The organism is Mycobacterium sp. IS-3022 (assembly GCF_001500065.1).
Lineage (GTDB): Bacteria > Actinomycetota > Actinomycetes > Mycobacteriales > Mycobacteriaceae > Mycobacterium.
In genome coordinates this window covers 114,765-196,103 of sequence record NZ_LQIN01000051.1, presented here as the reverse complement: position 1 = coordinate 196,103, position 81,339 = coordinate 114,765, and the positions used below count along the sequence as shown (strand labels likewise).

General features: G+C 66.6%; 75 protein-coding genes, 1 tRNA gene and 1 pseudogene (1 of these 77 cut by a window edge). 45 read left to right on the top strand and 32 right to left on the bottom strand.

The genetic code is table 11. The features are described 5' to 3' along the window. Positions 1-84 precede the first annotated feature (84 nt). The 3 genes from AU188_RS24725 to AU188_RS24715 form a co-directional block, all read right to left on the bottom strand. Positions 85-663 carry an RDD family protein gene (locus tag AU188_RS24725; protein WP_156426811.1) on the bottom strand — a complete coding sequence of 193 codons (579 nt, stop codon included), beginning with the start codon at positions 661-663 and terminating at the stop codon, positions 85-87. Between the two features lie 103 nt (positions 664-766). Beyond that, positions 767-2,167: a cystathionine beta-synthase gene (locus AU188_RS24720; protein WP_059166094.1), complete on the bottom strand. Its 1,401-nt coding sequence runs from the start codon at positions 2,165-2,167 to the stop codon at positions 767-769. Positions 2,168-2,208: 41 nt separating this feature from the next. Continuing rightward, the gene (locus AU188_RS24715) at positions 2,209-3,270 is read right to left on the bottom strand and encodes an alpha/beta hydrolase fold domain-containing protein (protein ID WP_059166093.1); all 1,062 of its coding nucleotides are present in this window, start codon (positions 3,268-3,270) and stop codon (positions 2,209-2,211) included. Positions 3,271-3,494: 224 nt separating this feature from the next. On the opposite strand from AU188_RS24715, the gene AU188_RS24710 reads away from it, so the two are divergent. Further along, the gene (locus AU188_RS24710) at positions 3,495-4,487 is read left to right on the top strand and encodes an SGNH/GDSL hydrolase family protein (protein WP_059166092.1); all 993 of its coding nucleotides are present in this window, start codon (positions 3,495-3,497) and stop codon (positions 4,485-4,487) included. 34 nt (positions 4,488-4,521) lie between these two features. Next, the gene (locus tag AU188_RS24705) at positions 4,522-5,739 is read left to right on the top strand and encodes an acetyl-CoA C-acetyltransferase (RefSeq protein ID WP_059166091.1); all 1,218 of its coding nucleotides are present in this window, start codon (positions 4,522-4,524) and stop codon (positions 5,737-5,739) included. Between the two features lie 38 nt (positions 5,740-5,777). On the opposite strand, the gene AU188_RS24700 is transcribed toward AU188_RS24705, so the two are convergent. Continuing rightward, a complete protein-coding gene (locus AU188_RS24700) occupies positions 5,778-6,647 on the bottom strand; it encodes a putative endonuclease domain-containing protein (RefSeq protein WP_082686781.1) in 870 nt (289 codons plus the stop codon). 148 nt (positions 6,648-6,795) lie between these two features. Next, positions 6,796-7,650, bottom strand: a complete 855-nt coding sequence (locus AU188_RS24695) for a Bax inhibitor-1/YccA family protein (RefSeq protein ID WP_059166119.1) — start codon at positions 7,648-7,650, stop codon at positions 6,796-6,798. A gap of 165 nt (positions 7,651-7,815) precedes the next feature. On the opposite strand from AU188_RS24695, the gene AU188_RS24690 reads away from it, so the two are divergent. From AU188_RS24690 to AU188_RS24680, 3 genes are read left to right on the top strand one after another with little or no spacing between them, the layout of a single operon-like run. Continuing rightward, a complete protein-coding gene (locus tag AU188_RS24690; RefSeq protein WP_059166090.1) occupies positions 7,816-8,850 on the top strand; it encodes an enoyl-CoA hydratase/isomerase family protein in 1,035 nt (344 codons plus the stop codon). Further along, the gene (locus tag AU188_RS24685) at positions 8,850-9,626 is read left to right on the top strand and encodes an enoyl-CoA hydratase (RefSeq protein ID WP_059166089.1); all 777 of its coding nucleotides are present in this window, start codon (positions 8,850-8,852) and stop codon (positions 9,624-9,626) included. The genes AU188_RS24690 and AU188_RS24685 overlap by 1 nt, the downstream gene beginning before the upstream one ends. A gap of 9 nt (positions 9,627-9,635) precedes the next feature. Then, positions 9,636-11,351, top strand: coding sequence for an alpha/beta hydrolase (locus AU188_RS24680; RefSeq protein ID WP_059166088.1), 1,716 nt, complete (start codon positions 9,636-9,638; stop codon positions 11,349-11,351). Here the strand turns inward: AU188_RS24680 and AU188_RS24675 are convergent. Both AU188_RS24675 and AU188_RS24670 read right to left on the bottom strand, forming a co-directional pair. Next, the gene (locus AU188_RS24675) at positions 11,348-11,722 is read right to left on the bottom strand and encodes a rhodanese-like domain-containing protein (protein ID WP_059166087.1); all 375 of its coding nucleotides are present in this window, start codon (positions 11,720-11,722) and stop codon (positions 11,348-11,350) included. The genes AU188_RS24680 and AU188_RS24675 overlap by 4 nt on opposite strands. A gap of 1 nt (position 11,723) precedes the next feature. Further along, the gene (locus tag AU188_RS24670) at positions 11,724-12,269 is read right to left on the bottom strand and encodes a cysteine dioxygenase (protein ID WP_059166086.1); all 546 of its coding nucleotides are present in this window, start codon (positions 12,267-12,269) and stop codon (positions 11,724-11,726) included. A gap of 241 nt (positions 12,270-12,510) precedes the next feature. Between AU188_RS24670 and lpqV the strand changes: the two genes are divergently transcribed. Next, entirely contained in the window at positions 12,511-12,942 is a 432-nt protein-coding gene (gene lpqV / locus AU188_RS24665; RefSeq protein ID WP_059166085.1) for a lipoprotein LpqV, read from the top strand. Between the two features lie 28 nt (positions 12,943-12,970). Then, on the top strand, positions 12,971-13,966 hold the full coding sequence (locus tag AU188_RS24660; RefSeq protein ID WP_059166084.1) for a patatin-like phospholipase family protein: 996 nt from the start codon (positions 12,971-12,973) through the stop codon (positions 13,964-13,966). Here the strand turns inward: AU188_RS24660 and AU188_RS24655 are convergent. Together AU188_RS24655 and AU188_RS24650 are read right to left on the bottom strand one after the other, a co-directional pair. Beyond that, a complete protein-coding gene (locus tag AU188_RS24655; protein WP_059166083.1) occupies positions 13,963-14,808 on the bottom strand; it encodes a patatin-like phospholipase family protein in 846 nt (281 codons plus the stop codon). The genes AU188_RS24660 and AU188_RS24655 overlap by 4 nt on opposite strands. Then, positions 14,805-15,851: an NAD(P)H-dependent amine dehydrogenase family protein gene (locus tag AU188_RS24650; protein ID WP_059166082.1), complete on the bottom strand. Its 1,047-nt coding sequence runs from the start codon at positions 15,849-15,851 to the stop codon at positions 14,805-14,807. The genes AU188_RS24655 and AU188_RS24650 overlap by 4 nt, the downstream gene beginning before the upstream one ends. 163 nt (positions 15,852-16,014) lie before the next feature. Between AU188_RS24650 and AU188_RS24645 the strand changes: the two genes are divergently transcribed. The 4 genes from AU188_RS24645 (at position 16,015) to AU188_RS24630 (ending at position 20,212) form a co-directional block, all read left to right on the top strand. Further along, complete coding sequence (locus AU188_RS24645) at positions 16,015-17,679, top strand: serine/threonine-protein kinase (RefSeq protein WP_059166081.1); 1,665 nt, start codon at positions 16,015-16,017, stop codon at positions 17,677-17,679. Between the two features lie 64 nt (positions 17,680-17,743). Further along, positions 17,744-18,946, top strand: coding sequence for a lipid-transfer protein (locus AU188_RS24640; protein WP_059166118.1), 1,203 nt, complete (start codon positions 17,744-17,746; stop codon positions 18,944-18,946). 38 nt (positions 18,947-18,984) lie between these two features. Then, complete coding sequence (locus AU188_RS24635; protein WP_059166080.1) at positions 18,985-19,293, top strand: hypothetical protein; 309 nt, start codon at positions 18,985-18,987, stop codon at positions 19,291-19,293. Between the two features lie 37 nt (positions 19,294-19,330). After that, positions 19,331-20,212 (top strand): alpha/beta fold hydrolase, encoded by an 882-nt coding sequence (locus AU188_RS24630; protein ID WP_059166079.1) that lies wholly within the window; start codon positions 19,331-19,333, stop codon positions 20,210-20,212. A gap of 4 nt (positions 20,213-20,216) precedes the next feature. On the opposite strand, the gene AU188_RS24625 is transcribed toward AU188_RS24630, so the two are convergent. The 5 genes from AU188_RS24625 to AU188_RS25155 all read right to left on the bottom strand — a co-directional run bounded on the left by AU188_RS24625 (position 20,217) and on the right by AU188_RS25155 (position 23,965). Beyond that, positions 20,217-21,275 (bottom strand): MmpL3/TtfA transport complex stabilizer, encoded by a 1,059-nt coding sequence (locus AU188_RS24625; RefSeq protein ID WP_156426810.1) that lies wholly within the window; start codon positions 21,273-21,275, stop codon positions 20,217-20,219. Positions 21,276-21,656: 381 nt separating this feature from the next. Then, positions 21,657-22,106: an ATP-binding protein gene (locus tag AU188_RS24620; RefSeq protein WP_059166077.1), complete on the bottom strand. Its 450-nt coding sequence runs from the start codon at positions 22,104-22,106 to the stop codon at positions 21,657-21,659. Between the two features lie 32 nt (positions 22,107-22,138). Further along, positions 22,139-22,486 (bottom strand): STAS domain-containing protein, encoded by a 348-nt coding sequence (locus AU188_RS24615; RefSeq protein WP_059166076.1) that lies wholly within the window; start codon positions 22,484-22,486, stop codon positions 22,139-22,141. A 154-nt stretch (positions 22,487-22,640) separates the two neighbouring features. Next, positions 22,641-23,555 (bottom strand): esterase family protein, encoded by a 915-nt coding sequence (locus AU188_RS24610; RefSeq protein WP_059166117.1) that lies wholly within the window; start codon positions 23,553-23,555, stop codon positions 22,641-22,643. A gap of 128 nt (positions 23,556-23,683) precedes the next feature. Continuing rightward, positions 23,684-23,965, bottom strand: coding sequence for a DUF732 domain-containing protein (locus AU188_RS25155; protein WP_286137664.1), 282 nt, complete (start codon positions 23,963-23,965; stop codon positions 23,684-23,686). A gap of 463 nt (positions 23,966-24,428) precedes the next feature. Here AU188_RS25155 and ectA point away from each other — a divergent pair, with 463 nt between their 5' ends. The 7 genes from ectA to AU188_RS24570 all read left to right on the top strand — a co-directional run bounded on the left by ectA (position 24,429) and on the right by AU188_RS24570 (position 30,775). Then, on the top strand, positions 24,429-24,944 hold the full coding sequence (gene ectA, locus AU188_RS24600) for a diaminobutyrate acetyltransferase (protein WP_286131981.1): 516 nt from the start codon (positions 24,429-24,431) through the stop codon (positions 24,942-24,944). 15 nt (positions 24,945-24,959) lie between these two features. Further along, positions 24,960-26,249 carry a diaminobutyrate--2-oxoglutarate transaminase gene (gene ectB / locus AU188_RS24595; protein ID WP_059166075.1) on the top strand — a complete coding sequence of 430 codons (1,290 nt, stop codon included), beginning with the start codon at positions 24,960-24,962 and terminating at the stop codon, positions 26,247-26,249. A 33-nt stretch (positions 26,250-26,282) separates the two neighbouring features. Next, positions 26,283-26,675: an ectoine synthase gene (locus tag AU188_RS24590; RefSeq protein ID WP_059098004.1), complete on the top strand. Its 393-nt coding sequence runs from the start codon at positions 26,283-26,285 to the stop codon at positions 26,673-26,675. Continuing rightward, the gene (gene thpD / locus AU188_RS24585) at positions 26,672-27,586 is read left to right on the top strand and encodes an ectoine hydroxylase (RefSeq protein WP_059166074.1); all 915 of its coding nucleotides are present in this window, start codon (positions 26,672-26,674) and stop codon (positions 27,584-27,586) included. Before AU188_RS24590 ends, thpD begins: the two co-directional genes overlap by 4 nt. A gap of 65 nt (positions 27,587-27,651) precedes the next feature. After that, the gene (locus AU188_RS24580) at positions 27,652-28,002 is read left to right on the top strand and encodes a hypothetical protein (protein WP_082686779.1); all 351 of its coding nucleotides are present in this window, start codon (positions 27,652-27,654) and stop codon (positions 28,000-28,002) included. A 502-nt stretch (positions 28,003-28,504) separates the two neighbouring features. Next, complete coding sequence (locus AU188_RS24575; RefSeq protein ID WP_059166072.1) at positions 28,505-29,977, top strand: hypothetical protein; 1,473 nt, start codon at positions 28,505-28,507, stop codon at positions 29,975-29,977. Positions 29,978-30,079: 102 nt separating this feature from the next. Continuing rightward, the gene (locus AU188_RS24570) at positions 30,080-30,775 is read left to right on the top strand and encodes a hypothetical protein (RefSeq protein WP_286137663.1); all 696 of its coding nucleotides are present in this window, start codon (positions 30,080-30,082) and stop codon (positions 30,773-30,775) included. 31 nt (positions 30,776-30,806) lie between these two features. Here the strand turns inward: AU188_RS24570 and AU188_RS24565 are convergent, their stop codons facing one another. Next, positions 30,807-31,460, bottom strand: coding sequence for an SDR family oxidoreductase (locus AU188_RS24565; protein ID WP_059166071.1), 654 nt, complete (start codon positions 31,458-31,460; stop codon positions 30,807-30,809). A gap of 65 nt (positions 31,461-31,525) precedes the next feature. On the opposite strand from AU188_RS24565, the gene AU188_RS24560 reads away from it, so the two are divergent. The 6 genes from AU188_RS24560 to AU188_RS24535 all read left to right on the top strand — a co-directional run bounded on the left by AU188_RS24560 (position 31,526) and on the right by AU188_RS24535 (position 37,191). Next, positions 31,526-31,861: an ArsR/SmtB family transcription factor gene (locus AU188_RS24560; RefSeq protein ID WP_059166070.1), complete on the top strand. Its 336-nt coding sequence runs from the start codon at positions 31,526-31,528 to the stop codon at positions 31,859-31,861. A 48-nt stretch (positions 31,862-31,909) separates the two neighbouring features. Continuing rightward, positions 31,910-32,404, top strand: coding sequence for an SRPBCC family protein (locus AU188_RS24555; protein WP_059166069.1), 495 nt, complete (start codon positions 31,910-31,912; stop codon positions 32,402-32,404). Between the two features lie 442 nt (positions 32,405-32,846). After that, positions 32,847-33,224: a LuxR C-terminal-related transcriptional regulator gene (locus AU188_RS26015; protein WP_353612122.1), complete on the top strand. Its 378-nt coding sequence runs from the start codon at positions 32,847-32,849 to the stop codon at positions 33,222-33,224. Positions 33,225-33,525: 301 nt separating this feature from the next. Beyond that, positions 33,526-33,753 (top strand): hypothetical protein, encoded by a 228-nt coding sequence (locus tag AU188_RS24545; protein ID WP_059098010.1) that lies wholly within the window; start codon positions 33,526-33,528, stop codon positions 33,751-33,753. Positions 33,754-34,279: 526 nt separating this feature from the next. After that, entirely contained in the window at positions 34,280-35,947 is a 1,668-nt protein-coding gene (locus AU188_RS24540; protein ID WP_156426808.1) for a C39 family peptidase, read from the top strand. 26 nt (positions 35,948-35,973) lie between these two features. Then, positions 35,974-37,191 (top strand): hypothetical protein, encoded by a 1,218-nt coding sequence (locus tag AU188_RS24535; RefSeq protein ID WP_059166066.1) that lies wholly within the window; start codon positions 35,974-35,976, stop codon positions 37,189-37,191. A gap of 75 nt (positions 37,192-37,266) precedes the next feature. Here AU188_RS24535 and AU188_RS24530 read toward each other — a convergent pair whose 3' ends face one another. The 3 genes from AU188_RS24530 to AU188_RS25150 form a co-directional block, all read right to left on the bottom strand. Beyond that, the gene (locus AU188_RS24530; RefSeq protein ID WP_059166065.1) at positions 37,267-37,905 is read right to left on the bottom strand and encodes a TetR/AcrR family transcriptional regulator; all 639 of its coding nucleotides are present in this window, start codon (positions 37,903-37,905) and stop codon (positions 37,267-37,269) included. Next, the gene (locus tag AU188_RS24525) at positions 37,898-39,151 is read right to left on the bottom strand and encodes a cytochrome P450 (RefSeq protein ID WP_059166064.1); all 1,254 of its coding nucleotides are present in this window, start codon (positions 39,149-39,151) and stop codon (positions 37,898-37,900) included. Before AU188_RS24525 ends, AU188_RS24530 begins: the two co-directional genes overlap by 8 nt. Positions 39,152-39,581: 430 nt before the next feature. Beyond that, positions 39,582-39,977, bottom strand: a complete 396-nt coding sequence (locus AU188_RS25150; RefSeq protein WP_082686778.1) for a nitroreductase family deazaflavin-dependent oxidoreductase — start codon at positions 39,975-39,977, stop codon at positions 39,582-39,584. A gap of 1,361 nt (positions 39,978-41,338) precedes the next feature. On the opposite strand from AU188_RS25150, the gene AU188_RS24515 reads away from it, so the two are divergent. The 7 genes from AU188_RS24515 (at position 41,339) to AU188_RS24485 (ending at position 49,857) form a co-directional block, all read left to right on the top strand. Further along, positions 41,339-41,414 (top strand) — tRNA-Leu (locus tag AU188_RS24515). A gap of 443 nt (positions 41,415-41,857) precedes the next feature. Beyond that, positions 41,858-41,947 carry a potassium-transporting ATPase subunit F gene (locus tag AU188_RS25910; protein WP_156426807.1) on the top strand — a complete coding sequence of 30 codons (90 nt, stop codon included), beginning with the start codon at positions 41,858-41,860 and terminating at the stop codon, positions 41,945-41,947. After that, positions 41,947-43,617: a potassium-transporting ATPase subunit KdpA gene (kdpA, locus tag AU188_RS24505; RefSeq protein ID WP_059166062.1), complete on the top strand. Its 1,671-nt coding sequence runs from the start codon at positions 41,947-41,949 to the stop codon at positions 43,615-43,617. Before AU188_RS25910 ends, kdpA begins: the two co-directional genes overlap by 1 nt. Continuing rightward, positions 43,617-45,758 carry a potassium-transporting ATPase subunit KdpB gene (gene kdpB, locus AU188_RS24500; protein WP_059166061.1) on the top strand — a complete coding sequence of 714 codons (2,142 nt, stop codon included), beginning with the start codon at positions 43,617-43,619 and terminating at the stop codon, positions 45,756-45,758. Before kdpA ends, kdpB begins: the two co-directional genes overlap by 1 nt. A 1-nt stretch (position 45,759) precedes the next feature. Next, complete coding sequence (locus tag AU188_RS24495) at positions 45,760-46,632, top strand: potassium-transporting ATPase subunit C (protein WP_059166060.1); 873 nt, start codon at positions 45,760-45,762, stop codon at positions 46,630-46,632. Next, the gene (locus AU188_RS24490; RefSeq protein WP_216636201.1) at positions 46,625-49,168 is read left to right on the top strand and encodes a DUF4118 domain-containing protein; all 2,544 of its coding nucleotides are present in this window, start codon (positions 46,625-46,627) and stop codon (positions 49,166-49,168) included. The genes AU188_RS24495 and AU188_RS24490 overlap by 8 nt, the downstream gene beginning before the upstream one ends. Further along, positions 49,165-49,857, top strand: coding sequence for a response regulator (locus tag AU188_RS24485; protein WP_059166058.1), 693 nt, complete (start codon positions 49,165-49,167; stop codon positions 49,855-49,857). The genes AU188_RS24490 and AU188_RS24485 overlap by 4 nt, the downstream gene beginning before the upstream one ends. 114 nt (positions 49,858-49,971) lie before the next feature. Here AU188_RS24485 and AU188_RS24480 read toward each other — a convergent pair whose 3' ends face one another. The 4 genes from AU188_RS24480 to AU188_RS24465 all read right to left on the bottom strand — a co-directional run bounded on the left by AU188_RS24480 (position 49,972) and on the right by AU188_RS24465 (position 54,758). Then, entirely contained in the window at positions 49,972-51,567 is a 1,596-nt protein-coding gene (locus AU188_RS24480; RefSeq protein WP_059166057.1) for a phytoene desaturase family protein, read from the bottom strand. Then, positions 51,564-52,340 carry an SDR family NAD(P)-dependent oxidoreductase gene (locus AU188_RS24475; protein ID WP_059166056.1) on the bottom strand — a complete coding sequence of 259 codons (777 nt, stop codon included), beginning with the start codon at positions 52,338-52,340 and terminating at the stop codon, positions 51,564-51,566. Before AU188_RS24475 ends, AU188_RS24480 begins: the two co-directional genes overlap by 4 nt. Positions 52,341-52,395: 55 nt before the next feature. Then, positions 52,396-53,814: an HNH endonuclease signature motif containing protein gene (locus AU188_RS24470; protein ID WP_059166055.1), complete on the bottom strand. Its 1,419-nt coding sequence runs from the start codon at positions 53,812-53,814 to the stop codon at positions 52,396-52,398. 80 nt (positions 53,815-53,894) lie between these two features. After that, positions 53,895-54,758: an alpha/beta fold hydrolase gene (locus AU188_RS24465; protein WP_059166054.1), complete on the bottom strand. Its 864-nt coding sequence runs from the start codon at positions 54,756-54,758 to the stop codon at positions 53,895-53,897. A gap of 40 nt (positions 54,759-54,798) precedes the next feature. Between AU188_RS24465 and AU188_RS24460 the strand changes: the two genes are divergently transcribed. From AU188_RS24460 to narI, 8 genes and pseudogenes are all read left to right on the top strand, one after another. Then, positions 54,799-56,679, top strand: coding sequence for a propionyl-CoA synthetase (locus AU188_RS24460; protein WP_059166053.1), 1,881 nt, complete (start codon positions 54,799-54,801; stop codon positions 56,677-56,679). Positions 56,680-57,018: 339 nt separating this feature from the next. Then, complete coding sequence (locus tag AU188_RS24455) at positions 57,019-57,504, top strand: DUF4383 domain-containing protein (protein WP_059166052.1); 486 nt, start codon at positions 57,019-57,021, stop codon at positions 57,502-57,504. A gap of 94 nt (positions 57,505-57,598) precedes the next feature. Continuing rightward, complete coding sequence (locus AU188_RS24450) at positions 57,599-58,021, top strand: DUF4383 domain-containing protein (protein WP_059166051.1); 423 nt, start codon at positions 57,599-57,601, stop codon at positions 58,019-58,021. A gap of 213 nt (positions 58,022-58,234) precedes the next feature. Then, positions 58,235-59,413 (top strand): nitrate/nitrite transporter, encoded by a 1,179-nt coding sequence (locus AU188_RS24445; RefSeq protein ID WP_502687639.1) that lies wholly within the window; start codon positions 58,235-58,237, stop codon positions 59,411-59,413. Beyond that, positions 59,410-63,105 (top strand): nitrate reductase subunit alpha, encoded by a 3,696-nt coding sequence (locus AU188_RS24440; protein ID WP_059166049.1) that lies wholly within the window; start codon positions 59,410-59,412, stop codon positions 63,103-63,105. The genes AU188_RS24445 and AU188_RS24440 overlap by 4 nt, the downstream gene beginning before the upstream one ends. After that, positions 63,102-64,769: a nitrate reductase subunit beta gene (gene narH / locus AU188_RS24435; protein ID WP_059166048.1), complete on the top strand. Its 1,668-nt coding sequence runs from the start codon at positions 63,102-63,104 to the stop codon at positions 64,767-64,769. Before AU188_RS24440 ends, narH begins: the two co-directional genes overlap by 4 nt. Next, positions 64,766-65,419, top strand: coding sequence for a nitrate reductase molybdenum cofactor assembly chaperone (gene narJ / locus AU188_RS24430; RefSeq protein ID WP_059166047.1), 654 nt, complete (start codon positions 64,766-64,768; stop codon positions 65,417-65,419). Before narH ends, narJ begins: the two co-directional genes overlap by 4 nt. Then, positions 65,418-66,152, top strand: a pseudogene (gene narI, locus AU188_RS24425) (respiratory nitrate reductase subunit gamma); the annotation flags it as partial. The gene narJ and the pseudogene narI, both read left to right, overlap by 2 nt. A gap of 1 nt (position 66,153) precedes the next feature. On the opposite strand, the gene AU188_RS24420 reads toward narI, so the two are convergent. Beyond that, positions 66,154-66,840, bottom strand: a complete 687-nt coding sequence (locus tag AU188_RS24420; protein WP_059166045.1) for a helix-turn-helix transcriptional regulator — start codon at positions 66,838-66,840, stop codon at positions 66,154-66,156. Positions 66,841-66,930: 90 nt separating this feature from the next. Between AU188_RS24420 and AU188_RS24415 the strand changes: the two genes are divergently transcribed. The 6 genes from AU188_RS24415 to AU188_RS24390 are packed head-to-tail and all read left to right on the top strand — an operon-like array spanning position 66,931 to position 72,660. Continuing rightward, positions 66,931-67,383 (top strand): DoxX family membrane protein, encoded by a 453-nt coding sequence (locus AU188_RS24415; RefSeq protein ID WP_059166044.1) that lies wholly within the window; start codon positions 66,931-66,933, stop codon positions 67,381-67,383. Between the two features lie 60 nt (positions 67,384-67,443). Further along, positions 67,444-68,853, top strand: a complete 1,410-nt coding sequence (locus tag AU188_RS24410; protein ID WP_059166043.1) for a WS/DGAT/MGAT family O-acyltransferase — start codon at positions 67,444-67,446, stop codon at positions 68,851-68,853. 5 nt (positions 68,854-68,858) lie between these two features. Continuing rightward, positions 68,859-69,311, top strand: coding sequence for a pyridoxamine 5'-phosphate oxidase family protein (locus AU188_RS24405; protein WP_156426806.1), 453 nt, complete (start codon positions 68,859-68,861; stop codon positions 69,309-69,311). Then, positions 69,295-70,290: an Acg family FMN-binding oxidoreductase gene (locus AU188_RS24400; RefSeq protein ID WP_059166042.1), complete on the top strand. Its 996-nt coding sequence runs from the start codon at positions 69,295-69,297 to the stop codon at positions 70,288-70,290. Before AU188_RS24405 ends, AU188_RS24400 begins: the two co-directional genes overlap by 17 nt. Positions 70,291-70,306: 16 nt before the next feature. Continuing rightward, positions 70,307-70,942 carry a hypoxia response regulator transcription factor DosR/DevR gene (dosR, locus tag AU188_RS24395; RefSeq protein ID WP_059098046.1) on the top strand — a complete coding sequence of 212 codons (636 nt, stop codon included), beginning with the start codon at positions 70,307-70,309 and terminating at the stop codon, positions 70,940-70,942. Next, the gene (locus tag AU188_RS24390; RefSeq protein WP_059166041.1) at positions 70,939-72,660 is read left to right on the top strand and encodes a GAF domain-containing sensor histidine kinase; all 1,722 of its coding nucleotides are present in this window, start codon (positions 70,939-70,941) and stop codon (positions 72,658-72,660) included. Before dosR ends, AU188_RS24390 begins: the two co-directional genes overlap by 4 nt. Here the strand turns inward: AU188_RS24390 and AU188_RS24385 are convergent. The 9 genes from AU188_RS24385 to mfd all read right to left on the bottom strand — a co-directional run. Further along, on the bottom strand, positions 72,657-73,634 hold the full coding sequence (locus AU188_RS24385; RefSeq protein WP_059166040.1) for an Acg family FMN-binding oxidoreductase: 978 nt from the start codon (positions 73,632-73,634) through the stop codon (positions 72,657-72,659). The genes AU188_RS24390 and AU188_RS24385 overlap by 4 nt on opposite strands. Before the next feature lie 111 nt (positions 73,635-73,745). Next, positions 73,746-74,696: a Ppx/GppA phosphatase family protein gene (locus AU188_RS24380; RefSeq protein ID WP_059166039.1), complete on the bottom strand. Its 951-nt coding sequence runs from the start codon at positions 74,694-74,696 to the stop codon at positions 73,746-73,748. Continuing rightward, entirely contained in the window at positions 74,689-75,186 is a 498-nt protein-coding gene (locus AU188_RS24375; RefSeq protein ID WP_059166038.1) for a DUF501 domain-containing protein, read from the bottom strand. Before AU188_RS24375 ends, AU188_RS24380 begins: the two co-directional genes overlap by 8 nt. Then, positions 75,179-75,874: an FtsB family cell division protein gene (locus AU188_RS24370; RefSeq protein WP_059166037.1), complete on the bottom strand. Its 696-nt coding sequence runs from the start codon at positions 75,872-75,874 to the stop codon at positions 75,179-75,181. The genes AU188_RS24375 and AU188_RS24370 overlap by 8 nt, the downstream gene beginning before the upstream one ends. Positions 75,875-75,889: 15 nt before the next feature. Continuing rightward, entirely contained in the window at positions 75,890-77,179 is a 1,290-nt protein-coding gene (gene eno / locus AU188_RS24365; protein ID WP_059098052.1) for a phosphopyruvate hydratase, read from the bottom strand. A 79-nt stretch (positions 77,180-77,258) separates the two neighbouring features. Continuing rightward, entirely contained in the window at positions 77,259-77,990 is a 732-nt protein-coding gene (locus tag AU188_RS24360; RefSeq protein ID WP_059166036.1) for a lytic transglycosylase domain-containing protein, read from the bottom strand. Between the two features lie 109 nt (positions 77,991-78,099). Continuing rightward, entirely contained in the window at positions 78,100-79,191 is a 1,092-nt protein-coding gene (locus tag AU188_RS24355) for a nucleoside triphosphate pyrophosphohydrolase (protein WP_059166035.1), read from the bottom strand. A 183-nt stretch (positions 79,192-79,374) separates the two neighbouring features. Further along, positions 79,375-79,929, bottom strand: coding sequence for a hypothetical protein (locus AU188_RS24350; RefSeq protein ID WP_059166034.1), 555 nt, complete (start codon positions 79,927-79,929; stop codon positions 79,375-79,377). A 244-nt stretch (positions 79,930-80,173) separates the two neighbouring features. Then, positions 80,174-81,339, bottom strand: partial view of a transcription-repair coupling factor gene (mfd, locus tag AU188_RS24345; RefSeq protein ID WP_059166033.1) — the end only. Its footprint extends 2,482 nt past the window's final position; 1,166 of the gene's 3,648 nt are visible here — the last part of the coding sequence; the start codon falls outside the window, past its right edge — the gene reads right to left on this strand; its stop codon occupies positions 80,174-80,176.

Genomic DNA, 81,339 nt, shown 5'->3' with positions numbered 1-81,339 from the left:
GAGCGTATCCTCCCGGCGGCGGCGGGGGGTTGTTTCCCGGCGGAGGGGGCGGTTGATCGGACATGTGGCCTTCCCGGTTGACTACTACAACGGTAAGCAGACGGTGCCGATGATCTTATCGGCGATCGTCTGCCGCTTGGCGTCCCACAACGGGAACAAGAAACCGATATAACAGATCACGGCGTCGATGGCGTGGGCCAGTTGCCGGACGATCGACATCGCGAAACCGATTGGTTCGCCGGTCTTTTCGCTGACGACCTTGAATTTCAGGATCGACTTGCCGATGCTCGAGCCCGTGGTGCCCTGGCGGTGGCCGTAGTTCCAGAGCACGTAGACCAGCGCAAAGATCGAGGTGATGCCGATCGTGAGCAGGCCGACGGTGGACGCACCCGTCGCGCAGGATTCACTCAGGTCGTACCCGGAAACCTCGGTGAGGCAATCGGTTTCCTGAGTTCCGACCAGCACACCCCACCCGATGCCGAGTAGGCAGAGGATCGGAATGTAGTCGATCAGCCACGCCACCACTCGGGTGAACCACTCGGTGTAGGCCTCCGTCGGCAACACCGTCACCGGGCCATCGTCGACGAAGGACGCGCCTCCCTGTGGCGGTGGCGGAGAGCCACCCGCCGGCGGTGTCGGTGCATCGGTCACGAACGCTTCCAGTCTGTGTCCTAGCTGAAACGAGCGTGCTTACCCTACCTGAGAAGTGATCTTGTGCAGGGTTTTCTGACCGGAACGTGACCCGTGACCGAAGGCCTGTGAACAGCTAGCGGACGCGGCGTCTACTGCCGTCGGAGAGGAATCCGAGTAGATCGTGGCGGGTCAGCACGCCGACCGGCTTGCCCTCTTCCACCACCATCACTGCGTCGCATTCGCGGAGTTCCTTCGCCGCAGCGCTGACCAGCTCGCCGGCGCCGATCAGGGGCAGCGGTGGACTCATGTGCTCGGCCACCGCGTCGGCGAGCTTGGCCCGTCCCTCGAAAACCGCGGACAGCAGTTCGCGTTCCGACACGCTGCCGGCGACCTCCCCGGCCATCACCGGCGGTTCTGCGCCGACGACGGGCATCTGCGAGACGCCGTACTCGCGCAGGATCCCGATGGCGTCGCGCACGGTCTCCGACGGGTGCGTGTGCACCAGGTCCGGAAGCGCCCCCGACTTGCCTCGGAGCACCTCGCCCACGGTCGACTCCTCCACCGAACCGTCCAGTCGGCTGCGCAGAAACCCGTACGAGGACATCCAATCGTCGTTGAAAACCTTTGACAGATAACCTCTTCCGCCGTCTGGCAACAAGACGACCACGAGCGAGTCGGGGCCGGCCTGCTCGGCCACCTTGATCGCGGCGACGACGGCCATGCCGCAGGACCCGCCGACCAGCAGCGCCTCTTCGCGGGCGAGTCGGCGCGTCATCTCGAACGAGTCGGCATCCGAGACCGCAATGATCTCGTCGGGAACCGAGGGGTCGTACGCGGCGGGCCAGAAGTCCTCGCCCACGCCCTCAACGAGGTACGGCCTGCCGGTGCCGCCGGAGTACACCGAACCCTCCGGGTCGGCGCCGACGATCCGGACCCTTCCGTCGGACACTTCCTTCAGGTACCGTCCCGCGCCCGTGATGGTGCCGCCGGTACCGACGCCGGCCACGAAATGGGTGACCTTGCCCTCGGTGTCGGCCCAGATTTCCGGCCCGGTGGTCTCGTAGTGCGACTCGGGGCCCATCGGGTTGGAGTACTGATCGGGTTTCCACGCGCCGTCGACCTCCTCGACGAGCCGGTCGGAGACGCTGTAGTAACTGTCGGGATGGTCCGGTGGCACCGCCGTCGGGCATACCACCACGTCGGCGCCGTAGGCGCGCAACACATTCCGCTTGTCCTCGCTGACCTTGTCCGGGCAGACGAAGATGCACTTGTAGCCGCGCTGCTGGGCGACCAGCGCCAGCCCCACCCCCGTGTTGCCCGAGGTCGGTTCGACGATCGTGCCGCCGGGCTTCAGTTCACCGCTTGCCTCGGCGGCGTCGATCATCTTGACCGCGATCCGGTCCTTGGCGCTGCCGCCGGGGTTGAGGTACTCGATCTTGGCCGCGACCGTGCCGGCTCCCTGGGGGACAACAGAGTTCAGCTGAACCAGAGGGGTGTTGCCAATGAGCTCACTGACGTGCCGGGCGATCCGCATGACTCCATCGTGTCAGGCGGCGTTTCCCGTTACCACCTGGGTTACCAGGTGGCCTCTCGGATGTAGTCGCCGATCTGACGCAATGAGCGGGTTGCCTCCGGCACCATGGGCGTCGCGAGTTGGAACACGTGCATCTGTCCCGGCCACACCCGGACCTCAACGGGCACGCCGGCGGCCGCCAGCCGTCGCGCGGCCTTGCGAGCGTCACTGATCAGCACCTCGGACCCCGACACGTGGATCAGCGTCCGGGGCAGCCCGGGTTCGATGTGGTCGAGCGGCTCGTAGACCTCCTCGGCCTTGCCGTCGGTCACATGCCTGCCCGCGGCCTCCTTGACCAGATCGACGAGCGCACAGAACGCCCGCGGCGGGAACATAGCGTCGCTGCGGATGTTCGGGTGGTTGGCCCTGGTCTCGTTGTCGATCTCGAAGAGCGGCGACAGCGCCACCATCGCCGCGGGCACCTCGCCCTCGAGGCCTTCCCGCTGCAGGCGTTCGGCCAGGGCCAGTGCGAGGTAACCACCTGCCGAGTCACCGGCCAGCACGATCTGGTCGGCCTCGTAGCCCCTCAGGCGAAGCCACTGGTAGGCGTCATGGCAGTCATCGATCGCCATGCCGACCGAGTGCTTGGGAATCATTCGGTAGTTGACCACCAGCACCGGACAGTCGGCGTAGCCCGACAGCGCCTGCACCAGCCGGCCATGCGAGTTCACCCCGCAGGTCAGAAACGCCCCGCCGTGCATGTAGAGAATGACGCCGCGCTTGCCGTCAGCGGGCAGCACACCGGGCGCCCGGACGAGCTGAGCGGTGCAGTTCGACAACGAGATCGTCGCGCGCACGGTGCCGGGAGCCGGTCGCGCGATACGCGCCGCGAAATCCACCAAACCCCATGGCCAGGGCAGTCTGGGCGCATAGCTTCCGATAGCTAGGGTGGGCCGGATAGTTAGCAGTGCGGCCAGCGCCGTGAGCCGTCCCGCCAGGCTGGGACCGTCTTCGACCACCTCGACGGGTGCGCCGTCACTGACCGGAAACTTGCGCGGTTTACGCGACTGACCAGGCAATACCCGGGGATGGTGAGCATGGCTCACCTTGCTCGGTGCGGTCATTACAACCACTCCCTCCAACGTACAAGCCGTTGTAGTGCCGAGTACGCCTAATTTTCTGAGCGTGACCCGATATCTTAGCTTGACACCATCTGTTCAATTCAAACAATCAACGAGTCATATTCGATACCGGAGTTGATACCGCAATGTGACCCCGCCTCGCCCCTCGCCACGCGGGTGGCCCGGAAAACGGCCATAAACTTTTACCCGTGGGCACACCGCGACGGATGACCACCATGGCCCTTGCGGCCGCGGCCACGCTCGGTTCGGTCGGTTCTGCATACATCGGCGTGCGGAACCTGCTGATAGGGCAGGCCGATCAGGCCCGCAGTGTCATTCCGCAGGCGTGGGACATCCCGCCGCGCGCGGACGGCGTGTACGCCCCGGGCGGCGGCCCCGTCGAGCGCTGGCGCCGAGACGTGCCCTTCGACCTGCACCTGATGGTCTTCGGCGACTCCACCGCGACCGGCTACGGAGCCACCACCGCCGACGAAGTGCCCGGGGTGTTGCTGGCGCGCGGGCTGGCCGAGATCTCGGGACGACGGATCCGGCTGAGCACCAAGGCGATCGTCGGGGCGACGTCGAAAGGGCTGTCGGGCCAGATCGACGCGATGTTCGTCGCAGGACCACCGCCGGACGCCGCAGTGATCATGATCGGGGCCAACGACATCACCCGCCCCAACGGGATCAGGCCGTCGGCGCACCGACTCGGCGAGGGGGTACGCCGGTTGCGGGCGGCGGGAGCGGTCGTCGTCGTCGGCACCTGCCCCGACTTCGGTGTCATCACCGCGATCCCGCAGCCGTTGCGCTCGGTCGCCCGCAGCCGCGGCTTGCGACTGGCACGCGCCCAGGCGGCAGCGGTGCGGTCTGCGGGCGGGATCCCCGTGCCGCTGGCCGACTTGCTGGCGCCCCACTTCCGCACCACGCCCGACGCGTTGTTCTCCCCGGACATGTTTCACCCATCCGGTGCGGGCTACGCGCTGGCCGCCAACCAACTGCTACCCGCGCTGTGTAATGCGTTGAGCAAGTGGATCGGTGGCACGGCACCGGAATTGCCGTGGCAGTCGCGGTCGGGCGAAGGCTCCGCGCTGCTGGCCCGGGTCGGCGGGTTGAGCAGGCTGTGGCGGCGGTCGACCGGGGTCCCCGCACCTGTGCTGGGTGGGGTCCCCGGCATCGGCCCGGGGAGGGTCCCCGCACCCATCGTCGTGCCCGCCAGCTAGGTTTTCCTCATATCCACCGATGCGAGGAGACACCATGCCTGAAGCCGTCATTGTCGCGACCGCGCGGTCGCCGATCGGGCGCGCCGCCAAGGGGTCGCTGGTCGACATGCGGCCCGACGACCTGGCCGCGCAGATGGTGCGCGCCGCGTTGGACAAGGTGCCCGCGCTCGACCCGCGTGAGCTCGACGACCTGATCATGGGCTGCGGCCAGCCCGCGGGCGAGGCAGGCTTCAATGTCGGCAGGGCGGTCGCCGTCGAACTCGGCTACGACTTCCTGCCGGGCACCACGGTCAACCGCTACTGTTCGTCGTCGCTGCAGACCACCCGGATGGCGTTTCACGCGATCAAGGCCGGCGAGGGGCACGCGTTCATTTCCGCTGGGGTGGAGACGGTTTCGCGCTTCCCGAAGGGCACGGCGGACGGCTGGCCGGACAGCAAGAACCCGGTGTTCGCCGATGCGATGAGCCGCTCGGATCAGGCCGCCGCCGGCGCCGAGGAATGGCGTGACCCGCGCGAGGACGGCGCGCTGCCGGACGTCTACATCGCGATGGGCCAGACCGCGGAGAACGTCGCGTTGCACACCGGGATCAGCCGTGAGGACCAGGACCACTGGGGCGTGCGGTCGCAGAACCGCGCTGAGGAGGCGATCAACAGCGGCTTCTTCGAGCGCGAGATCACGCCGGTGACGCTGCCCGACGGGTCCACGGTGTCCAAGGACGATGGCCCGCGCGCGGGCACCACGTACGAGAAGATCAGCCAACTCAAGCCGGTCTTCCGGCCGAACGGCACCGTGACCGCCGGCAACGCCTGCCCGCTGAACGACGGCGCCGCCGCGCTGGTGATCCTGTCGGACACCAAGGCTCGCGAACTCGGGCTGACGCCGTTGGCGCGCGTCGTCTCGACGGGCGTGAGCGGCTTGTCGCCGGAGATCATGGGTCTCGGACCGATCGAGGCGACGAAGAAGGCGCTCGCGAATGCCGGGATGACGATCGGCGACATCGACCTGTACGAGATCAACGAGGCGTTCGCCGTGCAGGTGCTGGGTTCGGCGCGGGCGCTGGGCATGGACCTCGACAAGTTGAACGTCTCGGGCGGCGCGATCGCGCTGGGCCATCCGTTCGGCATGACCGGCGCCCGGATCACCACCACGCTGCTGAACAACCTGACGACGCATGACAAGACGTTCGGGCTCGAGACGATGTGCGTCGGCGGCGGTCAGGGCATGGCGATGGTGATCGAGCGCCTGTCCTGACCCCCTTTTCTCGCCGAAACTGCACACAGATCGCGAATTCACGAAATTTCGCGATCTGTGTGCAGTTTCGATCGCCAGGCTCGGTCGAGTCGGCGGAGGATGTCGGCTCGGGAGTGCGCCTTGACCGCTCGGATCCGGGTCCAGCCGAGCGCCGCGACGTCCTCTGACCGCCGGATGTCGTAGGCGTACTCGCGCGGGTCGAGTCGATGTTGTTCGCCGTCGTACTCGACCGCCAACGTCAGGTCGGGCCAGCCCATGTCGAGGTAGTACTGACGTAAGCCGTCGGGGCTGCGCACCGGGATCTGCGTCTGCGGCCGCGGGTAGCCCGCGCGAATCACCAAGAGCCGCAACCACGTTTCCTTCGGCGACGCGGCGCCGGCATCGTAGAGCTTGAGCGCTTCTTCCAAACGTCGAAGACCGCGTGCCCCGCGATGCGACCGAGCGACCGCGAGCACATCGTCGGCACTCAACCCGGTGGCGTTGCCGAGTGCATCGAGACGAGCGACCGCTTCATCCAGCGGTTTCCGACGCCCGATGTCGAAGCCCGTGCGCGCGAGCGTGGTCACGGGGAAGCCCGGCCCAGCCTGGTATTCCGTGGAGGGCACTCTCATGTCGTAGGTCCGCATGCCTTGGGGGGCGCGTGTGTTGCGCCACACCATTTCGATCGGAGCATCGTCATCGACCCACTTCGCGCCGTGCAACGCCGACGCCGTCAACCCCACCATCACGCCTTCACGATGCGACCACAACCATGCCGCCTTCGCGCGGTCGTACAGTGACGGCACAACGTCTTTCGACATGTACACATCTGGGAAGACCGTGCGGTAGCGCGACCGCAACTCGTGCTTGCGGATCGCACCGTTGATCACGGCTTCACTGCCGACAAAGGGCTCGTTGAGAATCGCCATGGCTCGACTCTCGCCGAAATCATGCGCCGAAACTGCGCACAGATCGCAATCTGTGGATGAATCGCGATCTGTGTGCAGTTTCGGCGCAGAGTCAATACACAACGAGAAAGGCCCGGCACATTTCGTGCCGGGCCTTCTCGTCAGGCTGCTAGTCGCTGTTGAAGTACGACAGCAGCCGCAGGATCTCGATGTACAGCCAGACCAGCGTGACGGTCAGGCCGAGCGCGATGCCCCACGCCGCCTTCTCCGGCGCACCGGCGCGGATCATCTGATCGGCCGCGTCGAAGTCGATCAGGAAGCTGAACGCCGCCAGGCCGATGCAGACAAGCGAGAAGATGATCGCGATCGGGCCGCCGCTGCGCAGGCCGAGGCCCTCGCCGCCGCCGACACCGAACAAGGCGAGCACCAGGTTGCCGAGCATCAGGACGACGACGCCGAACAGGCTGGCCACGATGAAGCGGGTGAACTTCGGAGTCACGCGGATGGCGCCGGTCTTGTAGACCACGAGCATGCCGGCGAACACGCCGATCGTGCCCAACACGGCCTGGCTGATCAGCGCACCAGCGCTGACCCCCGACACCATCAGGTTGGCCACGACGAACGAGAACGCGCCGAGGAACAGACCCTCGAGCGCGGCGTAGCTCAACACGATGCCGGGGTTGTCCTGCTTACGGCCGAACGTGGCGATCAGCACCAACACCAGCCCGCCGAGGGCACCCACCAGGGTGAACGGCATGGCTAGCCCGATGTTCTGAGCGACCAGGAAGTACGAGACGACGGCGACGGCCGACAGCACCGCAAGCGTGATGCCGGTGCGGGTGACGACGTCGTCGATGGTCAACGGCCGCGCGACACCGGTCTGCCGCTGATCGGGGTACTGGGTCACATAGGGGTCGGCGTGTACCGCCTGCGTACCGTAGCCCGCGGCTCCGGTACCGAATTGCGCATATCCGCCCTGCGTCTTCGGCAGGGTTCGGAATACGGGGTTGCTGGATTCCCGCACCGTCGGTTCCTCTCCTGTGATGTGGTTCGACGTTCGCGAACACACCGTCAACGTTTCGATCCCCTGGTCGGTTCCCGGCTGCGCCGCCGAACTTTCCCAGCGTCTTCAAGCGCAAACCCTACCCGGAGCCACCGCAGGCCGGGCGACGTTCTACATTGCATACCCGTGGGCGAAAACGAGGATGTCCTAGTAACTGTTGACCGCGGCGTCGGCCTCATCACCCTCAACCGGCCCAAGGCCATCAATTCGCTGAACCATCCGATGGTCACCGCGATGTCGCGCGCGCTCGCCGAGTGGGAGAGCGACGACGCCGTCACCGCCGTCGTGGTCGACGGGGCCGGCGAACGCGGCCTGTGTGCCGGCGGCGACATCGTCGCGCTCTATCACAGCGCCAAAGCCGACGGATCAGAGGCGCGCCAGTTCTGGTACGACGAATACCTGCTCAACGCCCAGATCGGCCGGTTCGGCAAGCCGTACGTCGCCTTGATGGACGGCATCGTCATGGGCGGCGGCGTCGGCGTCAGCGCCCACGGCGGCGTGCGCGTCGTCACCGACACCACCAAGATGGCGATGCCCGAGGTCGGCATCGGCTTCGTCCCCGACGTCGGCGGCACACTGATCCTGTCGCACGCGCCCGGCCTGCTCGGCCACCACGCCGCGCTCACGGGCGCGAACTTCGACGGCGCCGACGCGATCGCGATGGGCTTCGCCGACCACTTCGTGCCCCACGACCGGCTCGCCGACTTCAAGGCCAAGCTCATCGCCGACGGGATCGACGCCGCGCTCACCGCGTACGCCACCGAACCGCCACCGAGCAACCTTGTCGCACAGCGCGACTGGATCGACCGGTGCTACGCGAACGACACGGTCGCCGACATCGTCGCCGCGCTGCGCGGGCACGACGCGGGCCCCGCCGTCGACGCCGCCGACCTGATCGAGACCCGCTCGCCGATCTCGGTGTCCGTCGCGCTGGAAGCCCTGCGCCGGGCCGCGAAACTCGACACACTCGAAGACGTGCTGCGGCAGGAGTACCGAACCTCGTGCGGTTCGCTGCGCTCCCACGACTTCGTCGAGGGCATTCGCGCCCAGGTCGTCGACAAGGACCGCAACCCGAAATGGTCGCCTGCCTCGTTGGCGGCAGTCACCACCGCCGACGTCGAGGCCTACTTCGCGCCGGCCGATCGCGAATTGGAGTTCTGATGACCGACTACGAAACCATTGTGGTCACCCGTGACGACCGGGTTGCGACCATCACCTTGAACCGGCCGAAGGCGCTCAACGCCCTCAACAGCCAGGTGATGCACGAAGTCACCTCCGCGGCAGCCGAATTGGACAACGACCAAGCGATCGGCGCCATCATCATCACCGGGAACGAGAAGGCGTTCGCCGCGGGTGCGGACATCAAGGAGATGGCCGGCCTGTCGTTCGCCGACGTGTTCGGAAGCGACTTCTTCGCCGCCTGGAACCGGTTCGCCGCCACCCGTACGCCCACGATCGCCGCCGTCGCCGGATACGCGCTCGGCGGCGGCTGCGAGTTGGCGATGATGTGCGATCTGCTGATCGCCGCCGACACCGCGAAATTCGGCCAGCCCGAGATCAAACTCGGTGTGCTGCCCGGCATGGGTGGCTCGCAACGGCTCACCCGCGCGATCGGCAAGGCAAAGGCGATGGACCTGATCCTCACCGGTCGCAACATGGACGCCGAGGAGGCCGAACGCGCCGGCCTGGTGTCGCGGGTGGTGCCCGCCGACAGCCTGCTCGACGAAGCCAACGCGGTCGCCAAGACCATCGCGGGAATGTCGCTGTCGGCCTCGCGGATGGCCAAGGAAGCCGTCGACCGCGCGTTCGAGACGACGCTGGCCGAGGGACTTCTATACGAGCGCAGGCTGTTCCACTCGGCGTTCGCCACCGAAGACCAGACCGAGGGCATGAACGCGTTCACCGAGAAGCGCCCAGCCAACTTCCGCCACCGTTAATCTGCGGGGGTGACCGAAACCCGCGGCGACACAGAGCCGACAGTCGAAGCGCCGCCGCAGGACACACCCTCCCAGAAGCCGGCCGACAAGCCCTGGTGGCTACGCCATTACACGTTCACCGGGACCGCCGCCGGTCTGGTGTTCATCTGGCTCTCGCTGACCCCTTCACTGCTACCGCGTGGCCCGCTGTTTCAGGGTCTGGTCAGCGGTGCCGCCGGCGCTTTCGGCTACGGCCTCGGCGTGTTCGCGGTCTGGCTGGTGCGCTACATGCGGTCGAAGGACAGCAGTCCGCCCGCGCCCCGACAGGCCTGGATCGCGCTGGTGATCGTCGGCGTCGTCGGCCAGGTCCTGATGATCGTCTACTTCCACATCTGGCAGGACGAGGTGCGCGACCTCAACGGCGTACCGCGCCTGGGCTTCTGGGATCACCCATTGACCGCTGTGCTGTCGATCGTGATGCTGTTCCTGCTCGTCGAGATCGGCCAGTTGATCGGCAGGCTGGTGCGCTTCCTGGTGCGCCAGCTCGAACGCTTTGCGCCGCCGCGGGTCTCGGCCGTGGTGGTGGTGGCGTTATTGATCGCGCTGACGGTCGCACTGCTCAACGGCATTGTGGTGCGCTTTGCGATGAGCACCATCAACCGCACGTTCTCCGCAGTCAACGACGAGACCGACCCGGACTTCGCCGCGCCGACATCGCCATTGCGGTCGGGCGGACCACAGTCGCTGGCGAGCTGGGAGTCGCTCGGCCATCAGGGCCGGGTGTTCGTGGCCGCGGGCCCGACGGTCGAGGAACTGACGGCGTTCAACGGGCAGCCGGCCGTCGAGCCGATCCGCGCCTACGCCGGCCTGCATTCCGCCGACGGGATCAAGGCCACGGCCGCGTTGGCCGCCCGGGAGTTGCAGCGCACCGGCGGTCTGGACCGCCAAGTGGTCGCGGTGGCCACCACCACGGGTACGGGGTGGATAAACGAGGCGGAGGCCTCGGCGCTGGAGTACATGTACAACGGCAACACCGCGATCGTGTCGATGCAGTACTCGTTCCTGCCGAGTTGGTTGTCGTTCCTGGTGGACAGGGAGAACGCGCGGCAGGCCGGACAGGCGCTGTTCGAGGCCGTCGACGCGCTGATCCGCGAGATGCCCGAGGAGCAGCGGCCACGCCTGGTCGTGTTCGGCGAGAGCCTCGGCTCGTTCGGCGGCGAGGCGCCGTTCCTCGCGCTCAACAACCTCATCGCGCGCACGGACGGCGCGCTGTTCAGCGGTCCGACGTTCAACAACACGATATGGACGCAGCTCACCCGTGACCGCGACCCGGGTTCGCCGATGTGGCTGCCGATCTTCGACAAGGGCGAGAACGTTCGCTTCGCCGCCCGCGCCGAAGACCTGGAGCGGCCCGACGACCCGTGGGGCAGTCCCCGGGTCGTGTATCTGCAGCACGCTTCGGATCCGATCGCCTGGTTCGATCCGGATCTGCTGTTCGCCGAACCTGATTGGCTCAAGGAGCCCCGCGGATACGACGTGTCCGGGCGGATGCAGTGGATCCCGGTGGTGACGTTCCTGCAGGTGTCGGCGGACATGGCGGTCGCCGTCGACGTGCCCGACGGGCACGGCCACGTCTACGTCAAGGATGTGGCCGACGCATGGGCGGCGGTCCTGCAGCCCCCCGGCTGGACATCGGAGAAGTCCGAAGGTCTGAGGCCGCTGTTGAGCAACGACGAAAACGCCTAGACGAGAACACCTTCGGCTTTCAGCGCGTGGTACCCGCCGATCACGTCGGTCGCCCGGCTCAGGCCGAGGTCGAGCAGCGATGCGGCGGCCAGACTCGAGGTGTAGCCCGCCGAGCACAGCACCACCCACTCGACGTCGTCGTCGACAGCCTGCGGCAGCCGCGCATCGCTGGTCGGATCGCAGCGCCACTCGAGCACATTGCGCTCGATCACCAGCGCCCCGGCGACCTGGCCCTCCTGTGCACGCTGCGCCTGCGGCCGGATGTCGACCAGGATGGCGCCCCGGTCCAACGCGCCGGGCACCTCCGAGGCCGGCAATCGGCGCAGCCGCGCGCGAGCGTCGTCGAGGATCCGTTCGATTCGACTGCTCATGTCAGCCCTCCGGCGCATCCGTGAGCTCGGTGCGGTTCCGGCGCAACGTTTTCCGTTTCGTCACCTCGTAGTAGGACATCGCGGTGAGCGGCGGCGAATACGCGTGCACGCTCAGCGTCGACGCGACCGGAGTCGGGGTCTCCCGCTCGGGCGCCCGAACCACGTCGTGCACCCACCCCAGCGGAAACGCGGCCTGATCGCCCGCGGCCAGTCGGCGATGCCGCAAAGCTCCACCGTCCCAGCGGGTCTCGCGCAGCGCGCCGGACACCACAGTCAGCGCGCCGAGAGACCCGCCGTGGTCGTGCAATTCGGTCGACCGGTCCGGCGCCCAGCTGATCAACCAGATGTCGAGTTCGTCGTCACCGTGCAGGCGGGTGAACCACCGTTCGTCGGTGGGCGGACCGCCGAGGGGCATCAGGTGGTCGTAGCGACCGGTGAGCACGTCATCGGCACCGCGGTCGGCGGCGAGCAACAGATCGGGTAACCGCAGCCGTGTCGGCGCGGAGACTGCCGGGACGGCAGCGGGCAGGACTGCAGGGGCGACCATGACAACTCCAGAAGAACGGGCGAGACGGGCAGGGCGGGGCGCTAAGCCCCGCAACACTCCTGGCGTCCGGTCGTCATGGACCCAGTCTCACCGCCGAGCCGTGGCATCCAGCCCCGCAGCCGGCGAGCGAACCGGGAAACCGCTGGCCACTGGGAGCCTGCGGCTCAGATTCACGCTGAGCCGAAGTCGGCGGTTCAGGCCTGGCTAGGGGATCTGCTCGACACACTCTAAATTGGCGGGCATGCGCAGGCACTCTGGTCACCTCGTCGTGGCGGCCGTCGCGATGGCAGGCGTCATCGCGGCATGCTCGTCGGGCACTGAAACCACGCCCGACGAGCCCTCATCCCCCACCGCAACCGAAACCAGCTCGGAAACGCCCACTGCGGCACCGGGTTCCGTCGCGGTCTCCCCTGGCGGCGTCACCACGGCGGTAGGTGCGCCCGCCGAGTCGACCGAGGAGGAGTACTCGAAGGCGTGCACCACGGCCAGACAGTGGATGGCCGACCAGGGCGGCGACCCGAAGGCGCAGATCGAGCCGTACCTCGGCATGCTGCAGACCACGGATTCGGCGGGGCCGGGCACCTACGACACCGCGTGGTCTGCGTTGCCGCCGCCGCGGCAGGCCGCGGTCATCGTCGCCGTGCGGGCGGCCGCCGACGGCCTCTGCGGCTAGCCCGCCGCCCACGCGCGACAATGGCGGTATGGCTGGCAAGCGGGTTGCGCTGGCGCTGGGCAGCGGCGGCGCCCGCGGATACGCCCACATCGGGGTGATCGAGGAACTGCAGGACCGTGGCTACGAGATCGTCGGCATCGCCGGCTCCTCCATGGGCGCCCTGGTCGGCGGGTTGCAGGCGGCGGGAAAGCTCGACCAATTCGCGGAGTGGGCGCAATCGCTGACCCAGGGCGCGGTGCTGCGACTCCTCGATCCGTCGATCACCGCCGCGGGCGTGCTGCGCGCCACCAAGATCCTCGACGCGGTCCGTGACATCCTCGGCGAGGTAAGGATCGAGGACTTACCGATCCCCTACACCGCGGTGTCGACCGACCTGATCGCCGGCAAGTCCGTGTGGCTGCAGCGGGGACCGGTGGACGCCGCGATCCGGGCCTCGATCGCGATCCCGGGGGTGATCGCACCGCACGTGCTCGACGGCCGCCTGCTCGCCGACGGCGGCATCCTCGAACCGCTGCCGATGGCGCCGATCGCGGCCGTCAACGCCGACCTGACCATCGCGGTGTCCTTGGCGGGCAGTGAATCCGGTGGCGCCGAGGAGCCGACCGAACCCGGCTCGCGCATGACCAGCGAATGGTTGGCTCGGGTGTGGCGCAGCACCACCTCGCTGTTCGAGTCCAATGCGGTGCTGGGCCGCTTCGGCGCCGGCGCCGACGAAGACCCTGCGCCGACCGACAGCGACGAGGAACTCGTCGACGCGACGAAGGAAGCGGCCGTGGTGCCCAAACTCGGCAGCTTCGAGGTGATGAACCGCACCATCGACATCGCGCAGGCGGCGCTGGCGCGGCACCAGCTGGCCGGCTACCCGCCCGATCTACTCATCGAGGTGCCGCGTTCGGCATGCCGGAGCCTGGAGTTCCACCGCGCGGCAGAGGTGATCGATGTCGGTGTCGAGTTGGCGGCCGCCGCACTTGACGCGCTCGAGAAGCCGGAGCGTCCCGAAACCGCCTCTGCCACCGAGGACTAGAGCTCGAGGTACTCGGCCACCTGAGCGGCCACTCGCCTGCCCTGCCGCCGACCGGCGTGCGCCGACGGGATCCGGCACGCGGGGTCCAGCGGGTTGGCCCCGAAGGCGGCCAGCGCCTCGTCGTCGGCGAACACGCCGAAGGCGTTGCGCGCGGCGACCTCATCTTTGGTTCGGGTCCCGAAGGGCGACGGTGACGAGAGGCCCTGCGGGATCAGCGCGACGGCCACCTCGCAATCGTCAGCGAGCGCGAGGTTGACCGTGCTGCCGACGCCGCCGTCCATGAACCGTCGTCCGCCCATGGTGACCGGCGGCCACACGCCCGGCACCGCGCAGCTTGCTGCGACCGCGTCGACCAGCGAGACTCCCGACGCGCGGTCGAACGCGACCAATTCGCCGGTGGCGGCGTCGATCGCCGCGATGCGCAGATCGCGGTCCGGCCAGTCATGCGACGGCAGCCGCTTCTCGATCACCGCGCGCCGAACCGGTTCGGCGACGGTCTCGGCGGACAGCGCGATCGCGCCGATCCGCTGCAGTTTCTCGGTTTTCGAACCGGGCTCGGTCATTGCCGCGAGGAACATCTCGGTGATCTCCTCGATGCCCGCACCCGGGTCGAGTTCCGAGGACGCCTCCGCGGTCTGCCTGTCGAACAGAGCCGACAACCCGAGGCCGCTGCCCAGTTGCGCCGCGACCGCCGAACCCGCCGAGGTGCCGACCAGGACGTGGGAATCCAGCAGCGCCTCCGCCACCGCGGGCGACTCGTCGGCGATACCGGTCAGGATGCCGGTCTCCCATGCGATCCCCGCCACCCCGCCGCCGGCGAGAACCAGTGCTCGTCTCCTCACAGCCCCGGCGCCGCCCTGCCGCTGATCAACGGCAGGTCCAGATACGTCGCGATGCCGGGTGCGGCGGCGCACACCGCCGGCACCGAGTTCACGCAGTGCGCGGCGGTGCCGACGATGCCGTACTCCGGTCCCTCGCCGCCGACCGCCGACTGGAAGCCCTTGACGACGATGTTGACGTCCGGGTTGCCCCGGACCTCCATCTCGTACCGCTGCCCTTCCGGGCCGAATGTCCAAGCCGGATCGAGGTTCTCCTCGCCCATCAACCAGTTCACGGTCACCCGCACCACCGGTTCGTCGGCCACGAGCGCTTCCCAGTGGAACTTGCGTCCCGCGACCTGTCCCGGCTCGATGACGCCGATCGGCGATTCGATCGGCGCAGTCGCCACGGCGATCTCCTGTGTGGAGCGAACTTTCGGGTCGGCGCGGAAGCCGATCTTGTCGACGATCATGTTCACGGCCTGGATGAAGCCGCCGTCGAGCAGCTTCTGCATCGGTCCGCTGAGCGCCTTGTCCGGAACTTCGCCGAAACCCATCACGTGCCGAACGACATCTGGCGCCTCGTAGGTCCGCAAGTCCGAAAACTCCTCGGCACGAACAAAAGTCACGCCCGTCGAGAAGGCGGAGAACAACAGCGGGAACTTCTCGCTGATCCCGCCCGGAGCGATGCCGGTGCCGTGCAACGTCGCGTTGCCCGCGATCGCGGCCTCCCGCAACGGCGTGCCCTGCCGGTCGCTCGGGTACACCCAGCCGACGGGTGTGACGACGTTCTTACCGGACCGCAGCAGGGCCGCCACCACATCCGGATCGGGCAGCAGCGGTGAATAGATCACCGCATCGGCGTCGAGGGTGAGGATCTCGTCGAGGCTGTCGGTGGCGGTGACACCCAGTGGTTCCGTGCCGATGATGTCACCGACGTCCTTGCCCGCCTTGTGCGATGAGTGCACCCAGCAGCCGACGAGTTCGAGTTCGGGATGTTCGAGCACGCCCTTGATCGCTGCGACGCCGACCCCTCCGGTTGCCCATTGCACGACCCGCAGGCCCATACCGACTCCTTCACCGCGAAACTAGAACACGTTCTACTCTTGCAGGTCTACACCACAACCCGGGGCTGTGGGTCGCAATCGCAGACCGCGGATCCAGCCGCATCCGGCCCAACTGGACATTAGGGTGTTTTCGTCGGCTACCGCACCGCCCGAGGAGCACCCGATGACCGACCCCGAGCAGGGGGAATCACGTGTCGGTTCCCAGATCGGCCCGTATCGGCTGCGCCGACTGTTGGGCAAGGGCGGCATGGGCGAGGTGTACGAAGCCGAGGACACCGCCAAGGACCGCATCGTCGCGCTGAAGTTGTTGCCGGAGTCGGCGTCCAACGACCCGGTGTTCCGCAAGCGGCTACAACGCGAGGCACACTCGGCGGGCCGGCTGCAGGAGCCGCATGTCGTGCCGATCCACGACTACGGCGAAATCGACGGCCTGCTCTACGTCGACATGCGCATGATCGACGGCACCGACTTGCGCAAGGTGCTCAAGAACTACGGTCCGATGACGCCCGCGCGGGCGGTGGCCATCGTCAAGCAGATCGCCTCGGCGCTCGATGCCGCACACGAAAGCGGCATCATGCATCGAGACATCAAGCCCGAGAATATCATTCTGACCCGCGACGACTTCGCCTATCTCGTCGACTTCGGTATCGCCAACGCCGCCACCGACGAGAAGCTCACCGAGCTGGGCACCGCGGTGGGCACCTACGCGTACATGGCGCCGGAACGGTTCACCAACGACGAGGTGACCTACCGCGCGGATGTGTACGCACTGAGCTGCGTTCTGTACGAATGCCTCACCGGCTCACAGCCGTATCCCAGCGACAGCGTCAGCGTCGTCATCACCGCGCATCTGATGCAGCCCATCCCGCAGCCCAGCCGGCAGCGGCCCGGCATCCCGGCGGCTTTTGATGCGGTGATCGCGCGCGGCATGGCGAAGAAGCCGGAGGACCGCTACGCCAGTGCCGGGGACCTGGCGGCGGCAGCGAATGATGCGCTGACACAACGGGATCAGGATCAGGCCGCCACCATCCTGCAGCGCAGTCAGGCCGCGACGCCGTATCTTCCGCCACCGCCGCCGGTCCCGCAGGGCCCGCCGATCTACCAGACGCCGCCGCCCACGCAGGCCGCTTTCCACACCCCGGCCGGTCCGCCGAGCGGGCCGATGTGGAGCGCCACGCCCGCGCCGGGTCCACCGCGGCCACCACGCCGCAAGAGCACCGCCTGGATCCCGTTGGCAGCGGCTGCCGCGGTGTTCGTGTTAGTGGTCGGCGGCGTCGGGATCTGGTTCCTTCTGGCGCCCGACGAGGACGCGTCATCCGCGTCAGGCACCACGACCAGCGAGCCGACGCAGACCAGCGAGCGCCCCCGGCGGACGCCGCGCAGCCCCACGCCCACGCCGAACGCAGGCTCGCTCGACGCGAAGCTGCTGGGCCTGCTGCCGGCCGGCTATGACGACGGCGTGTGCCAGCCGGTGCACCCGCCCGCCACCGGCGCATTGGCGACCGTGGACTGCGGCCAGGCTTCACCGCAGGGCGGCCCGCGAAACGCGCGCTACTCGCTGTACGCCGATCAGCCGAGCCTCGACAAGGCCTTCGACGAGATCATCGCCCTGTACACCCCGATGCTGCGATGCCCCGAAAGCAGCACCGACTCGCCGACCACCTGGCACTTCACCGAGACGCCGGACACCGTGGCCGGCCGCATCGCCTGCGGGACCTATAAAGAGCAGTCCGGTGTGACGTGGACCAGGAACGCCGAGTTGATCCTGGGTGACACGCTGAGCGAGAACCTCGTCGATCTGCACAAGTGGTGGCTGAAGTACGGCTGACGGCGCTGGACAGGTGCCGCGCTGTGTGTTTCTGTCATCGCAGCGCAGCGAAAGGATGCACCAGATGACCACCGTCAACAACAACAGAGTTTTCGTCGTCGGCGTCGGAATGACGAAGTTCGAGAAGCCCGGCCGCCGCGAGGGCTGGGACTACCCGCAGATGGCCAAGGAGTCCGGCACCAAGGCACTCGAGGACGCCGGCGTCGACTACTCCGAGGTGCAGCAGGGGTTCGTCGGCTACGTCGCGGGCGACTCGACGTCGGGCAACCGGGCGCTCTACGAACTCGGTATGACCGGCATCCCGATCGTCAACGTCAACAACAACTGCTCGACGGGTTCCACGGCGTTGTTCCTGGCCGCCCAGACGATCCGCGGCGGGCTCGCCGACTGCGCGATCGCGCTCGGCTTCGAGAAGATGCAACCCGGGTCGCTGCAGGGCGGTCACGACGATCGCGAGTCCCCCATGGGCAAGCACGTCAAGGCGATGGCCGAGATCGACGAGTTCGGGTTTCCCGTGGCGCCGTGGATGTTCGGCGCCGCTGGGCGCGAGCACATGCGGCAACATGGAAGCACCGCAGAGCATTTCGCGAAGATCGGATACAAGAACCACAAGCATTCGGTGAACAACCCGTATGCGCAGTTCCAGGACGAGTACACCCTCGACGACATCCTGGCCGCCAAGATGATCTCCGATCCGCTGACCAAGCTGCAGTGCTCGCCGACCTCCGACGGCTCGGGCGCGGCGATCGTGGCCAGCGAGGCGTTCGTCGACAGGCACGGGCTGGCCGGCCAGGCGGTGGAGATCGTCGGCCAGGCGATGACCACCGATTTCGAGTCCAGCTTCGACGGCAGCGCCAAGAACCTCATCGGCTACGACATGAATGTGCAGGCCGCACAGCAGGTCTACGACCAGTGCGGGCTCGGGCCGGCCGACTTCCAGGTGATCGAGCTGCACGACTGCTTCTCGGCCAACGAACTGCTGCTCTACGAGGCGCTCGGCCTGTGCGGCGAGGGCGAGGCCCCGAAGCTGATCGACAACAACGACACCACGTACGGCGGGCGTTGGGTCGTCAACCCCTCCGGCGGGCTGATCTCCAAGGGCCATCCGCTCGGCGCGACGGGCCTTGCGCAGTGCGCGGAGCTGACCTGGCAGCTGCGCGGCACGGCCGACAAGCGACAGGTCGACAACGTCACAGCCGCGCTGCAGCACAACATCGGCCTGGGCGGTGCCGCGGTGGTGACCGCATACCAGCGCGCCGAGCGCTGATGGCGCATGATTGACCGAAGACGAGAGAGAGGCCGGTCATGCGGAGGATTCGGGTAGCGGCTGCGACCGCGGGCATCTGCGGGTTACTGGTCGCGCCCGCCGCGTCGGCCTGGGCTCAGCAGGAGTCGGCGGCCGAGGTGATCGAGAAGCTGCAAAGTGAGGGCTACACGGTCCGCATCGACAAGATCGGCACCGCACCGCTCGACGAGTGCGTCGTCACCAGCGTCCGCAACCCGCAGCAGTTCACTCAGTTGCGGCCGTTGCTCGGCGGCAATCAGGACGGCGTGCTGTTCCCGGTGGTGATCAGCCAGCCCGTCTCGGTGTCGCTGGACTGCAGCGGCCGCTAGCGCACGCTGACCGCCGCGAGCACCCGGAGGTGACGGCGTGACTGCTGAGGTGACCACGCGCGACGGACGTCGGCTCGCCTACGTCGACGTCGGCGACTCGAACGGCCCGCTCGTCATTCACAACCACGGCGGGCCCAGCAGCCGACTGGAGGTACGCCTGTTGGCGGATGCGGCCGCCAAGAACGGCATCCGGCTCATCGGGGTCGACCGCCCGGGTATGGGGCAGTCAAGCGCCCAGAAGGTACGGTCCTACGCCGGCTGGGCCGACGATCTGACGGCCATCGCAGATGCAATGGGATACCGGAAGTTCGGCGTCACGGGCTGGTCTGAGGGCGGTCCGTGGGCACTGGCGGCCGCCGCCCACATCGATCCCACGCGGCTGGGCCACGTCAGCAGCATTGCGCCAGGCAGTTACGGCGCCTTCGGCAACAACTCTGCGGCACAATATCTTTCGAAAATCGACGCGATGGGTGGCTTGCTCGCAACACGGTTCAAGCCAGGCTTCCAACTCATGTACGCCGCGCTCGGTTACACGGCCAGAAACCTGCCCAAGGGGTTCATCAAGAGCCTGCGTAAGTCGGTCAACGAGTACGACCGGGAGATGCTGCGCCGGCCGGGCGTCGAAGAAACATTCTCGAACGCGGTAGCCGAATGCTTCGCTCACGGATCCGACGGGCTGGTGCGCGACGCCGAACTGCTCTACCGGCGGTGGGATTTCGACGTTTCCCGGATCACCAGGCCGGTACATCTGTGGCAGGGGCTCGATGACCGACTCGTGCCGGATCCAATCAACAAGGCGGTGTCCGACGCGATGCCAGGCTCGGTTTGGCATCCCGTCGACGGCGCCGGCCATTTCGTGGCGATCGGTGCGGGCGACGACATATTCGCCATCGCTGCGCAGGAACTCGGATCGTCGTGATCCCCTAGGCGGTGACCGGTTCCAGCTCGCGGATCTCGGCGGCGACGATCGGATCGGTCGCGGCGAACTGCGAATACAGCAGCGGCATCGTCGAATCGGCGGCGAACACCGTCACCGCGCCCGCGTAGTCGGCGACATACACCCGACCGGCGTGCGAGTCGACCGTCACGCAGGACGGCCGGGCGTCGACGGCGATGGTGTCGACGACCTGAAGGGTGAGGGTGCACAACACCACGACGCGGTCGTAGTCGACGATGTAGGCCCTGGCCTTGTCCTCACCGATCGCGAGTTGTGTTGGGGCGCCGCCCAGTTCGACGATGTCTGAGACGCGTCCGGTCGGGAGCTCGACGACGTGCACCACGCCGCCGCGGGTCCGGTCCGAACTGAGGACGTAGGCGGTGTCGTCGGCCACGGCGATGTCGCGAATGGGCGCGCCGATCCGCACTGCGCGACCGAGGCGCCCGGTTTCGAGATCGACGGTCACCACGGCGCTGCCGCGGGCGTCGGTGGTCGCGATGTGAAGGTGCGTGCCGCTCGGATCGATCGCGAGGGCGTCGACGCCGATGCCCGCGCCGGTCGCGACGTCGATCGTGTCGACACGGTCGGCGGGGATGTCGATCACCGCGACGTCGATGTGTCCGTCACCGGTTCTGCCGGCGTAGACCCGCTTGCCATCGGGACTGACGACGAGCGCCGTGACATTGTGCTCCAGCGGATACGCGCCGATCACCGTCTTGGTGGCGGTGTCGATGACCGCGACCTCGTCCTTGTGGCTCCACGATGAGGTGCTCACGTAGGCACGGTCGTCGTGGACTGCGACGGCGAACGGCTCGCCGTGGACGGCGATGATCGCCTCGACGGCGAGCGTGCGGGCGTTGAGCACCGCGACGCTGTCGTCGCCGGGATGCGTCACCAGCGCCGCACCGGTTCCGGTCGCCGCGATGTCGCCGACCGGTCCGCGGTTCAGCTCGACGGCACCCAATGCGGTGACGCTCGGGTCCAGCCGCGTTCCGGTTGTCGCCTCCGCGGGGTGGGCATGTTCGGGCATCAAAAAGCTAACCATTGTTCTCCGGTACCTCCGCCGGCAATGACGTTCACCGGCCCTAGACTCCAAGTCGCAGCGCGCCTGCCGGCGCGGTCTCGCAACGAGTCTAGCGACGGAAACCGACACGCTTGGGCGACGAGGAGCACGGTCTGAGAGGAACCGCCAAAAGCTCTCATACACCGCTTAGAAAAGCGTTCGTTACCTTGTCGCCACCTTCGAACAGCAACGGATGCTGCACGGCTGACCTGTGGAAACGATGCCGTCGCAACAGCTTCCAAACATTGTGTCCAGCGTCATGCGATAACGATTTCTTAGCTTTCACGCGCAAAGTGAGCGGTAGATCACACGCGGACACGCCAGCAAACCGGCATCAGGCGCCCCGACCGTCACAACCGCAAGCTATGCGGAGTCCGCGTAACACTCATGCGAGATGAGCCTGCAATCGTCGAATTCGAGCTGCACGCGCGTGCCCGATGCAGCGCGGTCGATCATCGCGCGGTCCGAGAGCGCGCGCATCAGCTGAATCCCGCGACCGCGGGTGCTCGGCTTGCCGTCCGGCGTCTTTTCCAGCCATAACCCCTGGTCGGAAACCATCGCGACCAGGCGGCGGTCCGCGGCATCGTAGCGCGCGGTCACCGACATGGTGCCTGGCTGCTGCGCCTGGACGTAGGCGAACTCGGCCGCGTTGGTCAACGCCTCGTTCACCGCCAGCAGCACATCACTGAGCCGGTCCGCATCGAGCGCGAAATTGGCCCGCAGCCATCGCGCAAAGGCGTTGCGGAACTCGGCAACGGTCTGAGCGTCCGCGGGGCCGTTGCTCGAAAATCCAAGTTCCGTCGGAGTGTTCATGGTCCGAACTGATTACCCCGCCCAGCCCGTGCTCACGCAGTGAGGTTGCCGAGCGCGTCATCCAGCGAGGAGAACAGATCGATCAGATCGGCGATCCCCGTGATCTTCAGCGGCCGGCTGGTGGCAGGGCCCTCCGCCACGACGGCGAACCGGGTCTGCGCGGCGTCGGTCTGGTTGTGGGTCTCCATCAGCACCTGCATCCCCGCGGACCCCAGGAAGTCCACGTTGGTCAGGTCGACGATCAAACCCGTCGGATCCTGCGCCAACGCCGACTGCACGGCATCCCTCAGCTGAGGCGCCGTGAGCATGTCGAGATCCCCGGAGGCCGCGACGACAGCGACGCGTCCCACCCAGTTCTCGGTACAAAGTTGTCCGTCCAAGACTCACCTCTTGTTTGGCAACCACCGTAGCGGTCATGGCCGATCACGAGGCTGCGGTCTTAACCCGCGCAACAGGGTAGCGAGTGAGCCGAGCGCTCGCATCGGCGGGACCCGATCAGCGCCGGTCAGCCAGCAAATATTCGAAGCATCACCGTCAGGGTCGGGTGGCGCCGAGGATGCGCAGCAGGTCCGGCTTCATCGCCTGCAGTTGCGAACCCCAGTACCCCCAGCTGTGCGTTCCGTCGGTCGGGAAGTTGAAGACCGCATTGCGCCCGCCTGCCGCGAGGTACTTCTGCTGGAACTCCTTGTTCGTCGACAACGTGATGTTCTCCAGGAACTGCGCGCTGTACTGCGCCCCGAAGTCTGCACCGGCGTCGAGTTCGGAGGTCGCCCCGTTGCCGCAGTAAATCCACAGCGCAGTGTTGTTGGCCACCAGCGCGTTGATGTTGACCATCGGATCGTTGCGCCGCCACGCCGGATCCGACGTCGGACCCCACATGTTCGTCGCGCTGTAGCCGCCCGCATCCTTCATCGAGAGGCCGATCAGCGTGGGCCACAAGCCGCTTGACGGGTTGAGGTAGCCCGACAGTGAGCTGGCGAAGATGAACTGCGTCGGATGCCAGATCGCCAACGTCAACGCCGCGCTGCCCGACATGGACAGCCCCACGACGGCGTTGCCGGTCGGCGATTGTCCGCGGTTGGCCGCCAACCACGCCGGCAGCTCCTGCGTCAGGAAAGTCTCCCACTTGTAGGTGACGGTGCCCGCGCTTCCCGTCGCCGGCTGATACCAGTCGGTGTAGAAGCTGGCCTGCCCACCGACGGGCATGACGACCGAGATACCGGACTGGTGAAACCACTCGAAGGCGGCGGTGTTGATGTCCCAGCCGCTGGCGTCTTCCCGGGCCCGCAGCCCGTCGAGCAGGTACACCGAATGGGGCCCGCCGCCCTGAAACTGCACCCGGATGTTCCGACCCATCGACGGGGACGGCACGTCGAGGGTCTCCACCGGTAGACCGTCACGCGAATAGGCTGTGGCCGTAGGTGTTTGAACCGCAACACCTGCGAGCATCAGCACCGCGCACAGCAATGCGTAGAGAGACGTCCTCACGCCGGCAAGCTAACAATGCGCGTCTGCGGTTTTCGGTGCGCCACGCGCCGCTTGACCAGCTTGTTACCAAATTGAGCGGCGCGTTCGGGTCAGCAGCCGAGTTCGACGACGGCCAGGCTGACGATGTCTCCGGCGGCCGGAACCGAGACCCCCAGATCGTTGCGCACCATCATCACGGCGTCCGAAGCGGGCACTCCGCTGGCGGTTGCGGCGCAGACCTTGTCGCCCGCGGCGATCAGCTGTTCCGCGGTCAGGAAAACGTACTGCTCCTGCAGCTTACGGACGAACTCCGACTGGTCGGCCGCTGCAGGCGCGGCGAAGACGACCGCGGTCACGGCGGCGGCGACCAGTGATCCGACGATGCGTCGCACGAAATCTCCTCCAATAGGTCGAAAAGTCGTTCGTCCCGCGGCGCTGACTGTCAGGGCCGGGCACGGAGAAGGCGCGAAGAGCGGACCCCCGAACGCTCCGTACGCCACCTTCGTCTGCATTGACGCTCGCGTAACACAGTACCCGTTGTTAGCACATCGAATCATCTTCGCGAGCGAAAGATAACGATTCGATAACAGATCGATCTTGGCGGCGGCTGCCGCCCTTCGCGCATCCGCGCAGGTTATTCCGGCATCCAAGCACCACCACATGCCCGGAATCCGGCCGTCGGAACTTGCCTGCGAATTTTTGCTGGCATACGGTCACGTCGCCGATGACGTAACTGATGAGACTCGATGAATTTGTTCGGTGGTGACAACGCAAGTGACGATTCGTGCACGTCGTGAACGGAGCCCAGTCCTAGACCAATGGACTGCAACTTCGAAAGCGACAGCACCGCAAGCTATTTCCTGGACGCGCTTTCTTCGGCCTCCGACCGAGGGTGACGCCATCGCCATGCACCGTCTGGTCGCAGCGACCGAAGTACTCGATCTGAATTCCACCTATACCTATCTTCTGATGGCCACAGACTTTGCCCGTACCTCGGTTGTGGCGGACAGAGACGGTGAGATCTGCGGATTGATCACCGGATACCACCCGCCGGCCCGGCCGGAGGTGCTGTTCGTCTGGCAGGTGGCCGTGGCCTCTACTGCCCGCGGGACTGGCCTGGCCGGTGCCATGCTCGACCACCTCGTCCACCGCGTCCGCAGCGACCGGCGGGGCCATCCGGTCACGGTGGAAGCCACGGTGGCACCGAGCAATTCGGCCTCACGTGCGTTCTTCGGCTCCTTCGCCCGGCGGCACGGGGTGCCCCTGATCGAGCAGCCCCGCTTCACCGCAGAACAACTGGACGCCGATCGGGCCCACGAGGACGAACCGACCCTGCGGATCGGACCGATCGCCATGCCACTGGCCGACTGACCCCGGAAAGGACACATGTCAACGCCTGCAACACTCCCTCGTCCCGATGAATCCGACCTACCCGAGATCTACAGCTCGGTCGAATCCGAGGTGCGTAGCTACTGCCGCGGCTGGCCGACCACCATGGCTGTCGCCCAGGGCTCCTGGCTGACCGACGCCTCGGGCAATCGGTACCTCGACTTCTTCGCGGGTGCCGGCGCGCTGAATTACGGCCACAACAACCCCGAGCTCAAGCGCCCGCTGATCGACTATCTGGCCAACGACATGATCGTGCACTCGCTCGACATGGCGACATCGGCCAAGACCGAGTTCCTGCAGAACTTCGAACAACTGATCCTCAAGCCACGCGGTCTCGACTACAAGGTGCAGTTCCCCGGCCCGACCGGCGCGAACTCCGTCGAGTCGGCGCTCAAACTCGCCCGCAAGGTGACCGGTCGCGAATCGATCATCAACTTCACGAACGCATTTCATGGCATGACCCTGGGCGCGCTCTCGGTGACGGGCAATTCGATGAAGCGGGCCGGGGCGGGCATCCCACTGGTGCACGCGACCCCGATGCCGTACGACAACTACTTCGGCGGCGCCACCGAGGACTTCCAGTGGTTCGAGCGGGTGCTCGACGACTCGGGTGGCGGACTCAACCGCCCCGCCGCGGTGATCGTCGAGACCGTGCAGGGAGAGGGTGGTCTCAACGTCGCCCGGATGGAGTGGTTGCAAGCGCTCGCCGAATTGTGCAGTCGGCGTGAGATTCTGCTCATCGTCGACGACGTGCAGATGGGCTGTGGGCGAACCGGCCGATTCTTCAGTTTCGAGGAGGCGGGCATCGTTCCCGATATCGTCACGCTGTCCAAGTCGATCAGCGGATACGGGCTGCCGATGGCGCTGACGCTCTTCCGCAGAGAGCTCGACGTGTGGGCGCCCGGTGAGCACAACGGCACCTTCCGCGGCCACAATCCGGCGTTCGTCACGGCCGCCAAAGCTCTCGAAATCTTCTGGCAGACCGAGACGTTCGCCGATGACACCATCGCCAAGGGGCAGCAGGTGCGGGCACGGCTGGAGGAAATCGCCGCGCGGTATCCGGGCATCACCGCGCGAGGACGCGGCATGGCCCAAGGCCTCAAGTTCGACGATGAACCGATGGCGACGGCCGTATGCCGTGCCGCGTTCGATCGTGGGGTACTCATGGAAACCAGCGGCCCGTCGGACGAGGTAGTCAAGCTGCTTCCGCCGCTGACCACTTCCGAGGCGGATCTCGACGCCGGCATTGACATACTGGCCGAATCGATCGCCGCGACGCTGTCCTGACCGCCGTCATCGCAACCCGAAAGGAGCACGACCGTGATCGTGCGCACCACTGACGAGATCACCGGCACCGAACGCGATGTGTCGGCGAAGGATTGGAGATCCAAACGCATCGTCCTGGCCGGCGACGGTGTCGGTTTCTCGTTTCACGAGACCACCATCAACGCGAACTCCGTCAGCGAGTTCCACTACCGCCACCACGTCGAGGCGGTCTGGGTCGTGGAGGGCTCCGGCACGCTCACCAATCTGGAAACCGGTGAGCAGCATCCGCTGCGGCCGGGCACCATGTACCTGCTCGACGGCCACGAGCGTCATCGAGTCGCGTGCGACACCCAACTGCGGATGCTGTGTGTGTTCAATCCTCCGGTGACCGGCCAGGAAGTACACGACGAGACCGGTACCTACCCTCCGGCGGTGCAAGCCAGTTGAGCCACAACCGATTTCCCGACCGCGTGGACAGGTACCCCACCCGGCTCGAGAAACCGTCGGCGCCCATCCCGCGCGCCGAGCCCACGGTCTGGGGTGGCGAGCTGGACGGTCCGCTGGGCGAGGCCGACCTGAGAACGCTCGCTGCGAACGGCTACCTGGTACGCCGGTCGGCGGTCGGCGACAACTGGTTGTCGTCGCTCCGCGACGAGTTGAATCACATTGGTTCTCAAGCCGATCCTGCGGACCCGCGGATCATCCGCGAGCCCGGCGGCAGCATCCGGTCGGTGTTCCAGCCGCACTTGTTCAGCGACGTGATCGCCGAGGTCATAACGCTCGACTCCGTGCTGCCCGTAGCCCGCCAGATACTCGGCAGTGACGTCTACCTGCACCAGGCGCGAGTCAACTTGATGCCGGGATTCACCGGGACCGGCTTCTACTGGCATTCCGACTTCGAGACCTGGCATGCCGAGGACGGGATGCCGATGATGCGGGCCGTCTCCTGCTCGATCTCGTTGACCGAGAACTTCCCCTACAACGGTTCGCTGATGGTGATGCCGGGATCGCATCAGGTCTTCTACCCGTGCGTGGGCACCACACCGCCCGACAACCACACCTCATCGCTGGTCAAACAGGAGATCGGGGTGCCGAGCCAGGCCACGCTCACCGAGGCCGCCGCACGCTTCGGCATCGACCAGGTCACCGGACCCGCCGGCACGGCCCTGTGGTTCGACTCGAACCTGATGCACGGGTCGGGTTCCAACATCACGCCGTTCCCCCGATCGAACGTCTTCCTGGTGTTCAACTCGATCGAGAACCGACTCGAGGCGCCCTTCCAGGCCGAAACACCGCGACCCGAGTACTTGGCCGCCAGAGACGGCCAACCGTTCAGCACCCCGTCGCTCGTGCAGTGACCCTCGTGCGCTGCTCTCCGCGATACGGTGGAAAGACAGCGAATCTCACGAGCGAAGGGTGGCCGATGAGGTCGATCTCCTTGTCCGCGCGACGATTGATCCTTGCCGGCGGGTTCACGGTCGCGGCGATGGCGCCGATGCTCGGGGTGGTCGTGTCCGTGCCGGCAGTCCCGCCTGCCCACGTCGCCAACTGCCCGACCGGCGAGGATGAGGACCTCTACGCCGGACAGTGTGTTCCGTATCTGGTGCCGAACTCGCCTGCGGGCGCGACTGCTCCGGCCAATTCCGCGTGTCCGCCGGGAGTGAGCGGTACCGAATGCGGCGGCTCGACGGGCAATCTGGTGCCATCGCACTCGCCGCCTCCGCCGTCGCCCGAATTACAGGAACTGGAAGACGTCGTCACACCGGGCTACTGACGCCGCCAGCTTACTCATCGCTCGCGTTTGCTGCTCGGGGATGCGGTCGCCCGAGCAGTCACGGACACGAGCCCCCGAATTACATACCTCTACCCTTGGTCGGGCGTCCGCTTCGCAAAGTGGATAGCGGAATGGGCTTCGCCACGCCGCTCTGGACGCGCGATGCCGAGGATTTACAACGATGCGGGGATCGCATGTGGACCGGTGCCGGAATGCGGTAAGTTCCGCGGTTTGCGGCTATCACCGGTGGTCACTGCGTTTGGCACGCAGGTACCGGTGATGCGGCGAACTGGCACGCGTTAACTCGACGTCCGGGGATGCGCCTGTGCAGATCGAAAATTGGTGGGATCTCGCAATATGTGGGAGGTGCCGCGCCGTGGGTGGGCTTGAACTCCCCTCGGCGAGCTAATTTCGATCGAGAATTTTTCGGGTAGCTGGACACTGGTCCTGACGTAAGCGTAAGTTGCTGGCTGATTCGCCACAGCTATCCGGGGAGGGGCTCATGAAAGCCAGCGCCAAAACGTACATGACGACGGGAGTCGCACTTGTCGGTGCGGGGGTCATCGCCGCGAGCCCGATCGCGCCGGCGCCAGCGAACGTCGCCGAGGAGAGCCGGTCGCATGAGGTGAGGCTGATGGCGGCCGCCGAGCCCACGAACACCCAGCGCGAGATCGACGCTGCTCTTGCTTTGCTGGAAAGTTTCGAGCCGGGCGGGGTGCTGAACTCCTTCATCGGGGGCACGCTGGAAGCGTTCAGCCGACCGGGGCCGGTGCCCTACACCGCGGTTTCCGGCCCCCTCGACGGAGTCGGCCGCATCGGCCAGGGCATCGCCGCGTCCGGGTTGCGGCTCGGGGCCGCCACCCTCCTCAGCCCACTTCGCCTGGTCGAACTGGCCGCCGCCATCGTCGAGGGGAACGGCGCCGAAGGCTTTGCCAGCTTGGTGGAGAACATCGTCGACGCGCCGCTGTGGGTCGTCGACCCCGCGCTGTACGGACTGCGGGACGCGCTGCCTGCGCCACTCGGCGGACCGGACGGCATCATCGAGAACTTCCGTGACGAATTGTGGAAGGTCACCGAGGAGATCAACGCGGGACTGCAGGATCCGGGCGCGGCGTTGCAGGGCTTCATCGAGCGGACGATGAACGCGTTCCAGCGGCCCGGACCCGTCGCGTACACGCCGGTCAGCGGACCCATCGACGGGCTATCCCGGATCGCCGAGGGTGTCGTTGCGACCGCACTGCGGCTCGCGGCCGCCACCGTCCTCGCGCCGGTCGGCGTCGTTCAGGCGGCGGCCGCGCTCGCTCAGGGCGACACCGCAGAAGCGCTCGATCTGGTGGAGAACATCGTCGACGGGCCGTTGTGGGTGGCCGACCCGGCGCTCTATGGATTGCGCGATGCCCTGCCCGCGCCACTCGGCGGGCCGAACGCGTTCGTCGAGAACTTCCGCAACGGACTGTGGGGCGTCACCGAACAGATCAACGCCGCACTCCGCGGCGCCTTCGAACCGCAGACCCCTGCAGCGGACGAGGACGCGCTCATCGGAACCGAGGAGTTCGACGGCCCGTCGATCGACTCGTTGCCGGATCGACAAGCGCGCTTTGTGGGCCTGTCGGAGCAGCGACGGCAGCAGGAACCTGAACACGAAGAAGACGCTGGTCAGGATGAGGAGCTTCAGCAAGATGTTCAGCAGCCCGACACGACGGGCGCGACCGACGACCCGGTGTCGAAGGAACAGGAAGAACAGCCGCCAGCCCACAACGTGGTGAGGGAATCGCCGAACTTCTCACCGAATGCCGGTCAGTCGGGTGACAAAGACCCGACCGGTGGCGCGGCCGACGAGGTCGTGACGACCACCGAGCAGGTGGTGACCGCGCCGGCGACCGTCGCCACCGGCGACAACGCGCCGGCCGACAACGCGCCGGCCGACAAGGCCGAAGGTTCGGAGAAGGGGGACTCCGAAAGCGGCGACGAGTAACTGCGCCGCCTCGACAGCCCCGGAGCACGACCGCCCCGGGGCTGTCGGTCGTTTTGCCGAACTGACGCCAAACGGCGGTCGCGCTCAACTACTTTGGCTGTTGTGGAACCACCCCACAGCTACGTACGGGAGTCATCCGCCTCGGTGGTGCACCACAGTGACTACCTGAACCACCGCGATGACCACACGCTCTGCGGCATGGCGCTGGAGAGTCCGACGCCGCTGGGCCAGACGGTGGGAGCGGTCGCGAACTGCCCCGACTGTGAGGCGAAGCTGGCCGAGTATCACCTGACGTGGTGGCGAGATAAAGCGCGGGCAGTGGCAGCCGAGCTCGAGGAGCTACGCGTCAAGTACCGCGAGTTGATGGAGCGCAGCGGAGGCTCAGACAGCGAGACGGCTCGGCGGGCCGAGGCAGAGCCGCACGGGGATCCAGTTGTTGGACACGATGAAGCAGAGCCGGTGTCCTTGCTCGACCATGCGCGAGTTGAAGTCTTGAGTCTCTGTCGGCAATGCCGAGAAGAAGCCGTCCCCTACTGGCGTTTGAAGACCACGATGCAGGCGTTCAGCGACAAGCTGAGCGCCGACGAAAGAGTGCGTCTCGCCCAGGAGATCGGCGCTGACGGATCTCTTATCCGGTGGTGCACAACGGAAGTGGTGAACCTCGGCTGGGAGGTCAGCAACAGCCCCGTCCAGGGCGAACCAGAGGAGATGTGGGACGCTTGGACCCACGACTCGTACCAGACACCGAAGAAAACCAAGTGGCGACTGGGTCGGTCCCGGTCGCAGGACGCCAGTTGAGGCCGCGGCATTCACGCCCAGTCCACGCACCTCACGGCATCTGAGCCAACGCCTCCGTGATCGTTACGTCGCCGTTGTTGAACTCGATGGTGCGCCCGACCGTCGTGTCGTCGGCGAGGCAGGCGGCGGCGACCAGAGCCACGTCTTCGCGGGAAACCTCGCCGTCGGCGGCCTCGGGGCCGACGCCGATGCGCCCGGTGGCCGGTTCCAACGTCAGGCGGCCCGGCCCGAGAATCGTCCAGCGTAGCCGACTGGCCCTCAGATGCTCATCGGCAGCGGCCTTCGCCTCGGCGTAGGGAAAGAACGGATTATCTTTCGGCACACCGTGGTTCGGCCCGGCACCGAAGTAGGACACCATGACGAACCTGAGCACTCCGGCCTGCCCGGCGGCATCGATGACGCGGATGGCGGCGTCGCGGTCCACCGCATAAGTGCGCGCCGGGTTGCCGCCGCCGGCGCCCGCGGAGAACACGACCGCGTCATGCCCCGCAACGATCTCTGCCAGCGCGTCGGTGTCCAGGTGCTCGATGTCGGCGACCAGCGGATCGGCGCCCGTCGCCCGAACGTCGTCGGAGTGATCCGGGTTGCGAAACACCGAAGTCACCTCGTCGCCTCGGTCACTGAGGATTCCTGATAGCCGCAGGGCCACCTTGCCGTGGCCACCGATGATCAGAATGCGCGCCATCACTCCACGGTAGCCGCAAGACATATTCCTTGACAGGAATATGTTTGGGACGTACCTTCGGCAGCGTGCAGTCGACGATCTTCGGAGCTCTTGCCGAGCCGAGCCGCCTGAGAATCGTCGAATTGTTGCGCGCAGGACCGCTTTCGGTGGGCGAGATCGCCGAGACACTCGAGATTCGTCAACCGCAGGTGAGCAAACACCTCCGAGTGCTGGGTGATTCGGGGATAGTCGCCGGCCAAGCTCTGGCGCGGCAGCGGATCTATCACCTCGAGGCCGCACCGTTCGAGGAGATCGGTCGCTGGGCGGAGTCTTTCGTCCAGCTGTGGGAGTCGCGGCTCGACTCGTTGGGCAGCTACCTCGAGTCCATCACCGAGAGGACAGATGACCTGACCGACCACTGATCGCACCACCGACGAGACCGCTTCCACCGAGAACCCGAAGGACTCACCATGCTGATGCAAATGTTCAAGAAGACCAAGAACCTGGACCTCGAGCGCTCATACCGCGCCCCGATCGAAACGGTATGGCGGGCATGGACGGAGCCGGACATGCTGCGTCAGTGGTGGGGCCCCGAGAAGACCTTCGTGCCGGAATGCGAGATCGACCTGGTGGTGGGCGGCAAGGTCTACGTCGTCATGGAGGCCGGTGAGGCCATGGGCAAGTACCAGGGCACGCGCTGGCCGATGGCGGGCATCTTCACCCGCATCGAGGAACCGTCCCGGCTCAGCTACGACGCCCGTTCGTGGACCGAAGGCGAGGAAGGTGGCTCGACGATCCACCACACCAACGACGTCACGCTCACCGAACGCGACGGCATGACCGTCGTACATCTGCACGTCACGATCACCAACATCGGCCCGAAGGCCAAGATGGCCGCGTTCGGCATGAAGTGGGGCTACAAGGCGCAGCTGGACAAGCTGGAGAAGTACCTGTCGACACGGTGACAGCGTCCGCTCTGATGGTTCAACTACAGCGCACGATTAGCTCGCAAGAATAAATCGGTTGGATTTGGCCCAAGCCGGGCTCGCAGGCGGCGCAGCGGTGGTTTCATGCAAGTAGTGCAGCGCACGATGTAGGGGGATCTGCGGCATGCCACCGCCAAACGACGGTCGATCTTCGAGGTCGGTCGTCATCGTTGGCAGCCATCGAGTCGTGTACGCCGGCGTCGAGGCATGGTTGAACGACACCCATCCACCGATAAGGATCGCCGGCCATTTCGCCAGCCCAGCCGAGTTCGCGGCGGCGCACCGGGCTGCAGCTCCCAACCAGGTGGTGTTGTTTGACCTGCCTTGTGCTGGTGGCGAACTGGACCTGGATGCGCTTCGTCGGATCTGCGCTGCGGGTCACCGAGTTATTGTCTATACCTGTTCGGTAACCGACGACGTCTTGTCAGCCGCCCTGGATGCGGGCGCCGTCAGCTGCATCGCCAAGTCCGAACCCGAACACGTGCTCGCAGCGGCGATCTACGCCGCGCACAGCGACCGCCCACACGTCGTTCCGAGAATGGCGCAAGCGCTGCCCAACAACGGCCGCAGACCGCGGCCGCAACTGAGCCAACGAGAACAACAAGTCCTCGTCGCCTGGTTCCAGACCGACAACAAACATGCGGTCGCCGAGAAGCTGTACATCGAGGCCTCCACGGTGGCAACTCACCTACAACGGGTGCGGGCGAAGTATGCGGCGGTCGGCAGACCGGCACCGACCAAGGCGGCTCTGGTCGCCAGAGCGATCCAGGACGAGATCCTCAGCGTCGACGACCTGTGATGTTCGAGGTTGCGACAGGCCAGCGGTTCATCGTCGTGTCTCCCCGGCAAGCTAACCATAGGGAAACCCCCGATTCCTTTGGGCAAGAATCGCATTAGGTTCACAGCCGGCCGATCTGGCGATGGCAGCTGCTGTGCGGATGTCCACCGAACGAAGGCGCATGTCATCTGAACAGATGAACTAACCGAATTTCTGACAGTTAGCTGCATGACGGTTGCGTTAATACTTCCGAAGCCGTGGCCACCGGCCCTACACCGGAAAGAACCGCGGTGACCGGATCATTTTCGAAAGGGGCATGAGCATGATGAGGACAATCGCCGCAGGGGCGCTGGCAGTGGGCGGGTTGCTGACTTTCGCTGTGGGGGTGGCGCACGCGGACGAGGTTCAAGTGGAGGGTGGCTACGCGACGCTCGAGGCCTGTCAGGTAGACGGACCGAACGTCGAGATCACGCAGAACGACGCCAACTACGCGCATTGGGATTGCCGTCAGGACGGCGATGGCCTCTGGTACGTGTGGTTGAGCAGTTGATGTCCTCAACCCCGAAGAACAACATTCGCATCTCGATTCAGAGCATGGTTCCGGCGGGGCTCTAGGGGGGCATATGAACTCGGCAAAGGTGGCGTTGCGTGTTGGGGCTGTTGCCTTTTCGCTCGGTGTAGCGGGGTTGGTCGGCACCGGAGGGATGGGGCCGGCCGCTGCAGAGCCGAATGATTCAGGCCAGTCGTCCTCGAGTTCATCGTCTGGGACGACGAACTCTTCGTCTGGGACGACGAACTCTTCGTCTGGATCGACGAACTCTTCGTCGACCACAGGCAAGGATTCGGCCTCGTCTGGCAGTCCTTCCGGCTCGACCACCTCGGGTACGAAGCCGGCGACATCTTCGGGTGCGGGTACGTCGGCGACGAAGCCCGGGCCGGGTTCGTCGGTGACACGGCCCTCGCGGAGTTCGACCACCAAGCCCGCCCGAGATTCCGACGCCGAGCGGTCCGCCGCCCCGGGCCAGCAATCCGCAGCCGATTCGGCCAACGAGGCGGACGAAGCACCTGTCGCGTCCGTGCCGGCGACGACACCAGACGGCGATGAGGTCGGCAGCCCGTCGCCCAATCTGCCTGTGCCAGTGGATAATTCGGTCATCCCAGCTGCCCCGCCCGTGTCCGAGCCCTCCACAGAGCGGGAACCGAGGAAGCGTCGATCGGATCGACTGGAAACCAGCTCCTCGGTCACCGCGCCACAGAAGCCGACCGCGGGCGCAACCGGCGCCGCGGGCACCCACCAACCGGACAGCGACATCGGTGTCCGATCCCTCGCGCAAGTAAACCGCTCCGGCGCAACGGATATCGTGGTGGCACGCGATGACGCTGGGGTAGAAACCGTCACCAAACTGAACGTCGGCACGCTGGGCACGGAAACGTCGGTTCCGCTCTCGGCGAGCTCCGATGCGGACAACAAGAGCGCTGTCGTCGCACGATCGGGTGATCCGGCCCCATCGATAGACGTGGTGTCCAGCCTGCTGTCGGTGGTCGGCCTCGGCTTGCCGTTGGCCGCGACTGATGGCCCCGTCGCACCGCCTCCGACCGCAATACTGGTGGGCTCACTGGATTTGGTGCGCCGCGATCTGGAGCGGGCGTCCAAATACCAATTGGCCGGTGACGCGCAACAGATCACGACAACCGCGCTGCTCACCGATACTCAGGCGGACGAGTTGGTGCCCATCGTCTTGACCGCAGCGTCGGAATCTGATTCCGAACCGCCCTCATCTGCGGTACCCCTTGAGCTGACGGTGGAGCCCACATCGGCCGAACGGACCGCGGCGTTCCAAAAGGAGCAAGCCAACCGGATAGAGGCATTCACTGAAGCGCAGGCTGCTCGGACAGAAGCGTTCAACCAGCAGGTGGCCACGCAGTCTCCGCTGGAGGCGCTCCTCGGCAGCGCGGCGTTTGTGGTCTCCGAACTTGCCAACACCGCGGCGTTGGTGGTGACGGAATTCGTCAACTACATCTCATTTGCCGTCACAGAGTTCATCCACGAAATATCGGACTTGTTCACCGCCCCGGAGGTCTTCACCGGCCTGTACGGCGACCCGACAACGAATGCGCAGTACTGGCAAGCGCAGTCGTCCAAGAACTGCGTTTTGATGTCGACGGCCATGATCATCAACCAACTCAAACAAGCCCCGAACGAGCCCGACGAAGAGGACATCGTCAAGGAGGCGCAGGAAACCGACAGCGTTGCCAACCCGGGCAAGAAGATGTACCAGGGCCTACAGAGCCAAGACGGCGTCGATGTCAAAGATGCGCTCAAACTCCTGGATAACCACGGCATTTCGGCCACCCTCACGGAATATGACAAATCAGAGGGCAACCAGGCGCTGAGAGCCGTGGCATTCGCGCTGGAGGAGAAGAAGGCCGTGTCGGTCGGACTACACGGCGGAATCGTCTGGAATTCCGTCGATCCCGAGCATGTGCCCGAGGATATCCACCTCCCGGACCATCAGGTGGTCGTCACCGGGGTCGACTTCACCGAAAGAGTCGTCTACCTCAACGACAGCGGATTCGCCGAGCAGGGGAGAAACTTGAAGGTTCCGCTGGACGCCTTCATGAAGGCCTGGCAGGTCGACAACTACGAGACAATCATTGCGGAGCTCAAGGAGTCGAATACGTCGGCGTCGGAACCGGAATCGGCCAGCTTTACCGGTGCGGGCGTTCTTATCAACGTGGCATAGCGGACGGCACTCGACCAAAGGATCACATGAACGAAACTTGGAGCGCCGTCTACCGGCGTAGCGCCCTCGCCTTGTCGTCGGTCGCAGTCACGACGGCCCTGTGCTTGGGTGCCGTTCCGCACGCGTGGGCCGATCCGTACGACGACGGCGGCGACTCCTCGGAGGTCAGCGACGATTCCGGGTCCTCCGACCAGCCGGCCGATGAGCCGGGCGCGCCGGACCCGGGCGACCCGGCCGGCGACGACGCCCCGGGCGGTGGTGACGGGGATGAACCGGGCTCCGCCGGTGCGCCGGAGGAACCGGGCGATCAGGGCGACCCGGGCGACCCGGATTCGAGCGTTTCAGACCCGGCCGTCGACGCCGATACTGCCGAACCCGACATCGCCGAGGTGTCGCAAGACGATTTCGACGAGGCGCAGGGCGCCGACGCGGTGGATGTCGACTCGGCGGAAGCGTCGGAGTCCGAGGTCACCGAGCTCACCGAGTCTCTCGAGTCGGTGGTCAGCAGCACGACGACCAGCACCACGTCCTCGACGTGGAGCAGCCAGGTGACGCAATGGAATTCGTCGTGGACCACTTACGACAACTGGTACCGGCCGGTGTTCACCAATCCGTACAGCTCGCCGCTGCAGCTCGTTTACTCGTACGACAACGCCACCCGCGTCTTCGAGGTCCCGCCGATGCAGCGGGGGGTGCTGACCGCCCCGAACGCCGGTGTCTACAGCTTCACCGCGGTGAACAAGGACCCCTCGGGTAAGCCGGTGACGGTTTCGGCCGGGAGCTTCACCGGTGGCGGGTACCAGCCGGCCCCGGGTCAGCCGCCACCCGTAAAGCCCAAGCAGCCCACGGCCTTTGAGAATGTGCTCGTGCAACTCAAGTACAACGACGGAGTGTCGAAGCCGTTCCGCGTAAAAACGCTGGCCGATCTCGGCGACGATCCGTCGGTCGGTGGTCACCGCGTCCTGCTCGACGGCGAGACTCCCGCATGGGGTACGTGGACCAAGACCGCAGGCGGCGAGCGCTTGTTCGAGGTCACCAGCACCCAGCAACTGCCCGGACTGAGCCAGCCGTCGCAAAGTCCGCTGCCGGGCTATCAGGTGCAACTGACCAGCAACGCGGCGGCGCCGGCCGAGAACACGTGGGTCAAACCGTTGGTGATCGTCGCCGCCATCGCCGGAGTCCTGGCGATCGGCGCGGTTGTGTTCGTCGTCCTGTCGCGCCGGCGACGGCAGACGACGCCGTAGAGCTGACCCTGGTGCCCCCAGTCGGACTCGAACCGACACTGCGCGCATCTTGAGACCGGACGCGCCGCTCATGCCCTACATGGATAGCCATGGAGCAGTGCTAACCAGCGACGTCATCCGTGGATAGAGGATCGCTGTACCAAGCCAGCGCGCAACAAAGCGGCGTAGTGCGACTTCATCGCGTTGCCGCTGCCCAGGATCGGTCAGGAGGGACTGCACTGTGCGCAAAGTCATTTCGGCGAGTTCAGCGAGCGCGGTGGTGTCGAAGCCGTGAAGCTCCCAATCGACGTCGAGGCGGTGAAAGACCGATAAGCAAAAAGCAATTGCCGTGTCGGAGGTCAGCGAGGTGACGGCTTCGCCTTCATGCCGCCGGGTCAGCAGGCTCTCCAGTTGCGGATCACCGGAGAGGTTCTGGACTCCGAACGACACGCTTTCGACGACTGCAATGACCGGGTCCTTGACACCGCTGGCGTGATCGACGACCTGGTCGATGAACCCGTTGACCGCACGCATCGAGCTGGCGATGAGCAGCGCGTCAGCATTAGGGAAGTAGCGGTACACCGTCTGACGAGTGACACCGAGCCGGCGGGCGACGTCGGCAAGGCGTATCCCCGATCCACGCTCGGCGACCTCTTCATCTACCGCGTCGAGAATGCGGGCGATGGCTTCCTCGTCCGAGGCGGGCATAGATCCCGCCCAGCCACGACTACGCATCCGCCGCCACAAGGCTTTCGCTGGTGAGTTCGATCGGAAGAGTTGTCGGACCAGTCATTCCCAGTAGGGATTTCCACGGTGCCGGACCAACGCGATGGGGCGCGTTCAGGCGGCGGGTGAGGACTGTGAGCGCTTCCGCCAGTTCGCGGCGTGCAAGGTTCGCCCCGAGGCAGTAGTGCGCGCCACCGCCGAAGGTCAGAATTGCGGGGACGTCCTTGCGCGCGATGTCGAAGCGGTCGGCATCGCGATAGATCGCTGGATCTCGATTGGCTGCAAAGGTGTTCGCGAATACGAAGGTTCCTGCCGGGAACACGTAGCCACCGAACTCGACATCCTCGACAGCGGCTCGCGGCACGATTGAGGCCGCGGGTGAGTGGCGCATGCTCTCCTCAACCGCCTGCATGGCAAGTTCTGGGTGGTCGCGCAGCTTCACCCATTGGTCTGGATGCTCGCAGAGCACCTGAACCGACGCGGCTAGTTGGTTCCGCGTCGTATCCGTTCCGGCCATCAGGAAGCCGGCCACCAGCATGCGAAGTTCGTCGAGATTGAGACGGTCGCCGTCGCTTTCGGCGCGTATGAGTTCGGAGAGCAGATCATCGGTCAGATTGGTTCGGCGGGCGGCGACCATATCGTCGACGTACGCGTCGAGTTCACTCCAGGCGCGCATGATCGCAGCTTCATCGAAGTTGGCATCTGGCTGAAAGTTGAGGGCTTTGAAGACCTCCTCAGTCCAGTCCGCGAACAGTTGCCAATCTTCGCGAGGCGCACCCAGCAGCGCGCACATGATCGGGGTTGGGTAGGGCCGTGCGATGTCGGTCACGACATCGCACCGTCCGGCGTCCACCACGCGATCGATCAGCCCGTTCACCACTTCCTGGATCGTGTCTTGAAGGCGTGATGTCGCGCGGGGGGTGAACGCCTTGGAAACCAGTTTGCGCAAGCGAATATGTGGCGCGCCGTCCAGGCCCAGAAGGCTGTTCGCCATCTTGTCGTACAGCGGGCCTGACGTTATGCCCTGTGCCGCCAGAGTGATACCGGGCGGAAGGCGGAATCTGTTGTCGCGCAATATGTCGCGAGCCAATTCGTAGGACAGGACCTCCGGACCGAAGGGCCCGATGGCGATGGGCGCGCGCGATTGCGCCTTTCGGAGATCCTCGATGATGTCGTGCGGACTGGCGGTCAGGCTGTAATCGAACGTGGGTAAACCGGCGTCGAAGACGCTGGGGGCTGTGCTGCGCGCGTTCATCGATGTCTCAACTTCCGATAGAGCCCAGACAGGGATCGGGTACGGACATATTTCTCAGAAGTGTATGACCACGGGCCCAATGGCGTCAACACAATTTGGCTAGATCTGCTGTTCAGCGGAGGGGCTGCCGCGAGGGACCATACGTTCTGCTTTCCAATGTCCACACATGCTCCCAGATTCTCCGCTTTCATGTACCGCCCCTCGAGTCAGCGCGATAGCGGGGTCGGGTTGCTGGACCACGCGGCGCATGACCCTGCGCGTGGACGGCATGTGGACTCGGCGTCCCGGCTGGGCACCTGCTTCCATGGCCCTCATGGCCGCTTAGTAGGGCCTCGCCTGCAGATTTGCTTGGTGCCCCCAGTCGAACTCGAACCGACACTGTGCGGATTTGAGCCGCTTGCTGGGCTCTAAGTCCGGTGCGGTGCAGAGGTCAACCTGCAGAGCCCACATTCGTCAGCAGCACGGCGGCCTCGTTGTAGGGAAACGCTCGGTAGAGAAGCCGAGAGCGCGGTATGACGAGGGCCGCAGCCTCGGCCTTGCTCACAACCCGTGGGTTGGCGAGCGCAACAGTCCGTCCACGCTTGCGCAGCACCGTCGGTCCGCCAGCCAGCACGTTCTTCAACCAGTCCGTCTCTACGCCGTAGCCGACGAGGATGGCGTAGCCATCATGGGTCTTGAATACCAGAAGGGGCGTTCGATATCGCTTACCCGACCTCCGCCCGACGTGCTCGAGCGTCCCGAGGCTCGGAAGCCACGGTGTAATCGTGCGAGCCGCCGGATTGGTGACTCGCCTGTTGAACTCTGCGATTCGGCGAGGAACGCGCATTTACGGAGTCTAGGTATTGGTTGAAGTTCCTCGCTGACGCGGTGTGGATATAGCGAGCGGCGAACGCGGTGAGCACCCAATGCCAACTCCCCCAAAGACCGCCTCCACCTGCAACAGGTCCCGTGCCCCCCAGTCGGACTCGAACCGACACTGGGCGGATTTTAGAACGGGCGACAGGCCTCCGCGGCGCGGTCCAACTTCGTGACCCGTTTCGCACATATCCCCCGGACCAAGTTCACCGCGCGTGGCCGGCTGCGATTGACAGCAGCTCTGAACAACGCCCTTGGTTCTTCGCAGCGAAGTGCTCCTCCTGGTCGCCCACTTGCTAGCTCGGTGACGAGTGGCCAATCGGCGTAGACGTCGCGTAACGAAGGTCTAGCAAGCTAGCGGGCGCATTCAATACGGCGGGAGTTGTCAGTAGGCCGTGGAAAACTCGTCCTGTGCCAAAGGTCATCGACGATGCCGAAACAGATGCGGCGAACGCCTTGCGGTCATTGGCAACTCATCGCCACCGCAGCGCCGAGCACCGCCCGGGCACGGGACAACTTGCAGGGTTGCTCGGTGTCAAGAGCTGGGTCGAGCAACTTTGTGTGCCTCCTCGGGTCTGCTTGAGATTCGGCCGCGCCCGAGCACCGTCGGACGAGACCCTCGAACTAGCTGCCGTCGCACGAGGCTGTCACCCGTTCAGGAGAACGAATGGGTGAGAAGTTTGCACGGACACCCGTTCGTGTCGTCCTCTCAGACGGGGAGATTCGGTATGAAGTTCGAGCAACTGTCTACCTCGACGGCAAAAGGAAACGTCTCAGGCGACGGTTCAGAACGGTTTCTGAGGCCGAGGCATTCATAGCGGAAACGCCTGAACCAAACCGGGTGAGCCGCTGCAAGATCAGCGATGATCAGTACTACGAGGCGATTCGAAGGTCTCGTTCATTTGCCCGGCGCACTCAGGCTGTTAGGTGTCGTGCCAGAGGGCGGTGATTATCGCGTCCTTCAACGAGCGATCAAGCGACTCGCTCTCGATACGTCCCACTTCACGGGGCAGTCCTGGTCAAGAGGCGCGACGGTCTCTAACCGCATGCGACGGATAGAAGACTACCTATCGAATAGGTATCCAGTTCAGTCTCATCGATTGCGCCAGCGACTGATCAGCGAAGGCTTCTTTGAGCAACGGTGCTCCGGCTGCAAGCTCGACACCTGGATGGACCAGCCGATACCTCTGGAGCTGGACCACAAAGACGGCAACCATCAGAACAACGCACTGGACAACCTCAGCCTGTTGTGCCCCAACTGTTACTCGCTTACGCCAACCTTCAGAGGCAAGAACAAGAGGTCCGCGTCCACGCTAGACTCGGCTGCCTAGAGGGGACGTAGCCTAATTGGCATCGGCGGGGCGCTTAAAACGCCCGACATTTGTGGGTTCGAGTCCCACCGTCCCCACTGTCAAAAGGGTTCACAGGTCGCGTGATCAATTTGCCACTGTCGCACCTCTATTGGGCACCCACCCAAGTAAGAGGCACTTTTGGTGACTGTGAATTCTCTAGAAGAAGTCCGCGGCCTCCGCCAATTGGGCTATGGGGGCGTCAGCCGATGAGAACGCTACCCAACGCATCGAGTGTCGGGTTCACGACCGCCGCAGCGACGAAAGCGTGCGTCAACCCGACACTCGGCGCATTGAAGTCGTAAAGGTCGGCAGTCGGGGCGTCAAGAAACCGTCAAGAGCCGGGCTTGCGCCGCTGAGCTCCACGTTTGCTTGAGAAGCCCGCCGAAATCCGGCGGCCTTTGTCAACGTCTCGGAGTGCCATGTCCGTCGTGGTCTACCTCGTGCTGACGGTGGCGGTCTTCGCCGTCCTCGGCTCGGTCCAGAAGTTGGTCGAGCGGCTGTGAGCTACGCCAACGCCGTCAGCCTCGTGCTGGCCATCCTCGTCGCGATGTTCCTCTTCGCCGCCCTGCTGTTTCCCGAGCGGTTCTGATGAGCGCAACCACCGCCGGCATGCTCTTCCCCGTCTCGCTGATCATCGGGTTGGCCCTCGTCCACGTGCCGCTCGGCGACTACATGTACCGGGTCTACTCCTCCGAGAAGCACCTGCGCAGTGAACGCGTCATCTACCGACTCGTCGGCGCCGACCCGAAATCCGAACAGACCTGGGGCGCCTACGCCCGCAGCGCGCTCGCCTTCTCCGCGGTCAGCCTACTGTTCCTGTTCGTCCTGCAACTGGTCCAGGGCAAGCTGCCGCTGCACCTCGACGACCCGGGCACGCCGATGACCCCCGCGCTGGCCTGGAACACCGCGGTCAGCTTCGTCACGAACACGAACTGGCAGGCCTACTCCGGCGAGTCAACCCAAGGCCACCTAGTGCAGATGGCCGGTCTGGCGGTGCAGAACTTCGTCTCCGCCGCGGTCGGCATGGCGGTCGCGATGGCGTTCGTCCGCGGCCTCGCCCGACGCAACACTACCGAACTCGGCAACTTCTGGGTCGACCTGATCCGCGGCTCCATCCGAATCCTGTTGCCCATCTCCATCATCGGCGCGACTATCCTCGTCGCCGGCGGCGTGATCCAGAACTTCGACCTGCACAGCCAGTCGGTCACCACCCTCGCCGGCGGACAGCAGACCATTCCCGGTGGCCCGGTCGCCAGCCAGGAAGTCATCAAGCTGCTCGGCACCAACGGCGGCGGATTCTTCAACGCCAACTCCGCGCACCCGTTCGAGAACCCCACCGCATGGACCAACTGGGTGGAGATCTTCCTGCTGTCGTGCATCGCGTTCTCGCTACCCCGCACGTTCGGCCGCATGGTCGACAACCGCAAGCAGGGTTACGCGATCGTCGCAGCCATGTCGACCATCGCGCTGCTCAGCGTCACGCTGATGCTGACCTTCCAATTGCAGCACCACGGAACGGTTCCCACCGCGGTCGGCGCATCCACCGAAAGCGTCGAGCAGCGCTTCGGCGTCGCGAACTCCGCCGTGTTCGCCGACCTGACGACGCTGACGTCCACCGGCGCCGTCAACTCGTTCCACGATTCCTACACCAGCCTCGGCGGCATGATGACGCTGTTCAACATGCAGCTCGGCGAGATCGCCCCCGGCGGCGTCGGTTCGGGCCTCTACGGCATGCTGATCCTCGCGATCATCACCGTGTTCATCGCCGGGCTGATGGTCGGCCGCACGCCGGAGTATCTCGGCAAGAAGATCACTCCGCGCGAAATCAAGCTCGCCGCCACCTATTTCCTCGTCACACCGCTGATCGTGCTGACCGGCACCGCTGTGGCGATGGCGATGCCCGGTCAACGAGCCGGCATGCTCAACACCGGTCCGCACGGCCTCTCCGAGGTGCTCTACGCTTTCACTTCCGCCGGCAACAACAACGGTTCGGCGTTCGCGGGTCTTTCGGTCAACACCGAGTGGTACAACACCGCGCTGGGTCTGGCGATGCTCTTCGGCCGGTTCCTACCCATCATCTTCGTCCTCGCGTTGGCCGGATCGCTGGCCCGCCAGGGCAAGACACCGGAGTCGATCGGCACGCTGCCCACCCACCGGCCCCAGTTCGTCGGCATGGTCGCCGGCGTCACGCTGATCCTCGTCGCCCTCACCTTCCTGCCCATGCTCGCGCTGGGCCCACTCGCCGAAGGAATCCATTGATGTCCGCACCCACCGTCGCCCCCGCTCCGCCGGAACAGAAATACCCTGCCCCCAAGCGTATCCAGGGCCGACTCCTCGATCCGAAGTTGTTGGGGAAGTCGATGCCCGACGCGCTGCGCAAACTGGACCCGCGCACGCTGTGGCGCAATCCGGTCATGTTCATCGTCGAACTCGGCGCGGTGTGGAGCACTCTGCTGGCCCTTGCCGAGCCCTCGTGGTTCGCGTGGCTGATCGTCGTGTGGCTGTGGCTGACGGTGGTCTTCGCCAACCTCGCCGAGGCGGTGGCCGAGGGCCGCGGCAAGGCGCAGGCCGAGACACTCCGAAAGACCAAGTCGGCCACCATGGCCCGGCGCCTGATCGGCTGGACCCCGGGCTCACCGGGCCGCGAGGAACAGGTCGGCGCGCCGCTGCTGCAGCGGGGAGACGTCGTCGTCGTCGAAGCCGGCCAGACGATCCCCGGCGACGGCGATGTGGTGGAAGGCATTGCGTCGGTGGACGAGTCGGCGATCACCGGCGAGTCTGCACCCGTCATCCGCGAATCCGGCGGAGACCGGTCCGCGGTCACCGGCGGGACCACCGTGCTGTCGGACCGCATCGTCGTGCGGATAACCCAGAAGCCGGGTGAGAGCTTCATCGACCGGATGATCGCGCTCGTCGAGGGCGCCAACCGGCAGAAGACGCCGAACGAGATCGCGCTGAACATCCTGCTGGCCTCACTGACGATCATCTTCGTGTTCGCGGTCGCGACGCTGCAACCGCTGGCCATCTATTCCAAGGCCAACAACCCCGGCGTCCGGGACAGCCTGGCGCTGACCGGCGACGGCATCAGCGGCATCGTCGTGGTCGCGTTGGTCGTGTGCCTCATCCCGACCACCATCGGTGCCCTGTTGTCGGCCATCGGCATCGCCGGCATGGACCGGCTGGTGCAGCGCAACGTGCTCGCGATGTCGGGCCGCGCCGTGGAGTCCGCCGGTGACGTGAACACCCTGCTACTCGACAAGACCGGCACCATCACCCTCGGCAACCGCCAAGCCGCCGCCTTCGTCCCGATGACCGGCGTCGCAAAAGAGACACTGGCCGACGCGGCTCAACTGTCCAGCCTCGCCGACGAGACACCGGAAGGCCGTTCGATCGTCGTGTTCGCCAAGCAGCAGTATGGCCTGCGAGCCCGCACACCCGGCGAACTCGAACACGCCGACTGGGTGAAATTCAGCGCCACGACCCGGATGTCGGGCGTCGACCTCGGTGGACACAAGCTGCGCAAGGGCGCCGCCGGCTCGGTCGCTGACTGGATCCGTTCCGAGGGCGGCTGCGTGTCAACGCAATTGGGCGACATCGTGGAAGGCATCTCCGCCGCGGGCGGCACTCCCCTGGTGGTTGGTCAGGTCCGCGACGGCACTGCGTCGGTGCTCGGCGTGATACACCTCAAGGACGTCGTGAAACAGGGTATGCGTCAGCGGTTCGACGAGATGCGCCGCATGGGCATCCGCACCGTGATGATCACCGGCGACAACCCGTTGACCGCCAAAGCGATTGCCGACGAGGCCGGTGTCGACGACTTCCTCGCCGAGGCCACCCCCGAAGACAAGATGGCGCTGATCAAGAAGGAGCAGGCCGGCGGCAGGCTCGTCGCGATGACCGGCGACGGCACCAACGACGCCCCCGCGCTCGCGCAGGCCGACGTCGGTGTCGCGATGAACACCGGCACATCGGCGGCCAAGGAGGCCGGCAACATGGTCGACCTGGATTCCGACCCGACCAAGCTCATCGAGATCGTCGAGATCGGCAAGCAACTGCTCATCACCCGCGGCGCCCTGACCACTTTCTCGATCGCCAACGACATCGCGAAGTACTTCGCGATCATCCCGGCGCTGTTCGTCGCGCTGTTCCCCGGCCTGGACGTGCTCAACGTCATGCGACTGCACAGCCCGCAGTCCTCGATCCTGTCAGCGGTGATCTTCAACGCGTTGGTCATCATCGCGCTGATCCCGCTGTCGCTTCGCGGTGTGCGCTACACACCGAGCAACGCGTCGAAGTTGTTGAGCCGCAACCTCTCCATCTACGGCCTCGGCGGAATCATCGTCCCGTTCGTCGGGATCAAGCTCGTCGACCTCGTCGTCCAACTCCTCCCGGGAATGTGACATGAACTTCGCGCAAGTCGTTCGGCAACACTTCGCCGCCCTGCGGGCGCTGCTGGTGCTCACCGTCATCCTCGGCCTCGCGTACCCGGTCCTCATCTGGTTCATCGCGCAGATCCCCGGGCTGCGCACCAAAGCCGAAGGCTCACTGGTTCAGGCGAACGGAAAGGTGGTGGGCAGCAGCCTGATCGGACAGTCGTTCACCGACGCCGACGGCAACCCGCTGCCGCAATACTTCCAGAGCCGGCCGTCACCCGCTGGTGACGGCTACGACCCGATGGCCAGCGGGGCGAGCAACCTAGGGCCGGAAAGCATCATCGACACTGCGGAGACGCCGAGCCTGCTGACCCTCGTATGCGAACGCAGCAAGGCCGTCGGCGAATTCGACGGCGTCGATGGCGCGCGCCCGTTCTGCACGGGCGGCGGTGTCGGCGCGGCGCTTTCGGTCATCGGTCCCCGCGATGCGCGGGGCAACGTGGTGAAGCCGACGCGTGTCGTCAGCGTCAACGAGCCTTGCGACACGACCCGGGCGCCGTTCCTCGACTCCTACGCGGGCGTGCGCGTCGAATGTGCCGCGGCGGGCGAGGACTACGCCATCGGCCTGATCGTGCCGATCCGCGGCGGTGCGCCCGCCGATCCTGCAGTGCCCGCCGACGCCGTCACGGCCAGCGGCAGCGGACTCGACCCGCATATCTCGATCGCCTACGCAGACATCCAGGTCAATCGGGTTGCGACGGCACGCGGTGTCCCGGCCGACGAGATCCGCCGGCTCGTCGCCGAACACACCGACGGCCGGGCGCTCGCGTTCCTCGGCGAGCCGACGGTCGACGTGCTGGCGCTCAACATCGCGCTCGACAAGCTGGCATCAGGTGGATGATGGGCATGTGAGCGATCCGTCCGACCACCGCAAGAAGCGCGGTGAACTGCGCATCTACCTTGGCGCGGCACCCGGGGTCGGCAAGACCTTCGCGATGCTCGGCGAGGCGCACCGACGGCTGGAACGGGGCACCGACGTGGTCGCCGCCGTCGTGGAGACGCACGGCCGCAAGAAGACCGCCGATCTGCTCGACGGCATCGAGACGATTTCGCCGAAGATTATCGAATACCGCGGCAAGTGCTTCGAAGAACTCGACGTGGCAGGGGTGCTGCGCCGTCAACCACAGGTGGTTCTGGTCGACGAGCTGGCGCACACCAACACGCCCGGCTCCGAGAATCCCAAGCGATGGCAGGACGTCGATGAACTGCTCGACGCCGGCATCACCGTCATCACGACGGTCAACGTTCAGCACCTCGAGAGCCTCAACGACGTCGTCACCCAGATCACCGGCATCGAGCAGCAGGAAAAGGTCCCCGACGCGGTGGTCCGCGCCGCCGATCAGATCGAGCTCGTCGACATCACCCCGGAAGCATTGCGGCGCAGGCTTGCTCACGGAAATGTGTATGCACCCGATCGCGTCGACGCGGCTCTGTCCAACTACTTCCGCAAAGGCAACCTCACCGCACTGCGTGAACTGGCGCTGCTGTGGCTCGCCGATCAGGTCGACGCCGCGCTGGAGAAGTATCGCGAAGAGAACCAGATCACCGCCACGTGGGAGGCCCGCGAGCGGGTGGTCGTCGCGGTGACCGGCGGTCCGGAGTCAGAAACCCTGGTGCGTAGGGCCTTTCGAATCGCCTCGAAGTCCAGCGCGGAACTCTTGGTGGTGCATGTTGTTCGCGGCGACGGCCTCTCGGGTGTCTCCGCGCCGCAGATGGGCAAGGTCCGCGAACTCAGCGCCAGCTTGGGCGCCACGGTGCACACCGTCGTCGGCGACGACGTGCCGACCGCCCTACTGGATTTCGCCCGCGACGAGAACGCGACGCAGTTGGTCGTCGGAACCTCGCGGCGGTCGCGATGGGAACGGATCTTCAACGAAGGCATCGGCGCGTCGGTGGTTCAGCAGTCCGGGTCCATCGACGTGCACATGGTCACTCACCCGGAGGCGCATAGGGAGTCGGTGTGGACCCGGACCGGTCCCCGACACAGATATCTGTCCTCCTGGCTGGCCGCGGTGCTGGTTCCATCGGCGCTGTGCGCGGTGCTGGCTCTGGTCTTGGACCCCGTGCTCGACGTGGGCGGTGAGAGCGCGCTGTTCTTCGTCGGGGTGCTGGTGGTGGCCCTCCTCGGCGGGGTGGCACCCGCCGCGCTGTCGGCGGTGTTGTCGGGCCTGCTACTGAATTACTTTCTGATCGAACCGCGCTACACGCTCGATATCGCCCGGCCCGACAACGCGATCACCAGCGTCGTGCTGTTGGCGGTCGCGGTCGCCGTGGCAGTGCTGGTCGACAACGCCGCCAAGCGCACCCGGGAGGCCAGGCGGGCATCCCAAGAGGCCGAGCTGCTCGCGTTGTTCGCGGGATCCGTGCTGCGCGGCGCCGATCTCGAGACGCTGCTAGAGCGCGTCCGCGAGACGTATTCCCAACGCGCCGTGAGCATGTTGCGTGCCACCGACGAGCGCTCCGACGGTGGCCTCGTCGCGTGTGTCGGGACCGATCCGTGTGTGACCGTCGACTCCGCCGACACCGCAATCGAAGTCGGCGATGACGAGTTCTGGATGTTGATGGCCGGCCGCAAGCTGCGTGCTCGTGACCGCAGGGTGCTGACAGCGGTCGCGAAACAGGCCGCGGGTCTGGTCAAACAACGCGAGCTCGCCGAGGAAGCCGGCAAGGCCGAAGCGATCTCCCAAGCCGACGAACTGCGGCGCTCACTGCTGTCGGCGGTCAGCCATGACCTGCGCACACCACTTGCCGCGGCCAAGGCTGCCGTGTCGAGCCTGCGCAGCGACGACGTCGAGTTCTCCGCCGACGACACCGCCGAACTGCACGCCACCATCGAAGAGTCGATCGACCAACTGACGGCGCTCGTCGGCAACCTGCTCGACTCGTCACGGCTGGCCGCGGGTGTCGTCAAACCGGAACTGCGAGCGGTGTATCTCGAGGAGACGGTGCAGCGGGCACTGCTGGGAATCAGCAAGGGTGCGACGGGCTTCCGGAAGCGCGGCGTCGAGCGGGTGAAGGTGGACGTGGGTGACGCCGTGGCGCTGGCCGATGCCGGCCTGCTCGAACGGGTGCTGGCCAACCTCGTCGACAATGCACTGCGGTATGCCCAGGACAGCGTGGTACGGGTGACGGCCGGCCAGGTCGGCGGCCGGGTGCTGATCGCGGTTGTCGACGAGGGACCCGGCATTCCCCGCGGCGCCGAGGAACGCCTGTTCGCACCGTTCCAGCGGTCGGGTGACCGCGACACCAGTATCGGTGTCGGGCTGGGGCTTTCGGTGGCGCGCGGTTTCATGGAGGCGATGGGCGGCAGCATCTCTGCGAGCGACACCCCTGGTGGCGGACTGACCATCGAGATCGACCTGGCGGCACCGTCATGACGGCGGTGAAGACCAGGGTGCTCGTCATCGACGACGAACCGCAGATCCTGCGGGCGCTGCGCATCAACCTGTCGGTGCGCGGCTACGAAGTGTTCACCGCCGCCAACGGCGCCGACGCGCTCGAGACCGCGGCCGACCACCGCCCCGACATCGTCGTGCTCGACCTCGGCCTGCCGGACATGTCCGGTATCGACGTGCTCGCCGGTCTGCGTGGATGGCTGTCGGCACCGGTGATCGTGCTGTCGGCACGGACCGATTCCTCCGACAAGGTCGAGGCACTGGACGCCGGCGCCGACGACTATGTGACGAAACCGTTTGGCATGGACGAGTTCCTGGCCAGGTTGCGGGCAGCGCTGCGCCGCGCGTCGGTGGCGTCGGATACCGAGGAGCCCGTCGTCGAAACGGCGTCGTTCACCGTCGACCTGGCGGCCAAGAAGGTCACAAAGAACGGCGCAGAGGTCCACCTGACGCCGACCGAATGGGGCATGCTCGAGATGCTGGTGCGCAACCGCGGCAAGCTCGTCGGCCGCGAAGAGCTCCTCAAAGAGGTGTGGGGACCGGCATACGCGAAGGAAACCCACTATCTCCGCGTCTATCTCGCGCAGTTGCGGCGCAAACTCGAGGACGACCCCTCGCATCCCGTCCATCTGCTGACCGAAGCGGGAATGGGCTACCGCTTCCAGCAGTAACCTCTTCCCGTGGGACCTCCTCCTCCGCGACCAGTCGCAAGATGCCGCACAAATGGCGGCTATTTCAGGGTCACTTTGCGTCTGCTCGGCCAGAGAAGGTGCCCGAGTGATTGCTCACCGCGTCATCAACGACAGGATCGCGCGGTTGAGTTGCCGGCGCGGCCAACCCAGTCGGCCGTCCTCGGCCAGCGCAGCGCGGGCGGCGTTGCGTCCGCAGGCACCGTGCACTCCCCCGCCCGGCGATGCGCCTGCGCTGCCGAGATACACGTTCTCTACGGGTGTTTCGGCCCCGCCGAAGCCAGGCACCGGCCGGAAGACCAACTGCTGAAACAACTGTGAGGTGCCGCCGTTGACGGCTCCCGCGTGCAGGTTGGCGTCGCTGGCCTCGAGGTCGGACGGACGCTGGATCGACTTGCCGACGATGTGGTCACCGAAGCCCGGAGCGTACTTCTCCAGCACCATGTCCACGGCCGCCGACAGCTGGTCGGCCGACGCATTGTCGGCAACGCCGCGCGGCAAATGCGTATACGCCCAGGCGCTTTCGGTGCCCTCCGGCGATCGGCTGGGATCGGCCGTCGTCATCTGCCCGAACAACATGAACGGATGCAACGGCACCGTCCCCGTGTTGAGATCGGCCATCCACCGGATCAAGCCGTCGTGGTCGGCGCCGATGTGGACGGTTCCGGCGTCGCTCAGGCTTTTCGACCGCCACGGGATGGGTGCGTCGAGCGCGTAGTTGATCTTCAACACCGGTGTGTCCCAGACGAACCGGTCGATGCTCTGCAGCACCGAGTCGGGAAGGGCGTCGGCGGGCAGAAGCCGGCGGTACAGCATCGGTGCCGAGGTGTCGGCGATGACTGCGCGCCGTACCCGCACGGTGTCACCGCCTGTGGTGCGCACGGACACGGCGCGGCGGCCGCGGACATCGATCGCGTCGACCTCGCGCCCACACTCGATGTGGGCGCCGGCCGATTGCGCCCGGCGCACCAGCGCCTCGGCCAGCTGTCCCGCGCCGCCGACCGGAACCGGAAAGCCGCCGTCCTGCGCCATCATGATCAGCATGTAGCCCATGACGCCGCTGCCCGGCGCGTCGATCGGCACATCGGCATGCATCGCATTGCCCAGCAACAGGAGTCGGGCCGCCTCGCCGTCGAACAGGTGCTCGCCCATCACGCCGGCGGGTAATAACAGCAGATGCGCCAGTCGCAACGCCTCGGCGGTGCCGAGTTTGCGCAGCAGACCGACCGCCCCACGCACGGGCGGAAACGGCGCGAACAATGTCTCCAGGAGCGGTTCCTTGATCTGGCACCACTGGTCGAACAGTTCCCGCCAACGCGCTCCGTCACCGCGCTGGCGTCGATCCAGATCTTCGGCGGTGCGGTCGATGTCGCGCCAGATCACCGGCGCGTCGTAGTCATCGGCCGAACGCGCGTGGCCGACCACCGCGGGTGAATGCGCCCACCGCAGCCCGTGGTCCTCGAGGTGTAGCGATTTCAATGCCGGCGACACGACGGACAACGGATAGAAGGCGCTGTAGAGGTCGCTGACGAATCCGGGGAACAGTTCGGCACTTTTCACCGCGCCGCCGGGTTGCTGCTGTGCTTCCAGAACGAGCACATCCCAACCCGCGTCGGCGAGCATTGCCGCGGCGACGAGACCGTTGTGGCCCGCTCCGATCACCACGGCGTCGGCGGTGGCGGGGACGCTCACTTCGAGATCAACCGGTTGGCGGCCGCCTTGACCGAATCCGGAAGGACCCGATTCACCAGGCCCATCGCCTTCGAAAGGGGCGAGGCGGCAACGACTTTGCGCTCGCCGGTCATCAGTGCGTCGTAGCCCTGCTCGGCGACCTTAGCGGGGTCGTCTTTGGGTATCCGACCGACGAGGGTGTCCAGCATGTCCGCGCGGCGGAAGAAGTTGGTGTCGGTGGGACCCGGCATGAGCGAGGTGATGGTGACGCCGGTGTCGCGCAGTTCGTCGTGCAGCGCCTCGGCGAACGACTGGACGAACGACTTCGACGCGTTGTAGACGGTCTGCAGCGAGCCGGGCATCGTCGAGGCGATCGAAGAGGTGAACAACACCTTGCCCGAACCGCGTTTCGCCATGTCGCGCAGCACGAGTTTGGCCAGGTGCGTCGTCGAGCGCACGTTGAGGTCGACGATGTGGAGGTCGTCGTCGAGATCCCGGTCGACGAACGGGCCGGCCCCGCCTATGCCGGCGTTCAGCGCGACCGCTTCGAGGGGGCGACCGTTCTCGGTGGCAGTGCGGTAGAGGCGCTCGACTTCGTCGGGTTTGCGGAGATCGACCTGTACTGCGCGGACCTCGGCTCCACCGGTGGCGAGTTTGTCCGCGCTGGCATGAATCGCATCGTCATCGGCGGCCACGACGACGTCGTATCCATCGTCGGCGAACAGCTTCGCCAGCTCAAAGCCGATACCGCTGGAGGCGCCGGTTACCAGCGCGAGTGGTCGTCCCTCTGCCATGGTGGCGGGCTACCCGACGGGGTCTCCGTCAAACGCGCGCGAAGATACCGCGGCGTCAGCCGGCGTCGTCGTCTCCGTTGTCTTCTCCGTCGGGACTCTCGCCGCCTTCGTCATCGTGTCCGTCGTCGGGGATGAGGTAGCGCTGGGGGTGGTGGTAGTTGTTGACGCGGGCTTGGCCGGTGTCCAACTGTGGTGGTGGTAGCCATTCGGTGCGGCCGTCTTTGCGTTTTCGGGTGCGCCACCCACCGGGCTTGACCGCCCGGTTGTCGGTCGGGCACGCCAACGTCAACTCCGTGATGTCGGTCCGGCCGCCCGCAGCCCAGTCCGCGCCGGCATGGTGCACCTGGGAGTGATACGCCGGCGCCGTGCACCCGGGGCGGGTGCACCCACGCTCGCGAGCAAAAAGCATCAACCGCTGCGCCTTGGACGCCAACCGCCGGCCCCGCCCCAGATACAGCGGTTCTTCGGTGTGCTTGTCGAACACCGCCAGATACGGATAGGCGTGCGCGGCCAGTCGGATCACATCAGCCATCGGCACCAACGTTCCGCCGCCGGTGACAGCGTGCCCGGCCGCTGACTGCAGATCCTGCAGCGTGGCGGTGATGATCATGGTGGCAGGCAACCCGTTATGGCTGCCCATTCGGCCCGAGGCCAAAAGATCGCGGCACATCGCGCCGAGCGCGTCGTGGTTGCGCTGTGCGGCCGTGCGGGCGTCCGAGGACACGGCCTCCTCGGCCGGTTCGCCGTTCACACACGGGTTCCCGTCTGCGGGGTTGTTCATCCCCGGGGCGGCGGCCTTGGCGAAAACGGCCTCCAGCGCCGCACTCGTCGCCGGATCGAGCAGCCCGTGCAGCTCGCGCATCCCGTCGCTATGCTGCGCACCAAGTTTCAGCCACCGCTTGCGGGTTCGCAGCTCATCGGAGAACTCTCCGTCCTGATCGAGCAGATAAGCCAACCGGTCGGCGACCCTGCGCAACTCCTCGGGGGTGTGCTTGGCCGCCAGCTCGGCCAACTGCGCCTCAGCGGCCTCGCGCACATCAAAGCCCACCGAACGAGGAATCTTCTTGTCGAAGAACGTGCGGATGATTCGCACGTGCTCGGGTCCGATCACCCCACGTTCCACCGCCGCCGCGGTGTGCGCCAGGACCGGCTCCAACACCTCACCGGTCATCGCGCGCCGCGGCGCCAACTCGCCCGCCTCACGCACCCGACGGTGGGCATCGGTCTTGGAGATCCGCAACAGCACCTCCAACGCCTTCGCCACACTGCCGGCCCCCAGTTCTGCGACCGGTGCCCGGTCGAGTTCGGCAACCAACCGATGCCCCACCGCCGCCTGCGCACGCACCAACGTCTCCCACTGCGCGGCCACCGCAAACTGCTCGGCGGTGCTCAAAGACTCGAACGACTCGGCCAACAACCCGGCCAGCTCGCGGCTCATCACCGCGATCCGCTCACCGATCCGCTCCACCGACATACCCGAACACTAGTTCGAACCACCGACAGATCCACCCGGCTTGTGACTGATGAAACCACTGTGCCGCAAGGGATTACAGGCTACTGCTGGACAGTCTCCTCGGCCAGCGCGACCAGTGCGGCCCGCACCACGTCCGGCCGCTCGTCGACGACGAAGTGGCTGGCGTCGACCATCGAGACGGTGTAGTCGTCCGCGTTGGCCGTCTCCTCCGCGACGAGCGACGGATGCACGGCGTCATCGCCCGACCCGAACACGCAGCGGATCGGCACCGTGGCCCGCGGCGGGGCGGGCGCCCTGGCCGCGGCGGGCAGTTCGCGAAGCAGGAACGTTCGGTAGGTGTCCCGGCCGGTGCGGGCGACGACGGGATCGCGGAAGCGGTCGACGTAGACGCGCGCGGTTTCGCGGTCGAGTTCGGACGCGATCCGGAACACGCGAGCCACGAAGTGGGTGCGCCGCTGCAGCGGTGAACCGATCGTGGCCAGCGGCACCTGGTACCAGAGCCGCCACAGATGCGGCGCGAGCACTTTCGGACTCACCCACGGATGCGCCATGTTCATCGGCAGATAGCCGTCGAAGCGCTCCGGCGCGCCGAGCACCATGCGGTACCCGACGAACGCGCCCCAGTCATGGCCGACCAGCAGCACGCGGTCGAGGCCGAGCGTATCGAGCAGCGCCAGCACATCGGCGGCGACGTCGTCCTTGGCCCACCGGTGCGGCGCGGGCCCCGACCAGCCGTAGCCCGGCAGGTCCGGCGCGATGATCCGAAGCCCGGCGGGTGGGTCGGCCAGCAGATCCCGATACACCCAATGATGTTGCGGCCAGCCGTGCAACGCCACGACGGGACGCCCGTCGGCGGGACCGGCTTCGGTGACGTGGAAGCGCACATCGCGGGCGTCGACGAACGATCGTCGCGCTCCTTCGATCGGAGGCGGTTGCGCGGTCATAACCGCCGACTATAAGCCGCCGCCGCGCTACCGTGCCGATATGGCCGGATACCGAACTCTGTTCGACGCCAGCATCGCCGATCCAGCAGCGTTTTGGGCCGACGCCGCCCGTGCGGTCACCTGGACCCGCGAGCCGAAGCAGGTCCTCGACGACTCCAATCCCCCGTTCTACCGCTGGTTCGCCGACGGCGAGCTGAACACCTGCGCCAATGCTCTCGACCGCCACGTCGAACACGGCCGCGCCGACCAGCCCGCGCTGATCTACGACTCGCCGGTCACCGGTTCGCAGCGAACCTACACCTACCGCGAATTGCTCGATGCGACAGCATGTTTCGCCGCGGTCCTGCGTCGCCTCGGGGTCGGCAAGGGCGACCGCGTCGTCATCTACATGCCGATGGTGCCCGAGGCGGTGATCGCGATGCTGGCGTGCGCCCGGCTCGGCGCGATCCACTCGGTGGTGTTCGGCGGATTCGCCGCACACGAACTCGCGGCCCGCATCGACGACGTCCGCCCGTCCGTGGTCGTCTCGGCATCGTGCGGTGTGGAGCCGACGCGGACCGTCGAATACAAGCCGATGCTCGACGCTGCCCTGCAGATCGCCGAGCACAGCACCGTGAGTTGCGTGATCCTGCAACGCGACCAATGTCGTTGCGAGTTGGTGGCGAACCGCGATCACGACTGGCATGAGCTGATGGCCTCCGACGACAAAGCCGAACCCGTGCCCGTCGCCGCCACCGATCCGCTGTATGTGCTCTACACCTCCGGAACCACCGGCAAGCCGAAGGGCATCGTCCGCGACAACGGCGGGCACGCCGTCGCCCTGCTGTGGAGCATGCGCAACATCTACGACACCCATCCCGGCGACGTCTTCTGGGCCGCTTCCGACGTCGGCTGGGTGGTCGGCCACTCCTACATCGTCTACGGACCGCTGCTGCTGGGCGCGACAACCGTGCTCTACGAAGGCAAACCCGTTGGCACGCCGGACGCCGGCGCATTCTGGCGCGTCGCCGCCGAGCACCGCGTGAAGACCATGTTCACCGCGCCGACCGCGATCCGCGCCATCAAGAAGGAGGACCCCGACGGCCTGCATGTCGGCAAGCACGACCTCTCGGCGCTGCGGTATTTGTTCCAGGCCGGTGAACGCCTCGACCCCGGCACCTATTACTGGGCTTCGGAGAAACTCGGGGTTCCGGTGGTCGACCACTGGTGGCAGACCGAGACCGGATGGTCGATCGCCGCCAACCCCATGGGTGTTGAGCCGCAACCCATCAAGCCGGGCTCGGCCGCGCTGGCGATGCCCGGATACGACGTCCGGATCCTGCGCCCCGACGGCTCGCAGTGCGAGCCGAACGAGGAGGGGGCGATCTGCGTCAAGCTGCCGCTGCCCCCGGGCACCCTGCCGACGCTGTGGGCCGCCGACGACCGATACATCGCGTCGTACCTGTCGGCGTTTCCCGGCTACTACCTCACCGGCGACGGCGGATACGTCGACGAGGACGGCTTCCTGTTCGTGATGGGACGCACCGACGACGTGATCAACGTCGCCGGGCACCGGATGTCGACGGGATCGGTCGAGGCCGTCCTGGCCGCCCATCCCGCGGTCGCCGAGTGTGCAGTGATCGGGGTGAGCGACGAGATCAAGGGCCAGGTGCCACGCGGCTTCGTCGTGCTCAAGGCGGGCGCCAAGGCCGACCGGCTGGCCGAGGAGCTGGTCGAGGCGGTACGGCAGAACATCGGCGCGGTCGCCTCCCTGAAGGAGGTCGACGTCGTCGCGGCGCTGCCCAAGACCCGGTCCGGCAAGATCCTGCGCAAAACCATGCGAGGCATCGCCGAGGGTCGAGACGAGCCGGTCCCCTCGACCATCGAAGACCCGACGGTGCTCGAGAAGCTGAAGCCGATCTTGCGCGGCGGTGCCGCTTAGCCCGCGCAGACATCGTCATATCGGCATATATTCGTTGTTACGTCCGTGATTTCGCCGTCGCGAACGGGCGTCATAACACGAGGAGTTGATCCGCGATGCCCACATCTCCTAAACCTGCGGGCAGGGCCAAGACCGGCTGTACCTGCAACTGCCACAAGTGCGATCAAGGTCATCACTGCGGAAACGCGCCCAACTGCTACGTCAGGAAGTAGCCCGGTCGAAGGCCGAACCGGTCGGCGACCGCGACCGGGTTCTTGCGGTGCCTGACTAGCCTTCGAATCCGCGTTTGCCACGCCTTTCCCCGGGTACTTCTCGCCTCACCCGATGAAAGGAACGACGATGGTCAGCAGTCACCCGCCGGGGCCGACGGCGGCATCCCGGTACAGCTCACCTGCGCAAAAGGCCGCCCTCGCCGTCGGTGCAGTATTCCTGCTCGTCGGCATCTTGGGCTTCATCCCCGGGATCACCACGAACTACGACACCATGACGTTCGCGGGCCATCATTCCGAGGCCCACCTGCTCGGCATCTTCAACGTCTCGATCCTGCACAACATCGTGCACCTGCTGTTCGGTGTGGCCGGAGTGTTGATGGCGCGCACGTTCTCGGGCGCGCGCGCCTTCCTGATCGGCGGCGGCGTCATCTACCTGCTGCTCTTCGTGTACGGCCTGTTCATCGACCACGACAGCGCAGCGAACTTCGTGCCGTTGAACACCGCCGACAACTGGCTGCACCTGGCGCTCGCGGTCGGCATGATCGCCCTCGGTGTGTTGCTGTCACGCCACGACATCGACGCGAACACACCGATGAGACGGAACCCCCGCTAGCGACGACGACCGCCGTCACCGGCCCCGGTTAGCGTCCGGGCGGACGGGGTATCACCTGCAGGTCCGTCAATAACGGTCCGGACGGAGGCGAGGGATGGCGACGGCCCCCAAGTACATGGCTGTGCAGGCGGCAGCGTTGTTCGTGGGCGCCGCGTTGATCATCCTCGGTGTCCTCGGATTCATTCCGGGCATCACTCGTGACTACGACCGCCTGGACTGGCTCGGCCAGGACTCTGGGGCTCGCCTGTTCGGCATGTTCGTGGTGTCCGGTCTGCACAACGCGGTCAACCTGGTGATCGGCGCGCTGGGGTTGGTGATGGCGCGTACCTACGCCGCAGCCCGGGCATATTTCCTCGGCGGCGGCCTGGTGTACGTCGCGCTGTGGGCTTACGCGTTGAGCGTGGCGCACGCGTTCGACTGGTTGTGGTTCAGTCTGGGCGTCATCATGGTCATCCTCGGATTGACACTGGCGGGCCAACGCGACCCGACGAGGCGCCACAGCAGGATTCGCGCCTGAACTGACGACAAACGAAAACACAAGAGAACGGCCGGGTTTGACCCCGCGCCGATCCCGTGCCGCGAACACGCCGTGGCCGGCCGACCGACCGGAGCCGGCGGTCTCGACTGTGCCGCAGCGCATTTCCTGAAAAGTAACGTGAGCGTTGCATACACATGGTTGTCTGGGCGGGTGAGCACGGCGACCACGCCGGACACCGGCGTTCGACGCACTCTGAACTTGGCCCTGGCCACGTGGGTCTCCGCGATCAACTTCTGGGCCTGGAACATGATCGGCCCGCTGTCGACCACCTACGCTGCCGACCTGACGCTGAGCAGCTCCGAGGCCTCGATGCTGGTCGCGACGCCGATCCTGGTCGGCGCGCTCGGCCGGATCGTCGTCGGGTCGCTCACCGACCGGTTCGGCGGCCGCGCGATGTTCATCGCGATCTCGGTGATCTCGATCGTGCCGGTGCTGGCGGTCGGTGCCGCAGGAACGGCCGGGTCCTACCCGATGCTGCTGGTGTGTGGGTTCTTCCTGGGCATTGCCGGCACCGTCTTCGCCGTCGGCATCCCGTTCGCCAACAACTGGTACGACGCGTCGCGGCGCGGGTTCGCCACCGGCGTCTTCGGGATGGGCATGGTGGGCACCGCGCTGTCGGCGTTCTTCACCCCCCGGTTCGTCGGCTGGTTCGGGCTGTTCACCACCCACGTCATCATCGCGGTCGCGTTGGCGCTCACCGCCGTCCTGTGCCTGGTGCTCATGAGCAACTCGCCGACTTTCGCGCCGAACACCGACCGGGTGCTGCCCAAGCTGAAGGCTGCCGCGAAACTGTCGGTCACCTGGGAGATGTCGTTCCTCTACGCGATCGTGTTCGGCGGGTTCGTGGCGTTCAGCAACTACCTGCCGACCTACATCAAGACGATCTACGGCTTCTCGGCGGTCGACGCGGGGGCGCGCACCGCGGGCTTCGCGCTGGCCGCCGTGCTCGCCAGGCCCGTGGGCGGGGCGCTGGCCGACCGCTTCGCGCCGAAGTATGTGGTGCTGGCGTCGTTCGGGGGCACCGCGCTGATGGCTCTCATCGCCATCCTGCAGCCACCGCCGGACGTGTTGTCGGCGGCCACCTTCATCACGCTGGCGGTGTTCCTCGGTATCGGCACCGGCGGCGTGTTCGCGTGGGTCGCGCGGCGTTCGCCGCGGAATTCTGTCGGTTCGGTCACCGGAATCGTCTCGGCCGCAGGCGGTTTGGGCGGTTACTTCCCGCCGCTGGTGATGGGCTCGACCTACGACGCCGCCGAGAACGACTATTCGGTCGGGCTCATCCTGTTGGTGGCGACCGCGCTGATCGCGTTCGGTTACACCGCACTGCGGCTACACGCCCATGAGCCGCAACCCGAGGAGGCGCCAAAGTGACCATCACGCCGCACGTCGGCGGCCGGATCGAGGAACTGCTCGAGCGCAGCGGCCGGTTCTTCACCCCCGGCGAGGCCTCCGCCGACGGGCGTACCGTGCACCGCCGTGGCGGCCGCGAAGGCGACATCTTCTACCGCGACCGGTGGAGCCACGACAAGGTCGTCCGCTCCACCCACGGGGTCAACTGCACCGGGTCGTGCTCGTGGAAGATTTACGTCAAGGACGGCATCATCACCTGGGAGACGCAGGAGACCGACTATCCGTCGGTCGGGCCGGACCGCCCGGAGTACGAGCCGCGGGGCTGTCCACGCGGGGCCGCGTTCTCCTGGTACACCTATTCGCCGACGCGGGTGCGCTACCCGTATGCGCGCGGGGAACTGGTGCAGATGTACCGCGAGGCCAAGGCGCGGCTGTCCGATCCGGTATTCGCCTGGGCCGACATTCAGGCCGACCCGGAACGTCGCCGGCGCTACCAACGTGCTCGAGGCAAGGGCGGCCTGGTGCGGGTGAGTTGGGCCGAGGCCACCGAGATGATCGCCGCGGCACACGTCCACACCATCAAGCAGTATGGGCCCGACCGGGTGGCGGGATTCTCGCCGATTCCGGCGATGTCGATGGTGTCCTTCGCCGCGGGCTCGCGGTTCATAGAACTGCTCGGCGGCGTGATGACGTCCTTCTACGACTGGTACGCCGACCTTCCGGTGGCCTCCCCGCAGGTTTTCGGCGACCAGACCGACGTACCGGAATCCGGTGACTGGTGGGACGCGTCGTACCTGATGATGTGGGGCTCCAACGTGCCGGTGACCCGAACGCCGGACGCGCACTGGATGACCGAGGTGCGCTACCGCGGCACGAAGGTCGTCAGCGTCAGCCCCGACTACGCCGACAACACCAAGTTCGCCGACGAGTGGATGCCGTGCGTGGCGGGCACCGACGGCGCGTTGGCGATGGCAATGGGCCACGTCGTGCTTTCGGAGTTCTTTGTCAAGCAACGGGTTCCGTTCTTCGTCGACTACGTGCGCAAATTCACCGACCTGCCGTTCCTGGTCAAGCTCGAGGAGCGCGACGGCAGGCTGGTCCCAGGCAAGAACCTCACGGCCGCCGACCTTGGCGGCGAGCCGGCCGCGCAGGAGAACGCGGCGTTCAAACCGGTGCTGCTCGACGGCGCCACCGACAGCGTCGCGGTGCCACCGGGCTCGTTGGGCTTCCGCTTCGGGGACGACGGAATCACGAAGTGGAACCTGGAACTCGGTGACCTCGTGCCGGCGTTGACGGTGCTGCGGGCCGAAGGCGGTGAGGCGGCGGAGGTCTCGTTGCCACGCTTTGACACCTTCGACGGGCGCGGCGAGACCCTGACCCGCGGCGTCCCGGTGCGACGGGTCGGTGAACACCTGGTGTGCACGGTGTTCGACCTGATGCTGGCGCAGTACGGCGTGGCCCGGCCCCGGCTGCCCGGCGACTGGCCCGCCGGCTACGACGACCCCAGCCGGCCCTACACCCCAGCCTGGCAGGAGCAGATCACCGGAGTGGCTGCGGCACAAGCGATCCGAATCGCCAAGGAGTTCGCCCGCAACGCCGAGGAGTCCAACGGCCGGTCGATGATCATCATGGGCGCAGGCATCTGCCAGTGGTTCCACGGGGACGCCACCTACCGCGCGGTGCTGGCGCTCGTGTTGCTCACCGGCGCGATGGGACGCAACGGCGGCGGCTGGGCGCACTACGTCGGGCAGGAGAAGTGCCGGCCGGTGACGGGCTGGTCGGCGTTGGCGATGGGCACCGACTGGTCGCGACCGCCGCGGCAGATGCCCGGCACGTCTTACTGGTACGTCCACACCGACCAGTGGCGCTACGACGGTTATCGCGCCGACGCGCTGTCCAGTCCGCTGGGGCGCGGCCGATTCCGGGATCGGCACACCATGGATGTCCTCGCCTCGTCGACGGCGATGGGCTGGAGCCCGTTCTATCCACAGTTCGACCGCTCCAGCCTCGACGTGGCCGACGACGCCCACGCCGCCGGGCAGGACGTCGCCACCTACGTCACCGAGCAACTCGCCGAGGGTCGGCTCAAGCTGGCCGTCACCGACCCCGACAACCCGGCGAACTGGCCACGGGTGCTGTCCGTCTGGCGGGCGAACCTGCTCGGCTCGTCGAGCAAGGGCAACGAGTACTTCCTGCGTCACCTGCTCGGCACCGACTCCAACCTGCAGGCGGAGCCGACCCCGGAATCGGTGCGGCCCAATGACATCGCGTGGACTCCGGACATCCCGGAGGGCAAGCTCGACATGTTGATGTCGATCGACTTCCGGATGACCTCGACCACATTGCTCTCGGATGTGGTGCTGCCCGCGGCCACCTGGTATGAGAAGCACGACCTGTCGAGCACCGACATGCACCCCTACGTGCACGCGTTCACCCCGGCCGTCGACCCGCCGTGGGAGACGCATTCCGACTTCGAGGCGTTCGGCGCCATCGCGCGGGTGTTCAGCGGGCTGGCGGCCAAGCATCTCGGTGTGCGCAGTGACGTGGTGGTCGGCGCGCTTCAACACGACACCGCCGGCGCGATGGCCTATCGCAGTGGGACCGAAAGCGATTGGCGCACCACCGCGGACACGCCGGTGCCCGGTAAGACCATGGGCCCGCTGGCGGTGGTCGAACGCGACTACCCTGCGATCGCCGAGAAGTGGGCGACGCTGGGACCGCTCGTCGAGCGCCTGGGCCTGACGACCAAGGGCGTCACCGTTCACCCCGACGAAGAAGTCGAGCAGCTCGCGGCCAAGTTCGGGGTGATGAACTCCGGTCGGGCGGAGGGCCGACCGGCGATCAACACCGCCGAACGGATGGCCGAGGCGATCCTGGCGCTGTCCGGGACAACCAACGGACGCCTGGCCGTGCAGGGCTTCCGCGAGCTGGAGCGCCGGACCGGGCGGCGCCTGGTGCATCTGGCCGAGGGCAGCGAGGAACGCCGAATCACGTTCGCCGACACCCAGGCCCGGCCCGTCCCGGTGATCACCAGCCCGGAGTGGTCGGGCAGCGAGACGGGCGGCCGCCGGTACGCGCCGTTCACCGTCAACATCGAGGACCTCAAGCCGTTCCACACGCTGACCGGCCGGATGCACTTCTACCTCGACCACGACTGGTTGGAGGAACTCGGCGAGCAGTTGCCGACCTACCGTCCGCCGCTGGACATGTCGCGGCTGTTCGGCGAGTCGACGGTGGGTGAGCATGACGGGGTGGCGTTGACGGTCCGGTACCTGACACCGCACTCGAAGTGGTCGATTCACTCCGAGTACCAGGACAACCTGTTCATGCTGTCGTTGTCGCGCGGCGGCCCGACGATGTGGATGAGCCCCGCCGACGCCGCGAAAATCTCGGTGCGCGACAACGACTGGGTCGAGGCGGTCAACCGCAACGGCGTGCTGGTGTGCCGGGCGATCGTGTCGCACCGGATGCCCGAGGGGGTGGTGTTCGTCTATCACGTGCAGGAACGCACCATCGACGTGCCGCTGAGCGAGACCACCGGCAAGCGCGGCGGCATCCACAATTCGCTGACCCGCCTGCTGATCAAGCCCAGCCACCTCGCCGGCGGGTATGCCCAGATGGCGTTCGCGTTCAACTATCTCGGCCCGACCGGCAATCAGCGCGACGAGGTGACGGTGGTGCGGCGGCGCAGCCAGGAGGTGACCTACCAGTGAGAGTCATGGCGCAGATGGCGATGGTGATGAACCTCGACAAATGCATCGGCTGCCACACCTGCTCGGTGACGTGCAAACAGGCGTGGACCAACCGGCCAGGCACCGAGTACGTCTGGTTCAACAACGTCGAAACCCGCCCCGGCCAAGGGTATCCGCGCACCTACGAAGACCAGGAGCGTTGGCGTGGCGGTTGGATACGCGACCGCAAGGGCCGCCTTCGGCTGCGCGACGGCGGCCGGCTCAGCAAGCTGCTGCGGATCTTCGCCAACCCGAAGATGCCCAGCATCAGCGACTACTACGAACCCTGGACCTACGACTACGAGAACCTGACCAAGGCGCCGCTGGGCGAGCACATGCCGGTCGCGCCGCCGCGCAGCCTGATCAGCGGCGAACCGATGAAGGTCGAGTGGTCGGCGAACTGGGACGACGACCTCGGCGGCTCGACGGAGATCGTGTCCGGAGACCCGGTGCTGAAGCAGGTGAGCGAGCAGGTCCGCCTCGAACTCGAGCAGACGTTCATGTTCTACCTGCCGCGAATCTGCGAGCACTGCCTGAACCCGTCGTGCGTCGCGTCGTGTCCGTCGGGTGCGCTCTACAAGCGCTCCGAGGACGGCATCGTGCTGGTCGATCAGGACCGCTGCCGCGGCTGGCGGATGTGTGTGTCGGGATGCCCTTACAAGAAGGTGTATTTCAACCACAAGACCGGTAAGGCCGAGAAGTGCACGTTCTGCTATCCGCGCATCGAGGTCGGACTGCCGACGGTGTGTTCGGAGACCTGTGTAGGCCGGTTGCGGTACCTGGGTCTGGTGTTCTACGACGTCGACCGTGTGCTCGAGGCGGCGTCGGTGGAGAACGACACCGACCTGTACGAGGCGCAGAAGTCGATCATCCTGAACCCGCACGACCCCGAGGTGATCGCCGGGGCCCACGCCGAGGGCATCTCCGAGGAGTGGATCGAGGCCGCGCAGCGCTCGCCGGTGTACGCGCTGATCCACCGCTATCAGGTGGCGCTGCCGCTGCATCCGGAGTACCGGACCATGCCGATGGTCTGGTACATCCCGCCGCTGTCGCCGGTGGTCGACGCCGTCGCCCGCGACGGCCACGACGGCGAGGAGTTGGGCAATCTGTTCGGCGCGCTGGAGGCGCTGCGCATTCCGATCGAATACCTCGCGGGGCTGTTCACCGCCGGCGACACCGCTGTGGTGCAGGGCGTGCTGCGGCGGCTGGCCGCGATGCGGTCCTACATGCGTGACATCAGCCTGGGTCGGGAGACGCAGCCGCACATCCCGCAAGCGGTCGGAATGACCGAAGAGCAGATCTACGAGATGTACCGTCTGCTCGCGTTGGCGAAATACGAAGAGCGCTATGTCATTCCGACCGCATATGTCGCCGACGCGCACGCCTTGGAGGCACAGGCACTCGAGGAGCCCGGCTGCTCGCTGTCGTTCGAGGGCGGGCCGGGCATGTACGATTCGGGGCCGTTCGGTGAGGCCAGCGGCGGCCCGGTGCCGGTGGCGGTGGAGAGCTTCCACGCGTTGCACCACCGGCAGACCAGTGAGGGAATAGCCGTCACCGAGTCGCGCCCGTCGCGGGTGAACCTGCTCAACTGGGACGGCCGTGGCGAGCCCAGCGGAATCTTCCCCGACCGCAGGCCAAAGCAATGAAACTCCGTAGAAGCCAACGAGACTCGACGCTAGAGCATCGACTGGTGTGGCAGGCCGCCGCCCTGCTGTTGGCCTACCCGGACGATCAGCATGCCGAGCGGTTGACCACCGTCGAGGAACTGCTGGCCCACCTGTCGGGCAGGCCCGCCCAGCTCCTCGCTGAGACCGTCGCCGCGGTGCGGGCGATCGAGCCGATGCGGGCGCAGATCGACTATGTCGACACCTTCGACATGCGGCGCCGCGCCACGATGTACCTGACCTACTGGACCGCAGGCGACACCCGCAACCGCGGCAACCACATGCTGGCGTTCAGCCGCGCGTATCGCGAAGCCGGGGTCGACCCGCCGCAGCGCGAGGCCCCCGACTACCTCCCGGTGGTGCTCGAGTTCGCCGCGACCGTCGACCCGACGGCGGGCCGGCGACTCCTCATCGAGCACCGGGTGCCGATCGACCTGCTTCGCGACGCGTTGGAACAGTCGTGCTCGCCGTACCTGCACGCGGTGAGCGCCGTCTGCGAGACGCTTCCCCTGCGCACCGACTCAGAAACCCAGCGGGCACAGCGGCTGGCCGCCGCCGGTGCGCCGAAAGAATCCGTTGGGCTGCAACCGTTCACGTTGACGGTGCCGCCACGACGCGCCCAAGGAGTGTGACATGTCGGGTTGGGAGATCTTCTGGGACGTCGTGCCGTATGTGACGTTGGCGGTAGTCGCGGTGGGCATCTGGTGGCGATACCGCTACGACAAGTTCGGCTGGACCACCCGCTCGTCGCAGCTGTACGAATCGCGGTTGCTGCGCATCGGCAGCCCGATGTTCCACTTCGGCATCCTGGTGGTGATCGTCGGGCACATCATCGGGTTGGTGATCCCTGAATCATGGACAGACGCAATCGGGCTCAGCGATCACGCCTACCACCTGCAGGCGATGATCCTCGGCGCCATCGCCGGTGTCACCACGCTGGCGGGGATCGCGTTGCTGGTTTTTCGCCGCCGCACAACGGGCCCCGTTTTCTTGGCCACCACAGGCAACGACAAGGTCATGTATCTGGTGCTGGTGCTGGCGATCATCGCCGGCCTGGCGTGCACCCTGATCGGTGCGACACCCGTCGGCGCCGAACATGACTACCGCCAGACCGTGTCGCCGTGGTTCCGGTCCATCTGGATCCTGCAGCCACGCGGCGATCTGATGGCGCAGGCGCCGCTGTGGTTCCACATCCACGTGATGATCGCGTTGGTGCTGTTCTGCCTGTGGCCGTTCACCCGGCTGGTGCATGTGTTCAGCGCGCCGATCGGTTATCTGTTCCGGCCCTACATCGTGTACCGCAGCCGCGATGTCGTCGACAGCGGTGAGCTCGCCGGTTCGCGCCCGCACCGGCGGGGCTGGTGACTCAGGCGTCATCGGCGCGCTGATCGGCCGCGCCGCGCACCAGCACGCAGCAGCGGCCCTGGCGAGGGCTCAGCTCCGCGCGCGCGCCGCGATTCGAACTGGCCTCGATGACGCCCTCGATCAGGTGAAGGTTCAGTCCGCACACGACCTCCAGGTGGTCCTTCGCAACGGAGTGAAACGGGCAGTTGCGCAACGTGATACAGCCGTCGCCATCCGCCTGGGGTAGATAGCCACAGTCACGCAGCGCTTCCATCACGTCGCCGTCGGCGTCGAGGGCGGCCCGTCGCCCGGTGTCGCGAGCGGCCGTCGTCAAGGCCGACCGGACCGCCCCGCCGGCGTCCTGCTCGATCGACGAGACGAGCAACCGCGCGAGCAACAGGTAGTCGCGCGGCGGCACGCTGACGACGATCTCGTCCGCTGTGCGGGTGTAGAGCTTGGCAGGACGCCCCGCGCCGGGACCCCCGCGGCCGGCCGGCCGCTCGTAGCTGACGGCCAGCAGGCCGGCGTCGGCGAGCTTGTCCAAGTGGTAGGCGGCCAACGTGCGGCCGATTCCCACCGCGGCGGCCGCCGCGTCGCGCGAAACCGGCGCGCCACGCTCCACGACATAGTCGTGCAACCGGCGGCGCAGAGGATCATCCAGGCTGTTCAGCGCCGTCAAGGAGGCGGAGTCCGCGAACCGGCGAGCCATCTGCAAATTCTAACACCAACAACTCTTGACAAATGTGTACCGCGGGTGTGGTCTAAAAGACACAAGTTCATGTTTTAGAGAGGAAATGCCATGACCACCTCGAATGTTGCGTCCGCGACGGCGTCCCCGGGCCCGCTGCAACGCGCCCGTACCGACCCCGCCTACGCGGCCTACCTGCTGTTGCGGATCGGATTCACCGCGCTGCCGATCCTGATGGGCCTGGACAAATTCACCAATCTGCTGACCGATTGGGAGGGCTACCTCGCGCCGTGGATCGTCGACCTCATTCCCCTTACCGCGCACCAGACGATGCTGATCGTCGGGGTGATCGAGATCGTGGCCGGCGTTGCGGTGGCGGTGAAGCCGCGGTATGCCGCGTACGTCGTCGCGCTCTGGCTCGCGGGGATCATCGTCAACCTGGTGAGCTATTCCGGGTTCTATGACGTCGCGCTGCGCGACTTCGGCCTGCTGGTGGGCGCGTTGGCCCTCGGGTGGCTGGCATCGGTGTACGACACGCCGCTGCACCGCCGCACCAAGCGGTGATGGTCAAAGTAGGGACCTAAGTCTCTACTGCCGCGTCCGCCGGCGGCAGACAGTGGACGTATGGAGCAGCTCACCACCTTAGACGCGGGATTCCTGCAAGCCGAGGACTCCGACCCACACGTGAGCCTCGCGATCGGCGCCATCGCCGTCCTCGCCGGCCCGATGCCCGACTTCGACTCGCTCGCAATCGGTCTGGCCGAGCGGCTGATGGCGGTCCCGCGTTTCAGGCAGACCTTGCGCACGCGTCCGCTCGATCTCGGCGCCCCGGAGTGGTTCGAGGGTGCCGAGGTCGACATCTCCCATCACATCCGTCGGGCGGCGTTGCCGCGGCCGGGCGACGATGCGGCGTTGTTCCGTTGGGCCGCCGAGGTGATGGAGCGACGACTGGACCGCGACCGTCCGCTGTGGGAGTGCTGGATCGTCGACGGCCTGGCCTACAACCGGTGGGCGATGCTGATGAAGATCCACCACTGCATCGCCGACGGGGTGGCGGCGACGCATCTGCTCACCGGGCTCTGTGACGACCACGGTGGCGAGACGTTCGCGACGGCGATCCGCGCTGCGCATGCCCCGGCGCCGGGCGGGCTGCGGCTACCGGCGCTGTCGTTGAACCCGATCGATTGGGTGGCCTCGGCGTGGCGGACGTCTCGAGGGGTGACGTCCGCCGCCGGCCAGGCGTTGCAGGGGGCGGTCGAGATCGCCGGTGGTCTGCTGCGGCCGGCCGCTTCGTCGTCGCTGACCGGGCCGGTGACGAACATGCGCCGCTACGCCTCGGTCGAGGTGTCGCTGGGCGACGTGTCGCGGATCTGCGAACGCTTCGATGTCACGGTCAACGACGTTGCCCTGGCGGCGATCACCGACAGCTTCCGCACCATGCTGATGCGTCGCGGCGAGCAGCCCCGGAGCACTTCACTGCGGACCCTGGTGCCGGTGTCGGTGCGGTCCACCGACGCGGCCGACAAGCCCGACAACCGTGTCTCGGTGATGCTGCCCTACCTTCCGGTGGACAAGGCCGACCCGATCCAGCAGCTGCAGACCGTGCGCGCTCGACTGACCAGGACCAAGGCCAGCGGACAACGGGAGGCGGGCAGCATCTTCGTCGCCGCCGCGAACGCAATCCCGTATGCGCTCACGGCGTGGGCGGTTCGGACGTTGACCCGGCTCCCCCAGCGCGGGGTCGTCACGCTGGCGACGAATGTCCCGGGCCCCCGCAAACGGTTGCGGCTCATGGGCCGAGAGGTCATTCGGTTGCTGCCCATCCCGCCGCTGGCGCTCCAATTGCGGACCGGCATCGCGATGCTGAGCTACGCTGACCACCTCGCGTTCGGCATCATCGGCGACTACGACGCCGCCCCCGACGTCAACGAGCTCGCCGACGGTATCGAGCGGGCGGTGAGCCGACTGGCCTGCCTGAGCGGGCATTGGCGCTCCACCCCGGTCGGCACCTTGGCCTTGGTGCAAGGAGGTTGATTGCGGTGATCACGGGACACGAGTTGGAGGCCCTCAACCGCAGGCAGTGTCTGGATCTGCTGCAAGGAGTCCGGGTGGGCCGGCTCGTCTTCACCGAGGACGCGTTGCCTGCGGTGCAGCCGGTGAACTTCCGACTGTGGCGTGACGACGTCGTGATTCGGGTGGCGGGCGGCCCGAAGCTGGCCGCCGCCACCAACAATCAGGTGGTGGCGTTCCAGGCTGACGAGCTCGACGCGGACCTGCGCACCGGCTGGAGTGTCACCGTCGTCGGGCACGCCGAGCCCATCACCGATGTCGAGCAGCTCGTCGAACTGTCCGGAACGTTTCTTCAGCCGTGGGTCGACGGACGTCGGGATCACTTCGTGCGGATCCGTACCGAGAAGATGACCGGACGTCGCTTCCGGGAACGCGGCGCGCCGCAGTATCGCGGAAGGGACGAAGATGTCTTCTCGTCCTGACACCACGACGGTCGACGTCGAACTGATCGCCAATGCGGTCGAGTTGGCCTGTCGCGCACCGTCGTTGCACAACAGCCAACCGTGGCGGTGGGTCGTCGGCAGGACGACCATCGAACTGCACGCCGACCGCAGTAGGGTGATCCGCTCGGCGGACAGTTCGGGGCGCGAGGCCCTCATCGGCTGCGGCGCGGCCCTCGACCACTTCCGTGTCGCGATGGCGGCAGCCGGCTGGAACACCACCGTCGAGGCGTTTCCCGACCCCGACAGCATCGACCACCTCGCGTCGGTGCGGATCAGTTCTCCGCGGGCCGTCACACCCGCGGTGCGTCAGCGCGCCGATGCGATCCTGCGCCGGCGCACGGATCGGCTCCCGTTTCGAACGCCCGGCGATCGGCTGGACCTGTTGCTCCCGAACGCTTCCGACGAACGGTTCTTCGTCGACGTCCTGCCCGCGCACACGCATTCCGAACTGGCCGAGGCTGCGCGGCTCACCGAGTCGTTGCGCTCTGCCGACGATCTCTACCATCGTGAGCTTCAGTGGTGGACCGCGCCGTTCCGGCTGTCCGAAGGCGTTCCGCCGAGCGCCCTGGTTTCGGAGTCGGAGCGGCGACGGGTAGGTGTCAACCGCAACTTCCGGCCCAATGGTCATCTCGACCGCCGGTGTGCCACCGCACATGACCAAGCCGAGATCCTCGTTCTGTCCACGCCCGCGGACACCCGCGAGGACGCCCTCAACTGCGGTCAGGCGTTGTCGACATTGCTGTTGGACCTCACGATCGCCCGGCTGGCGACCTGCCCGATGACGCACCTCACCGAGGTCGACGCCGGTCGCGACGCCGTGCGCCGGCTGACGGGCCGCAACGCGGTGCCGCAGGTGTTGATTCGCGTCGGGAAAGCGCCCACCATCGAAGAAACGCCGGCACCGACACCGCGGCGGTCGGTACGGGAAGTCATGGAGACCCGCCGCCAACGGTGCTGAGTTGGGAGGGCTTCGCGTGGTCACGGTCTTCTTGGTCGACGACCATGAGGTCGTCAGGCGCGGCCTTGTGGACCTGCTGGCATCGGATCCGGAACTGAAAGTCGTCGGCGAAGCCGGGTCCGTCGCCGAGGCCATGGCCAGAATCCCTGCCGTACGCCCGGATGTCGCCGTCCTCGATGTGCGTCTGCCCGACGGCAACGGCATCGAACTGTGCCGCGACCTGTTGTCCGACCTGCCCGATCTGCGCTGCCTGATGTTGACGTCGTACACCTCCGACGAGGCGATGCTGGATGCGATCCTCGCCGGCGCCAGCGGATTCGTCATCAAGGACATCAAGGGAATGGAGCTCGCGCAGGCCATCAAGGACGTCGGCGCGGGCAGATCGCTTCTCGACAACCGCGCCGCGGCGGCGTTGATGGCGAAGCTGCGCGGCTCTGCCGACCGCAAGGATCCCCTTTCCGGATTGACCGAACAGGAGCGGACACTGCTCGGGTTGCTGGGCGAAGGGCTGACCAACAGGCAGATCGCGGCACGGATGTTCCTGGCGGAGAAGACGGTGAAGAACTACGTGTCTCGGTTGCTGGCGAAACTCGGCATGGAGCGCCGTACCCAGGCCGCGGTCTTCGCATCCAAACTGGACCGGAAACCATGACCGACCCAACTGCGCCGGACCGGTCGAGCGAAGGACGGTCGCTGCGTAATACGTTGTCGCAGCTCCGGCTTCGCGAACTGCTGGCAGAGGTGCAAGACCGAGTCGGTCAGATCGTCGAGGGCCGTGACCGCCTCGACGGCCTGGTGGACGCCATGCTCGTGGTCACCGCGGGCCTCGAGTTGGATGCGACGCTGCGCACGATCGTGCGCACGGCAAGCGAACTCGTCGACGCCCGGTACGGTGCGCTCGGCGTTCGCGGCGACGGCCACGAGTTGGTCGAGTTCGTCTACCAGGGAATCGACGAGGCCACGCGCAACCTGATCGGACACCTGCCCGAAGGGCGGGGTGTACTCGGGGTCCTGATCGACGATCCGAAACCCATTCGGCTGGAGGATATTCGACAACACCCGGCATCCGTCGGCTTCCCCCCGAATCATCCGCCGATGCGCACCTTCCTCGGGGTTCCACTACGCATCCGCGACGAGGTCTTCGGCAATCTGTACCTCGCGGAGAAGGCCGATGGTCGACCGTTCAGCGAAGACGACGAGATACTGGTCGAAGCGTTCGCCGCCGCGGCCGGCATCGCGATCGAGAATGCGCGCCTGTACGAACAGTCCCAGGCCCGGCAGTCGTGGATCGAGTCGACCCGCGACATCGCCAACGAGATGCTGTCCGGTGCCGAGCCCACGGCCGTGTTCCGGCTCATCGCGGCGCAGGCTCTGAACCTGACCGGCGCGGAGGCCACGGTCGTCGCGATGCCGGTCGACGCCGACCTTGCACCGGCGGATGCCGTCGAGTTGTCGGTGGCGGCCGTCGCCGGCACGCTGGGCGGCGAGCATTGCGGCACAATCATTCCCGTACCCGACTCACCGATCGGTCGGGCATTCGTCGACGGGATCCCGCGCAAGTTCGGATCCGTCGACATCGGCGTCGGTGCGGGCGCCGGACCCGCGCTCGTGCTGCCGCTTCGCGCCACCGACACCATCGCCGGCGTGGTGGCCGCCGTCCGAGGCGAGGACGCGTACCCGTTCACCTCTGAACAGCTCGAGATGATGGCCGCGTTCGCGGATCAGGCCGCGCTCGCCTGGCAACTCGCCACATCGCAGCGCCGGATGCGCGAGCTCGACGTGCTGACCGATCGGGACCGCATCGCACGAGATCTGCACGACCATGTCATTCAGCGGCTGTTCGCGGTCGGATTGTCCTTGCAGGGCACGATTCCGCGTGCGCAGTCGGCGGAGATCCAGCAGCGGCTGACCGACTGCGTGGACAATCTGCAGGAGGTCATCCAGGAGATCAGGACCACGATCTTCAACCTGCAGAGCGCCCCGGCGGTCGCGACGCGGCTGCGTCAACGGCTGGACGCGGCGGTCGACGAGTTCTCCGATCCGGGACTGCGAACCACTGTGCAGTTCGCCGGTCCGCTGTCGGCCGTCGACGCGACGCTGGCCGATCACGCCGAAGCCGTTGTCCGAGAAGCGGTCAGCAACACGGTTCGGCACGCGCAGGCGACGACGATGACGGTCGGCGTCCGGGTCGACGACAACCTCACGATCGAGGTCGCCGACGATGGCCGTGGCATCCCCGACGACATCACCGGTAGCGGGCTGACGAACTTGCGCAAGCGCGCCGATGAGGTCGGCGGGCAATTCACGCTCGAACACCGTCCGCACGGCGGCACGCTGCTGCGGTGGTGGGCGCCTCTGTCGAGAAACTAGTCCGGCCACTCGACGACGTCGGCCAACGCACGCCGCGGTGTGGACGGCAGCGGATCGGCATTCACCGGCGCCCACCCGATGCGCAACAGCATCTGCGGGTAACCGCTGTCGCCGAACACATCCTCCCTCAAGGCCTCCCGCGTCTCTGCGATCTCGAGGGGCTCGGTGACCGGGCAGCTCGCCAACCCCAGCGCGGTCGCCGTGAGCAGCGTCAGGCTGGTGGCTTCACCGGCGCGCAGCCTGGCCAGCGGGCTGTCGTCCTTGGTCCCGAGGGCCAGCACCGTCGCCGAGTCGTCCTCAGGCGACACCTCGGGCGGCTGAGCCAGCGCGGGACCGGCGAAGAGGCGCCCCGGGAGTGCGGCGTCCGGATTCGACTGCGGAATGTTGCGGGCGGGCACCCCCGCCAGCGATGCGTGGCGTCCACTCCACGCGGTCAGCTCACGCAGGTAGTCCTCGTTCGAGACGTGTTGTTGCACAGCCTGGGCGACGATGTGTTGCAGCTTCGGAAGCAACGCGACCTCACGCAACATCACGCCGCACCGGGCGGCCCGTGCACCCATCAACGCGATGTCGGCCTCCGGGACGCACCAGGAGTTGTAAAGCCTGCGGTCGGTGCGTCGCCTCGGGATCGCCGCCGCCAGGACCACGTCCACCTCACCGGCGGTGCGGGGACGCACCTCGATGGCGGCCAGGTGTTGCGGTTGAGCGGGATTCGGGAACCGGTGGACCTTGGCGTGCCAGCCGAGCGCCGCCAACGCGACCACCGCATGGTGTAACGCGATTCCACAACTCAACAGCAGATCGCGGCTGTCGGGGTCGGCGTTGGGCAGCTGCCGGTCCAGATCGGCGTACAGGTGCAGACTTTCGTCTCCGACCCGCCACCGCCACGGTTGCGAATTGTGGATGGAGGGCGCCCTGGTGGCGAGCGACAACGCCGTGCGGATGGTGTCGCGATCCGGAAAGTGAGCGTTCATGGCGGTTCGTGCTCTTCCTGTGTGGTTCGTTCTCGTACTCCCACAGTGGCTCGCGCCGACAGGACCGGACTAGGGACGAAGGTCCTCGATGTGAAGGGAAAGTGTCGGCGGTCAGTCGGCGATCGAGAGCGCGATACCGTCGAGGATGTCGTGCTCGCTGACGGTCAGCTCGTCAATGCCGGCCCGTTGCTGCAATGCCTGCGCCAACTCCTCGACGATGATCGCGCCGCCGCCGATGACGTCGACACGACCCTCATGCATCGGTCCCAGCGCTGCGCGCCGGCTACGCGGCATCGCGATCAGCTCGTCGCATACTCTCAGCAGTTCACCGAACGGAACCCGGGACAGGTGAATGGCATCCGGGTCGTACACCGGCATCCGGTGCGCCAGCGCCGACAGCGTGGTCATGGTGCCCGCCACCCCGACCCAGGTGCGCGCCCGTTCGACCGGCACCGCGCTAAACGCCTCGGCGAGCCCGGCGCGGACCACCTCTCGCGCGGAGGCGACCTCGGTGGGGGTCGGCGGATCGGAGTGCAGACACCGTTCGGTCAGCCGGACGCAGCCGATGTCGGCCGAATAGCTGGCCGTCACGTCGGCGCCGGAACCCGCACCCAGCACCACCTCGGTCGAACCGCCGCCGAGGTCGACGACCACGAAAGGCGCTGCGGCGGCATCCAGTTCGTCGACGGCGCCGCGGAACGACAACGCGGCCTCCTCGGTCCCGGTGATCACCTCGGCGACCGCACCGGGCGCCACCGCGCCCAGCACCTCGGCCGTCATCGCGAAGAACACGTCGCGGTTGGCGGCGTCCCTGGTCGCTGAGGTCGCGACCATCCGCACCTTCGACACACCGTGTCGGCGCATCAGGTCGGCATAGTCGACCAGCGCCGCCTTCGTCCTGTCGAGTGCGTCGGCGGCGAATTGCCCTGCGGCGTCGACTCCTTGGCCCAGCCGTACGATCCGCATCTCGCGGTGCACGTCGGTCAGCTTGCCCTGCACGTGATCGGCGATCAGCAGCCGAATCGAGTTGGTACCGCAGTCGACGGCGCCGACCCTACTCATCAGACCACCTTCCGGGCTCGAGGATGCCGTCCATCGCCGGGTCGTCGGCCAGTGCTGCCAGCGCCTCGTCGCCGAGCGGGTTGGTGCCGGGACCCTTCGCCAGGGAGTGGGCCATCAGCACGTGCAGGCACTTCACCCGGTCCGGCATGCCGCCGCCCGAGAACGTCGTGCCCAACGGTTCGATCGCGTCTCGCTCGGCGAGATACGATTCGTGCGCCTTCCGATATGCCTGCGCCAGTTGCGGATCGGTCTTGAGGCGTTGCGTCATCTCCCGCATCAGCCCGGCGGACTCGAGCCTGCTGGCGGCCGCGGTGAGCGCCGGATGGGTCAGGTAGTACAACGTCGGAAACGGTGTTCCGTCCGGGAGTCTCGGCGCGGTCTTGACGACGCCGGGCTCGCCGTTGGGACACCGGTAGGCGACCTCGAGCACGCCGCGGGGTTCCCGACCCAGTTGCCGCGCGACGGCGTCGAGGTCCGAGCGCTCAACCACCGGGGGCGGGCGGGGCGGGAGGCGGCGGTTCGGGCGCGCCGGGCACCGGTGGTGGCGCCCCCGGCAGCGGTGCGGGCGAAATCCCGTGCGGCGCATCGGCGATCGTGTGCCACAGCGCCGTGTACCACGGCTGGTCGCGGTGCGCGGCCGTCGGTTCTTCGTCGGGTGTGCCCGGCACCGCGGCGTTCGCCGGCAGCTGCACCTGGTACGGGATCTCCCCGGGCATGACGAAGCCCAGACGCTCGCGGGCCTGCGCCGCGATGAACACCGGGTCGGCCAGTTTCACCTTCTGCTGCTCGAGGTCGGCGATCTGGGCGCGCAACTGCTCTTCGGTCGCCTTGAGTTGCTTCATCTCGGTGCGCTGCGCGAAATAGGTGCGCACCGGGCCGGCGATGGTCAACGTCAGCACGCACACCACTGCCGCAAGGATGGCCGCGCGCCGAGCCGCAGAGCCGAACCGCTGCTCGGACTGTTGTTCCGCCGAGTCCGCGATCGCGCGCCGGATGACGACGCCGGCGTCCTTCGGCTGAGGCTCCGTCGACGCCTCGGGTCGCGATTCGGTACCACGCGGCTCACGGCGCGCCGCCGTGCGCGGGCGGCCCTTCCCGACGGCGCCGGCCTTACCCGACTTACCTGGTCGGGAGGTCGGTGACCGACGCTTTGGGTCGGGCCGTTTCGCTTCGGGCACGGGCTATTTCACGGCCTATTTCGAATCCAGCGCAAACCGTGGGAACGCCAGGTCACCCGCGTAGCGGGCGGCGTCGCCGAGGTTCTCCTCGATGCGCAGCAGCTGGTTGTACTTGGCGACGCGTTCGCTGCGGGCCGGTGCGCCGGTCTTGATCTGCCCGCTGCCCACCGCGACCGACAGGTCGGCGATCGTCGTGTCCTCGGTTTCGCCGCTGCGGTGGCTCATCATCGTCCGGTAGCCGCTGTTGTGGGCCAACGCCACCGCGTCGAGCGTCTCGGTCAGCGTGCCGATCTGGTTGACCTTCACCAGAAGCGCGTTCGCGGCGCCCTTTTGGATGCCGTCCTCGAGGCGCTCCGGGTTGGTGACGAACAGGTCGTCGCCGACGAGCTGCACCCGGTCCCCGATCGCCGACGTCAGCGCGACCCACCCGTCCCAGTCGTCCTCCGACAGCGGATCCTCGATCGAGACCAACGGATAGGTGTCGAGCAGGCCGGCGTAGAACTGGCCCATCGCCTCGGCGCTGCGTACCTCGTTCTCGAACGTGTAGCCCTGCCCGTCGGAGTAGAACTCGGTCGCGGCGACGTCGAGGGCCAGCGCCACATCCGTGCCGGGTTTGAAGCCGCTCGCCTCGATCGCGGACAGGATGAGGTCGAGTGCGGCCTTGGTGCCCGCCACGTCGGGGGCGAACCCGCCCTCGTCACCGAGACCGGTTGCCAGCCCCTGCTTCTTGAGCACCGACTTCAGCGAGTGGTACACCTCGGCGCCCCAGCGCAGCGCCTCCTTGAACGACGCCGCCCCGATCGGCGCGACCATGAACTCCTGCACGTCGACGCCGGTGTCGGCGTGTGCGCCGCCGTTGAGGATGTTCATCATCGGCACCGGCAGGATGTGGGCGTTGGGGCCGCCGATGTAGCGGAACAGGTCGAGATCGGCCGCGTGGGCCGCGGCCTTGGCTACGGCCAGTGAGGCACCCAGGATCGCGTTGGCGCCCAGCCGCGACTTGTCGGGCGTGCCGTCGAGGTCGAGCAGCGCCTGGTCCACGAGCCGCTGATCGTCGGCCTGCAGTCCGATGATCGCCGGGCCGATCTCCTCGAGCACGGCTTCTACGGCCTTTTCGACGCCCTTGCCGCCGTAGCGGGAGCCGCCGTCGCGGAGCTCGACCGCCTCGTGCTCGCCCGTCGACGCGCCCGACGGCACCGCGGCGCGGGCGAACGAGCCGTCTCCCAGCAGAACCTCGACCTCGACCGTCGGGTTTCCCCGGGAGTCGAGGATTTCTCGGGCTCCGACCTGATCGATTGTGGGCACTGGCGTCTCCTCGGGTGTCCTCGGTGGTGATCTGCGCGTCAACCGACGAGCCTAAAGCCTCACTGTTCGCCCGGCGTGTTTAGAGGGGGTGTCCGTTGGCGTAGGCGGTGGCCCAGTCGCGCACCGTGCGCGCGTACTGGTCGGAGAGGTTGTAGGCGCGCAACGCGTTCATCCACCCGCGCGGCGTCGCAAGGTCCTTGCCGGTCCAGCACAGATAGCCGGCCGCCGACAGCGCGGCGTCGTCGATGTTGTCGGCGCTGATGTGGCCGTCGTTGTTGGCATCGACGCCGTAGTGCTCCCAGGTCTCGGGGATGAACTGCATGGGACCCATCGCCCGGGCGAACTGCGAGTCGCCGTCGTGGCTGATCGCGGCGTCGTCGAGGATTTCCAGGTTCCCGTTGGTGCCGTCGAGCCAGACGCCCCGGATGGGGGGCGTGACGTCGCCGTTCGCCTCGATGGCCGCGCCGCGGTAGGTGCCGTGGTGGCTTTCCACCTGGCCGATACCCGCCAGCGTCGTCCAGGCCAGCTTGCAGTCGGGGTTCTCCACCTCCGCTACCCGGGCCGCGTAGGCGTAGGCCTCGAGGGCGGCGACGGGGATGCCCAGCTTGGGCGAGCGTTCGGCGGCCCAGTCGCGGAGTTGATCGGCCGGGCGGCCCTTGGCGTAGGTGTCGATCTTGGGTACCGGATCGCCCGGCGGCGGGGGCACACCCTCGGGGATGGGGGTACCCAGCTGCCACGAGCAGCTCGAAGCCAAGAGCAGCGCCGTCGCACCCAACACGGCGACAGCACGCAGCCAACGCACCGGCGACACTAAATCCCCTCAACCAACTTCGGTTGCTGCCAATGTTCCCACGCGTCCGGGACACGGCGGCTCAGCGGAGTGAGCGATTCGGGCGCGCAAAATGATCGTTCAGTGGTTTTCAGCGCGCGGAATCCGCTATTTGTTCGACTTCGGTCTGAGCCTCGTCGGCCGCTTCCACCGCATCGGCCTCTTCCGCCTCCTCCGCCGCATCCCCCTCATCTGATTCATCGGTCTCGATAACTTCATCGGCCTCGGCATCGTGGTCGTTTCCGACCTTCTCGCCGGACGGCCAGTGCGCACGCCACTCCTGCTCGGTCACCTGGCCCAACGACGTGGCGTCGAGTTCCTCCGGAACGTCGTCGCCGCGGCGGCTGTCCGCGACCGCGTGCTCGGCCCGCCGGACGGCTTCCATGAACTCCAGCACGGCCGACCGCAACGTGTTCTCGGCATCGCTGCCTGCCGACACGGTCACCGACGTCATCGCCGTCGGGATCAGGTCCACGGGCAGCCCGGCCGCGCTGACCCGTTCGATCACCTTCTGCGCCAATGCCAGCGCGGGCTGGCCGGTCGGCACATCGTCCATGATGGAGCCGCGGGACTTCTCCAGCGCTTTGCGCTCCTCCCACTGTGCGAGCTGTTCGTCCAGCGAGATCGGTTCACCGGCGAGCACCGCCGGCACCCGGTTGCCCAGCTTGCGCACCAGCGAATCGGCGACGTCGTCGATGCTGAACGGATTCTGCGGCGCGTCTTCGGCGATGCGGGCGTGAAAAAGCACCTGCAACAACACATCTCCGAGTTCCTCACGCAACGCGTCGGCGTTGCCGCTGCGCACCGCGTCGAACACCTCGTAGGTTTCCTCGAGCAGATAGCGCCGCAGCGAGTCGTGCGTCTGCTCGCTCTCCCACGGTCCGGAGGTACGAAGCTTGTCCATCATCGCGACCGCGTCGACCAGGCGCTCCCCCGGCGCGGCCTCGGGCGCGGAGATCACCTTTTCGCCGGTGGCCAGCCGGGCCTTGACCGCGGGGTGCTCGGGGTCGGAGGACAGCAGCACCGGTGCCTGGTCGCCGTCGTAGGCGGGCCGCGCGGAGGGCAACGACCACGGCACCTTGATCGGCATCTCCTCGGTGTACTGCACGTCACCGGCAAGCAGATCGATCGCGTCGATGGGGATCAGTGACGGGCGGCGGGGGTCGACCAATACGACGGTCATCGGGCTGCACCCCCTCACGCTTGTCGACGAGACCGCTGATCTCTCGGTTATACCAACCCATTGTCGGGCCTCGACGCCTGCCGAGAACCGGCAACGCGCGCTTCGCCGTCACCGGTGGCTCCGACAGAGGATGGCCGCCCTGCCGGGGAGGCAAGGCGGCCATCGTGTCACATTCCCGTGGCTTTAGGACTCCGGCGGGAACGGGTCATCCGGGATCTCCCAGTGCCCCGGCGCCTCATCGAAGAACGGGTTGACGATGCCGTTCACCTCGGGCAGCTTCTTGAGCTGGCCCGGAGGGATTCCGAAGAACGGGTTCGGGATCCCGTTGATGAACGCTGCGTTCTTCAGCTGCCCCGGCGGGATGTGCCCGTTCGGAAGCTTGAAGTAGTTGTCTACCTCAGGAAACTCCACGTCGGGAACGTTCACATCCGGCACGTCGACGTCGGGAACATTCACGTCCGGCACGTCGACGTCGGGCACGTTCACGTCCGGGACGTTCACATCCGGGACGTTCACATCCGGCACGTTCACATCCGGCACGTTCACGTCCGGGACATTCACATCCGGCACATTGACATCAGGGATGTTCACGTTCGGCACGTCCACGTTCGGGATGGCCGGCACAGGTACGGGCGGCGGCGGCGGGTCGGCCTGTGCGAAACCCGCACCCAGGCCGAGCGAGCCGAGTCCGAGTGCACCGGTCATCGTCGTGGTCACAGCCAACTTCTTGAAGTTCATCGTTTACTCCTTCGCCTTGCGTCATCGCGACGGCGCACCAACAGGCTCGATGGCAATCGCGTGATGTTCGGTTTAGGAAATTGCTCGACCGCCGTCTGTCAGACGATCTCGCCGCCCCAGGTCTGGACGGCAAATGCAACACCTTGACCCCCCACTGCGTATGTCGCATCCGCGCCCCCGCAGCGTTATCAGCGCTGCCCGATCCGGGCGCGGAAAGTAGACAGAAAACGCCCTGACCAGCCAATCAGGCCGGTGAATTCGGGCCGGAAATCACGTCGACGCTGCCTTGAGGCTTTCCGTCCAGGGCGAGCACCAGGTCGGCGACCATCTGCACCAGTTCGAGGTCGCGGATGCGCGGCGCACCGAGGCCGTCGCCGGCGCGCGGGATCGGGACCTGCACCGTCGACGTGGTCGCCCGGTAGTGCGCGCTCGGGTACATCCGCTTGAGCCGAAGTTGGCCGGAGTCCATCAGCTGCAACGGCGCCAACCGCAGCGTCGACTCCGAGACCGAACTGACCTCGGTGATGCCGTACTGCTTGAGCAGCAACCGCAGCCGTGCGACGGCCACCAACCGCTGCGCGGGTTCGGGCAGCGGGCCGTACCGGTCGACGAGCTCCTCGACGACGGAATCGACCGCGTTCTCGTCGGCGGCCGCCGCCAGCCTGCGATACCCCTCCAGTCGTAACCGGTCGCTGCCGATGTAGTCCGGCGGCAGATGCGCGTCGACGGGAAGATCGATCCGCACATCTTTCGGTTCTTCCGGCGCGGCAACGGTTTTCCCGTCCGCGGCCGCTCGGTAAGCCTCGACCGCCTCACCGACCAGCCGCACGTAGAGGTCGAAGCCGACGCCGGCGACGTGGCCGGACTGCTCGGCGCCGAGCACGTTGCCCGCGCCGCGTATCTCGAGGTCCTTCATCGCCACGGCCATGCCGGCGCCCAACTCATTGTTCTGCGCGATCGTGGCCAGCCGGTCGTAGGCGGTCTCGGTCAACGGAACCTCCGGCGGATACAGGAAGTACGCGTACCCGCGTTCGCGGCTCCGCCCGACGCGGCCCCGGAGCTGATGTAGCTGAGACAGGCCGAACGTGTCGGCGCGTTCGACGATCAACGTATTGGCGTTGGAGATGTCCAGGCCGGTCTCGACGATCGTCGTGCAGACCAGGATGTCGTATTCGCGGTTCCAGAATCCCTCGACGGTGCGCTCGAGTTGTTCCTCGGGCATCTGGCCGTGCGCGACGACGACGCGGGCCTCGGGCACCAGCTCACTGACCTTCGCCGCGGCCTGGTCGATCGACCTCACCCGGTTGTGGATGTAGAACGCCTGCCCGTCCCTGAGTAACTCGCGTCTCAACGCGGCTGCGAGTTGCTTGTCCGAATGCGGCCCCACGTAGGTGAGCACCGGGTAGCGCT

Excerpts from the sequence above, each read along its gene's own strand:
- AU188_RS25150 (WP_082686778.1), bottom strand. The coding sequence starts at position 39,977 with ATGCGCGTTCCTCGCCGAATCGCAGAGTTCAACAGGCGAGTCACCAAT.
- AU188_RS24465 (WP_059166054.1), bottom strand. The coding sequence starts at position 54,758 with ATGACCGCGCAACCGCCTCCGATCGAAGGAGCGCGACGATCGTTCGTC.
- ectB (WP_059166075.1), top strand. The coding sequence starts at position 24,960 with ATGTCAACGCCTGCAACACTCCCTCGTCCCGATGAATCCGACCTACCC.
- lpqV (WP_059166085.1), top strand. The coding sequence starts at position 12,511 with ATGCGCAGGCACTCTGGTCACCTCGTCGTGGCGGCCGTCGCGATGGCA.
- AU188_RS24685 (WP_059166089.1), top strand. The coding sequence starts at position 8,850 with ATGACCGACTACGAAACCATTGTGGTCACCCGTGACGACCGGGTTGCG.
- AU188_RS24390 (WP_059166041.1), top strand. The coding sequence starts at position 70,939 with ATGACCGACCCAACTGCGCCGGACCGGTCGAGCGAAGGACGGTCGCTG.
- AU188_RS24475 (WP_059166056.1), bottom strand. The coding sequence starts at position 52,340 with ATGGCAGAGGGACGACCACTCGCGCTGGTAACCGGCGCCTCCAGCGGT.
- AU188_RS24625 (WP_156426810.1), bottom strand. The coding sequence starts at position 21,275 with ATGGTTAGCTTTTTGATGCCCGAACATGCCCACCCCGCGGAGGCGACA.
- AU188_RS24575 (WP_059166072.1), top strand. The coding sequence starts at position 28,505 with ATGAAAGCCAGCGCCAAAACGTACATGACGACGGGAGTCGCACTTGTC.
- AU188_RS24645 (WP_059166081.1), top strand. The coding sequence starts at position 16,015 with ATGACCGACCCCGAGCAGGGGGAATCACGTGTCGGTTCCCAGATCGGC.
- AU188_RS24555 (WP_059166069.1), top strand. The coding sequence starts at position 31,910 with ATGCTGATGCAAATGTTCAAGAAGACCAAGAACCTGGACCTCGAGCGC.
- AU188_RS24660 (WP_059166084.1), top strand. The coding sequence starts at position 12,971 with ATGGCTGGCAAGCGGGTTGCGCTGGCGCTGGGCAGCGGCGGCGCCCGC.
- AU188_RS24710 (WP_059166092.1), top strand. The coding sequence starts at position 3,495 with ATGACCACCATGGCCCTTGCGGCCGCGGCCACGCTCGGTTCGGTCGGT.
- AU188_RS24610 (WP_059166117.1), bottom strand. The coding sequence starts at position 23,555 with ATGCTCGCAGGTGTTGCGGTTCAAACACCTACGGCCACAGCCTATTCG.
- AU188_RS24470 (WP_059166055.1), bottom strand. The coding sequence starts at position 53,814 with ATGTCGGTGGAGCGGATCGGTGAGCGGATCGCGGTGATGAGCCGCGAG.
- kdpA (WP_059166062.1), top strand. The coding sequence starts at position 41,947 with ATGAGCGCAACCACCGCCGGCATGCTCTTCCCCGTCTCGCTGATCATC.
- AU188_RS24675 (WP_059166087.1), bottom strand. The coding sequence starts at position 11,722 with ATGAGCAGTCGAATCGAACGGATCCTCGACGACGCTCGCGCGCGGCTG.
- AU188_RS24715 (WP_059166093.1), bottom strand. The coding sequence starts at position 3,270 with ATGACCGCACCGAGCAAGGTGAGCCATGCTCACCATCCCCGGGTATTG.
- AU188_RS24670 (WP_059166086.1), bottom strand. The coding sequence starts at position 12,269 with ATGGTCGCCCCTGCAGTCCTGCCCGCTGCCGTCCCGGCAGTCTCCGCG.
- AU188_RS24385 (WP_059166040.1), bottom strand. The coding sequence starts at position 73,634 with ATGAACGCTCACTTTCCGGATCGCGACACCATCCGCACGGCGTTGTCG.
- AU188_RS24450 (WP_059166051.1), top strand. The coding sequence starts at position 57,599 with ATGGCGACGGCCCCCAAGTACATGGCTGTGCAGGCGGCAGCGTTGTTC.
- AU188_RS24355 (WP_059166035.1), bottom strand. The coding sequence starts at position 79,191 with ATGACCGTCGTATTGGTCGACCCCCGCCGCCCGTCACTGATCCCCATC.
- AU188_RS24705 (WP_059166091.1), top strand. The coding sequence starts at position 4,522 with ATGCCTGAAGCCGTCATTGTCGCGACCGCGCGGTCGCCGATCGGGCGC.
- AU188_RS24350 (WP_059166034.1), bottom strand. The coding sequence starts at position 79,929 with ATGAACTTCAAGAAGTTGGCTGTGACCACGACGATGACCGGTGCACTC.
- AU188_RS24415 (WP_059166044.1), top strand. The coding sequence starts at position 66,931 with ATGACCACCTCGAATGTTGCGTCCGCGACGGCGTCCCCGGGCCCGCTG.
- AU188_RS24635 (WP_059166080.1), top strand. The coding sequence starts at position 18,985 with ATGCGGAGGATTCGGGTAGCGGCTGCGACCGCGGGCATCTGCGGGTTA.
- AU188_RS24530 (WP_059166065.1), bottom strand. The coding sequence starts at position 37,905 with ATGCGTAGTCGTGGCTGGGCGGGATCTATGCCCGCCTCGGACGAGGAA.
- AU188_RS24535 (WP_059166066.1), top strand. The coding sequence starts at position 35,974 with ATGAACGAAACTTGGAGCGCCGTCTACCGGCGTAGCGCCCTCGCCTTG.
- AU188_RS24495 (WP_059166060.1), top strand. The coding sequence starts at position 45,760 with ATGAACTTCGCGCAAGTCGTTCGGCAACACTTCGCCGCCCTGCGGGCG.
- AU188_RS24580 (WP_082686779.1), top strand. The coding sequence starts at position 27,652 with ATGAGGTCGATCTCCTTGTCCGCGCGACGATTGATCCTTGCCGGCGGG.
- AU188_RS24380 (WP_059166039.1), bottom strand. The coding sequence starts at position 74,696 with ATGAGTAGGGTCGGCGCCGTCGACTGCGGTACCAACTCGATTCGGCTG.
- AU188_RS24455 (WP_059166052.1), top strand. The coding sequence starts at position 57,019 with ATGGTCAGCAGTCACCCGCCGGGGCCGACGGCGGCATCCCGGTACAGC.
- AU188_RS24410 (WP_059166043.1), top strand. The coding sequence starts at position 67,444 with ATGGAGCAGCTCACCACCTTAGACGCGGGATTCCTGCAAGCCGAGGAC.
- kdpB (WP_059166061.1), top strand. The coding sequence starts at position 43,617 with ATGTCCGCACCCACCGTCGCCCCCGCTCCGCCGGAACAGAAATACCCT.
- AU188_RS24420 (WP_059166045.1), bottom strand. The coding sequence starts at position 66,840 with ATGGCTCGCCGGTTCGCGGACTCCGCCTCCTTGACGGCGCTGAACAGC.
- AU188_RS24650 (WP_059166082.1), bottom strand. The coding sequence starts at position 15,851 with ATGGGCCTGCGGGTCGTGCAATGGGCAACCGGAGGGGTCGGCGTCGCA.
- AU188_RS24400 (WP_059166042.1), top strand. The coding sequence starts at position 69,295 with ATGTCTTCTCGTCCTGACACCACGACGGTCGACGTCGAACTGATCGCC.
- AU188_RS24620 (WP_059166077.1), bottom strand. The coding sequence starts at position 22,106 with ATGAACACTCCGACGGAACTTGGATTTTCGAGCAACGGCCCCGCGGAC.
- AU188_RS24460 (WP_059166053.1), top strand. The coding sequence starts at position 54,799 with ATGGCCGGATACCGAACTCTGTTCGACGCCAGCATCGCCGATCCAGCA.
- AU188_RS24700 (WP_082686781.1), bottom strand. The coding sequence starts at position 6,647 with ATGGCGATTCTCAACGAGCCCTTTGTCGGCAGTGAAGCCGTGATCAAC.
- AU188_RS24545 (WP_059098010.1), top strand. The coding sequence starts at position 33,526 with ATGATGAGGACAATCGCCGCAGGGGCGCTGGCAGTGGGCGGGTTGCTG.
- AU188_RS24720 (WP_059166094.1), bottom strand. The coding sequence starts at position 2,167 with ATGCGGATCGCCCGGCACGTCAGTGAGCTCATTGGCAACACCCCTCTG.
- AU188_RS24525 (WP_059166064.1), bottom strand. The coding sequence starts at position 39,151 with ATGAACGCGCGCAGCACAGCCCCCAGCGTCTTCGACGCCGGTTTACCC.
- AU188_RS24485 (WP_059166058.1), top strand. The coding sequence starts at position 49,165 with ATGACGGCGGTGAAGACCAGGGTGCTCGTCATCGACGACGAACCGCAG.
- AU188_RS24565 (WP_059166071.1), bottom strand. The coding sequence starts at position 31,460 with ATGGCGCGCATTCTGATCATCGGTGGCCACGGCAAGGTGGCCCTGCGG.
- narJ (WP_059166047.1), top strand. The coding sequence starts at position 64,766 with ATGAAACTCCGTAGAAGCCAACGAGACTCGACGCTAGAGCATCGACTG.
- AU188_RS24640 (WP_059166118.1), top strand. The coding sequence starts at position 17,744 with ATGACCACCGTCAACAACAACAGAGTTTTCGTCGTCGGCGTCGGAATG.